This window comes from Streptomyces sp. NPDC030840, assembly GCF_055572015.1.
Genome location: NZ_JBVIEE010000022.1, coordinates 56468 through 171810 on the forward strand (window position 1 = coordinate 56468; position 115343 = coordinate 171810).

Genomic DNA, 115343 nt, shown 5'->3' on the forward strand with positions numbered 1-115343 from the left:
GGTCGTCGACGATGTCATCACGCGGAGATTGGCCCACGCGCTCCTTCAGCACATCAGCGATGAGCTCGAAGACTCTAGCGGCACTTTGGTCTCGCTCCGCCGCGTCCGACGCGAGCAAACTTGCGCCTTGGGCCGCCAGCGCCTCGCCGAGCAGCTCGGCCGGGAAGCCAAGGAACTCAGCGAACAAGATCTCGCTCGGCAGTTTCCATGCAAAATCCGCGAGGTCGCCCTTGCCTTCCTCGATGAACTCGTCGATGAGCCTGTTCGCCACCGCTCGAACTTTTGGCTCGAGCGCGACCATCCGCTCAGGAGTGAAGGACGGACTCAAGACCTTTCGAAGCTCCTTCTGAACCGGCGGATCAGTACTGATGGGCGTCGCACTGTCGTCGACTGGGAGATCCGCCCGGCCCTCGATCTCGGAAATATTATCGAACGCGTTTCGCGGATCGTTCGATACGCGCCGCCAATCCTTCAGAAGCTGGAGGCACTCCGCATAGCCAATCACCTGAAGTGTTTCTTTGAAGCGCCCGCTGAAGTCGAGCTGGTCAGTGGGAACAATAGCGCCGATCGTCCGCATTGCCTCGTAGACCTTGTACACCAGTTCGGGATCGTCAAAGGCGGCGTCGCGAATATCAAAATGCTTAACGTGTTCGTCTATCGACTTCGTCACGTCCATCCACCCTTCCTGTACGCGCTGCCGACGGCAAGAGTCCGCGGCCGCGCTCAAGGTGTACCACCGTGGTGCGGACGCAACGAGTGGAATGAACTCCGGAGTTCTTACCCCTGGTTCAGGGTGATCTGCCCGGCTATAGAGGCCTCCCCTGGTTTCGTCCATGGAGATGGTGTACGGGTTCGACCTGATCCGGGGGTTTGCCCCGGCTTCTGGCTGCCCGTATTCAGCGCACGCCGAGTCGAGAAGCTCGCCGAATCCCTCGGCGTCACGCAGCTGTCGAAGTCGCAGGTCTCGGCGATGGCCCGCCACCTCGACGAACAAGTCGCAGCCTTCCGCAACCGACCGCTGGACCAACCTCGATTCGTCAGCGGCCTGATCGGTCTCGCTGATCCGAAGTCTTGCCCCGGTTTGTCCGACCGGTCGGTGTAGGGGCCATCGCATGACGCTGCGGAGGCGTCGGGTTCCACGGGCCCGAGACGGGGGTTTCCTCTCCTTCCTGGTCTTCGGTGGTGGCCGGCCGTCAGGTGAGGGCTGGAAGCTGAGTGGCCCGCTGCCAGGCGGTGGTGAACGCTGCTGCCCAGGGCCAGGTCCGGTCGAAGTGCAGGGTGCGGCGTCGGACGTGGGCGGTGAGCCGGGCGGGCAGGTGGTAGAGCTTCATACGGATCGTCTCCGGCTCCGCGGCGGCGAGTTCGGGTTCGTCGTGCAGGAGGAGGAGCCGGGTCCATGCGTCGAGGTCGGCGGCGATCGTGGCGGCCAGCACCCACGCGGCATTCATCTGCCAGAACTTCGAGGGCAGCAGTCCGAGGCCGATCCGCTTGATGGCTTTGGCGCGGCCCTCGACCTCGGCGTGATCACGGTAGAGGGCGTCCACGAACCACACCTGCCCGGAACCCGGTACCCCGGAAAGTCCCTGGTGGAGGGGGACGTTCGCGGCGATGATCTGATAGCGCCAGCCGGTGCGTTTCTCGAAGGCGGTCAGCTTCTTCACATCCCGCCACGAGGGCTTGACCCGGCGCACGATCAGACGCATCCCTGCCGGTCCGCTCACGCAGGCCGGTCAGCTCGGCAACCTGGTAGGACAGCCACTCGCCGTCGGGACCTTTGACCTCGTGGACCTCGCCGTCCTGCCGCAGCGCGGCCGTCCACACGTTCTCCGGCAGCAGGGCGATAGCCTGCTCGTCCGTGGCGTTGATGGCCCAGCCGGTCACCCGGCGCACCCGGCGCCGGCTGGTGGTCAGGGTCTGGAGGTGGTCCAGGACGTCGTGGCTGAAGGCCGCGCCGTCGATCCGGATCAGCAGCTTCGACCACAGCGGCAGCGGGAGCTGTGCGAGTGCGGCGGCTAGGACCGTCTTGTGGTCGGCGACGTCGTTGGGCGGCGCGTTTCCGGGCCGCAGCAGCATGGCGACGCACTCGCGGCTGTTGGCCACCCACGCCCCCAGCGGCATGTGGCCGAAGCTTCCCTTGAAGGTGCCCGCCGCGCCTTCCTTCCGGCTGGTGCAGGTGACGATGGTCGCGTCCAGGTCCAGGACGTACCAGCCGGTCAGCTTTCGGCCGCACACCGAGATCCAGGGGAAGCCGCCGGGGCGCAGGGCGAACAGCGTCCACACCACGCGGCGGATCGCGGCGCGGGCGCGTTCCACCCTGGCCGCGACCGGGGCGTCCATCGCGGCCAGGGCGCGGCGCAGGGTGCTGTCCGAGACCGGCCCGCCCCGAACACCGGCCGCCAGTGGTACTGGAGTTGCTCGGCCTCCAGGATGTTCGTCGCGCCGAGCACGATCGCACAGGCCAGCTGGCCCAGCGCCATGCCCCGATCCCGCCAGCCCGGCCCGGTGCCCCTTCGGCAACGCCGCGCTCAGCGCGGCGGCCAGGCCGGCGCGGTCGGCGACCTTCCGCAGCAGCACCACGCCCGCGTGGCCGACCAGGTTCTTGCCGTCGGCCCGCACGGCAAGCAGCAGCATCGCGAGATGCCCGGCAGTCTCCCTGCGGACATCCAGGACAGCGGTGCAGGTGATACTGGACGGCACGTGAAGCCTCTGGCTGTACGGAACGTGATCTTGGCAGGCCCGTTCCTACCAGGGGCTTCACACGTGTCTGACGCCGGGGCACCATCCCGCGCACGCACAGGCGATCAGCACCGCAACCATCACGTTGCTGAGACGACCTCATTGAGCGCCATCCCGAACTCCTCACCGGATTCCTGGCCGGGACCGGCCTCGAACTCGCCACACCCGTATCAAAGCCCGTACTCAAAGATCAGTACACGGCTGGGTTTGACGTGGTAGCCGGCGGATCGCTGACCGCAGGCACCTCGGGGGTGGAGACGCCGTAGGTGTAGGGCTTCAAGGTTGTCATCAGCAACAGGGCGATGACTGTGACGCCCAGGGCGATCGAGATCGGGAGCGTGTAGCTTCCTGTCGCGTCGAATCCGATACCGATCAGCACGGAGCCGAGGCCCGCTGCCACTATGTTCAGTCCCGCACTGACGCCGTAGATCTCGGCGGAGGTCCGCAGACCGAAGTAACGGGTGATCAGGTACGGCAGGAGCATGGCGACGGTCGCCATCCCGGTACCCACCAGGATGACGCCGAGGAGCTGAAGGACGAACGTGGTACCGGAGACCAGGAGCAGAGTCAGCCCGAGGACGGGTAGGAGGTAAAACGCGGTCGCGGTTCGGGGAGAGGCAGCACGGTCGGCGACGTACCCGCTCAGGAGCACACCGACCACGACGGACAGGGCCAGAATCGACGCCAGGGTCGTCGCGGTCCCCTCAGAGGTGCCGCGTCCCGTCATCCAGTTCACCAGCACCGTCTGCGCGCCGACCAGGGCTCCAGTCGCCAGAGCGTCGGCCCCTGCGATGGTCCAGAAGATCCGGGAGCGGAAGGCCTGCTTGGCGGGGACTCCCGACTCGGCCGTGTTGGCCGCCTTCTCCACCTCAACCAGTGCCACTTCCGCCGCGTCGACAGGCTTGGTCCGCACGAGGAAGAACGCGGCACTGCCACCGCATACAAGAGCGGCCAGCGCGAACACTTCGTAGGCGGTGCGCCAGCCGTAGTCAGCGATGAGCAAACGAGATATTTGCGCGACAATGGACTGCGCCAACTGCGGCGCGGCAGCGATCACCATGCCGAGGAAAAGCGCGCGGCTTGTGCTGTACCAGGACGCCACGACCCGCATAGCCACCACCGGGCCGGCGAGGGCCCCGCTTATACCTATGGCCACCGCGGACAGCCAATAGACGGCTCCGGTAGATTTCATCGTCGACAGCCCGAAGAGGCCCAGTGCGAAGAACGCGACCCCGACACACAGAGGAGTCTTCACGCCGATCCGGTCGATGATGCGCCCGGCTACGGGGCTCATGACCGCCATCACGATCTGCGAAAACGTAAAAATCAGCGTAAAGCCCGCTGTTGCCCACCCCAGGGATTCGGATACAGGCTTGAGGAAGACCGAGAAGGACCCCGCGAATATCCCTCCCATACTGAAGGCCATGCAAAGGAATATACCAACCGTCGCGGCTATACGAGCGTTTCGTGACATGCCGCCTCCTGTCTTTGCGTCCCTATGTTCCGGTAGTTCGGTTTCCTTTGGCGTGCCGTCCCGGACCCAGCGGGCCGCGCACACCGGCAGCTCCGGTGCCTGACTCATTCCTCCACGAAGCAGTCGCGCCTTGTCGGTTTCGTTCACGCGATGATGGCGTTCACTTCCGAATCATTCCTGGCATGTCGGTCAGGAAATGTCATGCACCCATATTTCGGGGTATCCAGAGGATTACAGGCAAGTTACCCGCTTGGGTGCCTGGAGGGTATGCCCCGGATCCCCGGCGAAACCAGACGGCGGATCTCGGTTCTCAGGAGGTGTACGGGCAACCCGACCTCAAGATCGTCTGTCTGTTTTCTGTGAGAACTCGCTGTCTGTGTGTGCGTAGGGTTCCGCCGCGACCATGAACGTTGACGGGATGCCACCGGGTTCGTTGCAGGAGTTCGTGCCGTTCGGGGTGTTGGTCTCGGAGCTGTCCAGGGAGGCTGTTGACGAGGTCGTCGCCGCGCACGGCAGGCAGCCCAGGCGGCGGGATTCCAGACTGCCTGCGCATGTGATGGTGTACTTCGCGCTCTGGGGTTGTGGTCCGGTGAGGACTGCGAGCAGGTGATGGCCCAGCTCACGGACCGGTGGGGGCCTGGGCGGCTGGGATGCCGGCCGGCAGGCCCCAGCCTCGGGCGGGACCACGGAAGCCCGTCAGCGGCTGGGGTCCGGGGGTGCCGGCCGTTCTGTACGAGCGGCTGGCGGAGCCAATGACGGAGAGATCCTCACCCCGGGGGCTGGGTCGGGACGTGGCGGCTGGTGGCCGTGGACAGCACCGTGGTCGACTTGCACGACACCCCCGCCAACGACGCCTCCTCCGGTCGGCCTAGTGGCACCGCCGTGCCGGGGGCCGTTCCCTCAGGCCAGGGTCATGGCAGCGCCTGCATCGCTGGAGGTGGAATGACGTCCGCCGCTGGCTGAAGGCACCCACTGGGAGCTCAGGGACATTGCGTGCAGTCGATCTGTCCGGTTGATCACGTGATTCCGAGGGCTGTCAACATCGATTCGTCAGCGGCCTGATTGGTCTCGCTGATCCGGTGTCTTGCCCCGGTTTGTCCGACCGGTCGGTGTAGGGGCCGTCGCACGACGCTGCGGAGGCGTCGGGTTCCACGGGCCCGAGACGGGGGTTTCCTCTCCTTCCTGGTCTTCGTCGCGGTGGTGGCCGGCCGTCAGGTGAGGGCTGGAAGCTGAGTGGCCCGCTGCCAGGCGGTGGTGAGCGCTGCTGCCCAGGGCCAGGTCCGGTCGAGGTGCAGGGCGCGGCGTCGGGCGTGGGCGGTGAGCCGGGCGGGCAGGTGGTAGACCACGGCGTGAGTCCCGCCGAGAGTTGCGGCGTCCAGGTCGGACCTGCGGACCGTCTCGACCAGCAGCACCGACCCGGCCTGCGAGACCACCCCACGGCCCCCGCCCTCGACACGGACACGCGGGTACGACCCGCTACTCTTCTTCACCTGTAGAGTGCTTCTTTCCTTGCAGCTGACAGGACCCTCGACAAGTCCCATCGTTGCAGGTCAGCAGCACTCTCCATGTATTTGATCAAGACCCGGACAAACTCACTCGCGAAAGCGCGAGGCTAACTCCTATTCCGACGCACTGACGAGTGTGGACAGCCGCCGCGCCCCGCTTGCGACCGACTCTGTGCGGCATGAGACCGGCCTGCGCACCACCGGCAACGCGGCGCCACCCGAGCTCCTGCTGCCGCAGAACACGCCCGCGGACGAGCGTGAGCGGATGCGAATCCTCATGAAGGGAATGAGCGTACGCGGCACCGCCGAGCAGATCGATTCGGGCCTCTTCGCCGATCTGTGGAAGGTGTGGCCACACCGGCTGATCGTGGTCGACGAGGAAAAGGGTCTCGTGGCAGCGTTCCCGCTGTTCATTCAGAACGGCGACATACGCCCCTCGCCGCTCATAGGCTACCCGGGCGTCGAGCGCCTATCGAGCCCGTTGCCGTTCAGCACGCAGTAGCTGGAGATCTTCAAGATCCATTCGGGGCAGCTCCACGAGATCGAGGCGCCGGTCTTCATCCCGCTCAGCTTCGGCGCCGGCAACGGCTGGGATGCGGGCTCAGGCCCCTGGCGTCAGACCAGCAGGTCGCCGGACACCCTGCTCACGACGACGGCTGGGCGGCACCTGTCGAACACATCCAGTTTCACGGACTGCAGGCGTGCGGCTTCCTGGGCGTCGCCGTCCCGGATCGCCAGAACGACATCAAGGGTGGATCGTGCGTACAGCTCGAGCAGCCAGGAGGAGCGGAGAGCTCCTCGCGTGTGGTCGTACGCCTTGACACCGTCCACGAGGATGGACAGCACTGCGTTCTGCGCGAGGCGCTGCTGTACCCGCTCGATCGGTGCGGCGTTCGAGATCGGCTCTGTCGTGCCGAGGTGCTGCGGGGCGTCGATCAGCTCGGCGTCGCCGGCGCCGACCTTCCGTGCGGCGATCTCGACCATCTCGATCAGCGGTCGACCGCCGGCGCGGTCGGCGTCCTTGCGTGGCTGGAGTTCGACGCGAGGTGCACGGACAGCTGACGGCTGAGCGGGGCAGAGCTCGGGCGCCGGGTCGTCAGCGACCAGGCTCCGCAGGTAGCGGTAGGCCGTGGACCGCGGCGTGCCTGGTCGCCCGGCCACTTCGGCCTCGGAGACCACCGGCCGGTCGTCGGTGAGTATGCCGAGGATGTCCAGGGCCGGTCCGCGGTCGAGTTCCGCCCCCGGTAGCCCGATGATCGAACTACGCCCGCGACGCAGGATGTTCTATCTATTTTTCAGGATTCAGGTAGTCGTAGATCTCTAGCGCGAGCCCGATCCGGAGCGGGTCCTTGGCCAGGTCGGTACCGAGGATGGCCTCGGCCTGCCGGACACGGTAGCCGACGGTGTTCGGGGCGACGTGCAGGACTTGGGCGGCGGCCGTGCGGCTGCGCTCGAATGCCAGGTAGAGCCGCAACGTCTCGCGTAGCTCCGCCGAGCGGTCGTCGTCCGTGGCCAGCGCACCGAGCTGGCGGTGGACGAACCAGCGGGCGTGTTCGGGGTTCGCCGTGAGCAGGGCGATCACCTCGAGTTCGTCGTGGTCGGCGAGCCACGACGACCGTCGGGTGGAGGCTGCAGCGACGCGGCGGACCTCGAGGGCGCCGAGGTGGCTGCGGCGGAACCCGTCAATGCCGGCGTCGAGCGGGCCGAGGGCGGCTCGGATACCGTGCGGGGCGTCGACGGCGCCGCGCAACCGCTCGGCGAGCCGCTGCTCCGGCGGCGCGGCCCAGCTCATCCACAGCCACAGCGAGGTCCCGCCGGGGCGCACCACCAGCGGTCGGCCGGCATCCGCGGCGTCGGCGAGGCGGTCCGCGAGCCGGTGGAGGGTGTGGGCGGAGTCGGTCCCCGCGTCGTCCTCGGTCCAGAGCACGGCGGCCCGGTGGTGACGGGACAGGTCGAGGCCGAGCACCAGCTCCGGATCGCGCACCGAGATGGGGACACCCGCAATGATGTCCTCGATGACCTGACGCCTCGTTGCGGCAAGGCTGCCCAGCCACGCCTCCCGCTCCGCGGTGTACTCGGCGCTGAACCGCGCCGTGAATGCCTCCACGTAGGCGAAGGACAGCTCGGTCACCCGGCGCACCGTGCCAGCGAGCTCGTGCGGAGGCAGGGTTTCGTCGAGGAACTCGAGCAGTCGCTCGTAGTGGTGCACGTGCGAGATCCACATCGCGTGGAGCACCCGGTCCAGGGCGACGCCGCGGTGCACGCTGTCGCGGTTGCCGTCGAGCGCCAGCTGCGGAGTCGCGACCGCCTCGCCAGGGGTGTCGGCGTGCAGGGCGATGAGGATGGTGAGGATACAGGCCTCCGCGGGCCGTCGGACGGTGTCGATGGAGGTGGAACCGGCCATCTCCGGCACGAGCTCGACGACTCGCAGCTCCGCCTCCCTGGCCACCTGTGCGGCCCACCCGACCGGGCCCGGTCCGAGCACCTCCCGGGCGGCGGTCACCGTCGGCGCCGGGCAGCACGGCGTCACCGGCGGTTCCGTGGGCCCGGTCCGAAGATCGAGCACCCATCGTGCGGCCACCGGCTCCTCCTCGAGCGGTTCCCGTTGTGGTTGCCACCACAAACACCGGGCGGTTCATTGTCGTCCGGGACCAGTGTGTGCAGGGGCCTAGCCGCTTGACTCTATCTAACGAGACCGGGCCGGGCCGCGACCGGACGCCCGCCCCGCTACGCCGCCCCTCGACGAGGTCCCCGACGCTGCGGAAGGCATGCAGGATGCAGCAGATCAGATTTCCGCAGAACGAGTTCCAGAGCTTCGAGCCGCCCATGCGCGCGGAGGTCGACATCCGAGGGCTGGAAGTAGTTCAGGGCGAGGTTCCGGAGCATCTCGACGGCGGCTTCTACCGGCTGCTCGGCGATCGCCAGTGGCCATCCTTCATCGAAAACGACAGCGGCCTGCTGAACGAGGATGGCATGGCCTCATGCCTGCGCATCTCGAACGGCCGCGTGGACTTCCGGACACGGTATTGCCGCTGGCTGGCCGCCGGCGCGCGCGCCGAACTAGCGATTTATCCGGGCGCGGATCACGCATTCATCGAGACACCCCACCCCTCGGCGGGCGCAGCGAATGCGCGGATCGATCGATTCCTCGTCCAGTGCCTGGAGTCCCGATGAGCGCGCCGGCCTCGCCGAAGGAAGGACGAAACGTACGTACTGCCGCGGTGGCGGCCATCGGTTGCGGAATCTGCATCGGATTCGGCATCATCCCGCTGTTCATAGGAACCTTTCCGGTCTTCCTGAAGGCGGTGTCCGACGAATTCAGCTGGAGTTTGTCGCTCTATCCTCAGGCGTCCCTGCTGGTCGGCTTGGCAGGCGCCGTCGTCGGCCCGTTCGTCGGTCGGCTCATCGATCGTTACGGCGTGCGCCGCACCTTGCCCTTCGGGCTCGTGCTCTGGTGTGCGGGCTTCTTCTCGCTGTCACTCATCGGTGGCCAACCCGCGGCGATGTATCTGGTTGCGCTCCTGATGGCGCTCGGCGCCACGATCGCGGGGCCCATTTCCTATGCCAAGGTCATCAGTGGCTGGTTCGACAAGAACCGGGGCCTCGCTCTCGGGCTGGTGCTGAGCGGGGTGCCCGCCATCGCGACCGCCGTGGCCGTGCAGGTCTCTGAGGGCCTGATCGAGGCCGACGGCTGGCGCGCCGCGTACCGCATACTCGCCGTCGTCGCCGCCGTGGTGACGATCCCGGTTGCCATCCTGCTGATTCGCGAGGCGCCTGCCCGGCGTGGGGCCAGTCCCGCGCTGTCGAGAGATGAGGGACTGACCGGCTCCCAGGCACTGCGATCCCGGGCGTTCCTCATGGTCATCGGCTCGAACTGCCTGGTGATCGCAGGGCTGGTGGCCGTCACGAACCACATCGTCGCGTGGACGACCGGACAGGGCGTCAGTCCGGACACCGCCACTTTCGCTCTGTCCCTGTACTCGCTCGTCGGCCCCGTAGGACCGTTGGTCGGCGGGTTCGTCATGGATCGGGTGCCAAGTCCGAAGATCGTCGCCGCCTTCCTGCTCCTGTCGCCGATCGGCATGGCGCTGCTCTTCCTGGGAGGCACCCCCGGCCTGCTGACGGGCATGGCGCTGCTCGGGCTCACGTACAGCAGCATCACCGGCCTCGTACCCCTCCTGGTGACCCGCTATTGCGGTATGAAGGCGAGCTCCGAAATACTTGGCGGCGCTCTCGCGGCCCTCACGATCAGCATGGGAATCGGGCCGGTCCTTCTTGGACTCGGCCATGATCTCGCCGGTGGCTACGCACTGCCCATGGCGATCGTCGCAGGGGTGATTACCGTCGGGTTCATCGGCTCCCTATTCCTTCCGGCCTACCGCTACGTCGACAGCCCCCGCCAGCAGGACAATTCCCCTGTTCTCGAGGGGAGTAGCTGACATGCCCGAGGTGCTACGCAGGCATCATTCTGGCCTCCCGGCTGCTGCGATGTCTTCCGCCGTCGATGATGCAAGTCTGCTGGCTGAAGTGATCGACGAGCCGGGCGGGGCCGACGAAAAGGGAGCCTGCCGGATCGCCCGCCTTGTCGAGGAGGATCTCATCGCGCGCGGTTGGCCGCAGGACGCGTCCTTGGGATCCGAGGTCGAACTCGCGGAGAGATACGGTGTCGGTCGAGCCGTGGTCCGCGAGGCGGTGCGCATTCTCGAGGTGCGCGGCACGGCCCGCATGGTGCGCGGCCCCAGCGGGCCGAACAGCGGGCTTCGGGTCCGCAAAGTCGACCACTCTCGCACGGCCAATTTCCTTATGGGTTTCGTGCTCTTCTTCGGAACGACGGAACCTCAGCTGGTCGAGGCCGAAGAAGCAATCCAACGCGTCCGCAACGGACTGTGCGACGACGTCCGCAACGACGCTGATCTCATCGTCGGGCAAGTTTCCGTCGCACTCGACCTATTCGATGACGTGCTCGGTGCGATCCGCCAGAGGATGTCCGGAAATGGAGCGATCCCGGGCAATCCAACCGTACTGTTCGCACCGGAGGTCCTGAACCGCTCACGAGCGGGTCAGATCACCGAACGCATTCTGCGGGAATGCACCGCGGAACAATGGGTGCAGGGCCATCGCCTCGGCTCGGAAGAGGATCTCTGTTTCCGCTATGGCGTCGATCGGGGCGCGTTCCGCCAGGCGGTCCGCATCCTGGAGAGCGCAGGTGCCGCGGAAACCTCCTGTGGCCGTGGTCGTGGTCTCGTGAGCAGGACACCTCGTGCCGGTGCCGTCGCGCGGCTGGTCTCCTGTCTCCTCGCCAGTAGCGGGATCCATCCCGACATCGTCATGCGTATCTTCCAGCTGCTGAGCGTCGAAATGGTTGCGCTGGCCGCTGAGCGGGCAACCCCGACGACCTGTCAGCAGATCGCCACCGCGCTCAGCAGTTTGCGCCGGGCGCTGGATCGGGGGGCGAATACGGGACTCGCCTCAATTTTCGCCGTCGAGGAAGCGGCACTGGAAGCGGTGGAGAACCCGTTGCTGGAGATCCTTACCCAAAGCTTGCGAGGCTATCCTCCGGCCAGAATCCCCGAGAGAATTTCCGTTCTCAGTATCATGAACCAGTTGTACCTTCCGCTGACCCGGCCCGTCCTGGCAGCGTTCCGGAAAAATGACCCGCAAGCGGCACGAAACGCCCAGCGGGCGCGGGTTGAGACATTCTCGAACGTGATTCGCTCACTTCTCTGAGCGGAAAGTCACGAAAGACATGGAAATGCCCGCCAGCTGTCCCGCTAAGACTGCGAGTATGTGCGCCGTCGGCAGACCGCCGAGGCGATGCGCGCGGTAGAGGCCCTGACCACACGCAGCCCATGGAAGGTGAGGAAACGATGACCTCCGCAATGCCGGCCCAGGAACTTCGGTCCGTCCCCAGGATCGCGCCGCCCGAGCCCGATCTCGATCCCGAAGAGTTGATCCGTCGAGCCGAGTCGATGTGCGACATGTTGCGCTCGCGGCAGGACGCGGCAGAGGCGGAGGGGAACATCTCCGTCGAAACGAACCAGGCGTTGGTGGACGCCGGCTTCTACCGGGTCGTCCAGCCGAAGGCCTTCGGTGGCTACGGCTTCGATCTGCCGACCTACGTGCGGTTGATCGCGGCGATCTCGCGCGGCTGCCCCGAGACTGCCTGGGTGCTCTCGCTGACCCTTGGCCATGTCTACCAGTTGTCGACCTATCCGCTGGCTGCTCAACTCGACGCCTATGGCCACGTCGGCGATTTCCGGGCACCTGAGGTCGCAGCGCGGCAAGGCGTGGGTGTCGCGGTGCCAGGCGGATACCGGGTGAGCGGCGCATGGGACTACGCGTCGGGCAGCGAGCACGGTACCCATATCCTACTGGTATTCGTGGTGGACGAGCCGCAGCCGAACGTCGACTCGGTACGCATGGGCCTGTTCGATCGCCGGGACTATGAGATCGTCCGTAATTGGAACACGATCGGGATGCAGGGCACGGGGTCGGATCGCGTCACGCTTGACGACATCTTCGTTCCGGAGCACCGGACGAAGCCCTACCCCGACGCTATGGAGATGCGGCACACTCTTCTGCCGCCGGAGTTCTACGAGGAAAGCCCGCTCTTTCACGGACCTTTCCGGCCGTTCACCATCGCGGAGTCGGCATCGGTAGTCATCGGCGCGGCCGAGGGCGCACTGGACCTCTATGAGGAGGGGTTCCGCGTCCGCAGGCCAGCTGGGCCGATCAAGGTCTCCCGTTACGAGCTTTCGGAGTACCAGCTGAATTTCGGGAAGTGCCGGGCCTTGGTGGACACCGCGCGGGCCGCGCTGCTTCAGGCGTCTGCCGATTTCATGAAGGTTGCAAACGAAATCCAGGCGACGAATGAGCCCTGCTCGGATGAGGTCGAGCGGCGCATCACGCTGGTCCTCCTGCAAGGTATCGAACTCGCGCATCAGGCGGCAGACATCATCTTCCGGACCGCCGGCAGTTCCGCAGCACGAAAGGACAGCACGCTCGGTCGCTACTGGCGCAACATCTGCGTGATGCGGGGCCATGTTGCGCATCAGCTGGACAGCGCCGCCATCAACTTCGGGCGCACGCACTTCGGGGTGCCCCCGGTAGGCATCGCATGACGAGCGCAGGACTGCTGACCCGGGGGTGGCCGGCGGCTTCGCCGTGGTCGACTTTCACCCATCCCGGGCCATCCTCGACCTGACGCCGGGTCGATGTACCTGCTCGGCTTGTTCAAGGTCGTCGGTGGTGAGCTGCGGATGATCGATGAGATACGCGAGATGATGCCGTTGGGATCGACGTCGGGCTGGTAGCCGGCGGCCATGTGCCCGGCTTTCGCGGCTCCGGCGATCAGCCCGGCACGCGCCGGGTCGTTCCCGATCTGGGTCGTGACAACGTCCGTGAGCATGGCCTCGAGCCGGACGAACCGGGTGAACTGGCGTGCGAGGTGGGCTGGGGTCCACTCGTGGAGCAGCATCACCCTGGCAGCGTCATCGCCAGGTTTGGTTCCGCCGTCGCGTCAGCGGCACGTGGGCGCGTCGAGGGCGTGCTGAATTTCCGCGGGCGAGTGCAGTGGTGATCTCCTCGGCAGCGTCGCGGACCGACTCGGCCAGCTGCGGAAGCCGCTCGTCGGCCACTCGGGCAAAGACGGCGGCGACGCTGCTGGCGGCGACGACGTCAGCGGCCTTGTTGTGCAGGCGAGCAGCGACGCCGAGGACATCGCGGTCGAGCTCGCCGCGGCTGACGGCGTATCCCCGCTCTCGGGTGTCCCTTTTAGCTGCCTCATAATGGCGCTCGGCGGTCAGGGTTCCTTCGGTGAACGGCTCGAAGCGCGCGGCGTCGAGCTTCGCGTCCGCCTCGGGCTCGGACAGCCAGGCGAGCAACACGTAGGCGGAGGTACCGGCGTTGATCGGCAGGATCTGGCCCCGCTGGTAGGAGATCCGGACCAGCCCGACGCGGGCATCCTCTCGCTCGAGGCAGAAGACGGCGGCGCCCGCCAGGCGGGTGACCAGGACGGTTTCGCCGACGTCGGCGGCGAGGCGCGCTTCATCGCCGGCCGGGCGAGCTCGGACAGCCATGGCGCGGCGGGCGAGGCGGGCCAGCTCAAGGATCCGGCGGCGTTAGCCGGTACTCCACCTGCTTCGGCCTCCTCGACGAACTGGGACCGGGTCAGGCTCTGCGGGTACCGGTACGCGGTCGTCCGCTGCACCGTCCTGTTCTCCTCGACGGCGGTCTTCAGCTACATGATGACCACCTACATGCTGCGCTACGGGACGGCCCAGCTGCACTACGAGCTCAGCACGCTGCTGCTGTCGTTCCTGGCGATCACACCGCTGTCCCTGGTGGCGCTTTGCGGGTCGGCGGCGCTGGGGGGACCGGTGGAGCCGCCGACGCACGGTGATCGCCGCGGGAGTGCGCCCAGATCGTCACTGCCCTGCTGTTCTTTCCGCTGTTCGAGGCGGGGTCGGTCGCGCTGATCGTGCTGGCGCTCGCTATGTCCAGCATCGCGAACTTCGTCCTGTGCGGTCCGGCCTCTACGGTCCTGGCCGAGCAGTTCCCGACGGCCGTCCGGTACACGGGCGTTGCCCTGACCTACAACCTCGCCTACGTCACCGTTGGCCTGGCCCCACTCGCCGCCACGTCGCTGTACGCCGCCATAGGGACGACGCTGTGGACAGGGGCGGGCATGGCACTTCTCGCCGTGCTGGCTGTCACAGCCATGATCTTCACGCCACCGGAGGCGGTGCTGGACCAACGCAAGAACCGACCATCGCCATCATCGGAGCGCCCGGCGGGCTTGGGACAACCCGCCGGCCGTGGGTGGGTCGATCGATAGGCCCTCCAGCGCAGCGGTCAACTTGCGCCACGCACCGCAGTACCCGACATCAGGAAACGGACAGGCGGCCAGCAGCAGGTAGACCACCACACGAGAAGGCAAAGCGCGCAGCCGGGACTGGGTGGTCTTCGTCCCAGCCAGTGCCTCGTCGACCATCTCGAACGGCAGGTGCTGGGTGAACTCACCGAGGTGGCCAGGGGCATGCCGGCCCCCAGCCACGACGCAGGTGCGGGTGATGACAGACTGTTTACCCAACGGAGTTCTTGCGCACGGTTGATCTTGTTCGGCACCGTTCTAGCCGGAACTCCGTTCCCTGTTTCAAGGGGTTGCCCCACCGCCTCACGCCTTGACTTCACGGCCTTGCCACTAGTTCCCACAGACCGGGAAGGCTCTTGGGGCGCTCGGCCATAGCCGAATTGAATGCGGCGACCGCCCCGGATACCGCGTCGGGCGCGAACGGATCGCGGCCGAGCAACGGGTCAGCTCCGAGCATTCCTGCCCTGCTCAAGATGTAGCATCGGGCGGCTCGCCACAACGAGTGGGATGGACTCCGGTGTTCCGACTTCTAGTTCATGGCGCTCCGGCCATCCCTACGTCGGCCGACCGCCACACCGGACTTGCTGACGACTTCGCTTTCTCCGGAACGATTCAGCTCTGCTCGTCGGTTCAGTCATATCACCACGCTCCACCTAATCGTCGCCTACCCGAGGAAGGTTCCACCGGTCGCGTCGATGACTTGTCCGGTGATCCAACTGGATTCACCACTCGCGACGAAGGCCACGATGTCTGCGATCTCCTCGGGCGTGCCGATACGTCCCAGCGCGGATTGCGCTGCTGCCTGCTTCAGGAAACCGGGGTCGCCCGCCGACATTCTCAGAAACTCCTCGGTGCCCGTTGGTCCGGGGGCCACCGTGTTAACGGTGATCTGGCGCTGGCCGAGATGCAGCGCCAGGGTCTTACTGAAGACCTCGAGCACACCTTTCGCCATGGCGTAGGCGATCACCCCGGGATTGACGACACGCGCGGTGCCGGACGAGATGTTGATGATGCGCCCGCCGTCGCGCAACCGCGCCAGCGCAGCCTGGGTGATGAAGAATGGCGCCTTCACATCCACAGTGAAGGCATCGTCGAGCTGTGCTTCGGTAATGGTTTCGATGGTTCCGAAAACCATCTGCCCGGCGTTGTTGACCAAGATGTCCAGGTCTTTGCCGGACTGCCGCCCCATCAACTCACCGTCGATAGCCTCGAACATGGGAACGACGGACTGAGCCGGCTTGCCGAGATCGGCCTGAACGATGCAGCCACTCCCGCCTTCCGCTTCTATCATGGCGAGTGTTTCTCGGGCCCCTTCTTCACTTTTCCCGTAGTGGATGACGACGAAGGCGCCGTCGGCGGCGAGGCGACAGGCGATGGCGCGGCCGATACCGCGGCTGGCACCGGTGACGAGCGCAACTTTTCCGGCGAGGCGCGACATGTCAGTTCGCCCCGAGAAGATGCGTCTCGCCCATCAGTTGACGCTTCCCGTACCAAAATCCGTGGCCCGTGCTGCGCACGCGCATCGGCAGGGCGACGGTCGCGATCGGCGGGCCGTCGATATTCTGCGCGTCGAGGATCAGGAACTCGCTGCGCATTTCCTCGTGTCGTCCGACGACAACGAGGACATAGCCTTCGCCTTCGGCAGCCCCATCGTGCGCCGGAACGAACTGGGGCTCGCTGATCGAGCAGTTGTCGCCAGCATAGCGAATCCGGGTCGGCTTCTTTCCGGTGACATCCATGGTCGCGATCCACTGCCACCCGCCGCCGACCCGATCCTGACCGGGCACATCGAGAAGGTTCAGCGCACAGAAGCTGTAGGGCTGGGTCTCGAAACGGGTATCGATGCGCGGGAGTTCGCAGGGATACTGCAGCAGCTGACGCTCCGTGAAAGTGTCGCCCTCGCTACCCATGTCGATGACCCAGCGCTTCATGTAGGGTTTCGTGTCTTCCGGGTCGAACGGCGAACCGTCGGCGTTGGGGAAGAACGGGAAGAAGCTGCGGACACTCAGCGTGTTGTCGGCGTAGATGTAGCGACCGTCGTCATAGGCGCCCACGGTGTGCCCGTGACACTGGTTGGGGCCGACGAACCAGCGAATCTGATCTGCGGTGCCCTTGCGCGGCAGTACACCAAGGTGCACCTGCTCGCCGGTGTCGTACTTGAACGCCGGCTCGCGCTTCTCCAGCCATTCGTATTCGTGACGCAGCGGCGTAATAGGGAACACCACGTAGTTTTCGGTCACCATGATGTCGTGCACCATGCAGGTGTATGGTGCTTCGAACCAGGTCTCATGGATGATCTTCCCAGTCCGGTCCGCCTCGTAGTATGCGATATCTTTCGTGGCCGGGCCTTTCGCGCAGTAGCCGTAGAACACCAGTTCGCCGGTGCGCGGGTCGATCTTCGGATGGGCGGTGAAGGCTTCGGACGTGAAGTCTCCGCCGAAGGTGTACTCCCCGATCGTCTCCAGGGTGAAGGGATCCATCTCGACCGGCGGGCTGTCCTCCTTGAGGGCGAAGAACTTGCCGGCGTGCGAGAGCATGGTCACGTTGGCTGTTCCGCGGCGGACGCCTTGCACTGACGGGTCGTCGGTGAGCGGGTTGCGGTACGCGCCGAAAAGTGCCCGGCCGGCCTGCTCCTCGGCAACGAATCGCGGAGTTTTGACATACCGTGTCCGGAAGTCCACGCGGCCGTTCGAGATGCGCAGGCATGAAGCCATGCCATCTTCGTTCAGCAGGAAGATGTCGTCTTCGATGAAGGAAGGCCACTGGCGATCGCCGAGCAGTCGGTAGAAGCCGCCGTCGAGATGCTCCGGAACCTCGCCCTGAACTACTTCCAGTCCTCGAATGTCGACCTCCGCGCGCATGGGCGCCTCGAAGCTCTGGAAATCGTTCTGCGGAAACCTGATCTGCTGCATCCAGCATTCCTTCCACCGCGTCGGGGACCCCATCGAGGGGCGGCGAAGCGGGACCTCCGGTCGTCCGGTCGCGGCCCCGCCCCGTCTCGTTGGATAGAGTCAAGCGGCTAGGCCCCTGCACGCACTCGGTCCCGGACGACAAGGAACCGCCCGGTGTTTGTGGTGGCAACCACAACGGGAACCGCTCGAGGAGGAGCCGGTGGCCGCACGATGGGTGCTCGATCGTCGGACCGGGCCCGCGGAACCGCCGGTGACGCCCTGCTGCCCGGCGCCGACGGTGACCGCCGCCCGGGAGATGCTCGGACCGGGCCCGGTCGGGTGGGCCGCACAGGTGGCCAGGGAGGCGGAGCTGCGACTCTGAATGCTCGCCGGCCGGCCCATCCTCCAACACCAGGCGCACTGGCTGGCAGCTGAAGGCATCGAGGAAGTCGTCATCTCCTGCGGCTATCTCGCTGAGGTCCTCAAGGTGTATGTCGCCGCCAACCGGCTGTCGTTGCGCGTCTGCATCGCCGTGGAGGACGAACCCCTCGGACGCGGCGGCGGCCTCAAGCACGCGGCGCGTCGGCTGCCATATCCGGAAGAGCGCTGGGTGGGCCTGAACGGAGACATCCTGACCCGTTTCTCACTGGGCGATCTGGCGGGCAGCCATGTGGGGCGCTGCGCATCGGCCACGGTGGCGGTCACACCACTTGAGTCGCCCTACGGTGTCGTGGAGTTGAGCGGCGACCGGGCCACCCGGTTCGCCGAGGCGCCGGTGCTGCCGCACTGGATCAACGCCGGTGTCTATCTCTTCGAGCCCGAGATCACCGACCTGCTGCCGGATCTCGGCGACCACGAGGACACCACCTTTCCCGCCCTGGCGAAGCAGGACCGGCTGACGGCCTACCGCATCAACGGCTACTGGCGCGGCGTGGACAACGCCAAGGACCTCAGGACCGCGTCCGCGGAGATCACCGCGTTCGGCTGGCTCTCCACGAGCGAAGCGGCATGGACGGCGGACAGTCCACACCCAGCCGACTGACTCCCCAGCCCGACATCGGTCACACTACGCGGCGAAGAACCACTCTCCCAGTGCCCAGTCGGTCCGCGATGTGGAGTTGAAGATGCAGATCAGCCGCGTCCACACGGACAACTTCGGCGTATAGGGGGTGCGGAAGGTCTCGCGACAGCGGCATCTCGAAAGGCATACCGGTGGCCCGCTGCACCGTCGCCCAGCTGATGCACGACCTCGGTGCTTCGCTGGCTCCGGCCACGCCCAGTTCCTGGACGTGCTGCACCGCTCCCACGCCGGCGTGGAGACCGAGTGCGCACCAACAAGGCCATGGGACTGGACACATTGCCCTCCGCATCGTGGGAGGTAAATCGCGGCTGGATGCTCGCCGCGAGCCTCGCCGCCGGTCTCGACGCGTGGCTGCGGCTGCTGGCCTTGCACGACATCGACGACCTAGACCACGCCGAGCCGGACACCATGCGCTTCCGCCTCTATCACCTGCCCGCCCGACTCGCCGAACACGCCCGCCGCCGCTTCCTGCGGATCGAGCGGACCTGGCCCCGGGCGACGGCGCTCACCCGCTGCTGGCGCAGGCTGACAGCCTTGCCCGCCGTCACCTGACGACCAGTCCACCAGCCCGACAAGGCAAGGAAAGGAGCAGGCCTGCACGACCTCCGGGTGCCGTGGAACCCCCGCGCAGCCGCAGCCGACACGCGAAGGCCCCGCCCGCGATCACGCGAAACAAACAGGGTGAACCGGCGGCACGGTTGTGCACTCAGGACCGCTGAAGAATCGAGGCTAAAGGCATATCAAAACTTTACTCCGGGTGATTTGTGTGTTCGTACTTCTCCGAAAGACTTGGGTCGGGATCATGAACTTTCCGGTCCCGCCCAACTCCCCACGTTCTGAGAGAACTTCATGAAGAAAAGCGCAGCTGTGCTGTGCGGCACGGCCGTCGTCCTGGCCGGCACGCTCACGGCCGCTCCCGCCGAGGCCGGTACGCCGTCTTCCGCGAACGCCGTCCAGACGGCGAAGGTCACCTGGAAGAAGTGCGGCACCGACGCCTACCCGACACTCGAGTGCGGGTCCGTGAAGGTGCCGCTCGACTACGCCAAGCCGCAGGGGCGGAAGATAACGCTGGCCCTGTCCCGGGTGCCGCACACGGCGAACAGGTTCCAGGGTGCGCTGCTGGTCAACCCCGGCGGCCCCGGCGCCAGCGGACTTACGCTCGCCGGATTCGTCGCGTCCGGGCTGCCCAAGGCGGTCGCGGCCCAGTACGACGTCATCGGCTTCGACCCGCGGGGCGTCGGCAAGAGCCAGCCGGCCCTGGACTGCGAGCCGGGCTACTTCAACCCGGTGCGCCCCGCCAGCGTTCCCAGCACGCCCGCGATCGAGAAGGCCAACCTGGAGCGCGCGAAGTCCTTCGCCGCCGCCTGCGGCAGGAAGTACGCGGATGTGCTGCCGTATATCAACACGGTCAGCGCCGTGAAGGACATGGACTCGATCCGCAGCCTCGGCGCCAAGAAGATCAACTATTTCGGCTACTCGTACGGCACCTACCTGGGCCAGATCTACGCCAAGTTCTTCCCGAACCGGGTGCGCCGCCTGGTCCTGGACTCGATCGTCAACCCCGACAAGGTCTGGTACGACGTCAACATCGAGCAGGACTACGGCTTCGACGCCCGGCACAAGGCGCTCATGGCGTGGATCGCCAAGTATGACTCGACGTACAAGCTGGGCACCGACCCGGCCGCGGTCGAGGCCAAGTGGTACGCGATGCAGGCCGAGCTCGCCAAGAAGCCCGCGGGCGGCAAGGTGGGCGCCGCTGAGCTGGAGAACCTCTTCATAAACGGCGGTTACTACAACGGCTACTGGCCCTACCTCGCCCCGGTGTTCGCCACGTACGTCAACGACCACAACCCCGCCCCGCTGGTCACGGCGTTCGACAAGTGGGGGGCGACCGATGCCTCCGGTGACAACGGCTACAGCACCTACACCGCCGTGCAGTGCCGGGACGTCTCCTGGCCGCGTGCCTGGAAGCAGTGGGACAAGGACAACTGGGCGGTGCACGAGAAGGCGCCGTTCGATACGTGGACCAACGCCTGGTACAACGCGCCGTGCGCCTTCTGGCCCACGAAGTCGCTGAAGCCGGTGAACGTCGCCAACGACAAGCTGCCGCCGGTGCTCCTGTTCCAGGCGACGAACGACGCGGCCACCCCGTACCAGGGCGGCGTCACCGTCCACCGCCTGCTCAAGCACTCCAGCCTGGTGGTCGAACAGGGCGGCGGCAACCACACCATCACGTTGGGCGGCAACGCCTGCCTGGACAAGTACCTGGTGAAGTACCTGACCGACGGCACGGTCCCGCGCGGCGGCGGCGTGGCCGACGCGATCTGCCAGAAAAACCCCGACCCCAAGCCGCTGAGCACGGCGACGTCCGCCATGCGCCCGGAGCAGCCGGCCACCGCGCCGGGCGGCAGCACCCTGCGCGGGATGTTCCGCTTCCGCGGCTGAGCGTGAGCGGAGCGGAACGCGAAGGGCGCCCGGTGCTCGCCGGGCGCCCTTCATGTCGTAGCGGAAGCCGCTAAAGAGCATTTTGTCCCGGTGAGGTTGTTTGGTTCGAGGCTCAGGTGTCGCGCCAGTTTGGGGTGGATTCGCGGGTGAGCCTGCGGTTTATGAGGTCGATCATGGCGACGTGGATTATCCCTGGGTATTCAGGGGAATTGGGTGATCTGGCGCCCCGATAGCAGAGCCGTTTACCTGCAAGGATTGTGAGTGAGCCTCTTTCATCCTGAATACGTGCAGGTCATCAGGGTGTGGACGGCTTGGACGATGGTGCCGATGCGGCGGGTGGACATCTGGCGCGTCGGAGGAGTCGCCAGGTCTTCAACTGTGCGAAAACGCGTTCTCCGGGAGCCCGCAGTCGGGCGTGATCACGGTTGAACTGCTGGTAGTGCTCGGGGTGTTCGCGGTGGTGGTGGTAGAAGGGGGTGCGAACGGTGGCGCCGGCGCCCTGATAGGGCCGGTCCGCGAGCACGAGGATCTCCCGGGTCAGGCACGCCTGGACGATGCCGTGGGCTCGCGCGGCGGTCAGATCGTGGGTGCGCCCTGGTGTCGCGCGGGAGAACCAGAGCGGCGTGCCGTCCGGCCGTGCGATGACCTGGACCTTCATGCCGTGCTGCTTGTTTTTTTGGGAGTAGTACGGCTCGTCGGCATTGACGCGGTCGGTGGGGGTGAGGGTGCCGTCGACGATGACGAAGTCGCCCTCGCCGAGTCCGGTTTGGGCTTCGTGCAGGCCGGGCGCCCAGGAGGCGAGTATCTCGATCGTCTCGTCCACGTAGCGCCAGGCGGTTGCCTCGGACACGCCGAATCCGGCGCCGACCTGTCGGTACGTCTCGTTCTTGCGTAGATGCGCCAGGGTGAGCAGGGCCTGCCTGAGGCAGCTCAACTTCCGCCAGGGAGACAGAAGTTCACGCCTTCGGGCGTAGATGAGCCAGGAGACATGCTCGACGAGCTCGTATGGGACATCGAGCATGGAAGGATACGGAACCAACGAAGCCCCCCGGCCGTCGGTGTGATGAGTGAGATCACCACGCCAACGACGAGGGGCCCTGCCCTGTCACGCCCCTGCCCACCAGCCCACTTACACCTGCGAGACAGGATGCAAGAGGTTCAGTAAGTCGGTGCGGAAGGCGAGAGGGCAGATGAGCAAGAAAGCTAGACAGGATGCCGACGGTCAGTGCGACTCGATGCACGACGTCAGGAATTGATCGATACGCGCGTTGGCCTCACTCGCCGAGGGATGCGCGGTCTCGGTGAAAGCGTGGTCCGCTCCTGGGTAGAGCGCGAGTTCGGCACGGCCGCCGGCAGCGAGCCAGCGGCAGTACATGAACATCGAATCGTCGAGCATGGCATCGAGTGTGCCCACGGTGAACAGCGCGGGCGGCATCTCGCTGAGGTCGCCGTACAGCGGTGACAGGTCCGCGTCGCGACGTCGGGAGATGTCGGGAGCATAGGCATCGACGATTTTCGCGATACTCGCGGCCTTGAGCGTTCCTGTGCGTGCGCGCGTCTGGCTCGGTGTCATCGTCGAGTCGTAGACCCCGAAACTGAGTGCTGCCCCGCGGAAACGTTCCGCTAGGCCGCGGTTGCGCAGGCGCTGAAGGGTCGCCACGGCCAGCAACGCGCCCGCGGACTCGCCTGCGATAAGGAGGGTCTCGGCTCCGAATCGCTCCCCTGCGTGCTTCAGCAGCCATTGAGCGGCTTCTTCACAGTCGTCCCATGCGGCCGGGTACGGATTCTCGGGTGCCAGCCGGTATTCGACACTGACGCATGTCGCTCCGACCGCATCCGCCATCCTCTCCAAGAGGGCATCCTGGTGCGCCGCACCGCCGAGTATGAAGCCGCCGCCGTGGATGTGCAGCAGCACGGCCCGGGGGCGAGCGCTCGGGACCACGTGCAGAGACAGGTGGTCGGCGATCTGGATGTCGAACGCACGAGGTGACGGCGGTGGCAGCGGCATGAAGCCGCCGCTGCGTGCTCGATCGATGCCGACGTCCCAGATGTCTGGAGGATCGCCGAATTGCCGGGCCATGGCCGCGTTGAAGGCGGCTACATCCTCGGGAACGGCGCCAGGGCTGAAGGCGTCTGCTCGAAACTGCGGCACGTGTCCTCTTTCCATGGTGTCTTGCTCCCGGCTTCGCACGGTCGACGCGGGCGAGCGTCGTGGCACCTCGTTGTCAGGGAACCGCCGCGCGTCGGGGAGGATGGCTCAAGCGACTTGGCGCGCGGTGGGGGTGACTTGCGCGTAGGTGCCCTTGTGGAATATGAGCGGCGAGGCGGAGCGGCCGACCGTCATGGCGTCCACTTCGCCGAGGACCAAGAAGTGGTCGCCGGCCTCGGCGACGCTGTGGATCGAACACTCGATGTGGGCCACCGCGCCGTCCACCAGGGGCAGGCCGTGCTCGGAGAAGCGGTGCACGACATCCGCGAACTTGTCCGGTCCTCGCGCGGCGAATTTGCGGCACACGTCCTCCTGGTTGTCGGCCAGGAGGTTGACGCAGAACCGACCGGTCTGGGCGATGCGCGGCCAACTAGTGGACTTCTTGTCCGGAAAGAAGCCGACCAGCGGTGGATCCAGGGACACCGAGGTGAAGGTGCCGACGGTCATCCCGACTGCCTTGCCTTCGCTGGTGGTGGTCGTGATCACGCAGACGGCCGTCGGGTAGTGACTCATGGCGGCTCGGAAGTCTGCCGGGTTCATCGTCATCGCTTCGTCCTCTCCATCGGAGTCGGCTTGTGTGAGCCGAAGCGCGGGCTCGTCGCTTCCCGCCGATGTTCCTTTTGGGGTCACCTGACCGTGATGCACCTCACTCCGGCCTGCCGAAACATACATAGATTTTCACCATGAGGCAATACATGTCGCTTCGTGGTAACGTCCAAGACATGGACGATGAGGTACGACGCAGGGTCGGCGCAGGGGAAGGCACGAGGGACAAGCGACCGCGGAGTGCGGACATGCGCACCTACTCCGCGGCGGCGCCGGGCCATACGGCGCTCGTCACCGGCGGCGCCAGCGGCATCGGCCTCGGCATTGCCGAAGCCCTCCTCGACCGGGGGATGAATGTGGTCGTGGCCGACGTGCGGGACGACCACCTCGCTCATGCCCAGGACCATCTGCGCCGCCACGGAAGCCGGCTGATGCCGCGTCGGCTGGATGTCACCGACAGGCGGGCCTGGCTCGATGCCGTCGAGGCGACTGGCGACCGTTTCGGTGCTGTCGACGTCCTCTGCCTGAACGCTGGCATCGGTGTTCTGGGGACGATCCTGCGCAGCAGGCCGGCCGACTGGGAGTGGCTGATGGGAGTCAACCTGGAAGGGGTCACCCATGGATTGGAGACGGTGCTGCCCGTCATGCGCGCACGAGGCGCGGGCGGTCATGTCGTGGCGACCTCCTCCGCCGGCGGGCTCATGGTGGCGAGCGACGGCGGTGTCTACTCCTCGGCGAAGTTCGGCGTGATCGCGGTGATGGACTGCCTGCGCACGGAGTTGTCGGCGGAGGGCATCGGGGTGACGACGCTGTGCCCGTCCGGGGTGAACACGAACATTCACGACCATGAAACGATGCGTCCCGCGGCGTATCGTGACAGCGGCCTGCGGGGCGACGACATCGAGCGCGCGAGGGTGCAGCAGGCGGCTCGCGAGATGCTGTCGAAAGGCGCCGACCCTCACGACGTCGGCAAGCGAGTGCTCGATGCGATCGACGAAGACGCGCCGATGGTGTTCACCGACGGCGGCATCGCACCGGTCGTCACGATGCGACGCGATGCGCTCACGCGGGCGGCCCGGCTCGCCGCTCCTGTGCGGAAGACTCGCCGACCAGAGCGGGTCGTTCTGGCTGAACCCGTGGGCGAGACGCGTGCGGGGCGCGCTCTGACGGCTCTGGGCTGCCAGGTGGACGTGCTCGACATGAAGGTGGTCGACACAGTGATGACGGAGCCGGAGCAGCTGGCAGACCCGTCGGATGCCGCGCCGCTGGTCCTTGCCATCGCTCCGCAGAGCCCCGGGGGCTCACGTTCGGTCGACTGGACGGCGCAAGTGCATCAGGCCCTGCGACGTTGTTTCACCATCATCCGAGGGCTCGTTCCCGGTCGTGTCGCGTCCTCCGGCGGCGCGGGCGTCGCGGTCGTTCTGCCGACGACCGCACTTTTTGCCGACAGTGCCAGATGCGCGGACTCGGTGCTTGGCCGCAGCCTGGTCGGCCTCACCGAGGGGCTCCGGGCGGAACTTCTCGCGACGGGGGTGACGGTGACACTCGTCCTCGCTCACGAGGGCGAGGAAGAAGCGGTTCTTGCTCAGCGAATCCATGAGGCACTGCGTGACGGGCCGCTCTACGCCCTCCCCTCGTCGGCGACCGATGAGCGCATAACGAGTGTGTTTGATCCGTGGCTGGAGGCTCTCGCCCGTACCCCGTCGGACCTCGCGCTGCCCCCGCTCGGCCCGATGGGGGAGGTCTACCGCCTGGAGGCGGAAGACACGAAGGCGCCGGACCAGTCCTAATGCTCGGCGCCTCGCTACACACAGGGCGAAGAACAGCTTCCATTTTCGCATAGTGACAAGTTACGATCAAACTGGCACGGTCGATCTGGGCGTGTGATCGCGCAGGTCGATCAGGAGGAGCGAACAATGCATGTAGGTATCGCGACCGGTTTTCAGCACCAGAGCGGGAACGAGGTCGATGACAGGCAGTTCCTGAAGGAAGACCTCGACATGGCGATCGAGGCAGAGGGCCTTGGATTTGAGTCCATCTGGGTGACGGAGCATCACTTCTCCAACTACTCCATCTCTCCCTCACCGTTGCAGTCGCTCGCGTATCTCGCGGGCAGGACCAATCACGTGAAGCTCGGAACGCAGGTCGTGGTACTGCCGTGGAACGACCCGGTGCGCGTCGCCGAGCAGGCGCTGTGGCTCGACAACGTCACGGAGGGTCGGCTGCTGCTCGGCTTCGGCCGTGGTCTTGGGAAGATGGAGTACGACGGCCTGCGGGTCGACATCAACCAGACCCGTCAACTCTATCGAGAGCACGCCGAGCTGATCATCACCGCGCTCGAGACGGGTGTCATCGAAGGCGGCGAGCTCACGAAGCAGCCTCGCCGCGAGCTGCGTCCGCGGCCGTTCAGAAGTTTCGAGGGACGCATCTTCGGATCGGCCGGCTCGCCGGAATCGGTTCGGACCGTTGCCGAGCTGGGCATCGGCGTCCTGATCATCAATCCGGAGCCACGCGCCAATCTAGGTGTCGACGTCGACACCTACCACCAGGTGTGGGGGGAGACGCACGGTGCGCGACGTTCGGCCCCCTCGCCGATGCTGTCGGGCACCATCTTCGTCGACGAGAGCAGCGACCGCGCCAAGGAGATGTCCATCAAGTACCACCGGGTGAACTTCCGCGCCGCGGTGAAGAACTACGGCATGGCCGAGGAGAGCTTCGGGACGACCAAGGGCAACGAGTTCTACGCGAAGATGCGGATCTCGCCCGAGAAGATCGAGGAGATGGCCGAGAACACGGCAAAGGTGATGCCGGCCGGGAACCCGACCGAGGTGATCGAAGCGCTCGAGCGGATCAATGCGGACCTGAACCTGCAGGGATTCTTCCCGCACTTCCACTTCGGCGGCATGCCGCGCGAGGAGGCCAGGCGGAACATGCGTCTGTTCGCTGACAAATGCCTGCCCGAGGTCAAGAGCTGGCCCTGCGAGGGCACTCTCGACGGCCGGTCTCGCGAGCTTCAAACCTCCTGATCGCTCGTGTGATGGTCGGCGGCCTGGGACGCAGTCGCACCGTGACTCGTCGTGTCGCCAGGTAGCGCTCGCGACAGCCGAGCGTCGCCCCGAACAGTCGTTGCCGGGCCACGTGTGCCCACACCGCAGCACTCGCTGGTGATCCGCGGCCCCTCGCCGCAGCCATTCAACAAGGAGAAGCACATCATGACCGCTCCGATGCGCGCGCAGCAGCGCACGGCACCATCCATTTCGATCGCGCCTCCGGAGCCCGATCTGTCCCCAGAGGCACTGATCCTTCGTGCCGAGGAGATGCTCGGTCATCTTCGCGACCGCCAGGCGGAGACGGAGGCGGCGGGAAACGTCCTGGCGGAGACCAACCGGGACATGGTGGAGGCGGGCTTCTACCGTGTGATCCAGCCGCGTCTGTTCGGTGGCTACGGCTTCGACCTGCCGACCTTCGTCCGCCTTGTCACGGCGGTGGCGCGGGGCTGTCCGGAAACCGCCTGGGTGCTCTCCATCGTGTCGGGACATGTGCACCAGCTCGCTACTTTCCCCCTCGATGCCCAGCGGGAGGCGTACGGCGCCCTCGGCGATTTCCGAGCGCCGGAGGTGGCCGCCCCGCAGGGGACCGGTGTGGCGGTGCCGGGAGGCTTTCGGGTGAGTGGTGCGTGGGACTACGCATCTGGGTGCACCCACGCCACGCACATCCTGCTGACATTCCAGGTCAACGACCCTCGGCCGGGTGACTCGCCCTTGCGGATGGGGCTGTTCGAACGCGCCGACTACGAGATCGTGCGGAACTGGGACGTGATCGGTATGCAGGGCACCGGTTCCCACCGCGTCGTGATGAACGAGGTCTTCGTGCCGGCGCACCGGACCAAGCCGTACCCGCAGACAGCGGCGATGCCGCCTGCCGAGGCCTACCGCGACAGTTCGCTCTTCTACGGCCCCGCTCGGCCCTTCGTCATCACCGAGTCCGTCGCAGTGATCGTCGGTGCCGCAGAAGGCGCACTCGATGTCTACGAGGAGACTTTCAGGGCGCGGAAGGCGACCGGCCCGACCGGGGCCTCACGTGCCGATCTGGCCGAGTACCAATTCAACTTCGGACGTTGCCGCGCCCTGGTCGATACGGCGCGAGCCGCGCTGCTGCACACCGCGGCCGACTACATGGAGATCGCGGAACGAACGTTCACGACAGGCGAACCGTGTTCGGAAGACGACAGTCGGCGCCTGGCGATGGTCATGCTGCAAAGCGTCCACCTCGCGCACGAGGCAGTCGACATCATGTTCCGGACAGTGGGCTCTTCGGCGGCGAGGAAGGATGCGTTGCTGGGCCGGTACTGGCGCAATATCGGCGTGCTGCGCGGCCATCTCGCGCATCAGTCCGACAGCGCTGCGATCAACTATGGCCGCGTTCATTTCGGTCACTCCCCTGTAGGTATATCGTGACGAACTCAAATGATCTGACTGGCCTTCTCGCTGACTATCTGTCCGCACTGTCCAGTGGCGCACCTGAGGCGCTCGGATTCCATTCCGACTTCCGCAGCACCGAGAACGGTGCACTCGTGGAGATCGGCCACGGACTCTGGCGTCGGGCGCCGCAATTCGGAGGGATCATCAGCTTCGCCGATCCGCTCACCGGCCAGGCGGTGTGCATGGGCGTGGTCACATTCGAAGGCGGCCAGCCCCTGCCTTTCGCGCAACGTATTCAGGTGCGTGGACAGCTGATCCTCGAAGCCGAAGCGATCGTCAGTTCCGATCCCCAAGGGCATTTCGCCGACGCCGCCCGCCTTCTGAAGCCCGACATCATTTACTCAGCAGTAGTTCCAGCCGACCGCCGCGTCGATCGAGAGGGACTGCGCGCAGCGGCCAATTCCTATTGGGAGGGATTGGAGCAGAGCGACGGGACGATTCCGCGCTTCAACTACCGGTGCGACAAGTTCGACAACGGCGCCAAGACGACGAATACCTTGCGTACGCTTCTGTCGCCCGACGCCAAGGTTCACACTTGTGCGTCCGCGCTCAACGACACCCGTGCGGCGCGCCCGCACGCACGTGAGCGCCGATTTCCGGTGCTCGACACAGAGTTGGGCGTGGCGGCGAGCTTTGTGGTGGTCGACTTTCACCCCATCCCGGACCACCCGCGGCCTGACGCTGGAGCCATGTACATGCTGGGAGTCTTCAAGGTGGTGGATGGTGAGATTCGGATCATCGACGAGATCCGGGAGATCCTTCCATTGAAGGCCTCCTCGGGTTGGTAGCGGCAGGATGGAGAGAGTGGCAGTGGCTGACGAAACGCATCGAAGTGGGACAAGTTCGGACCGGATGCTGTCAGTGATGGACTTGTTCACCCCTGAGCGGCCGGAGTGGACGGTAGAGCAAGCGTGCGTCGCGATGGGCCAGTCCGAGAGCACCGTCTACAGGTATTTTCGGAGCCTGGCGGCGGTTGGACTGATCTTCAGCATCAGGCCGGGTCGCTACCTGCTCGGGCCGGGCATCATCCACTACGAACGGCAACTGCGCCTCTCCGACCCACTGATCCGCGCCGCTGAGCCTGCCGTTGTGAGGATGGCAGCGGAGTACGCTGAACCGGGCCTGATCTTTTTGAGTCGCATCTATCGCGATACCGTCATGACGACGCACGAGCATCGGATCGGCGCCGAGCCGTTCCCGGAGGGCGCGTTCGCCAGGGGGCGTCTGGCCCCGCTGTTCCAGGGAGCTCCCGGGCTGGCCCTCCTCTCCTTCCTTGAGGTGCGGACCGTTCGGTCGATCTACCAGCGGGTCGACTCAGGTGATGCCGACTGGCTTGTCTTCAAGCGGCGCATGCGGGCGGTTCGCGGGCTCGGCTACGCCGTCGGTGTGGATGATCCCGACCCGGGCGTCCTGCACGTTTCGATCCCGCTGAAGCAAGACGGGCACGGCATCGCCGGCAGCCTGACTGTTGCCCTCGCCAGCGGACCCGATAACGCGGCAGCCATCGAAAAGTCGGCTGCGCTGCTCGCGGTCGCAGCAGAAGAGATCGCGCTGCAGGCGCGCAAGGCGGCACCGGAATGATCCGGCTCCGTCCAGGCAGCCGCCGTTCGTTCGTGAGCTTCTACCTTCGGCAGCCTTTGCTGCGCGGGTGAATTGAGAGGACAAGTCATGAAGAACGTCCACACGATCGACTCGGAGGCGGTGCCCCGCCTTGTCGCCGACAGCGGGACCGAAGTGGCGCATGCGCGGACGCCGGGCCATGAGAGCGATGAAGCGCGGAGCTGGCTGAAGTCGCTCGCCGACCGATACTTTGACGCCTTGCTCAGTCACTCGCCCGCAGAACTGCCCCTCGATCCGCAGGTGCGCATGACCGAGAACACCATCGCCATTCCGATGGGTGAAGGGGTCTTGTGGCGGGCCCTGACCAAAGCGCCGGAAGGCTTCCGCGTCGACGTCGTTGACGCGGTCTCCGAGCAGATCGTCGTCGGCGGGTTGCTGGAGGTTCGCGGACGCCCGTATCTCGCCGGCATACGCCTCAGGGTGCGGAAGGGACGGATCATCGAAGTTGAGCATCTCCTCACCGATATGATCCAGCCGGCGGCGTGGGCGAATCTTGAGCGACCCCGTGATGCGCTCCTGCAGGATGTGCCGCTCGAGCAGCGCAATGATCGCGTCGAATTGCAGTTGATCGCCGACTCCTATTTCGACGCACTGACGAGCGAGGACAGCCGCAGCGCTCCTTTCGCGGCCGACTGTGTGCGACATGAGACGGGTCTGCGGACCACCGGCAACTCGACGCCGCCTCAACTGCTGCTTCCGCAGAACACGCCCGCAGACGAGCGGGAGCGGATGCAGATCCTCATGAACGGCATGAGCGTGCGCAGTGCTGCCGAACAGATCGATTCGGGCCTCTTCGCCGATCTGTGGAAGGTGTGGCCGCGGCGGCCGATCGTGATCGACGAGGTCAAGGGACTCGTAGCGGCGTTTCCGCTGTTCATACAGAACGGCGACGTCCGGTCCGCCCCGCTCACGGGTTATCCGGGCGTTGACCGGCTGCCGAACCCGTTGCCGTTCAGCACGCAGTGGCTGGAGATATTCAAGATCCACTCGGGCCGGATTCACGAGATCGAAGCGCCGGTGTTCATCCCGCTCAACTTCGGCGCCGGTAACGGCTGGGACTCAGCCTCCGGTCTATGAACCGTCGCCGACGGCACGAGGCGGTGTGGATGTCCCACCGCTTCTGACGGTGGCATCAACTGGCCGGCGCCTCCGCTGGCGGCAGTGGCTGAATCGACCATGACACGTCCGGGCATGCATGGCCGACTGGATCCTCAGGATCGCTTCCGAGACGGAAGCGCTCCGCCGTTCGGCGGCGCCGCGGGCGACCGGCCGAGCCGGGTGCGACGGCTACCGAGTGAGGGATCGGCGCGGCTGAAGCCGTCCATGGCCAGCTCCCCGAAGCCTATGAGGAACGCGCCCCCTGCAGAGGAGTACCTGCGGGCGTGGCACCAGATGCGATCAATCGAACAAGGGAAGTGAGGAAGACATCATGGCACTGCTCGACACGACGGAATGGACCGAGAGGATCTTCTCCGGAGGCTGGATCAAGGGTTCGGGTGATTCGTACGACTCCTGTGAGCCCGCCACGGGGGACACGTTGGGCCGGGTGGGCGCGGCGACGCCGGACGACCTCGCGCAAGCAGTGGAGCGGGCGACGCAGGCTCAGCGGAGTTGGGCGGCGCTGCCGTACATCGAGAGGGCGCAGGTGCTGCGGCGCGCGGCCCGAGCCTTCGAGGAGAACCACGCGGAGATCGCGGACTGGATCGTGCGGGAGTCGGGAGCACTGCGGCCCTTCGCGGAGTTCCAGGCTTCGAACGGTGGAGCCGAGGAGTGCTACGAGGCAGCCGCCCTGGCTGCGGCGCCGTACGGCGAAGTCCTCCGTTCCATAGATGAGCGATTGTCCTTCTCGCGCCGCTTCCCGGTCGGCGTTGTCGGCGTCATCGCCCCGTTCAACGCTCCCATGGTGCTCGCCATGCGTGCCGTGGCGCCGGCGTTGGCCCTCGGAAACGCGGTTGTGCTGAAGCCGGACCCGCGCACGGCGATCTGCGGTGGCGTGGCGATCGCTCGTGTCTTCGAGGAAGCGGGCCTGCCTGACGGACTCCTGCATGTGCTGCCCGGTGGCGCCGATGTGGGCGCCGCGCTGGTGGATCACCCGCAGGTGCCGGTCATCGCTTTCACGGGGTCCACCCGCGCCGGCAAGGCGATCGCCGCTGCGGCGGCGAAGCGGCTCAAGCGGACGCACCTGGAGCTCGGAGGCAACTCCGCGTTGATCGTTCTCGACGACGTCGACCTGGAGAGGGCCGCGTCCGCCGGCGCGTTCGGCTCCTTCCACCATGCCGGCCAGATCTGTATGGCCTCCAGCCGGCATCTGGTTCACGCCGGGGTCGCCGACGAGTACGTCGAGCTCCTTGCACAGCGTGCGCAGGCCGCGATTGTGGGCGACCCGGCCGGCGGCGACGTCGCTGTGGGACCGATGATCGACCAGCGACAGCTTGAGGCGGCACATGCCGTTGTCACGGACTCTGTCGCGGTGGGCGCGCGGCTCGTGACCGGAGGGACCTACGAGGGGCTGATGTACCGGCCCACCGTGCTGGCAGACGTGCCGCTCAACGCCCGCGCCTACGCGGAGGAGATATTCGGCCCGGTCGCTCCCGTGGTGCGGTTCCACGACCTGGACGAGGCGGCCAAGCTCGCCACCGATACGGAGTACGGGCTGTCCTTGGGCATCCTCACTCGGGACGTCGCCAAGGGCCTGGCGCTCGCGGAGCGCATCCCCACTGGGCTCGTGCACATCAACGACCAGACCGTCAACGACGAGGCGACGGTTCCGTTCGGCGGCCGTGGCGACTCCGGCAACGGATCCCGGCACGGTGGCGCCACCGCGAACTTGGAGGCGTTCACGGAACAGCAGTGGGTCACGGTCCGCGGTGACGTCCCCAGCTATCCGTTCTGACGCAGCCGCCACTGAGTCGGCGCGCCGGCTCGATGAGGTGCAAGGGATCCTGCGCCCGCGGTGTCCGTCAAGGAGGGACGCCGCGGGCTAGGCCGGAAGGCCGCTGCTCCACTCGTGCGGCCATGGTCTTGTGCCTTGATAGATAGTGTGTGCCGCGTAGGGACCCATGCGTGATGTCCCGGCCAGTTGATTTCAACAGGTCGCTGACCTGCGAGATCCCGCCGCGGAGGCTGACTGCGGCGGCTGATTCCCTGCGCGCAGAGGTACGGGTTCCGAAACCATGCCACCGTACGTTGACCCCTGAGCCCGACCCGCGTGCTGTGATGCCCCGGCCAGTTGTGCGATCGCGTGCGCGGGTCCGCAGATGGGTGCAGACCACTGGGGTGGAGCCCGGCGGGAGCACGCCGAGCAACCCGTCCCCCATCCGGTGTCAATCGAGATCAAGAGTTGGCGCTGCTTCCAACGCCATGGCGACAAGAGGATGACATGAGGGATCTGACGAACAAAGTGGCGTTTGTGACCGGTGGTGCTAGTGGGATTGGTTTGGGGATCGTTCAGGCCCTCCTCGCTCATGGCGTCCGCGTCGCCGTAGCGGATTTGCGGCCCGATCACCTCGATGAGGCTCGCAGTGTCCTCGGCGACGGACCGTCCACCGAATTCTTGGAGGTTGACGTCATCGATCGCACGGCGATGGCCGACGCGGCGGATCGGGTCGTCCAGCGCTTCGGCGCCGTACACATCCTCGTCAACAATGCCGGCGTCGGCACCGCACCCACCGTCGAGGCGATGCGCTACGAGGACTGGGACTGGGTGCTCGGGGTGAACCTGGGCGGTGTGGTCAACGGCATCATGAGCTTTCTGCCGCACATGCTGCGCCAGAAGGAGGGCGGGCATATCGTTTCGACATCCTCGATGGCGGGCCTGCTTCCCTCGGTGGACAATTTTATCTACGCCGCGTCCAAATACGCGGTCCGCGGGTTGGGGGACTCGTTGCGCCTCTCGCTCGCGCCCCACGGCATCGGGGTGTCAACGCTCTATCCGGGGCTGACCCGCTCCCGCATGCTGCTGGCCGAGCAGAACCGCCAGGCGCGGTTCGGCACCGGAAAGGCGGCTGACCAGCCTGTCGGCGCCCACGGGCCGACAGGGGATGCCGGGATGGACCCACGGGAGATGGGCGAGATGGTCGTGGACGCCATCCTCAGGAACAAGGGCCATATTCTGAGCCACAGCGAGTTTCGCGGAGAGGTGGCTGAAAATTGCGAAGAACTGCTGGCCGCCTTTCCTGTCAGGCAGGAGATCGGCGCCGATCGCTTCGAATTCCAGGCCATGATCCGCGAGCGCACGAATTCCGCCAGAGCCGCGATCGACCGGATGAACGACCCCGACAGCTCGGACATGGTGGAATGAGGCGCCTCCACTGACGCGGTCGACTGACCTCCCAGCCACGCGGCAACCCGATCTCCCGCATCGCGTAACGGCCCTGACAGCCACTGACCGAAAGGTGCGCGGCCTTCCACGCGACTATCACAGGCTCCACCAGCGCCCACTGCTCGTCGCTCACGTCGGTCTTGTAGGGCTTGCGCTCGCTCACAGGAACCAGCCCAACATGCCCATCGCCGCCGACCGGCCGGGATGCCGCACCGCCCGCGGCGCACCGGAAACGTCAACCAGCCGCTGACGCTCACCGGTGTCTGCACCGGATCGCTCCCGCCAGTCGTCGCCGGACGCTATCAGCGCCCGCTGTCCGGGGAGGGCAGCAGCATGCAGTGCGCCTTCCGAAGACGCGCGGCGGCCGTGGTATTTCGTCCCAGTCGTGCGGTGCTGAGCTTCACCGGTGGAACTCCTTCGGTCTCGACAGGTGCTCGCCCTCCATGAGTACGGCAACGAACCCGTTCGGCAGCAGCAGACGAACGGTGCAGCCCTGGCCGGGTCGGGTGTCGAGCTCCAGCCGACCGCCGTTGGCCTCCGCGGCGCCGCCCGGCACTTCGCCAAGGTGGCGTCGTACATCGACACCCTGCCATCCCACGCCGAGGTGCGGACGGGCGGAACCCAGGTCGGCACGCGGGGCTTCTTCTTCGCCCCGACCGTGATCACCGGTGTGCGACAGTCCGATCGCATCGTCCAGGAGGAGGTTTTCGGTCCCGTCCTGACCGTCCAGTCGTTCCAGCACGAGGCTGAGGCGGTCGCGATGGCGAACGGCGTGCCCTGCGCCTCGCCGCCAGCGTTTGGACGAGGGACCACGGCACCGCCGACCGCCTCAGCCGCGACCTGGACTTCGGGTGCGTGTGGACCAACGCCCACCTTCCGTTCGTCTCCGAGATGCCGCACGGCGGGTTCGGAGCCTCCGGCTACGGCAAGGACCTGTCCGGCTACGGCTTCGACGACTACACCCGCATCAAGCACGTGATGAGCGCGCCCTACTGACGTACGCCGAGCGCGCCGGTGAGGACCCGATCGTCGGACCTCACCGGCGCCTTCTTTGTCTCATCGTCAGGCCGATGACGCCAGCCAAAGCCGCCCGGGACGTACCGGGCGTGCCGAGCGCGACCTGGTCGGCCTTCACTCGCTTCAGGTAGAGGTGAGCGGGGTGCTCCCAGGTCATGCCGATGCCCGCCGTGAAGCTGGACCGCTTCCCTCGGCGGCGTGCACCCCACGTCGCTGTTGTGCGACGCAGCTACGAGCGGCCGCGATCTCGACGTCTTCGGCGGCCACGAGTGCTGCAGGCGCGTAGCGCGCGGCAGAGGGCTGGCAGGCAAGCCTCCCACCAGCCCTCCTGCCGGTTACGCCGGCTCAGCTCCCTGAACTGCCCAGGCCGACGGCCCAGGGAGTCCACCAGTAGGCCGAGGTTGGCACGGCTCCGGTGACCTTCTTGTTGACATAGAGGACGCTCGCCACATCCACGACCGGAATCCATGGCATCTGGTCGAACAGCCGAGCATCGGCCTTTGCCAGCAGTTCGTCACGCACATTGGGGTCGACCGCGCGACTGGCCTGGTCGGCGAGCTTGACGCTCGCGGGATCGTTGAACCCGCCATAGTTGGAGGGGTCCTTCGGGTCCATCCAGTTTCGGTACTGCGCCTGGGGATCTGAGACCGGCAGCGGCCCTTGCGAGCCAAAGGCGTTCGCGTCGATGGCCTTCCAGCCGTCCGGACACGTCATAGAACTGGCCGAGAGTCACGGACTTGTACTGCGTGTTGAGCCCGCAGGCTGTGGCCCAGATGATGCCTGACGCCGACGAAGCACAACGTGCCGCCGCCAGCACGGGTTTGCGCCGTCAGCTGCCGCTCCTGAGCGCCGGGGAGAACGTCGTCCTCACCGCCATGTGCATCGGCACCGAGGAGGTGAACGGGGGCGAGCGGCTGTCCATGGGCCTGCTCGCCGTGACGTACGGTCGAGTGAGCACAGCCCCGCGACACGGCTCTTTACCGCTGAAGGGATATACCAGGCGACCGCGCGGAAACTCTTCTCCAGGGTGGCCCAGGACACCCTTGACAAGCTCCGCTTCCCGCTCGGCGAAGGCCCTCAGGGCATGCTGCTGGCGGCCAAGCTTCCCTGCGGGCCGGCGGTGATGTCCACCTCCCTGCGCACCCTTCATCTCCCGCCGATCGAGGCCGGGCTCGCCATGCCCCCGCTACCGATGGCCGCACTGCAAATGATCGTGCCCGCACCGCACAACTACTGCGTGTACGTCACGATCTCCACCCCTTCCGTCTTCCTCCTCGAATCCTGCAGCGCCCGCCTCGCGCACATTGGCCCCACCCTCACATTCGACGAACTCCCCACTGCCGACACCCCAGGCCCGTAACTCGTCAAACGGAGAAGGGCGTTGTGCGAGTGGCCGTCGGTAGCATCCTGGACATGCCCGGCCAGTGCGATGGACTCCTGGGGGTCGGTTCCGCGGGCGAGTTGCTGACGGCGGCGGGTCAGGATGAACAGGCTGTAGTCGATGCCCACGGCCAGCCCCAGCATCAGCGCGAGCGTGATGGTGGTGGAGGAGATGCTGAACGCCGGGGTGAGGGCGAGCAGCCCGGTGAGTCCCACGGCCACGCCGAGCAGGGCGGGCGGCAGTGACATACCCGCGGCAAGCAGGGAGCCGAAGGTGACGACGAGGACGAGCACGGCGACGGCGACACCGATGATCTCGGACGGGCCTATGTGCACGCCGTTGCTGCCGTAGGCACTGCCGCCCACCAAGGTCCTGAGCCCGCTCTTCTCGGCCGTCTCGGCCGCCCGTTCGATCACGTCCAGGGACGAAGGGTGTGCCTCGGCCCGCTGCACGGAGTACTGCACCTGCACGATCGCTGTGCTCCGGTCGGCAGAGACAGCCCGGGACTGGCTCGGGCCCATGACGGCTTTGACCTGAGGTGCTTTCGCGGCCGCCGCCTCGGTTCCGGCGATGGCCGCGGTGCAGGGGGCCTCGGTGATGTGGTGGCCCTCGGGTGCGGTGAAGACGATCCGGGCGTCCGCTCCGGAGGCTTCGGGCAGCGTCTTGCCGAGCGTGTCCAGCGCGCGCTGCGACTCGGTGCCCGGCACGGTGAAGCGGTCGTCGAGCTTGCCGCCGAAGACGCCGGCGCACGTGATGAGCGCGGCCAGGACCACGAGCCAGATACCGAGCACCAGCTTGCGATGGCGGTAGGCGCTGCGGCCAGCCGATGAAGCAGGACTGCCATGGCGAACTCCCAAGGCCGGTAAGGGATTTTCCGGACGTCGCCTTGCGGCGCGGGACGAACGGTGGAGCGGGTGGGCCGCGCCGTCGCGCGGCTACGGGCATGAGGCATGCCGGTGCCGTGGGCGGCATCCGAGTTGCGTCGAGCGCCGACTTCGTCACTTACTCAAGTCGGACGACCTAATCACTTAACTTGACCCTCCGACATTGTCAGTCGACCATGTCATCTGTATGGTGATGGCCACCGGAGCACGCCGCCCCCGGGAAGAGCCAGGTCATGGGCCTGCCGCTCTCCCCGCGGAGCACGTCCGCAGCGCCGGGAGCACCCCAGGACAAGGAGTGATCATGAGCACCACGCAGAACACGGACACGGACATCGCCGTGGCACACCAGGCCCGCAGGGCGGATGTGGTGGTGATCGGTGCGGGGCTGGCCGGTCTGACCGCGGCACGGGAGCTCGTCGCAGCGGGCAAGTCGGTCGCCGTACTGGAGGCCCGTGACCGGGTCGGCGGCCGGCTGCTCAACCACGACCTCGGCGACGGGCAAGTGACCGAGATCGGCGGGCAGTACGTGGGTCCGACCCAGGACCACATCCTGGCGCTGGCCAAGGAGGTCGGCGTGGACACCTACCAGGCCGCCGCCCCCGGCGAGACCGTCTACGTCAACGACGGCAAGGCCAAGCGGTTCACCGGGCACACCCCTCCGGACCTGCTCGCGCTGCCGGACATGGGTATCGCCCTGGCCCGCATCGGCCAGGCCGCGGCCAAGGTGGACCCGGCCGCCCCCTGGAAGGCCCCGAACGCCCGCGAACTGGACGCCATGACCTACGAGACCTGGCTGCGCAAGGCCGAGATCACCGGCGACGCCGTCGACATGATCAGCCTCTTCCTGAACTCCGCCTACGGCGGCGAGGCCCGCGACGCCTCCGCCCTGTTCAGCCTCTGGTACGTCTCCACGTTCGGCAACGAGACCCACCCCGGCACCATGGAGCGCGGCACCGGCACCACCGGCGGCGCCCAGGACAGCCGCTTCGTCGGCGGCTCCCAGCTCGTCGCCCAGCGCCTCGCCGAAGAACTCGACGGCCGCGTCCACCTGTCGGCGCCGGTGCGACGCGTCAGCCAGGACTCCACCGGTGTCACCGTGGTCTCCGACGCCGGTGACTGGCAGGCCGACCGAGTGATCGTCGCCGTACCGCCGCTGGTGGCCTCGCGGATCGTGTGGGACCCGCTGCTGCCGGCCCAGCAGGACCAGCTCTTCCAGCGGCTGCCGTTCGGCACCCTCATGAAGTGTGTCGCCGTCTACGACAAGCCGTTCTGGCGCCAGGACGGGCTCTCCGGCATGGGCCTGCTGCGCGGCGGATCCCCCATCCGCGAGATGTTCGACAACACCCCGCCAGACGGCGGACCCGGCGTCCTCATGGGCTTCCTCGGCGGCCGGGAATGGCGCACGTGGGCCCACCGCCCGGCCGCCGAGCGCCGAGGCGCCGTCCTGCGCTGCTTCGCCCAGGTCGTCGGGGACCGCGCCTTCGACACCGCCGACTACGTCGAGCAGGACTGGACCGCCGAGCAGTGGACCCAGGGCGGCCCCACCTCCGTCGCCGCCCCCGGCGTACTCACCGACTTCGGCCAGTGGATGGGCCGCCCCCACGGCCGCGTGCACTGGGCGGGCGCCGAATTCTCCCCTTACTGGAACGGCTACATGGACGGCGCGGTCCGCTCCGGCCGCCACACCGCCACCGAACTCCTCCACCAGAACTGAACGCAAGAAGTACCGCCAAGCAAGGGAACCCTGCCATGAACCGTTTCGTCGTCGCCGAGACCGCCATCATCGACGCCCCCCTCGGGCGGGTCTGGGACGTCATCTCCCGCACCGACCGGTACGCCGAGTGGGTCGCCGGAGCCATCGAGGTCACCGACCACCACGGCGTCGCCACCATCGGCAAGACCTACTCCGAGCGCAACCGCACCCTCGGCCCGCTCAAGACAGACTCGGTCTGGACCGTCAGGGAGATTGAGCCCTTCAAGCGCCGCGTCGACACCGGCACCGGATTCGCCCCACTCCAGGACGTCACCAACATCTTCGAGTTCCGACCGGTCCAGAGCGCCGACGGCCGGGAGGCGACGGAGATGCTCTACCAGGTCGAGTACACCATCGGCCTCGGCCCGCTGGGCCTGGTCCTGGACTCCATACAGCAGCCCGCGATGCGCGCCGGCATGCGCACCTCCATGGCCAACCTCAACACCCTGCTCCGTTCCGAGGCGTCGAGGACCGCTCTCTGACAGGCGGCGAATGCTCCTGAGCCGGCGGCCGGCAGGACGGGCGGGCCGTCCGACCGGCCGTGGGCCCAGGTGCGGCCATCATCATGTACCGCTGATTTGTCGAGCGACCTGTTCGACAGACTGAGTCGGATAGGATCACGTCATGGCTCACGTATCCGCGGCGGAGCGCCGCCCACAACTGATCAAGGCGGCCATCGGCCTCATGGCCAGGGAGGGCGTCGCCGCCGGCAGCACCCGCGCCATCGCCGCCGAGCTCGGCGTGGCACAGGCGACCGTGCACTACACCTTCGGCACGAAGGAGGAGCTGTACCGGGCCGTCATGGAACAGCTCACGCACGACCTCGTCGACCAGGTGACACAGGCCGCGCCCACGGACGCGAGCTTCGAGGAAACCGTCGTCACGCTCGCCGAAGCACTCTGGCGTACTGTGCTCGAACAGCCCGCCTCGTATCAGCTGCTCACCGAGCTGAGCATGTTCGCCCTGCGTACGCCACACCTGAAGGAAGCTCTTCAGAACCACTACAGTGAGGTCCTGGCGGTGACGACGAAGCAGGTCGAGCAGGCCGCCGAACGCACCGGTCACCGGCTCGGCCAGCCCGCCGAGACGATCGCGAGGTTCTTCCTGGCCGGCTTCGACGGACTGACGATGCAGCACCTCTCCCTGCCGGACGAGGAAGCCGAGAGTGCCTGCCTGCGGTCCTTGGTCTCAGCTGTCCTGGCCATGGCCTGAGGTCACCCGGTCTTCCGGACCAGGACACCCACGCCATCGCAGTCCGTTGACGCCCGGAACCGAGGACTGGATCGAAGCAACGCCGCTACCTGTCGTCGCCTTTCGCTGCGATGGCACGGTCCAGAACGTCGTGTTCGGCCCAGCTTCCGTGGAAGCCGAACGGCACCCGGCTGGGAAGCTTGACCCGGGCCAGCGGAGTGCGGCGCAGGTCGGCCGCGTCATGGACGAGGAGTTCACTCAGGTCGGTGGCGCGGTTCCACCACAGCGAGAGGAGGTAGCCGTCGTCCTCGCCGCGGGCGTTCTCACGGGCCACGAAGACCGGTTCGCTCGGGCTGGTCAGGCCGTCGGGTCCTTCGACGACGGTGGTGCGGTCGAGAAGGTAGTCGTGACGGGCGAGGCCGTCGGACATGGTGTCGTCGGCCAGGCTGCGCGTGGTGACGAAGTAGCCGTAGCGGTGCGGCCGACCCGTGCAGGCGTCGTTGATCTTGGGGAACTCGCCGAAGATGCCGCTGATCATCTCCTCGGTGGCCCGTCCGGTCGCCAGGTCGACGCGCCAGCGGTAGGGCAGGGCCGGCGGGAACCACTCGTGGGAGCCCACGGGCGTGGAGAGACGGTCGACCGGGTTGCCGAGTCGGCTGATCCGGTGCCCGTCGACGATCAGTTCACCGTCCTGCTCGTAGGCGTTGTAGAAGTGGGTGTTGGCCCAGTGCCCGCCGAGCTCGTGCCGGGTGATCTCGTGGGTGTGGCGGTTCATCAGGACGATCTGGACGCCATGTTCAAGGGAATTCTCGTCCCAGACGACGCCGGGCCTGCTCTGGGCCACCAGGTCGAGGCGGAACTGGGCGGGCGTGACAAAGAAGACCGCGTACGTGTCGCTCACCGCGAAGTCGTGCATGAGGACCGGCACGCCGATGTCGAAGGAGTGCGAGTCCTTGATCTCGGCCGTCTTCACGTCGGCGCGGTACCAGGTGATGGTGGGTCCGACCGCAGCGAAGAACAGCATGTCGCCGGTGTCCGGGTCGGTCTTGTAGTGGCCGGTGCACAGGACATCGACGCCGCCGTGGAAGTCGTACGTGCCGAGGGTGCGCAGCGTCTCGGGGTCCAGCGCGTGCGGCAGTCCGCCGTCGAAGTAGACGAGCAGATGGTCGTCGAAGAGGCCGGCGTTGATGTTGGCCACATTCTTGGCGCGCGGGGCGCCGTCGGGCAGCCTGCCCTGGGTGCCGCCGTTGACGAAGCCGCTGTAGATCGCCTCCCCGGCCTCCACCTCGACCCTCATCGAGTCGGTCTGGACCCAGCGGGTGCGGTAGGCGGCTTTGCCCTCGCGCAGGTAGACACCGCACACCATGCCGTCGCCCTCCCACCAGTGGTAGCGGTCGGTGTTGCGGGGCTGGAAGCGGGGATTGGAGGAGACGCGGAACAGCGCGCCCGCGAGGTCGGACGGTATCTCGCCGTCCACCTCCAGGTCGTACGCCTCGTTCTCCTCCGTCCAGGGTGCGAAGGGGCCGTTGAGGAACCTGTTGCCGGTGTGCCAGTCGGCTCCGGCGCCGACGGGGACGGGGCTCTCTCCGTTCCCACGGGGGACAACGGTCATGGGGTTCGCGGGCATGGGGCTCTCCGAACGGGTTTGTGTGCCGGGACGGGTCAGAACGGGTAGCGCGGGAGTTCGCTGCGTACGGTGACCCACTGCTGTTCAGTGAAGGCCTCGAGGTTGGCGACGGCGCCGCCGTGACGGGCGCCGGTGCCGGAGTCGCCGACGCCGCCGAAGGGGATGTTCGGTTCGTCGTTGACCGTCTGGTCGTTGATGTGGACCAGTCCGGTGGGCACGCGCTCCGCCAGGGCGAGGCCCTTCGCAACGTCCCGGGTGAGGATGCCGAGGGACAGTCCGTACTCGGTGCCGGCAGCGAGCCCGGCCGCCTCGTCCAGGTCCCGGAAGGGGACGACGGGCGCGACGGGGCCGAAGATCTCCTCGGCGTAGGCGGGCGCGGTGAGCGGTACGCCGGAGAGCACGGTGGGCCGGTAGAACAGGCCCTCGTAGGTGCCACCCGCGGCGAGCCGGGCGCCGGCCTCGACCGTGTCCGTGACGATGCGGTGGACGTTGTCGCGCTGACCGCTGTCGATGAGCGGTCCGACGGCGACGTCCTCGGTGGCCGGGTCGCCCACCCTGAGTGCGTCGGCGTGCTGGGCGAGCAGAGCGGTGTAGTCGTCGGCGACCGACGCGTGGACAAGGTGACGGCTGCTGGCCATGCAGATCTGGCCGGCGTGGACGAAGGACCCCCAGGCGCCCACCGAGGCAGCCTGCTCCAGGTCGACGTCGTCCATCACGACGAGCGCGGAGTTCCCGCCCAGTTCCAGGTGGACCCGCTTGAGGTGCCGGGCCGCGGCGATACCGATGGCGCGCCCGGCCCGAGTGGAACCCGTGAACGCGATGACAGGAACCTGCGGATGCTCCACGACGGCTGCCCCGACGTCCGCCCCGCCGGGCAGGACATGCAGCAGACCGGCAGGCAGGCCCGCCTCTTCGAAGACACGGGCGAAGACGACACCGCCGCTGATCGCGGTGCGGGGGTCCGGCTTGAGGACGACCGCGTTGCCGAGGGCGAGTGCCGGGGCCACCGCTCGCATGGCCAGGATGATCGGCACGTTGAAGGGGGCGATGACGCCGACGACCCCGACCGGGCCGCGGCGGGAGAAGGACAGCCGCTCCTGTCCGGAACGCAGGAGCTCGCCGTAGGGTGCCCCGGCGAGGGCGGCGGCCTCGTGGCACTCCTCCGCACCGCCGCTGCTGACCTGCAGGGCGGCGAACGGCCGAATCGCACCAGACTCCCGTACCAGCCAGGTCTCGATCTCCTGCTGGTGCTCCTCGAAGAGACGCGCGGCGCGGCGCAAGACAGCGGCACGGTCGGAATACGGCCGCGCGGCCCACTCCCGCTGGGCCCGCACCGCCCGCTCCACCGCCCTGTCCACGTCCGCGGGCGTGGCGGAGCCGACGCGGCCCAGCGTCTTGCCGGTGGCGGGCTCGACGGCGTCGTACTCCTCGCCGGTGCCGCTGATCCACTCACCCGAGCCAGAGAAGATGCGGCCTTCCCAGGTGCTGCTGTCCAGAAGAGTCATGGTGTCCCGTTCCATGTCAGGGGTTGTTACGGCTGTGCCCTCGGGGCTGATGGTCAGGCGCTGGGGAGCGGCTTGACGGAGTTCGGGGCGCCGGCCGGTGCGGTGGCCGCCTCCTGGGCGGACGTTCCGACGGCCATGGCATCATCGGCTCCGCTGTGCCGCAGGGCGAGAGCGGCGATTACCGCGCCTGCCAGGGCGGCGCCGGCGCAGACGTACATGCTGAGGTCAAGGCCCGATTCGAGGGCCTCGCGGGCGAGCGGGGCCACGGTGCCCGACAGGCTGCCGAGGTCGGCGTTGGCGACTGCGAGTGCGCCTCCTTCGGTGTTGACGGCCTCGGCTACGCCCAGAGCCTGTGGCGGAAGGCCGGAGGAGGCGAGCTTGTCGGCCAGGCCGCTGCTCGCCGTGCCGAGGGCGACGGCGCCGACGACCGCGGGGCCGAGGGCCTGCCCGGTCTCTCGGACGAGGCTGGTGACCGCGCTGGCCATGCCGGCGTACCGGATGTCGACCGTGCCGACCGCGACGGCCGTCAGCGACGAGAACATCGTGATGAAGCCGACTCCCATCAGCAGGATCGGTCCGGTCATGGACGCGAGGCCCGTCGCGTCGCCCGGCAGCAGTGCCATCCAGAACTCTCCGGCGGCGAGCGACAGCAGCCCGCCGACCAGCAGGGTGCGGGGGTGCACGCGCTGCAGCAGTTTCGGCAGGAACGGGGTGAGCAGCAGCGGGACCGCCTGAACGAGCGCGAAGGGCAGAGCGGCCTGGAACGGGGAGACGTGGTGGACTGCCTCCAACTTGATGCTGAGCGCATAGGCCGTGCCGATGAAGCCGAACAGGGCGAGCAGTCCGATGGCGGCGGCCGCGGCGAAGGCGGGGGTGCGGAACAGGTCCAGGCGCAGCATCGGCGCCCGTGATCTGCGCTCCACGACGAGGAACGCCGTGAAGGAGGCGGCGGCGAGGACGAAGGCGAGCACGATGTGGGGCTCGGAGTAGCCGTCGCTCGCGCCCTCGATGACGGCGTAGAGCAGCGCCAGCAGGGACACGGCGATGGTGAGCTGGCCGGGCCGGTCGAGGCCGCGGTCGGCGGTGGCCTGGCGGGAGTCGACGACCCAGCGACCGCTGACGGCGGAGGTGACCAGGCCGAGCACCGCGAGCGGAACGAAGGCCCAGCCCCAGTGGGCGTGCTCGGCGATGAAGCCGCTGATCAGCGGGGCGATCATCGCACCGAAGGCGAGGCTGAGTGCCCAGTACGACAGGGCCCTGGCGCGGGCGACGGGCTCCCGGGTGCCCGCGACGATCACCGCCAGCGAGGAGGGGAAGATCGCTGCGGCTCCCAGGCCGGCCATCGCCTGGCCGGCGATCAGCTGGGTCATCGAGCCCGCGGTGGCGACGACCAGGCAGCCGGCCGTGATCAGCAGCCCGCCGAGGACCAGCAGGCGCTTTCGTCCGAACAGGTCGCCGAGGACGCCGAAGTTCAGCTCCAGGATGGCCGTCGGGAGGATGAACGCGGCCGGGATCCAGGCCAGGGCGGCGGCCGACGCCCCGAGGTCCTGCTGTATCTCACCGATGAGCGGCGAGGCCAGGGGAATGCCGATCTGAGCCACGCAGATGGCGAAGCAGGCCGCCACCAGCGTGGCGCGGCCCAGCGGAGCGGGCGTGTTCGGAGAGGGAGCGGGGCTCTCGGCAGCGGGATCGGTCATGAGGGATGCCTCCGGCGGTGCTCCGTGGACGCCGTTGACTGAGCGACGCACCGGACACCATGTCTCGAAAACCCGGACGTGGGTTTCATTTAGCAGGACCGTGCACTGTGGACTTGCCTTCAGTCAAGGGGCATGAAGGCGGAATTTCGCGATTGACGACCGGAGATCCGACCGTTAGCGTCCTATACATCAGTTACTCAGTCCTGACATTGGAGACAGTATGAGCATCACTGGGCTCGGGCACACGGGCTTCTGGGTCGACGACCTCGAAAAGATGCGCGACTTCTACAGCCGGGTCCTGGGGCTGACGGTGACCGATGAGGACGAGGAGCGGCGCATCGTGTTCTTCTCGTCCCGCCCGGACGAGGAGCACCACGAGTTCGTGCTCCAGGAGGGCCGGACCGCCCCGGCCGGAAGCAAGCTCACGCACCAGGTGTCTTGGCGGGTGGACTCACTGGAGTCGATCATCGACTTCCACCACCGGTTCCGCGCCGAGGGCATCGAGGTCCAGCAGGAGGTCACCCACGGCAACGCGATCGGGATCTACTTCTTCGATCCCGAGGGCAACCGCAACGAGGTCTACCTGCGCATCGAGCGGGACGTGCGCCAGCCGTTCCGCAAGACGTTGAACCTCGACCAGTCCCCCGAGGAGATCTTCGCCGAGGCCGAGCGGCTGCTGACCGAGGGCGGCCCCGCCTACCAGCCCGTCCAGTAATCCACGGCCCGTGACGGAGTGCTCTCATGACTGAACCACCACCGGCTCCCCAGCCGAGATCTCTGTCCCACCACCGGCCCGCCGTACTGGTCGTCGGCGCCGGCCCGACCGGTCTTACGGCCGCCCATCTGCTCGGCTCCCGGGGGGTACGGGTGTTGCTGGTCGAGCGCAACGCCACCACCAGCGACGCGGCCAAGGCGATCAGCCTCGACGACGAGTCCCTGCGCACCCTCCAGTCCGCCGGTCTAGACGAGGCGGTGTACCCGATCATCGTGCCGGGCACCGGGACCAGGTACTTCGGCGCCGACGGACGCCCCCTCGTGCACGCCCGCGGCACCGGCGACAAGCGGTACGGCCACCCCTTCAAGAATCCCTTCGCCCAGCCCGACCTCGAACGGGTCCTGTGCGAGCAGCTGCGCCTCCTCCCGGACGTCGATGTCCGCTTCGACACCCGGCTGACGAACCTCAGTCCTCACTCCGACGGGGTGCGTGCCACTCTCCGGACCGGCGGCGAGGACGGCCTGGTCGAGGAGGTGGACGTCTCCTACGTCCTCGGCTGCGATGGCGGCCGCAGCACCGTACGCGACCTGCTGTCCATCCCCATGCAGGGGCGCAGCTTCCCCGAGGTGTGGCTGGTCGTCGACACGCTGGAGGACGGCCACGACCAGCGCTACGGCATGCACCACGGCGACCCCGACCGACCCGTCGTCATCGTCCCGGGCCAGGACGGGCGTTGCCGCTACGAGTTCCGCCTCAAGCCGGGCGAGTGCGAGGCCGGTACCTCTCCCCCGTTCGCCCTCGTGCGCGAACTCCTGCGGCCCCACCGGGAGATCACGCCCGACCAGATCGAGCGCGCGGTCGCCTACAGCTTCCACGCGTTGCTGGCCGACCGGCTGCGCGAGGGCCGCTGCTTCGTGCTCGGCGACGCCGCGCACATGATGCCGCCGTTCGCCGGCCAGGGCCTCAATTCAGGGGTGCGGGACGCGGCCAACCTGTGCTGGAAGATCTCCGAGGTGTTGGCGGGCCGGGCCGGTGACGCGCTGCTCGACACCTACGACAGCGAGCGGCGCCCGCACGCCCGGGCCGTGATCGACCTCTCCGTGCGGCTCGGCCGGATCGTCATGACCACCAGCCGACCGGGTGCGCTGCTGCGCGACGTGCTGGTGCGTACTGCCATGCACATCCCGCCGGCTCGCCGCTACCTCACCGAGATGCGCTACCGCCCCGACACCCGGCTACGGGCGGGGGCCGTCCTCCCGACGGACGGCGCGGGCAGTGGACTGGTCGGCACGATGCTGCCGCAGCCACGGGTGCTGCACGGACCACACCACCGCCCCGCACGGTTCGACGACATCCTCGGACAGGGCTGGAGCCTGCTGGGGATCGGCGTGAGCGACACCGACTGGGCAACCGTCGCCCGGGCCGGCCTCCCCGAGGCCACCGCCGTGGATGTCTTCCTGGACGACCGCACACCGCGTGACCGGGCCGGCCGAACGGGGATCGCCGACGCCGACGGCCGGCTCGACGCCCTCCTCGCCGGGCTGACCGGATCCTTCGTCCTCGTACGTCCTGACCGGTTCGTGGCCGCCGTATTCGCCCCCGATCGGGCCCAGTACGTCGGCGTGACGCTGCGGCGCTTCGCACGCCCCCGCCCCACCACGGGCACCACCACCGCCACCTCCGATCTCGCCCCCGAGATCCCGTACGACTCCCCAGGAGTACCCCGATGAGACTGAGCACCGTCCGTATCGCCGACGACCGCGTGACCTCCGCCGCCCGGCAGGAAGGCGACGAACTCGTCCTGCTCCCCTACGCCGACGTGGGCGCGCTGCTTGCAGCCGGCGACGACTGGCACGAGCGTGCGGCCTCCGCCGACGGCGAGCGCCTGCCCCTGGCCGAGTCGTCACTCGCCCCACTGGTCCCCCACCCGAACAAGATCGTCTGCCTGGGTCTCAACTACGCCACGCACATCAAGGAGATGGGCCGCCCCACCCCCGCCCATCCCACCCTCTTCGCGAAGTACGACGGCTCCCTGATCGGCGCCCACGACGACATCCACACGCCGCCGGTCAGCGACGATCTCGACTGGGAAGCCGAGTTGGCAGTCGTCGTCGGACGCCCCGGCCGCCACGTGTCGCGCGACAAGGCCCTGGAGTACGTCGCCGGCTACACGGTCGCCAACGACGTCACCGTGCGGGACTGGCAGCACCGTACCCGTGAGTTCCTCTCCGGCAAGACCTTCGAGGCCACCACCCCGGTCGGGCCCGCGCTGGTCACCGCCGACGAACTCCCGCCCGGTGCCTCGGGGTTGGACATCTCCTGCAGCGTCGACGGGCACACCATGCAGAAGTCCAACACCGCGGACCTGCTCTTCGACGTGGCCGAGACCGTCGCGTACATCAGCACCATCATCACGCTGCTGCCCGGCGACCTGATCCTCACCGGCACCCCGGGCGGCGTGGGCGCCGGTCGCGATCCGAAGGTGTTCCTTCGCCCCGGACAGGAACTGATCACCACGGTGGAAGGCATCGGGGAACTCCGCAACACCGTCATCAAGGAACAGCTGTGAACCATGACCACAGGACAACCGGCGACCATGCGGCACCGCAGGGTCTCCATCGGCCCACGCCCACCCACTAGAGTTCTCGTATGTCAGGAAACATGTCTCCCAGCTACCGCGAGCGCAACTCCACGGCCGACCGGGCACTGGACATCCTGACCATGTTCGACGACGTCCATCTCGTCGTCTCCGGAGCCGCCGTGGCCGAGCGGCTCGGCGTGGCGCGCTCCACCGCGTACCGCTACCTCCAGAGTCTGGTGGCCGGGCGTTTCCTCGAAGAAGCCCCGGGCGGCGGCTTCCGGCTCGGCCTACGAGTGTTGGAGATCGCCCGACTGGCCCGCCGCAGCTACGGCCTCTCCGAGATCGCGGTGCCGTCGATGGAATCGCTCGCCGAGGAGGTGCACGAAACCGTGCTGCTGACCCGGCGCACCGGTGATCTGGTGGTCTGCGTGGACCGCGCGGAAAGCCCACGCGCGGTGCGGATCTCGTACGAGCGCGGCAGCGCCCTGCCGATCAACGCCGGCGCCTCCGCCCTCGTCCTGCTGGCCTGGAGCCCGGACGACGAAGCCCGCGGGCTGCTGCAGAGCGCCGAACTGCGACGCTTCACCTCGGCCACTCTCACCGACGTCGACGCCCTGATGGAACGACTCGGCCGGATTCGCCGCATCGGCTACTCCGTCACCCGCGGCGAACTGGATCCCGACGTGGTCGGCATCGCCGCCCCGATCCGGGACGAGAACAAGCAGGTGGTCGCGGCGGTCAGCGTGGCCGCCCTCGCCTCCCGGGTCTACCCGGAGGCCGAGACGGAGATCGCTCAGAAGGTTCTGGCCACCGCGCAGGAGATCAGCGAGCGGATGGCCGTCGTCGCGGGCTGACCCCTGGTCCTGCTCCGTCCGGGCGGGGTGGCGCGGCAAGCCGTGTCAGGGCTCGACCGGGCGCCAGGCACACAATTGTTCAGTATCACGGCACCGGCCCTTTGCGGGCAAGGTGGACGCCCCCGAGGCCCGGCGATTCGTCGGCGAGGCGATGGAAGGCGGTGTCGTCCTGCGCGCCGACGAAGACATGACCGTCGCGCACAAAGAGCTCGGCTCGACAGCCGTGGGGCAGAACAGCCCCAACTCCTTACTCGAAGGACATAGTCGGGCTCGACACAGATGACTTCGCTCGACCAAGTGATCAGCGGCTCACAGGAAACGTCGACCAGCCATTGACCCTCACCGGTGTCAGCAAGCAACACGGATCACAAGGCAGATGCACAGCCGAGCGGAGTTCGCGCGACAACGCTCGCCGGGACCGTAGCGCCGATCAGAAACACCCAGGTCAGCGGCGTGCGAGACGCCTGGTACCTGCCAGCCGTCACCGGAAGTGGGATGCGGTGATTCCACCGTCTGGTTTGGGCAGCGACCGCGTCTTACTGTCAGAAAACCGCAGCTCGTGGCGAAATTCTGCGCGACGGCAGTCAAAGGAGACGGCTTCATGGCAAAGACTTTTCCACCCGAAATCACCATGGGAATGGACGAGCCGTGCCGGTTCGATATCGAGGTGTTCGATCTGGAGGTCCTCGAGGGCACAGTACCCGCGGACATCGACGGTCTGTTCGTCCAGGCGGTTCCCGACCAGGTGTATGTTCCCGAGGTCCCGGTGCTGTGGCCGATGACCACCGCTGCGGGCGGGGACGGTGCGGTACGCGCGTTCCGTATCAAGGACGGCTGCGTCGACTTCCGGACGCGCTATGTACGCACCGAGCGTTTTCTGCTCGAGCGCGAGGCCCGCCGATCCCTTTACGGGAATTACCGGGATCCGTTCTCCGACGACCCGAGCGTCGCCGGCACGAGCCGTACGACGGCGAACACCGCCATCTACTTCCACGCCGGCCGGATGCTGGCGTCGAAGGAAGACGGACTGCCGTACGAGATCGATCCCGTAACCCTCGAGACCCGGGGCGTATGGGATGCGTACGGCGATATCACGAGTCTGACCTTCACGGCCCACCCGAAATTCGACTCGGACACCGGCGAGATGTTCGGTTTCGGTTACGCCGCGAAAGGCGAGACCACGCGCGACATCGCCTACTACGTGATCGACGCCTCGGGCAAGGTGATCCACGAGGCCTGGTTCGAGGCACCGTACTCGGCCATGATCCACGATTGCGCGCTGACCAAGAACTTCATGCTCTTCCCGGTCATGCCCATCACCAGCGACCTCGACCGTCTGAAGGCCGGCGGCCCGCACTTCGTGTACGACGGCGACCTTCCGCAGGTCTTCGGAGTCATCCCGCGCTTCGGTGATGCTTCCGAGGTGCGCTGGTTCCAGGCCCCGCCGGCCTTTCCCGGCCACACGATCAACGCCTACGAGGAGGACGGCGTCATCGTCTTCGACCTGTACGAGGCGGACGGCAACGGCTTCGCACCGGTCGTGCCCGACAAGAACGGCAGGCCGACACCGCCTGGCAGCGTCACCACACGGCATGTGCGCTGGCACATCGACTACCACACCGGCGAGGAGCGGCTCACCGAGCGGGAGGTGCTGGCAGTCGTCAACGGCGAAGGGCCGCACATCGACCCGCGCCGCGAGTCGAAGCCGTACCGCCACGTCTTCGTGCCGACGCTCGACCGCGACAAGCTCGAGACCGACGTCAACGGCCGCCCATATCCGGTGATGTTCAACCAGCTCAGCCACTTCGACCTGGTAGCCGGGACCCGTGACGACTGGTATCCCGGGCCCGCCGCGACGTTCCAGGACCCTGTGTACTTCACCAAGTCCCCTGAGTCCGCGGAGGACGACGGCTATCTGATCGCCACGCTCAACTGGCCGACAGAAAAGCGCAGCGAACTCGTCATCCTCGACACGCTCGACCTCGCAAGCGGGCCGGTCGCCCGGCTGCGGCTTCCTGTACGCATGCGCCTCGGAATCCATTCGACATGGATCGACGGCACCCTCGTCCCCTCCTGGAGGTAACCCACCATGTCCGGCGACCAGCCCAAGGACATCGTGCTCAAGATGATGTCACTCCTCGTCGATCCCTCAACCTCGGAACAGGCGCGCGAATACCTCACCGAGTCCTACGTCCAGCACAATCCCAACATCGCCTCGGGAGCCGACGCGATCATCGAGTGGACGAAAACCGATCAGGCTCGCGTAGCACGGGAATCCATGCGCCCTGCGCCCGAACCTCCGGTATTCGTCACCGAAGGAGACAAGGTCGTCATGATGCTGGCCCGGGACCTGCCCGACCCGGACGACCCGGGCAAGACCTATCGCTCCTACTGGTTCGACATGTGGCGGATCGAGGACGGCAAGCTCGCCGAGCACTGGGACGGCGCTCCCAAGGAAGCAGCAGGATAGACGTCGAATTCGGGCAACGGAGCCCGGTCGCGAGAGGGTTTTCGAATGTCATCTTATCCTCGCATCTCCGCTACAGTGGCCGCCTTCTTCTGCATGTCCTTCGGCATGTCGGCCATTTACGTCGGATCTCTGTCGGTCTTTCTCGGTCCGGTTTCGGCATCGATGGGTTGGGGCGTTTCCGTCTTCACCTTGGTGTTCACGGTGTCCGCCTACATCGGTGCTTTCAGTACTCCCTTCAGCGGGCGCCTGATCGACAGGGTCGGGGTGCGGATCCCGGTCACCATCGGTATCGCGACCTTCGCTCTGGGGCTGTTCGGCCTGTCCCAGATACATTCAACCGGCTTCGTGTTCTGGGCATCCGCCGTCTGCATCGGCATCGGTGCCGCACTGGCCGGGCCGGTAGCCCACGTGCGCGTCGTCTCCTCGTGGTGGGATACCAACCGGGCGCTCGCCCTCGGCCTGGTGGTCGCGGTGGCCCCCTCACTGTCGCAGTCCCTGGTCGCGCCGGTGGCGCGATGGCTGATCGACGCATTCGGCTGGCGCACCGCCTACGAGGTGCTGGCCGCCGCTGTCCTGGTCGTCGGATGCACATCGGCCCTGTTCTTCCTGAAGGTGCGGAGCACGGATGCCGCCACAAATTCCCCGGCTGCTGTCACGCCGTCCCCGGCGGTCTTCGAAGGCGTGCCCGCGAAGCGGGCATACCGGTCCCGAACCTTCTGGACCCTGACGGCGGCGGAGTGCCTCGCGACGAGTTCGTTGATCGGCACGCAGGCGCACATGGTGCACTGGTTCACCGGCCGCGGCGTCACCGGCGGCACGGCGACCTTCCTGGTGTCCCTCATGGCGGTGTCCGGGATGGTCGGCGTGCTCTTCTCCGGCTCTCTCACCGACCGCATCAGGTCGCACCGCGTCGCCGCCGTGCTCTACACCCTGCCGGCGATCAGCCTGGCGCTGCTTCTCGCCGCCGGGAGCACCTTGTGGATGCTGGGCGTCGGAGTCGTCCTGATGGGATGCGCGCTGACCGCCGTGACACTCCTGTTGCCCTACCTGGTCACCCGGTACTTCGGGCTTCGGGCATCCGCCGAGATATTCGGCATCAGCCTCGCGTGCAGCATGATCAGCATCGGAACCGGGCCCACGCTGATCGGTATAGGCTTCGACACCTCCGGCAGCTACACCCTCCCGATCTCACTCGCCGTGGCCGCCACCACCGTTTCCGCGCTGCTCATGTTCACCCTGAAGCCGTACACCTACGCGGTGGTCAAGCCCGCTCCTCGCGATGCGAGCAGGACGCACACGGTCCCGGGCGTGACGGACACACGCCTCTCCGGACAGGAGGCAACCCCCTAGCGTCGGCGAACCGCCGGCAACCGAGTGCGATCACGCCCGTTGCTCCGCCGTACCCCCGGATCTAAGGGACAGCGATGAACACAACCAGACGCTCTCGCGGGCCCTCCGATGGCCCCGGCGGAGCACGGCGCCCCCGTACGACCGGAGCGACCGGAGCGACCGGAGCGACCGGAGCGACCGGAGCGACCGGAGCGACCGGAAACATGCTGTCGGAGCTCTACTCCAGCGTGGTCGGCGACCAGGAGCGACTGACCAAGCTGCCTCTGGTCGTCTCCCGGGACATGGAGGAGCGTTTCATCCGCGATGGCTGGCCGGTCGGCAAGGTCTACGGCAGCGAGGCCGACATGGCCGCGTACTACGGCGTCGGCCGGGACGTCATGCGGGAGGCCGTACGCGTGCTGGAGGCACGTGACGAGGTGCGGGTACGGCGCGGCCCGCATGGCGGCATCGCAGTCGCCAGGCCGGGCGGCACACATCTGCTGGTCATGATCGGCGGTTACGCCTACCTCACCGGCCTGGGACTGCCAGACATCGTCGAGGCGTGGAGTGCCGTGCACATCAGCGCCGTACGTCTCATAGGTGACCGGTCACGGCAGGCCGGCGGCAGGCCGCTGTGGGAGAGCCAGGCGGCGGACGACGGCGAGATACCGGACACCGCCGGGCTGCTCGGGCGGTTCGCCGCCGAGGTGATCGGCGCAAGCGACAGCGGTCCGCTGAAGTACTTCAACGACGTCCTGGCCCCACTGCTGCCGCGGATGAGTACCGCCCTGGGGGCCGACGCGCTGGCCGACATACGACAGCGGATCATCCATGACCTCGATCGCGGGCGTACGGAGGACGCCGTGCGTCAGGCGCGTACGCTCTTCTGCGGCGCGGCGCGGGACACCCTCGCGCAGGTCGCACGGACGGGCGGCTGGCAGGGAACGCCGGTGCCGGAGCCGCTCGAGCAGATGCGCATACCCGCGTTCGCGGCCGTGCGGCGGATGATGTCGGAGATCACGCCAGCCGAATGGGTGCGAGGCCGGCCACTGGGCAACGAGTGCGAACTGGCCGAACGATTCGGCGTCGATCGCAGCGTCATCCGCCAGGCGATCCGCATGATGGAGGACGCGGAGACGGCGGTCACGTTGCCCGGACGCGGACACGGCCTGGTGACCCGGTGCCCGGGACCGGCCCCCCTGAGCCGTCAGGTCTGCGTCTACCTCGCATCGCACTCCGAACCGCCTGAGGGCGCCGCCCTGGCACTCGGCAGTCTCATGATCGAGATGGCCGAGATCGCCGCCCGGAAGACAGGTCCCCGCGATGCCGAGCTTTTCGACGCGCTCTTCGATGAACTGCGGCAACTGACAAGTGCCGCACCAATAGCCAGTCTCCAGCTGATCGAAAGGCTGCAGAACCGCCTGGCGCGCAACGTGCTGCTGTCGCTCTTCGTGAATGGCATCAAGGCCTATGTGTCCTGGAGCATGAGCGAGGAGTTGCATGCGCCGTCCTGGGTCATCGAGTTTTTCGCCCAGTCCACACATGACGTCCTGCGGGCCATCGGCCGTCGTGACGCACCGGAAGCAGCCCGGCTTCAGGCCGTGAAACAGGAAATGCTCGCGAAGTACCGCCAAGCTGTGCTCGAAGGGCAGGAGCCGGAATTCCGGTGAAACCGGTGAATCGCACCCGGTCCCTTCGCAGTCGATAACCCTGGCAGACCCGAATACGCCGTCTGGTTACCGAGAGGGCCGAGGCCTAGGGTCAATCTGCGTGGGCCGACAGAAAACATCCACGCGAAGAGCAGGAGGCAGGCGGGAATGCGAACCCTGACAGGTGGTGTCGGAATGGCGCACGGCTGGGAACCCGAGCGGGACCTTTTCAGGCACGGGGAGAGCTTCCTGCAGAGCTTGGTGGGGCACGATCCGGGCCTCGCGAGCCTCGCGCACTCTTTCCGGGCGACGGAGAACGCCGATGAGGTCGCACCAGGACAGGGGCTCTGGGCGACCGCCGAGGATTTCCTCGGCCTGCAGACCTTCGCCGATCCGGTCCAGGGCCAGCTCATGACCATGGGGGTCGTCGTCACGGCGGGACAACGCCGGCCGTTCGGCCTGCGACTGAAGGTCGTCGGGGACGAGGTGACCGAGGCAGAGGCTGTCATCAGTACCGATCCGAGCGGGCACTTCGCCGATGTGGACCAGTTGCTGGCACCCGATGTGCTCTACGACGCACCGGTTCCGGCCGACCGAGCCTGCGACCGCGACGGGCTGGTCCTCGCGGCGGACAGCTACTGGACCGCACTGCAGGAAAGCGACGGCAGCCTGGCTCGCTTCGGATACCGATGTGACCGTTACGACAACGGCAAGAAGGTGACGAACACCCTCACCACTCTGCTGTCTCCGGACGCCACCGTGCACACCGTCGCGAGTTGCCTGAACAACACCCGAGGCGCCAGGCCGAAGGCCCGTGGGCGTCGCTGTCCCGTTGTCGACGTGGCCCGCGGAATCGCGGCGAGTGTGGTCGTCGTCGACTTCCATCCCGTTCCCGGCAGCCCGCGGCCCGACAGCGGCTCTTTTTACATGATGGCCTTTTTCAAAGTGGTCGACAACGAAATACGCAGTATCGACGAGATACGAGAAATCCTGCCGCTCGGCACGCCGTCGGCCTGGTGAGCGAAAGGATATGCATATGAAAGAAACGCCAGATATGACTGAACCAGGGTTCATCCACGAGTCGCCGTTCACGACAGCGGAGGGGCGCCGCATCCGTGACGCCGTGCGGGCAGCGGTACCGCTGATCCGGGAGAACGCCCCGGAAGGTGAGAAGATCGGCTGTCTCCCGCCGCCCACGCTCGATGCGCTGCACGAGGCCGGAGCGTTCCGGGCCTCGGTGCCGATGGAATTCGGCGGCTATGCCTTGGGGGCGCGCGATCTGGCCGAAATCGTGAGCGCGGCGGCGAGCGGCGACGGATCGGCGGGCTGGACCACCATGATCGCGAGCGGGTTCACCCGGGTCATGCTCACCTTCCCGCAGGAGACGGTCACCGAGGTCTACGCACGCGCTCCGCAGTGGCCGGGGCCGGTCGTGGCGAGCGCCTCGCTGTTCTCGGAGAGGATCCAGAAGGCCCGCCCGGTTCCGGGCGGCTACCTGATCGAGGCCGGGAACAAGTGGGGCTTCGGCAGCGGCTCCAAGCACGCCGCCTATCTGGTCGTCGGCATCGAGGTGGAAACCGCCCCTGGCACCACGACGCGCGCGATGGCACTGCTGGAGAAGGGCCAGTACGAGATCGTCGACGACTGGCACGTCATGGGACTGTCCGGTTCGTCCAGCAACAGCGTCACGACACCTACGGAAGTCTTCGTCCCCGAACGGCGCGTCGCGGATCTCGCCGGTATGCCGGGGCGTCTGGACGGCCTGCACCAACGCTACGCGGGGCTGGGCTTTGCCCTCGACGCCCGAGGCCTGATGCTCATCGTGGCCATGGAGACCATGGCTGTGGTCCTGGGAATGGCCAAGGGCGCCTTCGACTGCTTCGTCGACCAGAGCCGGCGCAAGAAGCCTTTCAATCTCCCCTACGACACGCTGGCCGCCACTCCGTCGGTGCAGGTCGTCGCGGGCAAGACGCGCGCCATGATCAACGCGGCGGAAAGCCTGCTGTTCGGCCGCGCGGATCACATCGACCGCAAGGCGCGCGCCGGACAGCCGTTCACGGCGGCCGAGGAGTCCGAGATCACCATGGACTTCGTGCACGCCGGCAGTGTCTGTGGTGCCGCCATCGACGCGATACAGATCGCGCTCGGCTCGTCCACGGTCAGTCTGCGCAACCCGATTCAGCGCTTCGCACGCGATGCGCGGGTGGCGTTGACGCACGGCTCCACCCGGCTCGACCCGGCGGCGGAGATCAGCGGACGGCATCTCCTGGGGCAGACACCGTTCACCGACGGCATGGCGGCCGTGCCCGGTGTGGCCAAGGCCGCAGAGGCCCCGCGGATCGTCGAACCCGTCGCTTGAGCTGGACCAGGAGACATCATGAACCTCGAACTGAACGGCAAGCGGGTCCTCGTCACCGGCAGCAGCTCGGGCATCGGCACCAGTATCGCGCTGGCACTGGCTGACGAGGGCGCCCACGTCGTCGTGCACGGCCGGAACCGGGAGCGCACGTCCAAGATCGCGGCGATGATCCGGGAGAACGGTGGCCAGGCCGACGAGGTGCTCGGCGACCTCACGGACGCCGACCAGGTCGACGCCGTCTGCCGACGGCTGCTCGACTCCGGCGGCGTGGACATCCTGGTCAACAACGCGGGCGGACGCCACGGAGGCTGGGAGCGCGACGGCTGGTTCGGGACCTCGCCCGGCAACTGGCTCGAGACGTACAAGCTGAACGTGATCTCGACCGCAGCCCTGGTCAACAGCCTGGTACCCGCCATGAGGGAGCGCGGCTGGGGACGCGTCATCCAGATCGCCAGCGCCATCGCCCTGCACCAACCGCCCAATTTCCCCGACTACCAGGCGGCCAAGGCAGCGGAGATCAACATGACACGCAGCCTGTCCCGCGGCCTGGCCGGAACCGGCATCACGGCCAACTCCATCAGTGCCGGCATCATCCACACGCCCGGCTCCGCCGCGGAACTCGCCGCCATCGCTGCCGAGATGCGGCTGGAGGGCGGGTGGCAGGCGCACGAGCGCCACATCGCCGTCGAGGTGTTCCGCCAGACCGCCGGCCGCATCGGTCGGCCGGAGGACATCGCCGCCGCCGTCTCCTACCTGGCCAGCCCCCGCGCCGACTTCGTGACTGGCGTCAACCTGGTCATCGACGGCGGCATCAACTGAACCGCTCAGGCGGCGAGGAGAGAAGTGTCGATGCAAGCATCCCCGGAGACGCCCGAAGAGCTGCGCCACGCGTTCGGTCACCTGCCGTCCGGAGTGGTGGCGGTCTGCGCCCTCGTGGGTGGTCGGCCCGTCGGGATGGCGGCGAGCTCGTTCGTGCCGGTCTCCTTGAAACCGCCGTTGGTGTCGTTCTGTGCGGCACGCACTTCCCGCACGTGGGAGGCGCTGCGCCAGGTGCCGAGCCTCGGTGTCAGCGTGCTCGCCGAGGACCACGGGACCCTGTGCCGGGCGCTCGCCTCCTCGGCAGAAGATCGTTTCGCGGATGTCCGATGGGAGGCCGGGGAATCCGGCGCGGTCTTCCTGCCGGGCACGGTGCTGTGGCTGGAATGCGCGCTGGACTCGGAAGTCGAGGCGGGCGACCACGTGATCGCCGTGCTGCGGCTGCACGGGACCGCATTGTTTCCGCAGGTCAGGCCGCTGGTGTTCCACCAAGGGCACTTCGAGCGACTCGGCCCGTCCCAGCCCCCCGCCCGGACACATGCTTCGGCGTGACCGACGGGCGGCGATGTCAATCGCGCAGCGGCTGACCCCCCATCACCCTACGAGGAGCAGAACATCATGACGTTTATGGAAGCAGGCGACTGGTCGGAGAGGATTTTCTCCGGTGAGTGGATCAAGGGTTCGGGCGAGGTCTACGACGCGCTCGAGCCGGCGACCGGTGAGACCCTGGGGCGTGTCGGTGCGGCCACGCCCGACGATCTGGGCCGGGCCGTGGGGCAGGCGGTGCGGGCGCAGCAGCAGTGGGCGGCGCTGCCGTACGTCGAACGGGCACAGGTCCTGCGGCGTGCTGCGCACCTGTTCGAGGAGCACCACTTCGAGATCGCCGACTGGATCGTGCGGGAGTCGGGGGCGCTGAGGGCGTTCGCAGAGTTCCAGACCTCCAACGGGGCAGCGGAGGAGTGCCACGAAGCCGCGGCGCTGTCCGCGGCGCCGTTTGGGGAGGTGCTCCGCTCCGTGGAGGACCGGCTGTCGTTCTCCCGTCGGCGCCCGGTCGGCGTTGTCGGTGTGATCTCCCCGTTCAACGCACCGATGGTGCTGGCGATGCGAGCGGTGGCGCCGGCGCTGGCTCTGGGAAACGCCGTCGTCCTCAAGCCCGACCCCCGGACCGCGATCTGCGGCGGTGTGGTGATCGCGAGGGTTTTCGAGGAGGCGGGGCTCCCCAGCGGCCTGCTGCACGTACTGCCGGGGGGCGCTGACGTCGGCGCGGCACTGGTGGATCACCCCCAGGTGCCCGTGATCGCCTTCACCGGATCCACGAGGGCCGGAAAAGCGATCGCGGCAGCGGCAACGCGGCATCTGAAGCGCGTCCACCTCGAACTGGGGGGCAACTCGGCGCTGATCGTCCTGGACGACGTGGATGTGGAGAAGGCGGCGTCCGCGGGGGCGTTCGGCTCCTTCCACCATGCGGGGCAGATCTGCATGGCCTCAAGCAGGCATCTAGTGCACGCGTCGATCGCCGAGGAGTACGTCGGATCGCTGGTCCGGCGGGCGAATGCCGTGACAGTGGGAGACCCGGCGAGGAGCGAGGTGGCAGTTGGCCCCATGATCGACGAGCAGCAGTTGCAGGCCGCGCACGCCGTCGTCACCGACACCGTGGCGGCAGGAGCCCGGCTCGTGGCAGGCGGCACCTACGAGGGCCTTCTGTACCGGCCGACCGTGCTGACCGACGTCCCCTTGACCGCACGCGCCTACCAGGAAGAGATATTCGGCCCGGTCGCACCCGTGGTGCCCTTCCACAATCTGGACGAGGCGGTGAGGCTGGCCACCGGAACCGAGTACGGACTCTCGCTGGGCGTGCTGACCCGGGACATCGCCAAGGGGCTGGCACTGGCCGAACGCATTCCCACTGGGCTGGTGCACATCAACGACCAGACGGTCAACGACGAGGCGACCGTGCCGTTCGGCGGTCGCGGCGACTCCGGCAACGGTTCCCGTCACGGCGGCGCCACCGCGAACCTCGAGGCCTTCACCGAGCAGCAGTGGGTGACCGTCCGGGGCGACATCCCCGCCTACCCATTCTGATTCCAGGCTGCCCCCCGCGCAGAGCTCAGGCCACAGGTTGCCGGGATCGCGGGGCGCGTCGCCGAGTTCGAGGGGGACCAGGTGGTTCCTCGTAGTCGGCGATGTTGGTGTCGAAGTATCCGTAGTCGATGATGCCCTGGGCCTTGAGCGGGTTGGTGTAGGACGTCGGAGGACGGACCGTGGCGGTCCATCCGGATACGCAGATGGCGCTGTTGATGGTCGACTGGGTGACGTCCGGGTTGTAGGCGCCGGGCGTGCAGGAGGCGTCCGGCAACGGCAGGCGGGCGGTCGGGCAGGTCGATGCCTGGGCAGTGCCGGCCGAAGCGGCGATCAGGCCGCGGCGGCCGCGATGGCCAGGGCGCCGGTGGTGGCGGTGAGGCGACGCATGGAAAAACCTGTCGCCACGGGGTCACGGCTGCGACAGGACCGTGACGCGCTCGGATGGGCGGCTGCGGGCTCCTGACATCGCTGTGAGCGCGACCGCGGCAGCGAGCGCGAGTGCTATGAGCACGGCGCTGGAGACCATGAAGGCGAGATCCACTCCGATGTATCCGATGACGCTGGAGGCCAGGAACGGCGACACCGCCAGCGCGCCGGCGATACCGGCCTCCCACAGGCCCAGGGCCTTGGCGAGGTGGGCCTCGGGGATGCGCTGTTGGACGAAGGCGATCAGCGGGATGTCGGTCAGGGCGGACGCGAGTCCGGCGACGGCGAGGAGCACGGCGATAGCCGCAGGCGCGTGGACCAGGCCCAGCGGAAGACGGAAGGCTCCGAGCAAAGCCCAGGCCAGGACCGCGGTCACGGCGAGTCTGGGCAGCGGCAGGCGTACGAGCACCAAGGCGCCGGCGATCTCGGCGAGGCCGGCGATGCCCAGCGTGAGCCCGTACTCACCGCCTTGGCCGACCAGAACCACCAGACCGACGGCCAGGAACCCACTGGCCACGGCGAGCGCGAGGACGAAGGTCGCGATGACGACCAGCACATCGGGCGCCGTCCGCAGGGCCGCGAGGCCGGCGGCGAGGTCCGCGCCCAGCCGGACGCGCGGGCCGGCCGGGGCGGGACGGCGGACGCGCAGTGCCGACAGGGCCGCCGCGGAGACCAGGAAGGTGAGCCCGTCCGCTGCCATGACCAGCGGGAAGGAGCCGAAGGCGAGCAGCGGGGTGAGCAGCAGCGGTCCGACGAAGAAGGCGGCTCTGAAGGCGACCTGGAGCACGCCGTTGGCCTGCTGCAGGGTGTTCGGCCGGCACGATCTGGGGCACGATCGCGTTCCGTGCCGGTGCGAAGGGCGCGCCGATGAGGGCCAGCAGGGCCGTTCCCAGGACCAGTACGGTCAGGTTCAGCGCACCTGCCAGCAGCATCCCCGCCCCGGCGGCCACCATGGCCGCGCGGGCGAGGTCGGTGCCGATCATCAGGCGTCTGCGGTCGTAGCGGTCGGCGTACGAGGCGGCCACGAAGGTGGCCAGGAACGCCGGGGCGTACGCGGCCACGGTGACGAGCGCGACCGCCGACGGGTTGTGGGTGAGGGCCCATGCCTGCCAGGCGACGGCGGCGGTGTACAGGCCGTCGCCGAGTTCGGAGACGCCCTGGCCGACGAAGAGCAGCAGGAGGTTGCGGTCGCTGAGCAGTGCCATGCCGAAAGGGTCCTCGGCGGCCACCGCACCGCTCAACTTATTCGTCGGAACACAGATCTGGAGTCGTGGCTGCGACAGGAGTGCCTCAAGGGTCTCGCCATGGGCTACGGCTCTCCGATCCCCGCCGAGGTGATGGCGTGCTTCGAGACCAAGACGAAACGACACCCCACCCAATTCCACGGCCTTTCGGAACACCGCTGACTGCCGTCGGCCGCAACCGATCTCATTCTGCTCGGCGACCTCACCAGCCGCTCGCCACCGGAAGTTACAGCAAGCTCGCCTCCGACTACCGGACCGTGGCCCTGCGCGCGGACCACCAGGGGGCGGCCGAGCACGGGCACCTGATCACCCCGGCCATCGCCTGCCACGTGGCCCGCGGAGATCAGGGAGGCGGACCGGGAGATCGGGCCGCTGGTCACCCAGGCCACCCCGAGGCTGGTCGCGCTGCCCGGCATCGGCCCGGAGACCGCCGGGCAGCTGCTGACCAGCGCGGGTGACAACCCCGACCGGCTCCGCTCGGAAGCCAACTTCGCGTACTGTGCGGGGCCGCACCCGTCCCTGCCTCCTCCGGACGCACCAACCGCCACCGCCTCAACCGCGGCGGTGACCGCGCAGCCGACAACGCCCTGCACACCATCGCGCTGGTCCGCATGACGTACGACCAGCGCACGCAGGACTACGTCGCCCGGCGCACTGCCGAAGGCATGGTCAAGAAGGACATCGTTCCGTTGCCTGAAAACGGTTCGTCGCCCGCGAGATCTACCGCCATCCACCCCACATGGTCCGAAGCCCTGAACCTCTCCCACAAGCGGCTGACGATCTATAGGAGTCGACCGTTCACCTGCGGTGACGCCCCGCAGGCGTGAAAATCGGTACAGGGGGCTGTCCGCCGACGCCGCTTGATGTTTGGGCTGTGAGCCCGCATAGGAGTCTGGTGAGGGAGCCGTCCGAGGGGGCCGCACACTGTCGCCTTGAGCACGCCGATCAGCTTCTCCGTTACCCCTTTGGCTTCCCGGGCAGCCTCTGCCTGCACCAGCGCACCAGCGCACCAGGGGTTATGTCATGGAGGAGTTGGGAGGAGACCACGACGACGGGACGGTCGCCAGGGTCGCGGCGATCGACATCGGCAAGGCGTCCGGGATGGTCTGCCTGCGCGTCCCGCACGAACACCATCGAAGGCCGACGTGTTCAGAAGGTCTGGACGGTCACCTCGACCACGAACACGATCCTCGAACTCGGCGACCGGCTGCTGTGCCAGGGCGTCGAGCGGGTGGTCATGGAAGCGACGGGCTCGTACTGGCGCCCGTTCTTCTACCTGCTGGAGGCCCGCGGCCTGGACTGCTGGCTCGTCAGCGCCCGTGACGTGAAGAACATCCCCAAACGCCCGAAGGCCGACAAGCTGGATGCGGTTTGGCTGGCCAAACTCGCCGAACGCGGCATCGTCCGCGCCTCGTTCGTCCCACCGAAGCCGCTGAGGCGCCTGCGGGACTTCACCCGCACCCGCACCGTGTTCGTCCAGGAACGTACCCGGCACAAGCACCCGCGTCGACAAGGCCCTGCAGGACGCGCAGCTCAAACTGTCCGGCGTTGTCTCGGACCTGTTCGTCATGTCCGGGCGGGCCATGCTCGACGCGATGGTCGCCGGCGAACGCAACCCGCGCACCCTGGCCGACCTCGCCGAGGGCAAGCTGGTCAAGAAGAAGCCGGCCCTCATCGAGGCCCTGACCGGGCAGTTCGAAGACCACCACGCCCGGCTGCTGAGGTGCTGCAATCCACCGTCGACCACCTCACCGCACAGATCGACGAACTCGACCGGCTGATCGCCCGGACGTTGGAGGAGATCACCACCCCGCCAGACAGCCCGGGCACCGGGGACGAGGCCGCCGCGGTCAGCGCACGGATTCTGGCCGAGAAGCTGGACGCCGTTCCCGGCATCGGGCCGACCACCGCGCAGATCAGCCTCGCTGAGATCGGCGCCGACACGAGCCGCTTCCCCACCCCTGAACATCTGGTGTCCTGGGCCAAGTTGTGCCCCCGCACGATCCAGCCCGGAGCGAAGAACACCTCGGGGCCGGCTGGGCAGGGAAACCCCTGGCTCAAGGGCGCTCTCGGTGAAGCCGCCAACGCCGCCGCCCGCATCGACACCTTCCTCGGCGCCCGCTACCGGCGCATCGTCAAACGCCGCGGCCACGCCAAAGCTCTGGTCGCCGTCGCCCGCTCGATACTCGTCATCGCCTGGCACCTGATCAACGACCTGGACGCCTCCTACCAAGAGCTCGGCGCCGACTGGCACCGCCGCCACCTCGACCCCGCCCGCAAAACCCGCGACCTCGTCCGCCAACTCCAGGCCCTCGGCCACCAAGTCGCCCTCACACCAGTATCAGCCTGACCGTCCCGTCTCACCGTCATCCGGTCCGCAAGCGGCCCGGATGCTGCCGCCTGCCCTCCCGCACATCGATTTTCCGATCAGCTTCCTGTGCCACCGCCGGGGCGGCTCTAATGACCGGACGACCCGGGCGGGCAGGAGGGCCTCCCCCGTCAGGCGCGGAAGCGATGTAGTGCCCGAGCCCAATCAGAACGCGTCGTATTCGTGCTGCCGTCCATATGCCTCACCTCGCAGGCAGGGCAACCTCGTGAAGCACACGAGGAGGAAGTGCAGTGATCTCTGATACGACGCTCATACGCGCTCCCAGGCCCCGGGTGGCCGCGCTGGCTGAGTACGCCATCGACGACGAGCGTGGGTTCGTGCCCGGCGAAGACCCCATCGACGCTCTGCCGCCGTTCTACGAGCCCTGGGAGCGGCTCGGACGGAACATAGCGGCCCTGATCATGACCGGGCGCATGCGCCCGGCGGTCGAGGCGATGCCCGTCCTCACACCGGACCGGCTACGGTCCGCCGTGGAGCAGGAGCGGGCCATGCTGCTGCTGTGCTGCCTTGCGAACGCGTACGTGTGGGGCGCCGAGGCGCCCGTGGACACGCTTCCGGCACCGGTGGCGCAGCCTCTCCACGCACTTGCCCAAGACCTGGACCGGGCTCCGATCATCGCCCACGCCTCGATCGTCCTCCACAACTGGCGGCGCATCGACGCCGGCGAACCGCTGAGCACGTCCAACATCGACACACAAGTGACGTTTCTCGGTGGTGTCGACGAGAAGTGGTTCTATCTGGCGACGGTGGGTGTCGAACTCACTGGTGCCCCAGGGCTGCCCCTGCTCGTTCAGGCCCAGCACTCGGTGGCGGCCGATGACCACGGCCGTCTCACCAAGGCGCTGCTCGGCATCAGGAGCGTCGTCGACCAGGTGACCGCCGCGTTCCTCGAAGTCGAGCGCTGGTGCGACCACCACGTCTTCTACCACCGGATCCGGCCGTTCATCACGGGCTGGTCCGCGCCGGGGCTGCGTTTCGAGGGCGTGGACCGGGAGCCGCTGGTGCTGGCCGGCGGGAGCGCCGCACAGAGCTCCCTCATCCAGGCCTTCGACGCCGGACTCGACATTCCGCACCAGCACGAGATGACGGCCGGGTTCCTGACCGGCATGCGCGCGTACATGCCCGCACCGCACCGTCGTTTCCTTCAGGACCTGGAGGCCGGTCCGTCAGTGCGCGACTTCGTCGAGCGGCACCGCGGCACCCACCCGCAGCTGGGCGACGCATACAACGCCGCGGTGGACGCCCTGGTCCGCCTCAGGGCCCAGCACATCGGTATCACCGGGCGCTACATCAAGCGGTTCCAGCGCGGCGAGGGGGCCGCCAAGGGGACCGGCGGCAGTGACTTCGTCCACTTCCTGAAGAAATCGCGTGAGGAGACCACGGAACGGCTGCTGCCATGACAACACGGGTATGCCGGGACTTCGTCAGGAAGCAGCTGAACTCGCAGTACTCCCTCAGCGGCAGCGAAAGTCAGGGAGTGCAGCCCTCTGTTCGACCGGCGTGCGCTCCCCTGTGTCCACATCGCCTTGGGGGGACCCGAGACCTATGAGTCCAGACAGAGGTCCTCCGTGTGCGCGGCGTATCTGCGTCGGCAGGGCTGCCACGTCACCGCGACCCGCTCATGACTGCCCCGGGCGTCACCAGCTCACCGCGGCCCCGCCGGCGGTGTGCCGAAGGCCGGGCCGCTCGACGTGAACCCTCTGCGGGGCGCACGCCCTCGGCGTGCCCGCCCTACTGACATCTCCGCGTCGGCGAGCGCCCAGTAACCGCGGCATGGGCCCTCCGCCGGTCGGCCCGTGCCGGTCAGCCGGCTCAATTTCTCAAGGAGTGCACTTTGCTCACGCGACTGATCGCCTCGGAAGATGAGGCCTACCAACTCGACGAAGCACTGCCGGGACACCGTGAGCTGTTCCACGTGCCGCCCGCCGACGGCGGCCAATATGCCGAGGCGGCGTATCTGGCGGGCAACTCCCTCGGCCTTCAGCCGAAGGCCACCCGCGCGGAACTCACGGAGGACCTGGCGGACTGGAGCCGCTTCGGCGTCGAGGGACACCACGACGCCCTCCGCCCGTGGTTCGGCTATCACCAACTGCTGACCGAGCCGGCCGCGCGTCTGGTCGGGGCGCTGCCCGACGAGACCGTCGTCATGAACTCCCTGACCGTCAATCTGCACCTGCTGATGGTCTCTTTCTACCGCCCTCAGGGCCGGCGCACGCACATCGTGATCGAGGACAGCGCCTTCCCCTCGGACAGCTACGCGGTGCGCAGCCACGTGCGGTTCCGTGGCCTAGACCCGGACGAGGCGGTGATCAGACTGCGTCCGCGTTCGGGGGAGGACTGCCTGCGAACGGAGGACGTCGTCGACTTCCTCGACCGCCAGGGACACACCGTGGCCCTCGTGCTGCTCGGCGGGGTCAACTACCTCACCGGCGAGCTGATGGACATCCCCGCCATCACCGCCGCCGGGCACGCCACAGGTGCGACGGTCGGCTGGGACCTGGCCCATGCCGCCGGCAACGTTCCGCTCCATCTGCACGACTGGAACGTCGACTTCGCCGCCTGGTGCTCCTACAAGTATCTCAACTCCGGTCCCGGGGCCCTGTCGGGGGTGTTCATCCACGAGCGGCATGTCGCCGACCGCACCCTGCACCGCTTCGAGGGGTGGTGGAGCACGGACGCCACCACCCGGTTTTTGATGGAGCCGGTCTCCAGTCCGCCGGCCACGGCCGACGCCTGGGCCATCTCCAACCCGCCGGTCCTCGCCATGGGCCCCGTGCGCACCTCCCTGGAGATCTTCGACACCGTCGGCATGGCGGCGCTGCGCAAGCGCAGCGAGAAGCTGACCGGGTATCTGGAGGGGCTGCTCGACGAGGTCACCGCGGCCCGTCCGCTGACGGTGATCACCCCCAGGGATCCACAGCGCCGAGGCGCCCAGCTGTCGCTGCGTGTCGCCGATACGACGGCAGCCGATCTCGCCAGGACACTGCGCCACGAGCACGGAGTCATCGCCGACGCCCGCGAGCCGGACATCATCCGGCTGGCTCCGGTGCCCCTGTACTCCACCTTTCACGACTGCTGGCGGGTCGCCGACGCGCTGGCCCACTCCGTATCGGAGAAGAGATGACCCAGACCGGCAACGTGACGCCCATCCCGCAGGGACCGCCCCCCGCTGCACGCGGTCGGGGACAGTCCACGGGCGAGCTCACCCGTTCGCTCACCCACCGGCAGACCACCATGATCGGCCTCGGCTGTGCCCTGGGCACCGGACTCTTCCTGGGATCCGGCTCGGCCATCGGCATAGCCGGCCCCGCCGTGATCCTGTCCTACGTCGCGGGGGCGGTACTCGTCGCGATCATCGCCCGGGTGCTGGGCGCGATGACCATCGTCCATCCCGTGCGCGGCACCTTCGGGACCATCGCCCACCTCTACCTCGGCCCGTGGGCGGGCTTCCTCGTCCGGTGGCTGTTCTGGGCCGGGACCACGGTGGCCATCGGCGGTGAGGTGGTGGCGGCGGCGATCTACATCCGCTACTGGTGGCCGCAGGCCCCGATGCTCCTGCTCATCGCGGCCGTGGCCGCCTTGGTGCTGGGGATCAACATCGTCAGCGTCAAGTCCTTCGGCTTCGCGGAGTTCTGGCTGTCCAGTGTGAAGGTGACCGCGGTCGTGGTGTTCATCGCCGCGGGTCTGCTGCTGGTGTTCGTCGGCCTGCCGCACACGCCGGCCGCCGGACTGGGAAACCTCACCTCCGACGGCGGCTTCTTCCCTCACGGACTGCAGGCCGTCTGGGCGGCCATGTCCGTGGTGATGTTCGCCTTCGTGGGCTTTGAGACGACCTCCATCTCGGCGGCGGAGACGACCGACCCCACGCGGTCCATCCGCACCGCGATGCGCGCGCTGGTCTGGCGCCTCGGACTGTTCTACATCCTGTCCATCGGCATCATCCTCACCCTCGTGCCGTGGCAGGACACCGCAGGTGGCGACGCGAGCATCACCGGCAGCCCGTTCGTCCGCGTCTTCAGCCAGATCGGCATCCCGGCCGCCGCCTCACTGACCAACGCCATCGTGCTGATCGCGGCGATCTCCTCGGCCAACGCCCAGCTCTACGCGGCCAGCCGCTTCCTGCACTCGCTCGGCCACGACAGATGCGCCCCCGCTGTGCTGGCCCGTGTGGACACCCGTGGGGTCCCGGTGCGGGCCCTGGCGGTCTCCGCAGCCGGCATCGTCGCGGCAGCCCTGCTCGCCGCTTTCGGGGTCGACAGCGTCTTCAACGTGCTGGTCTCCGTCGCCATCTTCTCTGTCCTTCTGGTGTGGCTGCTGATCCTCGCCTCCTATCTCGCCTTCCGTCGCTCCGACGTACCCGTGACGGGGCAGGGTCTGCACGTGTGGGGCGGCTCGTGGACGGCCTGGGCCGGTATCGCGGGTGTGCTGGCGGTGGCCGCGACCGCCGCGGTGGTGCCCGTGATGGCGCAGGCCGCCTGGGTCGGCACCGGCTTCACCCTCACTCTGCTGCTGGTGTACGCCCTCAAGGTGCGCCACGTGGTGAACCGCCGCTCGACGACCGCGCCGAGCGAGGAGGCCGTCGATGCGTGACCAGCGGTTCCTCCCACCCGAGCCCCGGACGGACGAGGCAGGCGCCGTAGGCAGCACCCCCCCACTCACCACCGACCGGCCGCCGCAGGCCGATACGGCTCACTCACTCATCCGGCTCCGGCCGGACAACCGCGGCGCCCGCCCCGCTGGAGGCACCCCATGTCCACTGAAACCGTGCCCGTCATCCGCAACTTCGTCGGCGGCACCTTCGCCGAACCCGACCCTGAACGCTGCTTCATCAAAATCAACCCGGCCACCGGCGCGCCCCTGGCCCACGTGCACGAGGCGGACCGGGCCCTGGTGGACAGCGCGGTCCGCTCGGCCCGCAGTGCACTGGAGGACGGCTGGACCAACACCCCCGTCCGGGAGAGGACGGCGCTGCTGCGCCGGGCCGCTGACCTGATCGAGGAGCGCTTCGAGGAGTTCGTGGCCGCGGAGGTCGGTGACACGGGCAAGCCCGTGACGCAGGCCCGGGAACTCGACGTCGCCCGCGCGGTCGCCAACTTCCGCGCGTTCGCCGACATCGTGGCCGCCGCCGGCCAGGACTCGTTCCTCACCGACTTGCCGGACGGGCGCCGCGCCCTGAACTACGCGGTGCGCAAGCCACTGGGCGTGGTGGCCGTGATCGTGCCGTGGAATCTGCCTCTGCTACTGCTTACCTGGAAGGTCGCCCCCGCGCTCGCCTGCGGCAACGCGGTGATCGTCAAGCCCAGTGAGGAAACCCCGTCTACCGCGACCCTGCTGGCCGAGGTGCTGGCCGACGCCGGTCTGCCCGCCGGGGCCTACAACGTCGTGCACGGCTTCGGCGCCGGCTCCGCGGGCGAGTTCCTGGTGACCCACCCGGGCGTGGACGGCATCACGTTCACCGGATCGTCCGCCACCGGCACCGAGGTCATGCGGGCGGCGGCGTCCGGGGTGCGCCCGGTGTCCTTCGAACTCGGCGGCAAGAACGCCGCGATCGTCTTCGACGACGTCGATGTCGAGGAGGCACTCGACGGCTTGTCCCGGTCGGTCTTCACCAACACCGGTCAGGTGTGCCTGTGCACCGAGCGGGTCTACGTCCACCGGGCCGTGTTCGCGGACATCGTCGACGGCCTGGCCGAGCGGGCCGCCCGGCTGCGGCTCGGCGACCCGCTCAGCGCCCGCACCACCACCGGCCCGCTGATCTCCCAGGAGCACCGGCGCAAGGTGCTGCGCTACTTCAACCTGGCCGAAGCCGCCGGCGCCAAGGTGGTCGCCGGGGGCGGGACACCGGACCTCGGGCCGGCCCTCGACGGCGGCGCGTGGATCGAACCCACCCTGTGGACCGGGCTCACCAACGCCGACCGTCCCGTACGCGAGGAAATCTTCGGTCCTGTCGCCGCCCTCATCCCCTTCGACACCGAAGAGGAGGCCATCGCCCAGGCCAACGACACCGACTACGGCCTCGCCGCCGCGGTGTGGACCAACGACCTGCGCCGCGGCCACCGGGTCGCCCAGCGCATGAACGTGGGCATGGCCTGGGTCAACACCTGGTTCCTGCGCGACCTGCGCTCGCCCTTCGGCGGTGCCGGGCTGTCCGGGATCGGCCGTGAGGGCGGCGCCTCCTCGCTCCACTTCTACACCGAGCCGACGAACGTGTGCGTGCAGCTATGACGACCGACATCGACACCCACCCCGAAGCCTCGGGCCCGCGTGCCGGAGACAGCCCCGGCGACGCGATCGAGGCCGCCGTGTCCCGCCTCACCGGCGCCGCGGCCACCCGAACGCCCTGCGCACCCGTGCGCGACCTGCTCGGCGACACCGGCATCGACGCCGCGTACGAGGTGCAGCGCCGCCTGGCCGCCGCGCGGACGGCCGCGGGAGCACGCCACGTCGGCGCCAAGATCGGCCTGACCGCGCCCGCCGTACAGGAACAGTTCGGCGTCTTCGAACCCGACTTCGGGATGCTCTTCGACGACATGGTCCTCGCCCACGGCGAGCCCGTCGCCCTGGACCGCTTCATACAGCCGCGCGCCGAAGGAGAGATCGCCTTCGTCCTCGACAGCGACCTGGACCTGCCGGGCGCCACCGTCGCGGACGTCCTGCGGGCCACCGCCTTCGTCCTCCCGGCCATCGAGATCGTGGACTCCCGCATCAGCCAGTGGGACCTGACCATCACCGACACCGTCGCCGACAACGCCTCCAGCGGCGCCGTCGTGCTCGGCACCGTCCCGCACAGCCTGAACGGCCTCGACCTGGCGCAGGTCGGGATGACGCTGTACCGGGACGAGGAGCCCGTCTCCTTCGGCGCGGGCCACGCCTGCCTCGGTTCCCCGGTCGTCGCCGTCACCTGGCTGGCCCGCGAGCTGGCCCGACGGGGGCAGCCCCTGCTCGCCGGTGACGTGGTGATGTCCGGTGCCCTGGGGCCGATGGTGGAGATCACCGGGGGTGGTCTGTACCGCCTGGAACTGGACGGACTCGGCACGGTCGAGTCACGGATCGAGTCGCGGAACGGAGAGAACGTATGAGCACCGAAGTCGCGACCACGGCCGGCGGCGTCAAGGTCGCCATCCTGGGCTCGGGAAACATCGGAACCGACCTGATGATCAAGGTGCTCCGGCAGTCGGAGATCCTTCGGACGGTGGCCATGGCGGGTATCGACCCGGCCTCCGAAGGCCTGGCCCGCGCCAGGCGCCTGCGGGTGGCCACCACCCACGAGGGGATCGACGGTCTCGCCGCGATGGACGAGTTCGCCGATGTCCGCATCGTCTTCGACGCGACCTCGGCCGGCGCCCACACCCACCATGCCGAAGTCTGCCGCGAACACGGCAAGCTGATCATCGACCTCACTCCCGCCGCGTCGGGGCCCCTCACGGTCCCCTCGGTGAACCTGGAGAAGCACCTCGCCGCCGACGACGTCAACATGGTCACCTGCGGCGGGCAGGCCACCGTACCCATCGCCGCGGCCGTCTCCCGGGTGGTCCCGGTGGCCTACGCCGAGATCGTGGCCTCCCTTTCCTCCCGGTCCGCCGGCCCCGGCACCCGTGCCAACATCGACGAGTTCACCGAGACCACCAGCCGGGCCCTGCGCGAGGTCGCGGGCGCCGACACGGCCAAGGCCGTCATCGTGCTCAACCCGGCCGACCCGCCGGTGGTGATGCGCAACACCGTCTTCTGCGTCATCGAGGACGCCACGGCCGGCACCCTCGAGGCCATCGAGGAGTCGGTGCGGCAGACCGTCCGGGACGTCCAGGAGTACGTACCAGGCTACGAACTCGTGCAGGACGTCCAGTTCGACACCCTGCACGAGGTGTGGATCCCGCACCTGCGCCGTCATGTCACGGGCACTCAGGTCACCTGCTTCCTACAGGTGCGCGGCGCGGGCCACTACCTGCCGGAATACGCCGGCAATCTCGACATCATGACCTCCGCCGCCCTGCGGACGGCCGAGCGCATGGCCGAACTCCGAGGATGGGTGCGCTGATGCACATCTACGTACAGGACGTGACCCTGCGGGACGGCATGCACGCCGTCGGACACCGCTACACCACCGCCCAGGTCCGTGACATCGTCGCCGCCCTCGACCGCGCCGGGATCGACGCCCTCGAGGTAGCCCACGGCGACGGTCTCGGCGGCTCCAGCGCCACCTACGGGTTCGGGGCCCACACCGACGACGAATGGATCCGGGCCGCGGCCGAGGTGATCGAGAACGCCACCCTCACCACCCTGCTGCTGCCGGGCATCGGCACCATCGCCGATCTGCGCCGTGCCCGGGACCTCGGCGTGGGCAGCGTGCGCGTGGCCACCCACTGCACCGAGGCCGACATCAGCGCGCAGCACATCGCCTGGGCACGCGAGAACGGCATGGACGTTTGCGGCTTCCTGATGATGAGCCACATGGCCACTCCGGCCCGACTCGCCGAGCAGGCGAAGCTGATGGAGTCCTACGGCGCCCACTGCGTCTACGTCACCGACTCCGCCGGGCGGCTGACCATGCCGGATGTGGCCGAACGCGTCGACGCCCTGCGCCAGGTCCTGGCCGACGACACGCAGATCGGCATCCACGCCCACGAGAACCTGTCGCTGTCGGTCGCCAACAGCGTCACGGCCGTCGGGCACGGGGCGCTGCGCGTGGATGTCGCGCTGGCCGGGCAGGGCGCGGGGGCCGGGAACTGTCCCGCGGAGCCGTTCGTCGCCGTGGCGGATCTGATGGGTTGGCACCACGGCTGCGACCTGCTCGCCCTCCAGGACGCCGCCGAGGACCTCGTCCGGCCCCTGCGGGAGCGGCCCGTCCAGGTCGACCGCGACACCCTGACGCTCGGCCGGGCGGGCGTGTACTCCAGCTTCCTGCTGCATGCGTCCCGCGTCGCGGCGCGGCACGGGATCGACTCCCGCCACCTGCTGCAGGAGGCCGGCCGCCGCGGCCTCGTCGGCGGCCAGGAGGACCTGCTCACCGACATCGCCCTGGACCTCGCCTGTGCGTCAGCTCCGGCAGGAGGTGCGGCATGACCACCCCCGACCCTCTGCAACTCGCCCATCGTCTGGACACTGCCCGGAGCGACCGGAGCCCCGTCCCCAGCCTCGCCGGCACCCACACCCTCGGCATCGACGATGCCTACGCCGTACAGGAAGCCCTGGTCGGCCTGCGTCAGGCCAGGGGGGAGCGGCTGACCGGCGTGAAACTGGGCTTCACCAGCAAAGCCAAGATGGCGCAGATGGGTGTCTCCGAGGTCATCGTGGGACGTCTGACCGACGCCATGCGGATCGGCGACGGCGCGGAGCTGGACCTGTCGGACTTCATCCATCCCCGAATCGAACCCGAGGTGGCGTTCCGACTGAGCGAGCACGTCGATCTCGACGACCCCACAACCGACATCGCATCCCGCGTGGACGCGGTCGCACCGGCCATCGAGATCATCGACTCCAGGTACCAGGACTTCCGCTTCACCGTCACCGACGTCGTCGCCGACAACACCTCCGCCGCCGGATACGTCGTCGGCACCTGGCGTCCGCTCAGCGACGTCGCCAACAAGGCGGTGCGGCTGCGCACCCCGCAGGCGGAGGCCGTCGGATCCACCGCGGCGATCCTCGGGGCACCCCTGGCCGCCCTGCACGCCTTGCTCGACATCTGCCGCAGGCGCCGCGTCCGCCTCACACCCGGGCAGATCGTCCTGGCAGGCGCCGCGACCGCAGCCCTGCCGCTCACCGCCGGCGTCACCGCGTGCCACATCGCGGGGCTCGGCACCGTCACGCTGAAAGGCCGCTGATGAACACCGCACATGTCGTCGAAGGACAAGCCGTCCCACGGGGCCGCTTTCCCCACGTGAAGGTCGTCGGTGACCTCGTCTTCGTCTCGGGCACCAGTTCGCGCAGGCCGGACAACACCTTCGAGGGCGCCGAGGCGGACGCCCTGGGCACGACCACCCTGGACATCCGTGCCCAGACCCGGGCCGTCATCGAGAACTTGCGCACCATCCTCAAGTCCGTGGGCGCCGACCTGGAGGACGTCGCCCAGGTCACGACGTACCTCGTCTCCATGAACGACTTCGGCGGATACAACGAGGTCTACGCCGAGTACTTCGACGCCCACGGCCCCACCCGCACCACGGTCGCCGTCCACCAGTTGCCGCACCCGCACCTGCTCATCGAGATACAGGCCATCGCCAGCCTCCCGGGTCGCTGACCCGCCATCCAGCGAAGGAAACACCGACATGACCGCCATCCCCGAGGTCATCCACTTCCAGAAGTGGATCACCGACCACGCCCACCTGCTCAAGCCGCCGGTAAACAACCGCACCATGGCCCTCGGCGCGGACTTCATCGTGCAGATCCTCGGCAGCCCCAACCAGCGCACCGACTACCACGTCGACCCGTACGAGGAGTGGTTCTACCAGCTGCGCGGCAACATGCACGTCAACATCATGACCGAGGACGGCCCGCGCGCCGTGCACATCCGGGAGGGCGAGACCTGGCTGCTGCCAGGGGGCCTGCCGCACTCCCCGCAGCGCCCGGAGGCCGACAGCATCGGCCTCGTCATCGAACGCGTCCGCGAGCCGGGAACCCTCGAGAAGTTCCAGTGGTACTGCCCCGAGTGCCACGCCCTCATCCACGAGGTGGAGCTCCAGGTGACCGACATCGTGGCCGACCTGCCTCCGGTCTTCGCCGCCTTCTACGACGACCGGCAGGCCCGGACCTGCGACGCCTGCGGGGCCGAGCACCCCGGGAAGGGCTGACCCCGGTGCGCGACCACGACCGCGCCGAGCACCGGCAAGAGCGCGAGCACGCGTACGAGGCCGAGGCCGAGTGCGAGACCATCGACGTCCACACCCACTACGTCCCCCACGGCTGGCCCGACCTGCGCGCGGACGCCGGCCCCCTGGCCCCCTGGCTGCGCATCGAGTCGGAGACCGATGCCATGATCATGCTGGGGTCGCAGGAGTTCCGCCGGATCGGCGCGCAGTGCTGGGACGCGGCGGCCCGCCTGAAGGACATGGACGCCGACGGCGTCAGCACGCAAGTGGTCTCACCGACACCGGCCTTCTTCCACTACGGCCGCAGCGGCGCGGAGGCGGCACGTATCGCACGGATCTTCAACGACCTGGCCCTGGACATCGTCGCCCCGGCACCCGACCGCCTCATCCCCTTCTGCCAGGTGCCCCTGCAGGACACCGACGCGGCCTGCCGCGAACTGGAACGCTGCCTGGCCAACGGCCACCGCGGCGTCGAGATCGGCAACCACGTCGGCGACCGCGACCTGGACAGCGAGGGCATCGTCACCTTCCTGCAGCACTGCGCTCTCCTGGAGGTCCCGGTCTTCGTCCATCCCTGGGACATGGACGACTCACCGCGCCTGCGCCGCTGGATGGCGCGGTGGCTGACCGCCATGCCCGCCGAGACCCACCTGTCGCTCGTGGCGATGGTCCTCGGCGGGGTCTTCGACCGGATCGACGACCGCCTGAAGATCTGCTTCGCGCACGGTGGTGGATCCTTCGCCTTCTGGCTCGGCCGCATGGACAACGCCTGGCGGGGCCGCCCCGACGTGGTGGGCACCTCCCAGCACCCGCCCTCGCACTACACCGGCCGGTTCCACGTCGACTCCGTCGTGTTCGACCCCAGCGCCCTGCGCCTGCTGGTGGACACCTACGGCCCGCAGCAGGTCATGGTGGGCAGCGACTACCCGTACCCGCTGGGCGAGCGGCCCGCCGGCCGGGTCGTGAGCGACAGTGCCTTTCTCTCCCTCCAAGAGAAGGCGATGATCCGTCGGGGCAACGCCGAGCACTTCCTCGGGCTCGTCGGTTGACCGGTGCCGCTCCCGGTGCGGCATCTGACCTGCACTCATGCCGCCTACCATGGCTGTCGAGGTGAGGAGGTGAGTGAGATGTTCCAGCAGGATCCCGATGCGGCGGCCGGTCAGCGGGAAGACCTGTTCTCGATCATCGACGCGGCCGGGGAACTCCTCAACGTGCCCATCGTCCTGGAGGACACCGAGTTCCGCGTGCTGGCCTGGTCGAAGGGCCAGCAGGCCGCGGACGAGGAGAGGGTCTCCGGGATCCTCGAGCGGCAGGCCCAGCCCTGGCTCATCGAGGTGCTCCGCTCGCGGGGTGACATCGCCCGCCTGACCAGCTCTCCGGAGCCCGTCTTCCTGGAGCCGGCCTCAGACCGGGCCAAACCCCGTATGGCCTGCCGGGTACAGCACGACGGGCCGCATCTGGGATACCTGTGGGCCAGCGCGGAGACCCCGTTCGACCCGCAGCAGACGGCACACCTCCGTGCCGCCGCACAGGCGATCGCCGTCCGTATGAGCCGTACCGGCGGGCAGGGCACCACCGAGCAGGACGACCTGAAGGCCGTCCTGCTCGGCACGGCGACCGCCGACCAGGCCGCCGTCCGCCTTGGCCTGCCCGCCGCAACAGCCACGCTCCTGGCCGCCGCGCCGTCCCGACCGGCGCACGATGCGGCCTTCAGCGAGACACCGTCGGACGTACTCCGCCTCTACCTGACGACCGCCCATCCCCGTTCCCTCATCGCACCACACGACCACGCCACCTATGCGGTGCTGCTGTGGCCCGCATCCACGGACGACGCCGAGGCCAAGACCCGCTCGACGAAGATCGCCCGGGACCTGTGGGACCGCGTGACACTGCGCGAACGCATCGTGCTGGCGGTGAGTGCCGCCATCGGGGAACCCGGCCGGATCCCGTCCGCCAGATCCCACGTCGATCGCATCACCGGCCTGCAACAGCAATACCCGACGGCGCCCCGCGTGGCCTCCTTCGAAGACGTCCAACTGCTGCATGCGCTCTCCCGTCTGCGCGGAGCCCTCCGCCAGGACGACGAGCTCCTGAGCAGCGCCGTCCCCTTGCTGGAACGACACGACCGGCAGCAACACACCCAGCTCCTGGCCACACTGCGCTGCTACCTGGACCACTTCGGCGACACGAACGCCGCGGCCACGCAGATGCACGTCCACCCGAACACCTTCCGCTATCGCCTGCAGCGCATCCGAGAGGTGAGCGGCTTCGACCCGCACGACGCGGAGACACGCTTCCTGACTGAGCTGCACTTGCGCCTGCGCGACCTGGACTGACATGGTCGGCCGTGACGACCGGGTGCCCCGCATCCGGTGCGGCGAAGCCGCCGCCGTCGTATTCGCCTGCATCGGAGGCGGTGTGGGTACCGGCGATGCGGGCCCGGCAGGGCCTGCACTGAGAGTGGCGCGGGAGAATCCGCAGCGGCCACCAGCGTCACGGAAGCCAGGTCGGCAGAGCACCGAGCACGGCCCTACCGCATGCTGCGCCGGCTCAAACAGCTTGTGGCCGGAGCCCGCAATATGGGCTCCGGCCACAAGCTGTCCAGCAGGACGACCGGAAGTCAGGCAGACGCTTGACGACCCAGGGTCCCTTGCATGATCGAGGTCTGTCCGGATTCATCCGGTGAGGCCGAGGGCGGCCAGGGGCCTTCGCCAGTCGCGGGCGGTGTGACGTAGGGCAGCGGCGATGTTGGTGTGGCCGTCCTGGCGGTGGACGCCGATGGCGAGGTTGCGCAGGCCGGCCATGATGCGCGGGAGATGGCCGGCATGGATCTTGGAGTCGTCCTCGCGGAACGTGCGGTCGCGGACGTGGTGCAGAAGATTTTCGATCTTCCAATGGCCTCTGATCCAGTCGGCGAGCTGGGCGCCGGTAGCCGCGCCGGGCGGCAGGCTGGTGATCAGGTAGACGCGCTCGATGGTGAGCTTGCCGGTGGTGAAGTCCTTCCTCCAGCGCACGACTTGCAGGGCCTGGCGTGCCTCGAGGTGGGCGAAGGCGGCGGTCTTCAGCCGCCGGATGTCCAGGCGGTGGTGTGCCCGGGTGCGGTCGTAGTGGTCGAGCGTGATCTCGCGCCAGGGCAGGCGGCGGACGCGGTCGAAGAGACTGGGATGGTTGGCCTTGACCTGGGCGATGTAGTGGGCGCCGCGCTCGCGGAGGTAGGTGCCGTGAGCGTGCTGGGTGTGCAGCGCGTCGGCGGTGATGACCGTGCCGGTCAGGTCGACGCTGTCCAGCAGGGGCCGGAAGGCAGGGATCTCGCTGCTCTTGTCGGCGATTTGGCGCTGGGCCAGGACGTGACCGGTGTGGTCCATCGCGGCGAGCAGGGTGACGTGCCCGGTGACGTGGGTGCGCGAGCCGCGCAGGGCCTTGCCGTCAACGGCGATCGCCCGCAGTCCGGGGCCGGCCGGGGTGGCGCGGGCGGTGAGGAAGGTGCCGATCGCCCGGTCCAGGGCGTCGCCGTCGAGCTGGACGAGCAGACGGCGCAGGGTGTGGGGGTGCGGGACGGACACGGTGCCGGAGAGCGGGTCGGTGGGAAAGCCGAGAACCCGGCATGCCCACGCGGGGACGTCGCTGATCCATTCCGTGATCGCGGTGAGCGAGCGGGCACCGGCCAGGACACTCGCCGCGGCCGCGGCGACCAGAGCGGACAACCGGTAGCGGCGGCCACGGACGCCTCGCGGGTCGGGCACCAGATCCAGGAAGCCGGACAGTGCGACCGCGTCCGCCAGCGGGACCGGCGCGGCAGTCCAGCCCAATTGGGCCAGCGCGGTGGGCATGGGAGAAGATGCAGGAGCAGGCACGGACTCGCCAGGTGTTCATGGGACTTCGACACTCACATGATCACTGAGATTGTGCCTGCGCTGCGTCCGCCCCCGCCCGAACCGGGATGTCCCCTGCAAGGACGAGCCAGCACGGCACTCCGGACGAAACGCGATCATGCAACGGCCCCTGCTTGACGACCAGCTTCGATCAACCTCACCTGGTCTCCTGAGGAACAGTCCGGAGAGCGACCACAGGAATGACACGGTCAGTCATTTTCTGATAGTCGGCGAAGAACGGATAGCTCTCGACTTGCCGCTCGTAGAGCCGCTGACGCTCCTGCTCATCCACGACGCTCGCGACAACGGGCAGTTTCGCTGTACCGACTTCGATCTCGGCCTGTGGGGTCGCCAACAGGTTACCGAACCAGATCGGGTCGACCGGCTTCCCGGAATTGGAGGCGAAAATGATGTACCTGCCGCTGTCCAGCATGTACATGAGCGCATTGACCCGCTCCCGTCCCGAGCCGGTGTCTTTGGAATGGAGGAGCAGAAGCGGACACCCCTCGAACTCCCCGCCGACCTTGCCTCCACGAGTTCTGAATTCATCAATCACCCTGGCGACCTTGGCGTCCCACTCTGCGCCTGCATCCGTCATGGTGCCTCCTCAAGAATTGGCGTTTGATGGTCGCGCAGCCATGAAGGTCATGCATGCACTGCGACGTACATCTCTTCTAGGAGAGGATTTCCTCACCCAGATAAGCTACTCGTACCCGGTCGTCGGTCAGCAGATCCGCTCCGGTGCCTTCCAAGGCGATCTCACCTGTCTCCAGGACATAGCCCCGGTCGGCCAGACGTAGCGCCTGTACCGCGTTCTGCTCCACAAGCAGAACAGAGACGCCGTCCTTGTTGATCTGCCGGATGATGTCGAATATCTGAGAAACAACCATGGGGGCGAGGCCCATAGAGGGCTCGTCGAGCAGAAGCAACCGAGGCCGGCCCATCATTGCCCGGCCGATGGCAAGCATCTGCTGCTCTCCTCCCGACAGCGTTCCGGCAGCCTGCGCCAGTCGCTCCCGCAGGCGGGGAAAGAGTTCCAGTACGTGGTCGAGATCGTCCGGGTCGACCTTTCGGAACCTGAATGCCCCCATCTCGAGGTTCTCCGCGACCGTCATCCGCGAGAAGACGTGGCGTCCCTCGGGAACATGGCATATCCCAAGGTTGATGAGATGGTGCGCAGGTATTCCGTCGATGCGCTGACCCTTGAAAGAAATGGAGCCGCTCGAAGGCCGCAGCATCCCGGAAACAGTCTTCTGCGTCGTCGTCTTCCCGGCGCCATTGGCGCCGAGGAGCGCCACGATCTCGCCGCTGCCGACATGGAACGACACCCCCTTGAGTGCGCGTATGCCGCCATAACGCACCTCCAGGTCCTGGACACGAAGCAACGCCTGATCAGTCACGGTCATCACTGTCACCTTGTCCGATACTGGACTGCTGCATTCCAACGGAAAGGCCGATCGCCTCCCGCGATGACTCTTCGTCGTCCTCGCCTTCGGCCGTACCGAGATAGGCGGCTATGACAGCCGGATGCCTTTGCACCTCCTGCGGACTGCCCTCGGCGATCTTTTGTCCGAAGTCAAGGACCACGATGCGGTGCGCCACGGACATGACCAGCTTCATGTCATGTTCGATAAGCAACACGCTGACTCCGTACTCACAGTTGATGCGCGTAATGAGATCGGCAAGCTCACGCTTCTCGGCGGGATTGGTTCCCGCAGCCGGCTCGTCCAGGAGCAGCACCCCCGGATCGGTGCCGAGTGCCCGAGCGATCTCCAAACGCCTCTGATCCGCGTAAGAAAGCGAAGAAGCGGTTGAATTGGCGTGCTTCTCAAGTCCGACTTCGGCAAGAAGACTGTAGGAACGTTCGGTGCTCTGCCTTTCCTCTCGACGCTGCCACGGCATGCGGAGCATGGCCGCGATCGGGCCCGAGCGGAACCTAGCTTCAACGCCGATCTTGACGTTTTCGAGAGCCGTCAGATCAGGGAAGAGGCGAATGTTCTGGAACGTCCGGGCAACACCCAGATGGTTCAGGACGTGCATTTCCTTCCCCAGCACGCTCACCGGCCGGGAACCGGCCCGTCCGGAAAGCAGGATTGATCCTTCCTGCGGGGTGTAGATGCCGGTAAGCGAGTTGAACAGGGACGTCTTGCCGGCCCCATTGGGTCCGATCACCGCGAGGACCTCGCCGCGGAACATCTGAAAGGAGACGTTCTTGAGGGACACCACGCCTCCGAAGCGGAGCGTGAGCCGGCCGACGTCGAAGACGACCTCCCTGTCCGTCGTTGCGCCGACAGCTTCACGACTGTCCGGCCCGGCGGCTTCCACCGTGGCCCGACTCTCCGCCGCTGCCTCTCGCGGCCCGGGAATCTCAGGGCCGCCATCGAGGTCGGGAAGGTCCGCCTTCCGCCGACGCGCCGGAATCAGACCGGCCGGCCTGAAGATCATCATGGCGAGCAGGACCGCGCCTATCCACATCTGGCGATCGTCCGCGGGCACCTGGTCCTTGAGGAACTCAGGCAGCCAGGTGAGCGCAGCGGCGCCCGCGATGGCTCCCGGCAGCGAGCCCATGCCGCCGAACACCACATAAGCGACGACCAGCACGGAGTTGTTCAGCACGAAGTTGTCCGGGTTGAAGTAGCCGACCTGGCTGGCGAAGAAGACACCGGCCACACCGGATGTCGAGGCACCGATCGCGAAGGCGAGCAACTTGACCCGAGTGGCGTTGATGCCGTGCGTTCTGGCCGCTACTTCGTCTTCGCGTATGGCCTCCCACGCCCGACCGATGCGGGAGTTCTCAAGCCGGTAGAACAGTCCCACGACCACAAGAATCAGCACGAGGAGCAGGTACCAGTACTGGAGATTGTTGCTGCCCCACGTGAGGTGCAGAGGACCGAGATGGATCTCCGGATGCGGGACCGGCTTGGCCGGGCCCCTCGTGCTGTTGGTGAAATTGCCAGGGTTATTTATCGCGACGATGCGGATGATCTCACCGAAGCCAAGGGTGACGATCGCTAGATAGTCACCGCGCAGCCGGAGCGTGGGGGTTCCCAGCGCGATGCCGGCGACCAGACAGATGACGATGGCGAAGGGGATGGCCAGCAGTGGGCTCATGTGCAGCCAGCTCGGCGGCTGCACGGGCAGTGACCCGACCAGATAGGCCGTTGTGTAAGAACCGATCGCATAGAAGGCGATGAAGCCCAGGTCGAGCAGACCGGCCCAGCCGATCACCACATTGAGTCCGGCGGCGAGCAGAACGTACACACCGATCTGGCTCACCAGTACCGTCTGCCAGAAATCTGTCAGTGTCGGTGGGTAGAAGAGGGCGAGCGCAAGCCCCATGAGCAGCAGGCTCTTCGCCGATGCCCCAGTAGTGGCAGCCCGGGATCGGCCGGGAGCGAGCCGCAGGGACGCGAACCCGATGCGTCTCGACCGGACCGTGCTCGAACCGGGTGAAGGGGCGGTCGCCGCGATGTATCCGCCCGCCGCGACGACGCTGAATGCGAGGCAGGCGAGCCATCCCCCCGATCCGAGGTTCTGCCACGGCCCGGTGGCGCCGTCGACCCCACGTTGAGCACCGATGTCGCTGATGTCGTACAGGGTCACGAGGGTGAGGAGCAGCCCCCCGAGGCCGGCGAGCATGCCGCAGGCGCTGAGTACCCACCGACGGAAGTAGCTCCCGGTGCCGACCAGGATCACCGATGTTCCGAACACGAGCCAGCCCACACCGCCCAGGTACAGGAGCGCGACGGAGGCAAGGCCGCTGCCCTCGAACAGGGCGTGCGTGTCTGACAGGGTCGCGTCGAGCCTGTCGGGCGAGAACCACGTCGCCTGTGCCAGGGCGAGCACACCCACGATCGTCCCGAGGAGCGCCGGCGGCAGACCCGGCCGCCATTCCATGATCCGTGCGAGGGTGATGCGAGCGGTCGCGTGCCTCTGGCGGGTGACGCAGGCGGCGCAGCATCCCAGAGCCATGACCAGGTAACCGAGCAGTGCGCCGGACGCCCCCAGCGAATGGTCGACGCCGCCGTCGAAGGAGACGACCTGCTGGTGCGCGACGCAGCTCAGTACACCCGCTCCGGCGCTTGCCAGGGCGGCTGCCCAGCCGAGACGCCGGTCAGCCCGGACCACGGCGACCCCGCCCAGGACGAGCACCGCGGCGAACTGGGTCCAGGCCAGCCAGCCGAAGAAGGCGGACGCCGGCTGCGGCATGCTCTGAGTCCGGGCGACGGCCTGCGGGACAGACGAGAATTTCGCGTCGCCGATCGGGTCGTACCAGTGCAACAGCGTGTAGGAGGCAGCCACGACCGCCGCGCCAGCGCCGAGCGACCGTGCGCCCGGGCGTCGCAGCCAGGGGCTGATCCGGGACCGGTAGGTGATCGCGGCGAACCCCAGGAGACCGATTGCCAGGAAGACGAAGATCCGGGGATGAAGGACCGCCTGTCGGAACCCGTAGCCGTAGTCGGTTCGCGAACCCTCCTGTGGCCCCCACATCAGCGCGAGGATGAAGCCACCTGCCAAACAGCTGAGCAGCCGTCTGACCCATGGAGAAATGATTGTTCCGGTGTTCATGCGGCACGCCCCAGTCGTTCACCGAGAATTCCAGTCGGGCGGAATACGAGGACGAGTACCAGCACGAGGAAGGCGACTACGTCGGTCCACTGGATGCCAATGAAAGGCAAGGGTGGGACGACCGCCTCGACGACGCCCAGCAAAAGACCTCCCATCATCGCACCGCGCACATTCCCGATTCCTCCCAGTACGGCAGCCGCGAATGCCTTGATGCCGGGCTGGAATCCCATCATGTTCGAGAAGCCGAAGGCTGTTCCGAAGAGGAAACCGGCTGCACCGGCAAGGGCGCCGCCGATGACGAACGTCCGCGAGATGGTCTTGTCGATGTCCACGCCCACGAGGGAGGCGGCGGGCTGGTCCTCAGCCACCGCTCTGATCCGGCGTCCCAGCTTGGTTCGAGAAACCAGACGGTCCAGTACGACCATGATCACTAGCGCGGAGAAGATGATGATGATCTGTAGAACCTGGACCCGTGCCCCCGCGATTTCGAACAGCACACGGTCCGTCTTGAAGTATTCCGGGAAGGCGTTGTTGCTGTTCCTGTTGAACAGCTTGCCGGCCAGCTGTGACAGGAAGAACGAGGCACCGATCGCGCTGATGAGGAAAGCCAGGTTCGGCGCTCTCCTTTTCCGCAGCGTCCGGTAGGCGACTCGTTCAAGCCCCCACGCCACCGTCGCGCCCGTCAGCGCGCCGGTGAGCAATCCCAGAAGAACGATCCAAGGAACTTGCCAGCTCGCGGTCCCGGCTCCGCTTCCCACCATGGCGTGCAGGACAAGGTAGCTACCGAAAGCACCGGACATGAATACTTCGCTGTGGGCGAAGTTGATAAGCCTTAGGACACCGTAGACGAGGGTGTATCCAAGTGCTATCAGGGCGTACATTGACCCGCGGGTGAGACCGAGCAGTACGTACCCGGGAATCTGTTGGAGGTAGTTCACCCCGCATGCCTTTCTATCGGGCAGCTGTGCGGCGGGCGCAGGACTGATAAGAACGGCGGCCATGAAGAGGTGCCATGATGATCAATACCGGTGCGGCCGCACGCTTTGGCCTTCTGTTCACAGCAGCCGTCAGTCCATCTTCTTGATATTGCCGAGCTGGACGATCTTTCCGCGCTTCTGCTGGTACAGATTGACGGTTGACACGCTGGCGTCGGCATCACCGTTGGTGTCGAACCGGACAACGGTGGTGATGCCCGTGTAGTCGATGCGATTGACGGCGTCGGCGACCGACTGCCTGGTGGGGTTCCCATGTGCGGCGGCTGCCTTGATGGCGGCGAGCAGTGCGTTGGTAGCGTCGTAGGATTCGGGCGAGAACGTCGAGGGCGGCTCGTGGAAGGCCGCCTCGTATGCTGCGGCGAATTTCTTGGCGCTGGGGGCCGTGGCCGCGTCCAGGCAGCCGCACGTGAAGTACCAGCCGTTGCCGGCGGCTCCGGCTTGCGAGGTGAAGACCGAGGACTTCCCTCCGTTCCCAGCGAGGGTGAGACCGTCGTAACCCACCGACTTCAGCGCCTTGGCGAACAGCGCTGCCTGTGCGTCATAGCCTCCGTAGAACAGAGCACCCGCACCGGAGTTCTTCACCGCGTTGGCGACTACGCTGTAGTCCGTCGTCTTCGAGTCGACGCCTTGCCGGAGCACCTTCACGCCCCTCGCCTTCAGCTCCTTCTCCACTGCGGCGGCCACACCCTTGCCGTAGTCGCTAAGGTCGTCGACGACGAATACTTCCTTGATCTTCTTACGTGCCAGCCAGGCCGCGGCCTGGGTGCCTTCCACGTCGTCGGACGGGACCATCCGGTGGAACGCCTTGAAGCCGAGCGTCTGCAGGGTTGCGTTGGTCGCCGACGGAGTGATGAAGGCAAGATTGGCCGAGGAGTAGTCGCTGCCCACCGCCTTGGTCGTCCCGGAGAAGGCCGGTCCTACGACAGCGAGCACCGAGTTGTCCTGGATCAAAGTGGCGGCCGCCGCCGGCGCCTTCGACGGATCTCCCTGGTCGTCAGATCTCACGAGGGTGACCTTGAATCCGTATGTGTTCTTGGCGTTCGCCTCGTCCACTGCCAGCTGGATTCCATTTACCTCGTTGATGCCCAACTGCTGGTAGTCACCCGACAGCGGCCCCTGAAATCCGATCTTGACCGAAGTTGTCTGGCTGTCGGCCGACTTGGAGTCTGCACCCCCGAGTCCGCCTGCTCCGGACGTGGAGTGATTGGAGCAGGCGGCCGTCAGAGCCAGTGCCGCGATCCCGCCTATGCTTATGAGCTTGGTTTTGGCATTCGGGCGCATTGACTGACCTTTCTTTGGTTCCGGAAAAATTTCTGTGCAGCATCCGGCGCCGCATCGCACTGCTCGCCGGATCATCGTCGGGCGGGGCGACAGCACGCCGGGAATCGTGGAATGTGCGGCAGAGAGGTGCCGGAGCGAACCTGATCACGTCCGGTGCGCGAGGGCGTCACAGACGGCCGTGGCCGTCACGGTGGTGTGGCCTTCTGCCGGCACGAACGCACCGGAAAACCGCTCGCCAGCATGTTGGGGACCGCCTGCGCGATTCTGAGGCGACGTGTGGCCTCGACGGTTCTGATCCGTACGTGTGACGGCCTTGTGCCGAGACGCTCGCTGTTTGAGTAGCTGACCGCTCCAAGATGGGAAACCGGTCTTCGATCACCATCACCGTGCGCTCGGGTGGGGGCTGGTAGAGGCTGGTCTGGTCAGCATGTAGGCCTGTCGGCCGGGCGGGTTGTCGACGGGATGCGCCGTGGCGCCCGACCGTTGTCCAGCGGGAACGCGGCGCTGGCCACAGGGCTTGGCAGCGGATCCGCTGTGTGTGCGACCGCCGCGTCTTCCACCACTGGAGAGCGAATGTCTGCTGCCATCTGACCTTGCCTTCCCATGAGGCGACCGGATGACTGGTTCCAGCCGGCTCGCCTGGAAACGAATGTGTACTGTACCGTTCAGTGATGTCAATACCCGCGACATGCAGATGTCCCCCAGACTTGGAGTGACCGGCAGGACAGGCGGCGACTTCGCAAGGCTGATCGACGCCAGAGGGGAAGGGGGCGCGTCGGTGCAGGAGGCTCGGCGCAGCCGACTCGAGAAGAGACGAGAGGAGGGGTAGTGTTGCTGCGCCCTTCAACAGGCGGCGGCCGACCGGCCGGCGAGTCGACCGGTGCGCGATCACCTGTTATACGAACGATCGTTACAGAAAAAGCATGATCCTGGTTGTGCCGGTTGCGTCCAGGGAAGTGGTGTACGGGTTCGACCTGATCCGGGGGTTTGCTCCGGCATCGGGATGAAGCCCGCATAGACGAACGGCCATCGGCTGATCGCCGCGGCGAGTCCCGATCTGCTGCGCGCGATGGTCAAGACGTTCGCCGACGTGCTCATGTCCGCGGAGGCCGACGCCCTCTGCAACGCCGAATACGGGCAGGTCAGCGACGAACGCGTCAACCACCGCAACGGCTACCGCCCACGCGAGTGGGACACCCGCGCCGGCACTGTCGAACTCGCCGTCCCCAAACTCCGCAGCGGGAGCTACTTCCCTCACTGGCTCCTCGAACGCCGCCAGCGGGCCGAGCAGGCCCTCATCTCGGTGGTCGCCACCGCCTACCTCCTCGGTGTCTCCACCCGTAGAGTCGAGAAACTCGCCGAGCCCCTCGGCGTCACCCAGCTCTCGAAGTCCCAGGTCAGCGCGATGGCCAAGCACCTGGACGAGCAGGTCACCGCCTTCCGCAACCGGCCGCTCGACGCCGGCCCCTACACCTTGGTCTGGGTCGACGCCCTGACGCAGAAGGTCCGAGAAGGCGGCCGGATCATCAACGTCCACGCCCTGGTCGCCGTGGGCGTCAACGCCGACGGGCACCGGGAGATCCTGGGGCTGGACGTCGCGACCGCCGAGGACGGCGCGGGCTGGCTGGCCTTCCTGCGCTCGCTCGTCGCCCGGGCCTGTCCGGTGTCCAGCTCGTCGTTTCCGACGCCCACGCCGGCCTCGTCGACGCGATCGGCGCCACGCTGCCCGGCGCGTCCTGGCAGCGCTTCGATGCCTTGCCATCACCCGGAGCGGAGTGCAGTCGACCAGGCGCCGGCCTGCTGGCTCGAGTCACACCCAGGGAAGGCACAGGCGCCGCCCTGGGTTCCGGCGTTCGCGCCCGCACAGCATCTTCTACGCCCTCGTCCTCCGCCGCAGGTAAAAGCTCCCGCGCGAGTTGCTCATGCTGTGCTGGGCCAGTGCTCCTGAATTTCCGCGGTCGCATCGAAAAGCCGCTGCGCGACTTCCAGCAGCCTGCATTCTCCGTTCGGCGGCGCGGTGAGCTGCACGCCGATCGGGACATTTTGGGCATCGAAACCGGCCCGCACTACGCAGGCGGGAAACCCGGTAAGACTCTGCAGCGCTGTCGAGGTCATCACCTGTTCCCTGAACTCTGTCAGGCCTTCTGGGTTTTGTGTGGTGTCCGCGTCTTCGATGGTTGCCGGAGAGACCGCGGACACCGGAGAGAGAAGCACATCGACGCGCGAAAAGATGCGCTCCAGGGATGAGCGCAGCGACAGCCGATCCTGTTGCGCCTGGATGTAGTCATCGAGGTCTACGTGGCCCGCAAGCCTTAGCCGCAGGCGCACATCGGCGCTGTACTCGTCCTCACGGTGCGGCCACAGGCCGGCCTTTCGGTGTACCCAGGCCCCCTCGGCGGCGACAGTCGTGCCGAGTGTCTTGTACATGTTGGGCAGACTTTCCGCCGACACCCTCACGACACGTAGTCCGGATCGCGCAAGCGTCTCCGCAGCAGCCTCCCGCGCCGTCCACACCTGACTGGTCAAAGGCACTTGATCCAAGTCGTCGCATATTCCCACCACCACTTCCGCATCGCGGTCCGCCCGCGTATCGGAGCACAGGTAGTCGGATCCGGTAAGCACGGAAAGCAGCATGCGGAGATCAGCGATACTGCGGGCCATCGGCCCTACATGGTCAAGTGAAGGAGCGAGTGGAAAGACACCCGAAGTGCTCACGGCACCGTGAGTCGGCTTCAATCCGACAATACCGCAGAAGGCCGCCGGAATTCTGATTGATCCCGCCGTGTCCGTGCCCAGCGCCAACGGCGCGAACCCTGCGGCAACGGCAGCGGCGGAGCCGCCGCTCGAACCCCCGGGGACAAGACTGCGCATCCATGGATTACGAGTGGGGCCGAAATGTTCATTGGCCGTCGTTATACCCCACGCGAATTCGTGCGTCGCGGTCTTCCCGATGACGATGCCTCCGGCGAGGCGGGCACGAGATACGACGGGCGCGTCCATTTTTGGAATGTGATCGTCAAAAATCTTGGAACCGTATGCCGTACGCAATGCCCCGGTATCAATAAGATCCTTGATCGCGATCGGCACACCTTCCAGCGGCCGCGGGTTCCCATCTCGGTAGCGCTTCTCCGAATGTCTGGCTTCCTGCAGCGACCTTCCGAAGCAGGTCGCAGTCATCGCATTCAGGTCGCCGTCAAGGCGTTCGATCCGCTCCCGGAGAGCCAGGACGGCCTCCACGGGTGACAGATCGCCACTCGCATAGGCCGCCTGCAGCGATGTTGCGGTCATGTAGCCGATCTGGCTATCCATCAACAGCTGCCGTCTCGCCCGGCGCGCGGGAAGCAGGCTCTCCGATGTACGGGCTGCCCTCCTCCGCTTCGCTCAGCTCCCTGTCACCGTATCGGTAGAACTGCAGAAACATGTCGACTCCACTCACGATCAGCCTGTCCGTGAGCTCGGGATCGGGAGGGCTTCCGTATGCGCCGTACACCTGGCTGGGAGACACGACAAGTCCGGACAGTTGGAGGACAGCAAGGTCCACGTCCGGAATGCTGAGCAAGCGCATTTCGTTCAACTGGTCAAGGGCGGCGGCGATCACACGATGGAACCGCTGAGGACCTCTTTCTTGCCAGGTTTCGCCCAGTTCCGGAAACCGTCGCATTTCCCCGGCGACAAGGTTCCGCAGAGCGATCGTCTCCGGCGCACAGACCCCGGCAGCCCATGCACGGCACGCCTGAATCAGATCCGCTTTCACGTCCGCGGAGGTGACCAGTCTGGACTCAACCAGACGCTCCGCTTCCTCCAGTGCGCGGTCCAGCTCTCGCGTGATCACAGCAATGAAGAGACTTTCCTTGCTGTCGAAGTGATTGTAGACAGTGACCTTGGAGACTCCCGCGACGGCGGCGACGCGGTCCATGCTCGCGTCAAAGCCCTCGGTGAGAAAGGTTTCCCGAGCGGCTTGAATGATGGCTTGCCTCTTGCGGTCTGCCCGAGGACCCGAAGGTACCCTTTTGGCAATACTGCTGTCCTGCGTAGTCATCGCCCTCTTCGTATTCGCAATCGGAATGTACGGTGCACGGGTGCGAGTGGCCAAGCGAGCGCCACCACAAGGGAAGTGTACTCGATGGTACAGCTCGCTCGCAGGAAGCCGCCTGCGCCGAATGCCGACCGCCACGGCCGCGTCAGCCTTCGTGGACGCTGATCCGACCCGCCGGATGGGGGCGACCAGTACCGGGCGGGGCACGGCGTGGATGATGCCGCCATGACGATTGTGTTCCGTGTCCCGGCTTCCGGCGCCGAGCTCGTGGGGTTCACCTACTCGCCGTCGTTGGAAGCGGTACTCAGTCTGCACGTGCTGGTGGAGCCCAAGCACCATCCCGTCCAGCACGGGTGGGTGCGGGCGATGCGTTCCCTGTCACCCGCACTCAAACGGGAGATCGACGTGTTCGCCTTCGCTCTACGTTCGTACTTCCCGGAGTTCTTCTTCCCCTCGCCGACGGGCGAATTGCTCGGCTTCCAGGACGAGCTGGAGCGCCTGCGGACGATCGACCCCGCCCTGGTGCGCCTGGAGTTCGCCGTCGCGCTGATCAAGCCGGCGAACGGGGACAGGCAGGACAGGGACCCGGACATCCTCAACGACCCGTCGGTGCGCAGCAGTCTGCACGAACGGGCGGTGGCCGAGGGTGGCAAGGAGCTGGCCGAGCTGCTGCTTGATGACCCGGGCGCCTTGCTCGAACGCTTCCTGCTGCTGTTGGACGCCTACTGGGAGGAGGCCTTCGCTCAGGAATGGGAGCGGATCGAACCGGATCTCGCCGCAAGCGTCACCGAAGCCGGCCGGCTCATCGAGGAGAAGGGGCTGTACGGGATGCTTCGCGGACTGTCACCGGAAGTCAGGTGCGATCCGCACGCCGGGCGGTTCTGGCTCGACCGGCTGCACGAACACGAGATCAGCATCGGCCCCGAGGACCAGCTGGTGCTGGCCCCGAGCATGTACGCCTGGCCGCACGTACGAGTCAACTGTGACGGCCCATGGCCGCTCGGCCTGGTCTTTCCCGCTTCCGCAATCATGCGCGAGACCCGACCGCGGATCCCTCCCGCTCAGCTGGTACGTGTCCTGCGCGCTCTGGCCGACGACACGCGTCTGCGGGCCTTGCGGCTGATCGCCGAACGGCCGCGCAGCACTCAGGAACTCGCCCCGCTGGTAGGCATCACCGAGGCGGCCCTGTCCAAGCACCTGCGCACGCTCACCGAAGCCGGTCTGCTCGACCGCCGACGCGAGGGCTACTACGTCATGTACCACCTGGTGCCTCAGAGGCTCGCGATACTGGCACCCGCTCTGGACGCCTTCCTCGGCCAGCCATCGGAGATCGATTAAGTCTTTGTCGAATAAGTTGATGCCTGCGGCCGCCGTCTCCACAGTGGCGTCATGGAACTGCTGAAGAACCGAAACTTCCTCCTTCTCTTCTTGGGCCAAGGCATCTCGCGACTGGGTGACGGTCTCTACACCGCGGCCGTCGCCTGGCTGGCATGGTCACTCACCCGAGATCCCACCGCAGTCGCGTTCGTCACCATGGCCGCATTCGGGCCGGCGTTCCTCGCGACCGTGGTCGGCGCCTCCTACGCCGACCGTTACGACCGCCGCCGTCTCATGATCGCCACGGATCTGGCCCGAGGCGTAGTGGTGGCCTTGGCTTCGGGGCTGCTCGCCCTGGGGATGCTGAACCTCACGGTGCTCGTGGTGGTCACCGCGGTACTGGCCTTGATAGGGGCTCCTTTCGGCCCGGCACGCAACGCGACGGTGCCCGAGGTCGTGCCCCCGCAGGACCTGCTTCAAGCCAATGGGCTGTTGCAGGTGGCGTTCCGCGCCGCGTTCTCCGGAGGCGCGCTGCTGCTCGTGCCGCTCCTGGCCACCTCCTCCCTGACACTGGTGCTGTCACTCGACGTGCTCACCTTCCTGGTCTCCGCCGCCACTGTCGCGGCTCTCCGCATCCGTCGCCCAGCCCCTGCCGACCACCGGACGGGGCTGCGTGCCGACCTGGCTGCGGGTCTGGCGGCGCTGCGGTCCGAACCCGTTGTGCTGATCGTCATCGCCACTTTCGTCGTCGCTATCGCCGCGGCGCTCGGCTTCCTCACCGTCGGTCTCTCCGTCCTTGTCGGTGAACGTTTCGGCGCAGACGGAGGCCAGTACGGCCTGCTGCTGGGCATCACGGGTGTCGGCGAGGTCGTCGGCGCATTCGTAGTGGCCCGGCTGCCGCTGCGCAACCTCGCCCTCACCGCCGTGCTCTCCTGGGCCTTGCTGGGTGTCTTCCGCTTCCCCCTCGGCCTTGCTCAGTCGCCGATCGTGGCGGCCGCGCTGCTCACTCTGACGGGTCTGGCCTCAGCGCTGACGGACATACCCCTCATCGCCCTCGTACAGCAGCGCATTCCCGGTCGTCACCTGGCCAAGGCCCTGGGACTTTGGGAGGCCGGCATCGCGGGCGCCGCGGCCGTTGCACCCTGGGTGGCCTCGGCGACCGTGGAAGCCATCGGAGTCGGGACCGCCTTCATGGTCTCAGGGGCTGTCCTCATCGGTCTGGGTGCCCTCGCGGCGATCACGATTCTGTCTGTCACGGCCAAGGCGGAGGGCGCCCGTCCGGCGCCGTCGGCAGTCGTCGCATCCTCCGGCCGCGGGCCGACGACGCCGTGCGGTCGTTTCTGACCCAGGGCCGACGGCCCAGGGGGAGGAAGAGCGCGAGTGATGAGCGGAAAGCTTGCGCTCTCCGCCCGATGGCGCCGCTTTCCGGCCGACCGCGAGTGGGCAGCGCAATCCCTCTGCACCCGTCCGTCACAGTCATTGCCGGTCCACGGCATCGACAGTCACGGGCTGCCTACGGTATCGCCAGACCCGCGTTGTCCGCTGGATGCTTCTCCCACGTCTCAAGCGGCGGGTTCGGCGGCTCGGACGCCGGCGGTCTGCTCAGCTCGAACCAGACGGACTTGCCGCGCCCACTGGGTGAGTTGCCCCAGGACGCGGCCAAAGCGTCGACGATGAGCAGGCCACGGCCGTGTTCTGCCTCGGTTTCGGCCTCCCCGGACGCGAGCACGGGTGCCGGCAGCGGAGGCCGCGGGTCGGAGTCGCGAACGTCCACGCGCAACCGGTCGGGGTACTCCCGCAGCTGGACCTGGACCTCACTGTCGGCGTGCACCAGCGCGTTGGTGACCAGTTCGGTGACAGCGAGTTCAAGATCGGACGAGACCACTTCCCAGTCCCATGTGCGTACTTGCTCGCGAAGGAGCCTCCGGACGTCCGCGACGGCGCGCAGATCGTGCCGCTCGACGAATATTCTCGCCATCCGCTGACGTCGGTCCGCGTGCGGGCCCAGGAACTGCGCGATCAGCACGGCGGCGTCGTCATCTCGTCGGCCGTCGGCGCCGGTGATGGTGAGCAGACGGTCGGCCAGTACATCCATGTGCGGGTTGCCGGGGGCGTTCAGGCACTGATGCAGCGCCGCGATGCCGTCGGTCAGCTGCACGGAGTGGGAGTGGACCAACCCGTTCGTGTAAAAGACGAGGGTGGCTCCCTCTGGTAGCGGGATCCGCGTGGAGCCGTAGCCGGTGTCCGGCTGGACTCCCAGTGGTATGCCGGAGGGCAGCTCGGGTGTGGTGAAGTCATGGCCGGGGCGGTGGATCAGCGGTGCCAAATGCCCGGCGGTGGATATCTCGACGGTCTCGGTCTCCGGTTCCAGCCAGGCGCAGCAGCAGGTGGCGAGGAGTTCGGTGCCCAGGTCCGCGAAGAGCCGGTTAGTACGGGTCAGTACGTCGGCCGGGCGGTGTCCTTCCGCGGCGTACGCCCGGATGGCGCTGCGGATCTGGCCCATGGTCGCGGCCACCCGTGGGGTGTGTCCCTCGACATCGCCGATGACGAGCCCGAGGGTTCCGTCCGGCAGGTTCAGTACGTCGTACCAGTCGCCGCCGACTGCGGACCCGGACGTCGGCGTGACGTAACGGGTGGTGATGTCCACTTCGGCATGCTGTGGGAGCGCGGGAGGCAGAAGGCCGTGCTGCAGTTCCTGGGCCAGCCGGTGCTCGGCCTCGTACTGCAGCGCCCGCCCGATCGACGGCGCCAGAAGCTGCGCCATCCTGGCCAGTGCTGCCCGCTCCCCAGGTGGGAAGCCGCGCTGATAGTCGAAGCCGAGGGCCAGGGTGCCCGAGCCACGGTCACCGATGGCCAGGGGGAGCAGGCAGTAGGCCGAAACCGGCCCGTCCGTCAACACCGACTTGAAGAAAAGCGGGTGGTCCACGCATGCAGGCCCACCAGCCTCCGCCCTCTCCAGCGTGCCTGCCGAGGCCCTGGTGAGCCGCTCGGCGAGCTCGGCTCCGCATCCGCTGTGACCGAGCAGCCGTGGGCGCCCTTCATCCGTGATCGAGATAGCAAGGCACTGGGCTCCGCACGGCTCCATGATCCGCTCGACTGCCGCATCGAACACGCCCTGCAGACGTGACGCCTCGGTGAGCTGGGCGGCAAGCCGGGTGATCTGGTACACGAGCGACATGCTCACCGACTCCACCGGCCTGTCCGGGCCCTGGGGCAGGATGAATTTGGGTGCCGATCCGAAACGCTTTCGTGGCGCGGTGGCGCCGCGCCGCTCCAGTTCGCTGGCGAGTTCCTCGGTCAGTCGTCGGCAGCGGTCCTGCATCCGCACCGACATCCGGTCCCAGTCGACCGGCTCGGCCCACAGCAGGACGACGACTCCGAGTGATTGTCCCCCGGATCCGAGCAATGGTGTGGCGACGACCGCGTACGCGAAGGGTATGTCCGGGTGGAAGCCGCTGGGAGACTCGCCTCGCACACGTACGCATTGGCGCCCGGTGTGATAGGCGACCGCTCCGGCGTAGTCATGGTCGTCCCCCTTCACCTGAAGGTAGTCCGCCACCATGAAGATCGACAGCGGATCGCCGACCACGACGGCGCAGCCCAGCGTCTGAGCATCCCCGACCGGGACCATCGCAACACCGGTGGTTGCCCGCAGTTCCCGCACGGCCTGCTGCAGGGCCTCGGCAAATATCTGCTCTTCCCCTACGGGCGACATCACCGGGCCCGAGACTTCCGAACGTCGGCTCCCGTGTTCCATGGTCCGCTCCAGAAACGTCGTCGCCCCAGTTCGAGGCTAATACCTCACTGTGGCGCGGATCCGATGGAATCGCTCAGCCAAACGGTGTGGCAGATGTCCCGGCGGTGGCGGCAGCGGGCGGTACAGACAGGGTGCGGCAAGAGAACGCTCGGCGAGGCGTTCGCCGTGCGGCGTCTGCCCGCCTGGCCGCTGGCCGACAATCTCGCCGCCGCACTCGGCGAAGACCAGGACGAGATGCGTGACCGGCGGGCGGTGGTGAAGGGCGGGCCGACTACGGTTCTGCCGGGCGGGGGGCCGGACTGGGCTCACGTCCGTACGCACCGACACGACGAAGCCGGAGCGACCGGCTCTGGTTGGCCGGGGACTGCCAGTAGTTCGGTACAGGCCTCGCCGGCACGGCCCGGATCAGTCGTGCACCGGGTGAACCGATGCCGTTCTCCGGCCGGCGCCCCGCTACCCCGTCACGAGTTCGAAGACGGCCGCCAGTCCCTGGCCTCCGCCGATGCACATCGTCTCCAGTGCGTAGCGGGCCTGCCGGCGGTGCATCTCCCAGGCGAGCGTGGCGAGGATACGCGCCCCGGTGGCGCCCACGGGGTGACCGAGCGAGATGCCGGAGCCGTTGACGTTGATGCGCTCTTCATGGTCGGTCGCGGTGAGGCCGAGCGCGCGAGTACAGGCCAGGACCTGGGCCGCGAAGGCCTCGTTGAGCTCGACGAGGTCCAGGTCGGCCAGATTGAGGCCGGCCTTCTCCAGCGCCGTGTGGATGGCGGGGACAGGACCGAGGCCCATCGTCGCCGCGGGCACACCGGCGCGGGCGAACGAGACGAGGCGCAGCATCGGACGCACTCCGAGCCGGTGGGCGGTTTCGGCGGTCGTGACCAGGCAGGCGGCAGCCGCATCATTCTGACCGCTGGCGTTCCCGGCGGTAACCGTCGCCTCCGGGTCGGTCCTGGCCATGACGGGTCGCAACGCGGCGAGTTGCTCCTCAGTGGTGTCGGGCCGGGGGTGCTCGTCGGTGTCGACGACCGACTCCCCCTTCCTGGCGCGGACCATGACGTGAACGATCTCGTCCTTGAACAGACCCGCCTCGAGTGCCTTCGCCGCCCGCTGCTGGGAGCGCAGAGCGAGGGCGTCCTGGTCGGCCCTGCTGATGCCGAACTCGCGCCTCAGGTTCTCCGCGGTCTCGATCATGCCGCCGGGAACCGGATACCTCTGGCCACCGGCGGTGGCGCGCCCCCGCGCGAGGGCGTCATGTAGCTGCAGGCCGGGCCCCGTGATGCCCCAGCGGCCCTCGTGCGTGTAGAACGGGGCCGCGCTCATCACCTCGACCCCACCCGCGACGACCACGTCACTGAATCCGCTGCGGACCTGCGGCATCCGGCCGCTGGGCGCAGGTGTCACCCGCGTCATCACAGAGCTGGGCATCCTGAGCCGCCAAGGCGTCGGGGAGGAGTTGCGCCTCACAGCGGTTCACCCCGGCGTCACCGTGGATCAGGGACACGACGCGACGGGCTGGGACCTGGAAGTGGCCGACGACCTCGCCGTCATCGAGCCGCCGACCACCACAGAGCTGAACCTGCTGCGCGACACCGTCGACCCTGACCGGATCTACCTGCGCTGAGCCCCTGCCTCTTCTCCTTTCGGGGCTGCACCCGCATCCTCTCCGCTCGGGTCTGCCGGCTATTGCGACCTCAGCCGGGGCTGGAGCCGTAGGGCGTACAGCACCAGCAGTGCCACGGCGAAGGCCGTTCCGCACACCACGGCCTGTCGCATCGCAGGCACGTTCACAGCTGTGGCGATGACGGCGAGAACACCCGCGATCCCGACCCAGGCGGTCGCCGCACCGCCCCATACGCGAATCGAGGGTTCCCCATCGGCAGGGTGCGCACGCCGGAAGACCAGGAAGGACGCGAGGATCAGCAGCCATACCAGGAAGACACAGAGGATCGCGATCGAGACCAGGATGTCGAACACACCGCTGACGCCGAAGGCTGCGAGCACCGCCGCGACGACGATGCCCGCAGCCGAGCCCAGCAACGCGGGGACGGGCACGTTTCGCTTGTTGACCCGGGCGAGGAGGGCCGGAGCGAGCTTGTCGTGTCCGAGGGAGTGAAGGAAGCGACTGCTGGCGTAGAGGGTGGCGTTGGCAGAGGACACCGCCGCGATCAGCACGATGATGTTCGTCACCGATGAAGCGGCGGGAATGCCGATGTCGGCGAAGACCCGGACGAAGGGGCTCGCGTCGATGCCGCCGCCCGCGGCGGCGGCCTTGTGCCACGGCAACAGCGTGACGACGAGGGCGATGGACATGACGTAGAAGAAGCCGAGCCGCCAGACCAGTGTTCGTGTCGCCGTGCGAATACAGCGAATGGGGTCGGCTGCTTCCGCCGCCGAGATCGCCGTCGTCTCGAAACCGACGAACGCGAACATCACGATGGCCATCGACACCCACACGGCCGAACCCCCGTAGGGGAAGAAGCCGTGGCCGGCGGTGAGGTTGCCTAGCCCCGTCGGGGGTGTGTCCGGAAGCCCGACGAACACCATCAGGAGCCCTGCCGCGATGAAGACGAGGACAGCGGTCACCTTCACGCTGGAAAGCCAGAACTCCAGGAAACCGAATGACTTCACGCTGATCAGGTTGATACCCAGGACGAGAGCCGCCAGGCCCGCGATGACGACCACCATCGGTGCCTGTGGCCACCAGTAGCGGACGTAGACGGCCGAAGCCACGAGCTCGCCCCCTATGGCTACGGTGGCCGCTGCCCAGAAGAACCACCGGATGAGGAATCCGGCCCAGGGCCCGAGATACTTGTGGGCGATCACGCCGAAGGTCCCGCGGACGGGATGGACGATGGTCATCGCGCACAGAACACGCATGATGATGCCGGTGAGCAGCGCCCCGGCAAGATAGGAGAGAATTACGGCGGGACCGGCTGCTCCGATTGCCGATTGTGAGCCGAGAAAGAGGCCAGTACCCAGTGCTGAGCCGAGGCCGATCATCGTGGCCTGGCGGGGCGTGAGCGTCCGAGCGAGTCCACCCTCGAGCTGCCGCCCTTGGTCGTGCGTGGTCTGACTGTCGGATTGCGGCATCATTCCTCCGGAACAACGAGGATCAGGGCCGCGATGTCCGCGCGGCCCAGTTCCCGTTGTCTTCTCCGCGCCGGGCCGGGAGTGCGCCTTTGTCTCGTCGTCCGTCATCGTTCACCTTTGGGAGAACGCGCGACAGGGAGCTCGGCTCAGTGGTGGCAAGCTTAGCCGGAGTCCGCGCCAGTCGGCTGCTCGTCTGACTGTCACCTATGCATCACATACTGTGGCCGGTGATCTTGGATATCCCTTCTGAGGCGGAGAACGGACGTCGCATCGCACCACTCGGTCTCAGCGCTTCAGGATGTCCGTCGGTTTTGCTTTTCGCCGGGGTACCACATCTCTCGAAGCAGAGTATTGAGGCGACGTGGTCCATCGTCTCCCAGTTGCGCCACAGCCTGTGGATACCGGCTGAGCACAAGGTGAGCGATCCTCGGCAACTCGCTCTCCGCGATGCCCAGGTCGTCTACGCAGGTTGGTAGCCCCAGTGATGAGACAAGGGCGCCCCAAAGCGCCGAAGCGGAGAGCGGCGTGTGCTCGCTGGGTTGCGAGAAGTCCAACGAGGAATTCGTATCGAGTGCCCGGGCTATGGATGCAAGCGCTGTCGGAGTGGTATTCGCCATGGCCCTCATAACGGCGCCGAGGGTGACACCTGATGTCAGGGCGTGAGGGATTCCGTAGGTCCCGCCGAGGATATGGCCGATACGATGGCTGAGTCCGAGTGTGACGGCTCCAGGGGCGACGTAACACTCCCAGGCGGCGATCTGGCAGCGTTGCCTCAGGTCGACAGCTTCAGGATCGAGTGACGCACCAAGACCGGTGACCATACGGCGCACGCCCAGTTCCGCGAGCGCGCTGACGACGGGGTGTCGTTCACCGCACAGGAGGCCTTCAACGGCATGGTCAAGTGCCTTCAGCCCGGACCCGGCCCAAAGCGTCTCAGGAGTCGCCACAGTCAGCCGGCCGTCATAGACCACTGCCGCGGGAGTGACGTCCTCTCGCGCAAAGCTCCGTTTGAAGGTTCCGCCCTGCTGGTCCTGTTCTGTGACGCCGTAGAAGTGGGCCAGTTCAGCGCCGGACAGCGTGGTCGGGACTGCGACGTGGACGGGCGGACGCCGGCCGGCGTCGATCATACGGCCGACAACGGCCTTGGCCGCGTCGATGACCGACCCGCCCCCGAAGCTGATCACCGCGTCGGCGTTGAGACCGGAGATCTGTGCCTCGGCAGCGATGATGCTGTCGAGCGGCGCATGAGCGCTGACGTCCCCGAAGGTCACAACGCGCAGCTCACCGCAGGCTTCCTCGAGTGCGGCGAGCAAGGAGCCCTGCTTGACCAGTGACCGGGTGGTGAGCACTAGGGCCCTGGACGCGCCACAGCGGCGCAGGATCCGCTCAAGCGAATCAATCGAACCAGGACCCCAGACTATGTTCCGGGTGGGCAGCAGCGAGATCTCTCCGGGGGGGAAGTCCGACAGCGGGGTCGCCATCATGAAGACGTCCTTGAGCGATCGGCCGAAGACGGAACGGCAGCATCACCCTGGATCTTGGACAGGCGAGGGAACAGGGCGACCGCATTATTGCGGTTGATATCCGCAAGAGCCTCGTCGTTGAAGAATGCGTCGAGGCCGGAGACGGTCTCTGCGGTTGTCGACTCGGGCATGAAGGGGAAGTCCGAGCCGAACAGAATTCTTTCAGTCCCGATGAACGAACTCAACCCGGAAAGCGTATGGGGATTGGCGGACATGGCGGTGTCGTAGTACAGGCGACGGAGGGAGCCGATCAAGTCCTTGGGCTCCCGGGATGCGACCGAAGCCGCGATCGTCGAAGCGTAAGTGAGCCGCTGCGCGAGATAGGGAACTGCGCCGCCTGCGTGTGAGAGGATGAGCTTCAGCTCCGGGTACCGGTCGAGCGTTCCGCTGTAGAGGAGATTCGCCGCGACCCTCGTGGTCTCGAACGGGAACTCGTAGAGCGAGGGCGGCAGGTCGAATCCGGGCTGGTCGGCGGCAGGCGGTATGGTCGGGTGGACAAAGGCAACGGCACCGCGGTTGACCAGTTCGGCGAATATCGGATCGAATTCAGGATCGCCGAGGTAAGTGCTCTGATAGTGAGTGAACAGCCCGACACCGTCGAGACCGAGGCTGCCCAGTGCGTAGTCGATCTCTGCGAGAGCCGCATCGACATCGGGCAGCGGGATGAGGGCGAAACCACCGTATCGCGTAGGATACTTCTCGATGAGTTCTGCCATGAATTCGTTTGTCTGGCGGGCGATCCGGGCAGCACTCTGGCCACCCGTGAACCCGACGCCTGGGGCGGTGATCGAAAGGATCGCGGTCTGGATGCCGTACCTGTCCATCACTTCCAGATCGGCGTCGGCTGTCCAGCGCGGGTAGTCGACTCCGGCAATCGGACTGTCGACTCCGGCTTCCTTCAGGGATTGCAGGTAAACCGGCGGGATCACGTGGTGATGCACATCAATGCGATTCCGTGCCATGCGCATGGCCTTTCACTGAGTTGCATGAAAGGCAGCACCCAAGAAGGCGGCTGCCTCGGCGGGCTGGGAAGCTGAACGACAGTGACGGGCAGGTCCGTGCCGGTTGTTCCGCGAGCGGGATGGGTTTTTTCGCCGTCGTGGAAGGCAGGGATCTGCCACGTCCGCGACCGATCCGTCCTCAACTTCCAGGAGCCCCTTCGGCGCCACTGCTTCTTCCGGGCTGCCAGGGGGCAGTGTTGATCCCGCAGCGTCGCAGTACTGCCCACTGGATGCTGCGGGAAGGAGGAATGAAAAGGGCGCGCTCAGTCGAGCGGCTCGAGAGTGTGGAGCCTCTCCAGCAGCTCTGGCTGCTTCTCCTCGAGCCAGGCCGGCAGCTGAAGGCAGCTGCCGAGCTCGTCGAGTTCCTCGTCCTTCAGGAATCCTGCCGGGTGGCTGCGCGTCGCCTCGAACATTGCCCCGGCCGGCGTACGGAAGTAGACCGAGTAGAAGTAGTTGCGGTCCCGCGGCTCGGTGACGTCGATGAAGCCCATCGACTCGAGCCGGTCCTTGAACGTCATCTGGGCGTCCGTCGACCTGACGTCGAACGCGACGTGATCAATGGTGTTCCTCATGTAGCCCCAGGATCCCTGCGGCTCCTCGGGCTGGTGATCAACTTCGAGCAGCTGCCCGGCCCGGCCTTCGGCCATGGAGTAGGAACTGACACTTCCGTCCGTGTCGATCGAGTCCAGGCCCATGCCTTCGCCCAGGAACATGGCGAGTTCGTCGACCTCGCGCGTGCAGACGGTCACGCTGTGCACGCCGCGCACCGCAGCGGCCTGCGGCACGTCCGTGCGTGTCCACGGAAGGCGATCGTCGGTCTTGACTCCCACCAGCTGGTAGCTGATGCCGTCCGGGTGATTGAACGAGATGCGGCGTTCACCGAGAAGCTCAAACTCGGTCGCCGCTACTCCGTGGGCTGCCAGCCGGTCGGACCAGAAGTTCAGGCTGTTTGCCGGTACAGACAGTGCGATGGAACTGACCTGCCCGGATCCCCGCTTCCCTTCGGGACGATCAGGGCCGAAGACGAACGATGTCAGCAGGGTCCCCGGCTCGCCGTGCTCGTTGCCGTAGTACAGGTGGTAGAAGGGGCGGTTGCCATCCAGCAGCACCGTCTTCTTGACCATGCGCAGACCCAGCAGTCCGACATGGAAGTCCACGTCAGCCCGTCCACCGGTGACGGTGGTGGTGATGTGGTGATAACCGTGAAATGGCATGACATTCCTTTCGTCGGTCTCGAGTGGTGCGGTACTGGGCCGCTCAGCCCCCGGCATGTCCACGTTGGGGGCGTCGTCGAGCTGCCCTGCGGCCACCGCATTGGCTCGGGCTGCCTCTCCGCTCGAAGGTCCTCCGTCGGCCTCGCCAGCGGTTGACAGCAACTAGACCGTACAGTACACATGGGCCATGTCAAGCGATCCCGCTGGAGCCCCTCCAGTCGGGCGTCCTACTGGAAGGCAAAGTGAAATGGCACCAGACGCTCGGCCCTGGTCGACGGAAGAGGCGGCGCTCGCCCTGGACAGCTCGGACAGCCTGCGCACGCGCCGCGACCTGTTCCACATCCCCGCTGGTCACCCGTCGGGCGAGGTGGCCTATCTGGCCGGAAACTCTCTCGGTCTTCAGCCGAGAGCCGTGCAGGCAGACCTGCAAGTGGAGCTCGACGACTGGGCGCGCCTGGGCGTTGAAGGACACGTTGCGAGTACGCACCCCTGGGTCTCCTACCACGCCCTGCTGCGCGAGCCGGCCGCTCGCCTTGTAGGGGCTCAGCCGGAAGAGACCGTCGTGATGAACACGCTCACGGTCAATCTCCACCTGCTGATGATCAGCTTCTACCGGCCCACCCCTGAGCGCCGGGCCATCCTGATCGAGGACGCCGCCTTCCCGTCCGACAGCTACGCGGCGCGCAGCCAGGTGGCGCTGCATGGCTACGACCCCGACAAGGACGTCATCAGGCTGGCGCCCCGTCCGGGAGAGGACGCGCTGCGCAGTGAGGATGTCATCGACTTCCTCGCGACCGAGGGTGACAAGGTGGCCCTGGTGATGCTCGGCGCGGTCAACTATTACAGCGGCGAGTACCTCGACATCGAGGCGATCACGCGTGCCGGCCACGAAGCCGGAGCAGTGGTCGGATGGGACCTGGCGCACGCGGTCGGCAACGTGCCTCTGAAGATGCACGAGTGGAACGTCGACTGGGCCGCGTGGTGCTCGTACAAGTACCTGAACTCAGGGCCGGGAGCGGTCGCCGGAGCATTCGTGCACAGCCGGCACCTGGCAGACCGGTCCATCCCCAAGCTCTCCGGCTGGTGGAGCACCAACCCCGACACGCGCTTCCGCATGGAGCCCGTCATCGACGCGGTTCACACCGCTGACGCCTGGCAGCTCTCCAACCCCCCGATTCTCGCCATGGCACCCGTATTGACCTCATTGCGCATCTTCGATGAAGTAGGCATGGATGCGCTGCGTGAAAAGAGCATCCGCCTGACCGGCTACCTCCAGGATCTGCTGGACGAGGCAAGCGATGGCCGCCCGTTGGAGATCATCACTCCGCGGGACCCCGAGCGGCGAGGTGCGCAGCTGTCGGTTCGGCTGATCGGGCTTGACGCGGAGGAGGTCAGGAACACGATGAGCGAGGAATGGGGAGTCGTCACCGACGCCCGCCAGCCGGATGTCATCAGGTTCGCGCCGACGCCGCTTTACTGCACCTTCCACGACTGCTGGCGTGCCGCCAGGGCGCTGGCCGCCGCGGTGGACGTGGAATTGGCCAAGGGCTGACCGATCAAGTAGCCGCGACCGCCGGCCTCGCGAAGTCCCCGTTCGGGGAGCGGGCCGGCCGACGCCGAGCAGTGCACGAAATCCAACACACCTGATGGTGGTGATCCGTTGTCCGAGCAATGGTCTGTACTCGAGAGGGAGTACTCCCCGAGTTCTCGGGTGGAGAGTTTGTCGAGTCTCATCGACGACTATCGTCAGCAGAGCCTGGAGGCCCGGTCCGCACTCCCGCCCATAAGCCACTTCTACGGCGATCTTCCGTGTGAGACGGTGGACGTTTTCCGTGCCCGGCCTGGATCACCCGCCCACATCTTCATCCACGGTGGCTACTGGCAGGACCTCAGCAAAGAGGACTCCTCTTTCCCGGCGCTTGGTTTTGCAGACGCAGACGTCACGTATATTGCGGTCGACTACGGGCTTGCCCCGCAGTTCAGCCTCGACGAGATCGTCGCGCAGGTTCGACGGGCCATCGCCTGGGTGTACAGAAACCACTCGACCCTGAGTATCGATCCCGAACGGATCGTTGTTTCCGGGTCGTCGGCAGGTGCTCATCTGGCTGCGATGGCCGCATTGACGGACTGGTCATCGATGGGTCTGCCGGCGAACATCATCCGTGGCCTGGTGCTGTTGTCGGGCATCTACGATCTCGAGCCACTCATCGACACCTACATCAACAAGGCCGTCGGCATGGATTGGGAGACTGCTCACCGAAACAGTCCGCTTCGGCAGCTGGGCGGCGCCCCCCAGGGTCTTCCTGCGATCGTTGCCTGGGGAGAAAACGAAACAGACGCGTTCAAGGCGCAGAGCCGTCGGCTCGCCGAGGCGTGGAGTGCGGTCGGAAATCCGGTTTCCTGCCTGGAGGCACCGGACCGCAATCACTTCGACATCGTCCATGACCTGAGCCGCTGGGACAGCCCGCTCGGCAGTCTCGTCCAGAAGAAGAGTGAGGAATGGTATGGAAATACAGCCCAGAAAGCTTGACATTGCCACCGCGGCCGAGCGAGCCGCCGTTGCCGAGGCAACCGGGGGCAAGCCCATGCTCGAGTTCAGTGGCGGCAGCACGCCGTACATCGACTACCAGTCGATCGACACGCTGCTCTCCCTGCAGCACCCCCGCAGCGACGTCCATCACGAGATGACGTTCTATGTCTCGGGCCAGGTCATGGAGCTCCTTTTCAAGCTCGCCGTCGGTGAGGTCCGAGCGGCCCAGGCCCATCTGGAGCGCGACGAGTTCGGCGCCGCTTTCAAGCTGCTGCATCGTGTGAAGCGGATCGAGGGACTTCTGACCGGCCTCTGGCCGGTGATCGACACGCTGACACCCAACGACTTCAACGCGTTCCGTGACTACCTGGGGACATCGTCAGGATTTCAGTCCTACATGTACCGAGCGCTCGAGTTCATACTGGGAAACAAGAACGCCCACATGCTGAAGCCGCACAAGGGCGTTCCCCACATCTACCCCGACCTCCTGGCGGTGTACGAGGCGCCCAGCATTTGGGACACGGCGAACCGGCTGCTGGCCCGTCATGGGTACGAAATCGACGAAGCCTATCTTGAGCGCGACGTGACCGAGGACTACCAGCCCAACGCTTCCGTTGAGGCGGCCTGGCTGGAGATCTACAAGAAGGGCGACGTCGACGACAAGCTGTACCAGCTCGGCGAGCACCTCATGTCGGTCGCGGCGGCGTTCACGACCTGGAGGATGCAGCACCTGGTGACGGTCGAACGGATCCTCGGCTTCAAGCCCGGAACCGGCGGCACCTCGGGCGTGGCCTGGCTGCGCTCGATCGTCAACCACCGGTTCTTCCCCGAGCTGTGGAATCTGCGAAGCTCCATGTGACATCCGCGAGACCTCGGCAGGTTGGACGGGTACACGACACAGAGCCGTGAGGTTTTCTCCTCCTGATCAGGCCCGAGACGGGCCGACGAGGCTCCTCGGACGTGTGCGCGCTGGGCGGCACCGGCGCATCGATGAGGAGCCTCGGCTGACCGGCTTCCATGCGGATACATCGTGGGCCGTCCGCAGACTTCAACCGCAGGCCCGCATCCTCGGCCTGCGCGCAGGCGAACCTCCAGCCTCCCTGCGGCCGGGTCCGCGCCCCATGAATCTGTGACCGATTCATAGTGCACGTTTTCGTTGCGGCCATATACGCCGCTCTTCCGCGCGGCATGACGACGCCGGATTTCTATCCCAAGGAAACTTTTTACCTGTTGAGGAGTTCAAGATCATGACAGATAAGGCGCTCACCGTCCTCGCTATTTCAGGAAGCCTCCGGACCGACTCGTACAACACGTACCTGCTTCGCGCGGCTCAGCAGCTCGCACCGGAGGGCATCCGTATCGAGGTGTACGAGGACCTCGCCGACATCCCCCCGTACAACCAGGACGAGGACGGCGAAGCGCCCCCCGCCGCAGTCGCGGAGCTTCGCCGGCGGATCACCGAGGCGGACGGGCTCCTCATCGCCACGCCCGAGTACAACTACGGAATTCCTGGCGTGCTCAAGAACGCCCTGGACTGGGTGAGCACCGGGAAGTCGCCTCTCGCTGCCAAGCCGGTCGCGGTCATGGGGGCGGCGCCCACCAACTTCGGCTCCGTGAGAGCTCAGCTCAGCCTTCGCCAGATGTTCCTCTGGACCGATTCCCGTGTCGTCGTCAAGCCGGAGGTCATCGTCTTCCACGCGCAGAACCGTTTCAACGACCAGGGCGAACTGGTGGACTCCGACACGGCCTCGCTCGTGCAGGAGCTTCTCGTCTCGCTTGGCCTAGTGATCGCAAACGGCCAGGCGGCGTAGTTCCAGGAGGAACACGGAGCGCGGGCCAGGGGCGTTGGCCCTTCCCTGGCCGCTGCGGGGCGCGGCGCCGTCCGAGGCCGTGGTCTTGGCGGTTGGGGTCCGCCCGTCCCCGGCTCCGTGTCGCCATCCGAACTGCGAGACGCGGCAGCCCTCGCCCTGTCCGAGGCGGGGTGAGGGCTGCCGCCCTTCCCTGCACACCGCGTAGGCCCCTCTCCGGTAGGACCTGCCGGACATGAGGGCTGCTGTTGATCACGGCCCCCCTTGATTGCAGATGCTTTTTGACCGTGACCTCGGCGCAGAAGAGTCGGAATCGCGCCGAGACCTTGAGAACATCACCGGACTGTGCGGTGAGTGAAGGGCGCGACGTGATGGCCAGCATGGACGATCCGGGCGACGAAAACCTGTCTGTCACGGCTCCCATGACCTGGGCGACGGGGGCCGGCCGTCGGGCATGCCCTGCGATACGCCCTGAGGCAGACGTCCCCACGACGTACGGCCTTGACGCTTCTGAACATCAACCAGGCGAACGGGTTCGACTGTCCAGGCTGTGCATGGCCGGAGCCCGGTGCCGGGGAGCGCCACCGGAACGAGTACTGCGAGAACGGTGCCAAGCACATCAGCGACGAGGCCACCTCGCGGAGGGTGACCGCCGGCTTCTTCCGGCGGTACTCGATCTTCGACCTGGCCCGGATGTCGGACTACTGGCTCAATCAGCAGGGCCGTTTGACCGAGCCCATGGTCAGGCGCCCCGGCTCGGACCACTACGAACCGATCGGATGGGACGAGGCCCTGGGGCTCATCGCAGGCGAACTGCGTGCCCTGAGCAGTCCGGACGAGGCCCTGTTCTACACCTCGGGACGGCTGGCCAACGAGCCGGCCTTCCTGCTGCAGCTCTTCGCCCGTGCCTTCGGCACGAACAATCTGCCGGACTGCTCCAACATGTGTCACGAGTCCACTGGCGCCGCTTTGAACGAGACCCTCGGGACCGGCAAGGGCAGCGTCAGTCTGGACGACATCCACACCGCCGATCTGGTTTTCGTCGTCGGGCAGAATCCCGGCACCAACCACCCGCGTATGCTCTCGGCCCTTGAGGAGACCAAGCGCCGGGGCGGCCAGGTCATTGCGGTGAACCCGCTGCCCGAGGCCGGGTTGATGCGGTTCAGGCACCCGCAGAAGGTGCGCGGCGTCCTCGGGCGGGGCACGGCGATCGCGGACGGGCGGCCCCCGACAGCAACGCCACCGAGCGGGCCATGCGCAGCTGCCGCCTGACCGCACATATATCGACCAAACTCAACCGCTCGCACACCGTCTGCGGCCGGATCGCGCTGATCCTGCCCACGTTGGGTCGCAGCGACCGCGACGTCCAGGTAAGCGGTGAGCAGTTCATGACGGTCGAGGACTCGATGAGCGAGGTGCACGCCACCCGCGGCCGGCTCCTTCCGGCCTCCGAACACCTGCTCAGCGAGGTGTCCATCATCAGCCGACTGGCGCGCCTGACCCTGGGACGGCAGCCGGACATTCCCTGGAAGGAGTTCGAGGCCGACTACAACTCGATACGCGGCCGTATAGCTCGCGTGGTGCCCGGCTTCGAGGACTTCAACGACCGCGTGCGGCAACCGGGGGGGCTTCCGCCTGCCCAACCCGGTGAACCGGCGGGAGTTCCGTACGCCCAGCGGCAAGGCCGTCTTCACACGCAACGCCTTCATGGCGCTTCGGGCGCCGAAGGGGCATCTGATCCTGCAGACCCTGCGCTCGCACGATCAGTGGAACACAGTCCCCTACGCCCTGGACGACCGCTATCGAGGCATCACAGGCGGGCGCCGAGTCGTTCTCGTCCACCCCTCGGATCTCGCAGAGCTGGGACTGGTCGACCGCAGTACGGTCGATCTGGTCAGTGTCTGGCATGACGGGGTCGAGCGCCGGGCGGCTGGTTTCCGGGTGATCGCCTACCCAACCACCCCGGGGTCCGCCGCCGCGTACTACCCGGAGACCAATGTGCTGGTGCCGCTCGACAGTGTCGCCGACATCAGCAACACACCCACGTCCAAGAGCATCGTTGTCCGGCTGGAGCCGGCTGTGCCTCAGGCGTCCGCATGGGCCGAGTGACTGTTCGGCGGCCTGTGGTCCGGGTCCTGGACGGCAAGGCCTCCAGCCGCCCGGACACGCTGGCGGTGGAAGAGCCGTTGGAGATCCGGGTGGGTGGCCGGTCGTTGACGGTGACCATGCGCACTCCTGGCAGCGACTTCGACCTGGCGGCTGGGTTCCTGGTGGGCGAAGGGGTCGTCCGGGACCCCGCCGACATCGCCGGCATTCGCTACTGCGCCGGTGCGACAGCAGACGGTTCCAACACGTACAACATGGTCGACGTCCTGCTGCGCGGCGGCGTGTCTCTGCCTGATGTGTCACTGGAGCGGAACTTCTCCACCACGTCCTCGTGTGGGCTGTGCGGGAAGGCAAGCCTCGAGGCGGTTCGCACCACGGCGTCGTGGAGCGTGGCCGAGGACGAGATTCGGCTCGGGCCCGACCTCCTGTCCGCTCTCCCGGACCGGCTGCGCGCTGCTCAACAGGTGTTCGACAGCATCGGCGGCCTGCACGCAGCAGGCCTGTTCACCGCCGACGGGGATCTGCTGTGTCTGCGTGAGGACATCGGGCGGCACAATGCCGTCGACAAGGTCGTCGGGTGCCTCACGCGCTCGGGCAGGCTGCCGCTGCGCGAGACCGTGCTCATGGTCAGCGGACGGGCTTCATTCGAGCTCGTGCAGAAGGCCTTGATGGCAGGCATACCAGTGCTCGCCGCTGTTTCCGCCCCGTCCTCCTTGGCCGTAGACCTGGCTGCCGAGAGCGGCATGACCCTGGTCGGTTTCCTCCGTGGATCATCGATGAATGTTTACACGGGTGACCACCGACTGTTGCCCGTACGCGCGCCCGGCGGGCGGTAGACCGGTGCAAAAACGCATACAGCCCGGCGGCTCGGTCACTTCCCCCCCCGTTATGTTTTCCGCGGTCCTGCAAGGGGACCGCTGGCCTCCGGGCCCGGCATGGCTGGTCCCCCCTGTCGAACGGATGACCTGGGGGGTGGTGCCACCAGGCCCGAGAGGCGCCGTTGGAGACGCTGATGAGAGGTCCGACTACCGCCTGGCCTGGCGCAATGCCTGGCCGCTTGCGGACGGCAGGTCTGCATAACGTGGATGCGCGCATACGACGCCAACGCCCTGGCCAGCACCGCGCGAACCCCGTTCGGGAGGATGGGTTGGGCGACATCGACGACGTGGGCGTCTTCCTCGGCCTGGACGTCGGCAAGAGCGCCCATCACGGGCACGGCCTCACCCCGGCCGGCAAGAAGGTCTTCGACAAGCAGCTGCCCAACAGCGAGCCGAAACTGCGGGCCGCCTTCGACAAGCTGGCCGCGAAGTTCGGCACCGTCCTGGTGATCGTGGACCAGCCCGCTTCCATCGGAGCCCTGCCCTTGACCGTCGCCCGGGACGCCAGCTGCAAGGTCGCCTACCTGCCCGGCCTGTCCATGCGACGGATCGCCGATCTCTACCCGGGCGAGGCGAAGACCGACGCCCGCGACGCGGCCGTGATCGCCGACGCCGCGAGGACGGTGCCGCACACCCTGCGCTCGTTGGAACTGACCGACGAGATCACTGCAGAACTGACCGTGCTGGTGGGCTTCGATCAGGACCTGGCGGCCGAGGCAACCCGCACCTCCAACCGGATACGCGGCCTGCTCACCCAGTTCCATCCCAGCCTGGAGCACGTCCTTGGCCCGCGTCTGGACCACCCCGCGGTGACCTGGCTGCTGGAACGCTACGGCTCCCCGGCCAGCTTGCGAAAGGCCCGTCGCCGCAGGCTCGTTGAGGTGATCCGGCCCAAGGCTCCGCGCATGGCCCAGCGGTTGATCGACGAGGTCTTCGACGCGCTCGACGAGCAGACCGTCGTGGTCCCGGGCACCGGGACCCTCGACGTGGTGATCCCGTCGCTGGCCCGTTCGCTCGCGGCCGTCCACGAACAGCGACGAGCACTGGGAGCGCAGATCGGACAGCTGCTGGAGGCTCACCCTCTTTCCGCGGTCCTGACCTCGATTCCGGGGGTCGCGGTCAGGACCGCCGCCACTTTGCTGGTCACCGTCGGCGACGGAACCAACTTCCCCACCGCCGCTCACCTCGCCTCCTACGCCGGCCTGGCACCGACGACCAAGTCGTCGGGAACCTCGATCCATGGCGAACATGCGCCCAGAGGCGGCAACCGGCAGCTCAAGCGGGCGATGTTCCTGTCGGCGTTCGCCGCACTGCACGATCCCGCCTCCCGCACCTACTACGACCGATGCCGGGCCCGAGGGAAGACCCACACCCAGGCACTTCTCCGCCTGGCCCGTCAGCGGATCAACGTGCTGTTCGCGATGCTCCGCGACGGCACCTTCTACGAACCCCGAACCCCACGCCTCGCTTGACGAAAGACATAGAGGCACCCCCCCGGGGCCATACCGATAGTGGGCAGGTCATGGCTGTGCTCACTGCGCGTTCACGTGCGGTGGCCCGGCATCCGACGCGATACTTCAATCGTGAGCAGGGTTTCCCTGCCTTCGAGTTCCAAAATCATCCGAACTCCGCAGGGCCGGGCCCGCTGGAGCAGCCGCTCCAGCGGACGAACCCCGCGCCGACTCACCGCTTGCCAGATCCGGACGGCTCCGCCTCCCTGCGATGCGTACGCGCCTGGTCTCCATCTGCCGACGAGCTTGGTCATGACGTCCACGAATGCCTTTCCCGACTCATATCGCATGAACAACAAGTGGGTTACTGCCGCGACGTTGCGGGACAGCATCGATGCGCGTGCCGTCCAGCGTTCGGGCTTGCACTCCCGAGCTCGCACTGCCATTGCGCTCAGCTCCTTGGTTGCTCGACACAGATGTCCGCACACCCGAATCCGCGGTCGGCCTGCCGACGCGAGGTGTGGCCAGGTCGCCCACGAACGTGAATGTACTGTACGGATCGGTTTAGTTCTAGGTGAGATAGCCTCTCCCCAGTACGGCGCCCCCTGCTGTCCCGAACACGCCGGTCACAGAACGGGGACCCACCAGTCACGGCCTTGGTCAGCCGGTGGTATGGCGAGGATCTTCAGCACGAGTACCGGCGTCGACCGACAGGCCCACCGCCTGCCGGAGACGGCCCAACGGCGGACGACGACCACCCAGCGACCGCCCCGCGCCGCGCAGTCGCCGGCAAGCAGAAGCTGATCGGAATCGGCGGTGCCGGATCCCCGGAAACGCCAACCGTCCGTCTCTTCCGAACGTTCAGCGACGAGCTGGCGAAGTGCGTAGCCGACTTGGAGGGCAGTGCTCGCCGTGCCGCCGCGCGGTCACGGCGACGACATGCGCGGCCCCTGACCTCAGCAGTACGTCGGTGAAGCCGCCGGTGGAGGCGCCGGCGTCCAGCGCCGCTCGGGTCGGCTGGAAGGCGCCGTGACCACAGCCGGCCTGATCCGCACGACAGAGCCCAGGGGTGTCCGCAAAGTCCCACCTGCCCCGCGCTCCCCACCGATCGCTTCAAGCGTCAACTCGCGGACGTTCATACGGTCCTTGACGGTGACGCGTTCATCGTTCTGGAGGGACCAGGCGAGCCGTCGGCGAGGCCGGACACGGCGCCGAGGCCGTCCGCATGCCCGCCGAACTCCGCCCCGACGTCGTCCTCATGGACATCCGCATGCCCGGCATGGACGGCATCGAGGCCACCCGCCGCATCATCGCCGCCGGTGGCCGCACCCGCGTCCTCATCGTCACCACCTTCGACCTCGACAAGTACGCCTACGAAGGCCTACGCGCCGGCGCCGGCAGCTTCCTCCTCAAAGACGCCCGCCCCGAGGAACTCGTCGCCGGCATCCACGCGGTCGCCACCGGCGACGCCGTCGTCTCCTCCCGCCTCACCCGCCGCCTCCTGGACGCCTACACCCACCGGGTCCTGGCCCCCGCAGACACCCCACCCGCCAAGGACCCCCGCCTCACAACTCTCACCGACCGCGAACGCGAAGTCCTCGTCGCCATCGGCAAGGGCTGGACCAACACCGAGATCGCCGAGCGCCTCGTCCTGACCGAGTCCACCGTCAAGAAGCAGGTGGGCCGCGTCCTCGCCAAGATCGGCGCCCGCGACCGCATCCACGCAGTCATCACGGCGTACGACACCGGGCTGGTCAGAGCCAAGTCGTAGCCCGCTGAGGGTCCTTCTCCGGCACGACACCGTGCACCCACGGTCTACGACTATCGGCTTCTTGACGTCTACGCATCGACCGAACAACTTTTTGGAGCGACCCACCAGACCGGCAACAGCCGGCGAAGAACAAGCGCGAGGGCGTCGATGTCTCTGTGCCCCGACAGCTCACCGGCCATGTCGACCAGCTCCACTATGACACCGCCCTCGAAGCCAGCTGGCCAATCGCCAACGGCGCGATCGAACGACCATGCCGGCACTTGATCGGGGCCGAGGCTGCCAGTGAGAGCCGCGCGCAAACGCCCATGCGCCCCTCTGTCCAACCCACCTCTGCAAGCACACCGGCAGCTGTGCCGTGCCGTCGTCCACTTCTCCCCGCGCGGATTGATTCTGCCTGCGGCTCGCCTGACCTGCGGTAACCCAGCCAGGTACGCCAGGACGGGCCCATTCGACCCGGATTCGACCCGGCACGCCCCTGCGACAGCACTGACCGGTCTTGAACTGCGAGGATGCGAGTTTCTGCCGGTGTACCGCTCAAGAACCGGCAAAAAATTGGCGCGTTCATCAACAAGAGTTCCATGCACGGACAATCGCGGCAGCACCGCGATTGGACGTGTTCGCCGATTCCATCAGCGGCCGCCTCAGGAGTGATCCACCCAGCGGCGGTGCTCCCTAGCCGCCGCCAGTGATAAAGCGAGGCGCACGGCAAGGCCCTGACCAGTACCTTTGTAAAGGCGCTTCCGCCTGACAGAAGCCGCCTTGCGCGGCAACGACACCCGTCAGGACCCTGATCCCAACCACGGCACGCGGGGCGAAGACGCCCCGCCGACAGGGACGGGACCGCCCATGCCTCACATGACCGCCTTCGCCAGGAACCAGTGGTACAGCTAGCGCACCTTTCTGACCTGCGCTTGTGTGGGGGCGATGAGGCTATGACCTGCTAGGACGGGTTGCGGAGGCGATCGGAGGCAGTCAGAGGAAACCGCTCTGATTCGACCCCGGTTCGACCCGGGTCGCTCAGAGGCAGTCAGAGGCAACAGCCTCTGCAACAGGCCTCTAGGGGACCTGAGTTGGCCGGTGTGGATCACCAGTGGGCCTCTCTGGCGGGGCTCCGTTTCGACCTCGGTCGAGCTGCGATGGGGACGCCTGCCTCCGCTCGGGGCCAGGCTTACGAGGGCCTCCAGGACGGCCATCCTGGGGACCTTGCTGGCGCCGATGGAGGTCGGTTCTGGACACCACCCGTGGTTTTAGCGGGCCTGGGTGGCGTCCACGTTCTTGCGAGACGACCCCACCGTGCCAAACAGCACCCATGACGCCCTCTCTCAACGAAACTCCACCCAATTCCGCGGCCTTTTGGAATACGCCCGACTGCCGTCGGCCGCGACCGATCTCATTCTGCTCGGCGACCTCACCGGCCGCTACGCCACCGGCAGTTACAGCCGACTCGCCTCCGACGGCCAGAGCCTGGTCCTGCGCGCGGATCGCCAGGGGGCGGCTGAGCACGGGCACCGGATCACCGCGGCCATCGCCTGCCACGTGGCTCGCGCCGGCGGCACCGTCGACCAGCTGACCCGGCTGCTGCTGCACCCCGAGCACGAAGGCGGACGGCACGCCCGCAACATCGCGTTGCGGTCCGGGCAGTCGCGCGCCCTGGACTACATCCGGCGGGTCTGGGCCAACGCCACGGAAGTGGTCAGCACCACCAGGGCGCTGGGCTCCCGGCACGACGCGTACGAGGTGCTCGCCGCGCTGCGCGACCGCATCGAGACCACGCCCTGGCGCGGGGAGCGGGGACGGACCGCGCTGCGGGTGCTGCGGGCACACTTGAACTTCGCCGAGATCGCGGGCGGCCCGCTGCATCACGCCAGTGAACGGCAGACCGCGGAGGAAGCCGGGATCTCCCGGACCACACTACGCGCGGTCTACGAATCGGTTCTCAAGCCGCAGGGCTGGCTGCGCCGGCTGCGGGTCGGCCACGGCCGGGAGGGCTCCACCTGGTACCTCGACTACGGCAGCGCCCCCGGTCACGGTGCCCCTGCTCCGTTGTCTCGTTTCTGGACCACTCGGTTCCCCCCCGACCTGGCACTTGAGGAGTGGCCCACCCCTGAGACGGCCAGCACGGCCGACATCGACTCCACCGTCCTCGGCCGTCTGATGGGCCACGACGCCTTCGCCCACCACGGCCTCGGCAGCGCCGCCCTCATGCTCATCAGCGCCCTGCACCAACGCCCCCACCAGACAGTCGCCGAGCTCGTCGGTACCTCCTCGGTCTCCCGCGCCACCGCCTATAGGACTATGCGCCGCCTGGCCGGCCACGGCCTCGTCCAGCACACTGGGGAGACCTGGGCCCTGGCGCCACGTGCCCTGGAGGGCTTCGGTGACGGCCTCCCGGGCGCGGATACCGGCCTCGCCGCAGCGGCGGCACAGGGCTGGGACAAGGTCGCCGAGCACCACGGTACTGCGGGTGTCGCGGCCCGGCGCAAGGCCCTGCACGCGGTCGAGCGCGCGGCGTACCGAGAGGCACTGGACCGGCTCGCAGAGCACCGCACCAAGGCTGTGGTGATCGTCCGCGACGGCCGCCGAGTGCTGGTCCCCGCGCCACGCCCCGACGAGATCCCGCCGACGTGGCACGCCCCGGACGGGCGCGTCCTCGACCCGGCCACCGGCCGTGCTGCTCCTGATTGGCGGGTCGCCACCGACGGCCGCCTGATCCTCATCACCTCTGCCGACCAGCGCAGTTACGACGAGTTGGCCGCCGCCCATGCCGAAGCCCTCAGCGAATGGAACTCCGCCGGATGAACCGACAACACCCTCCGACCAGCCCTGCCCAAAGCCAGCCGGTGGCCCCTGAGGATCTACGCAAGCGGTACGAGGCCGGTGCGACCGTCGACGAACTCGTTGCCGCCAGCGGCCTGTCGTACGGCACGGTGCTCAACCGGCTGCACGAAGCCGGAACCGTCATGCGCACCTCCTGGCAGACCCGCAGGATGCGCCAGAACACGCAAGCCCGCCAGCGCCTCGCGGCTCGCCTTCGCACGCTGTACGAGGAGCACGGGGCCACCCTGGCCGAACTCGCCGCAACGGCGGGCGAGACAAGGCGTGGTGCCCGGCGTCTGCTGATCGAGGCCGGCGGCAGCGTGCGCACCACGCAGCAGACGCTGCGGATGCGCGCTACAGCGCGGGCTGCAGAGC

At 67.3% G+C, this 115343-nt stretch carries 89 protein-coding genes and 13 pseudogenes (2 of these 102 running past the window's edge); 64 read left to right on the plus strand and 38 right to left on the minus strand.

The window, feature by feature from the left end:
• Window positions 1-676, minus strand: partial view of a cytochrome P450 gene (locus ACZ49J_RS34835; RefSeq protein WP_467454536.1) — the 5' portion only. The gene continues 584 nt to the left of window position 1, outside the view; the window shows 676 of its 1260 coding nt (coding positions 1-676); the start codon lies at window positions 674-676; the stop codon falls past the left edge of the window.
• Between the two features lie 222 nt (window positions 677-898).
• Here ACZ49J_RS34835 and ACZ49J_RS34840 point away from each other — a divergent pair.
• A pseudogene (locus ACZ49J_RS34840) lies at window positions 899-1024 on the plus strand (transposase); the annotation flags it as partial.
• A 169-nt stretch (window positions 1025-1193) separates the two neighbouring features.
• Here the strand turns inward: ACZ49J_RS34840 and ACZ49J_RS34845 are convergent.
• From ACZ49J_RS34845 to ACZ49J_RS34855, 3 genes are all read right to left on the minus strand, one after another.
• Window positions 1194-1544, minus strand: a complete 351-nt coding sequence (locus tag ACZ49J_RS34845; protein WP_467454537.1) for a transposase — start codon at window positions 1542-1544, stop codon at window positions 1194-1196.
• A complete protein-coding gene (locus ACZ49J_RS34850) occupies window positions 1525-2697 on the minus strand; it encodes a transposase (protein ID WP_467454538.1) in 1173 nt (390 codons plus the stop codon). The genes ACZ49J_RS34845 and ACZ49J_RS34850 overlap by 20 nt, the downstream gene beginning before the upstream one ends.
• Before the next feature lie 229 nt (window positions 2698-2926).
• Window positions 2927-4162 carry an MFS transporter gene (locus tag ACZ49J_RS34855; RefSeq protein WP_467454539.1) on the minus strand — a complete coding sequence of 412 codons (1236 nt, stop codon included), beginning with the start codon at window positions 4160-4162 and terminating at the stop codon, window positions 2927-2929.
• A gap of 466 nt (window positions 4163-4628) precedes the next feature.
• Between ACZ49J_RS34855 and ACZ49J_RS34860 the strand changes: the two genes are divergently transcribed.
• Window positions 4629-4820, plus strand: coding sequence for a transposase domain-containing protein (locus ACZ49J_RS34860; RefSeq protein ID WP_467454649.1), 192 nt, complete (start codon window positions 4629-4631; stop codon window positions 4818-4820).
• A 732-nt stretch (window positions 4821-5552) separates the two neighbouring features.
• Here the strand turns inward: ACZ49J_RS34860 and ACZ49J_RS34865 are convergent.
• A pseudogene (locus tag ACZ49J_RS34865) lies at window positions 5553-5700 on the minus strand (IS1380 family transposase); the annotation flags it as partial.
• A 121-nt stretch (window positions 5701-5821) separates the two neighbouring features.
• Here ACZ49J_RS34865 and ACZ49J_RS34870 point away from each other — a divergent pair.
• Window positions 5822-6217, plus strand: a pseudogene (locus ACZ49J_RS34870) (DUF8021 domain-containing protein); the annotation flags it as partial.
• A gap of 113 nt (window positions 6218-6330) precedes the next feature.
• Here ACZ49J_RS34870 and ACZ49J_RS34875 read toward each other — a convergent pair.
• Together ACZ49J_RS34875 and ACZ49J_RS34880 are read right to left on the minus strand one after the other, a co-directional pair.
• A complete protein-coding gene (locus ACZ49J_RS34875) occupies window positions 6331-6894 on the minus strand; it encodes a hypothetical protein (RefSeq protein WP_467454540.1) in 564 nt (187 codons plus the stop codon).
• A gap of 109 nt (window positions 6895-7003) precedes the next feature.
• Complete coding sequence (locus tag ACZ49J_RS34880; RefSeq protein WP_467454541.1) at window positions 7004-8296, minus strand: PucR family transcriptional regulator; 1293 nt, start codon at window positions 8294-8296, stop codon at window positions 7004-7006.
• Window positions 8297-8490: 194 nt separating this feature from the next.
• Here ACZ49J_RS34880 and ACZ49J_RS34885 point away from each other — a divergent pair, with 194 nt between their 5' ends.
• The 4 genes from ACZ49J_RS34885 to ACZ49J_RS34900 all read left to right on the plus strand — a co-directional run bounded on the left by ACZ49J_RS34885 (window position 8491) and on the right by ACZ49J_RS34900 (window position 12836).
• Window positions 8491-8889, plus strand: a complete 399-nt coding sequence (locus ACZ49J_RS34885) for a carotenoid oxygenase family protein (RefSeq protein ID WP_467454543.1) — start codon at window positions 8491-8493, stop codon at window positions 8887-8889.
• Window positions 8886-10154 carry an MFS transporter gene (locus ACZ49J_RS34890; RefSeq protein WP_467454545.1) on the plus strand — a complete coding sequence of 423 codons (1269 nt, stop codon included), beginning with the start codon at window positions 8886-8888 and terminating at the stop codon, window positions 10152-10154. The genes ACZ49J_RS34885 and ACZ49J_RS34890 overlap by 4 nt, the downstream gene beginning before the upstream one ends.
• A gap of 49 nt (window positions 10155-10203) precedes the next feature.
• Window positions 10204-11442 carry a FadR/GntR family transcriptional regulator gene (locus ACZ49J_RS34895; protein ID WP_467454547.1) on the plus strand — a complete coding sequence of 413 codons (1239 nt, stop codon included), beginning with the start codon at window positions 10204-10206 and terminating at the stop codon, window positions 11440-11442.
• A 140-nt stretch (window positions 11443-11582) separates the two neighbouring features.
• A complete protein-coding gene (locus tag ACZ49J_RS34900) occupies window positions 11583-12836 on the plus strand; it encodes an acyl-CoA dehydrogenase family protein (protein WP_467454548.1) in 1254 nt (417 codons plus the stop codon).
• A gap of 369 nt (window positions 12837-13205) precedes the next feature.
• Here ACZ49J_RS34900 and ACZ49J_RS34905 read toward each other — a convergent pair whose 3' ends face one another.
• Window positions 13206-13793 (minus strand): IclR family transcriptional regulator domain-containing protein, encoded by a 588-nt coding sequence (locus ACZ49J_RS34905; protein ID WP_467454549.1) that lies wholly within the window; start codon window positions 13791-13793, stop codon window positions 13206-13208.
• Window positions 13794-14209: 416 nt separating this feature from the next.
• Here ACZ49J_RS34905 and ACZ49J_RS34910 point away from each other — a divergent pair, with 416 nt between their 5' ends.
• On the plus strand, window positions 14210-14551 hold the full coding sequence (locus ACZ49J_RS34910; RefSeq protein ID WP_467454663.1) for a hypothetical protein: 342 nt from the start codon (window positions 14210-14212) through the stop codon (window positions 14549-14551).
• On the opposite strand, the gene ACZ49J_RS34915 is transcribed toward ACZ49J_RS34910, so the two are convergent.
• From ACZ49J_RS34915 to ACZ49J_RS34925, 3 genes are all read right to left on the minus strand, one after another.
• On the minus strand, window positions 14492-14707 hold the full coding sequence (locus tag ACZ49J_RS34915) for a transposase domain-containing protein (protein ID WP_467454651.1): 216 nt from the start codon (window positions 14705-14707) through the stop codon (window positions 14492-14494). The two genes, ACZ49J_RS34910 and ACZ49J_RS34915, sit on opposite strands and share 60 nt — an antisense overlap.
• A gap of 544 nt (window positions 14708-15251) precedes the next feature.
• Window positions 15252-16025, minus strand: coding sequence for an SDR family oxidoreductase (locus ACZ49J_RS34920; protein WP_467454551.1), 774 nt, complete (start codon window positions 16023-16025; stop codon window positions 15252-15254).
• 1 nt (window position 16026) lies between these two features.
• A complete protein-coding gene (locus ACZ49J_RS34925) occupies window positions 16027-17499 on the minus strand; it encodes a carotenoid oxygenase family protein (protein WP_467454552.1) in 1473 nt (490 codons plus the stop codon).
• A 361-nt stretch (window positions 17500-17860) separates the two neighbouring features.
• Between ACZ49J_RS34925 and ACZ49J_RS34930 the strand changes: the two genes are divergently transcribed.
• The 3 genes from ACZ49J_RS34930 to ACZ49J_RS34940 all read left to right on the plus strand — a co-directional run bounded on the left by ACZ49J_RS34930 (window position 17861) and on the right by ACZ49J_RS34940 (window position 21004).
• Window positions 17861-18520, plus strand: coding sequence for a nucleotidyltransferase family protein (locus ACZ49J_RS34930; protein ID WP_467454553.1), 660 nt, complete (start codon window positions 17861-17863; stop codon window positions 18518-18520).
• 282 nt (window positions 18521-18802) lie between these two features.
• Window positions 18803-19111, plus strand: coding sequence for a transposase (locus ACZ49J_RS34935; RefSeq protein ID WP_467454554.1), 309 nt, complete (start codon window positions 18803-18805; stop codon window positions 19109-19111).
• A gap of 297 nt (window positions 19112-19408) precedes the next feature.
• A complete protein-coding gene (locus ACZ49J_RS34940; protein WP_467454555.1) occupies window positions 19409-21004 on the plus strand; it encodes an alpha/beta hydrolase in 1596 nt (531 codons plus the stop codon).
• A 272-nt stretch (window positions 21005-21276) separates the two neighbouring features.
• Here ACZ49J_RS34940 and ACZ49J_RS34945 read toward each other — a convergent pair.
• From ACZ49J_RS34945 to ACZ49J_RS34955, 3 genes and pseudogenes are all read right to left on the minus strand, one after another.
• Window positions 21277-22084, minus strand: a pseudogene (locus tag ACZ49J_RS34945) (transposase family protein).
• 142 nt (window positions 22085-22226) lie between these two features.
• Window positions 22227-23156 carry an alpha/beta hydrolase gene (locus ACZ49J_RS34950; RefSeq protein ID WP_467454557.1) on the minus strand — a complete coding sequence of 310 codons (930 nt, stop codon included), beginning with the start codon at window positions 23154-23156 and terminating at the stop codon, window positions 22227-22229.
• Window positions 23157-23261: 105 nt separating this feature from the next.
• The gene (locus tag ACZ49J_RS34955) at window positions 23262-23885 is read right to left on the minus strand and encodes a flavin reductase family protein (RefSeq protein WP_468351449.1); all 624 of its coding nucleotides are present in this window, start codon (window positions 23883-23885) and stop codon (window positions 23262-23264) included.
• A 122-nt stretch (window positions 23886-24007) separates the two neighbouring features.
• Here ACZ49J_RS34955 and ACZ49J_RS34960 point away from each other — a divergent pair, with 122 nt between their 5' ends.
• The 8 genes from ACZ49J_RS34960 (at window position 24008) to ACZ49J_RS34995 (ending at window position 34160) form a co-directional block, all read left to right on the plus strand.
• Complete coding sequence (locus ACZ49J_RS34960) at window positions 24008-25549, plus strand: SDR family oxidoreductase (protein WP_467454560.1); 1542 nt, start codon at window positions 24008-24010, stop codon at window positions 25547-25549.
• A 93-nt stretch (window positions 25550-25642) separates the two neighbouring features.
• A complete protein-coding gene (locus ACZ49J_RS34965; protein ID WP_467454562.1) occupies window positions 25643-26785 on the plus strand; it encodes an LLM class flavin-dependent oxidoreductase in 1143 nt (380 codons plus the stop codon).
• Window positions 26786-26971: 186 nt separating this feature from the next.
• A complete protein-coding gene (locus tag ACZ49J_RS34970; protein ID WP_467454564.1) occupies window positions 26972-28216 on the plus strand; it encodes an acyl-CoA dehydrogenase family protein in 1245 nt (414 codons plus the stop codon).
• On the plus strand, window positions 28213-29028 hold the full coding sequence (locus ACZ49J_RS34975; RefSeq protein ID WP_467454565.1) for a DUF8021 domain-containing protein: 816 nt from the start codon (window positions 28213-28215) through the stop codon (window positions 29026-29028). The genes ACZ49J_RS34970 and ACZ49J_RS34975 overlap by 4 nt, the downstream gene beginning before the upstream one ends.
• A gap of 64 nt (window positions 29029-29092) precedes the next feature.
• On the plus strand, window positions 29093-29821 hold the full coding sequence (locus ACZ49J_RS34980; protein WP_467454652.1) for a helix-turn-helix domain-containing protein: 729 nt from the start codon (window positions 29093-29095) through the stop codon (window positions 29819-29821).
• An 87-nt stretch (window positions 29822-29908) separates the two neighbouring features.
• Complete coding sequence (locus tag ACZ49J_RS34985; RefSeq protein WP_467454566.1) at window positions 29909-30937, plus strand: DUF8021 domain-containing protein; 1029 nt, start codon at window positions 29909-29911, stop codon at window positions 30935-30937.
• A gap of 352 nt (window positions 30938-31289) precedes the next feature.
• Complete coding sequence (locus tag ACZ49J_RS34990; RefSeq protein ID WP_467454567.1) at window positions 31290-32753, plus strand: aldehyde dehydrogenase family protein; 1464 nt, start codon at window positions 31290-31292, stop codon at window positions 32751-32753.
• A gap of 486 nt (window positions 32754-33239) precedes the next feature.
• A complete protein-coding gene (locus ACZ49J_RS34995) occupies window positions 33240-34160 on the plus strand; it encodes an SDR family oxidoreductase (RefSeq protein ID WP_467454568.1) in 921 nt (306 codons plus the stop codon).
• Between the two features lie 49 nt (window positions 34161-34209).
• On the opposite strand, the pseudogene ACZ49J_RS35000 reads toward ACZ49J_RS34995, so the two are convergent.
• Window positions 34210-34344: pseudogene (locus tag ACZ49J_RS35000) on the minus strand (transposase); the annotation flags it as partial.
• 396 nt (window positions 34345-34740) lie between these two features.
• Here ACZ49J_RS35000 and ACZ49J_RS35005 point away from each other — a divergent pair.
• A pseudogene (locus tag ACZ49J_RS35005) lies at window positions 34741-35177 on the plus strand (aldehyde dehydrogenase family protein); the annotation flags it as partial.
• Between the two features lie 366 nt (window positions 35178-35543).
• Here the strand turns inward: ACZ49J_RS35005 and ACZ49J_RS35010 are convergent.
• Both ACZ49J_RS35010 and ACZ49J_RS35015 read right to left on the minus strand, forming a co-directional pair.
• On the minus strand, window positions 35544-35912 hold the full coding sequence (locus tag ACZ49J_RS35010; protein ID WP_467454570.1) for a hypothetical protein: 369 nt from the start codon (window positions 35910-35912) through the stop codon (window positions 35544-35546).
• Window positions 35913-36428: 516 nt separating this feature from the next.
• Complete coding sequence (locus tag ACZ49J_RS35015) at window positions 36429-37370, minus strand: MMPL family transporter (protein WP_467454571.1); 942 nt, start codon at window positions 37368-37370, stop codon at window positions 36429-36431.
• Between the two features lie 286 nt (window positions 37371-37656).
• Between ACZ49J_RS35015 and ACZ49J_RS35020 the strand changes: the two genes are divergently transcribed.
• The 3 genes from ACZ49J_RS35020 to ACZ49J_RS35030 all read left to right on the plus strand — a co-directional run bounded on the left by ACZ49J_RS35020 (window position 37657) and on the right by ACZ49J_RS35030 (window position 40428).
• Window positions 37657-39177 (plus strand): flavin monoamine oxidase family protein, encoded by a 1521-nt coding sequence (locus ACZ49J_RS35020; RefSeq protein ID WP_467454572.1) that lies wholly within the window; start codon window positions 37657-37659, stop codon window positions 39175-39177.
• A gap of 35 nt (window positions 39178-39212) precedes the next feature.
• On the plus strand, window positions 39213-39698 hold the full coding sequence (locus tag ACZ49J_RS35025; protein WP_467454573.1) for an SRPBCC family protein: 486 nt from the start codon (window positions 39213-39215) through the stop codon (window positions 39696-39698).
• Window positions 39699-39840: 142 nt separating this feature from the next.
• Window positions 39841-40428 carry a TetR/AcrR family transcriptional regulator gene (locus tag ACZ49J_RS35030; protein WP_467454574.1) on the plus strand — a complete coding sequence of 196 codons (588 nt, stop codon included), beginning with the start codon at window positions 39841-39843 and terminating at the stop codon, window positions 40426-40428.
• 85 nt (window positions 40429-40513) lie between these two features.
• On the opposite strand, the gene ACZ49J_RS35035 is transcribed toward ACZ49J_RS35030, so the two are convergent.
• From ACZ49J_RS35035 to ACZ49J_RS35045, 3 genes are read right to left on the minus strand one after another with little or no spacing between them, the layout of a single operon-like run.
• Complete coding sequence (locus ACZ49J_RS35035) at window positions 40514-42034, minus strand: carotenoid oxygenase family protein (RefSeq protein WP_467454575.1); 1521 nt, start codon at window positions 42032-42034, stop codon at window positions 40514-40516.
• Between the two features lie 35 nt (window positions 42035-42069).
• The gene (locus ACZ49J_RS35040) at window positions 42070-43539 is read right to left on the minus strand and encodes a benzaldehyde dehydrogenase (protein ID WP_467454577.1); all 1470 of its coding nucleotides are present in this window, start codon (window positions 43537-43539) and stop codon (window positions 42070-42072) included.
• A 53-nt stretch (window positions 43540-43592) separates the two neighbouring features.
• A complete protein-coding gene (locus tag ACZ49J_RS35045; protein WP_467454578.1) occupies window positions 43593-45236 on the minus strand; it encodes an MFS transporter in 1644 nt (547 codons plus the stop codon).
• Between the two features lie 220 nt (window positions 45237-45456).
• Between ACZ49J_RS35045 and ACZ49J_RS35050 the strand changes: the two genes are divergently transcribed.
• The 13 genes from ACZ49J_RS35050 to ACZ49J_RS35110 all read left to right on the plus strand — a co-directional run bounded on the left by ACZ49J_RS35050 (window position 45457) and on the right by ACZ49J_RS35110 (window position 60091).
• Complete coding sequence (locus ACZ49J_RS35050) at window positions 45457-45951, plus strand: VOC family protein (protein WP_467454580.1); 495 nt, start codon at window positions 45457-45459, stop codon at window positions 45949-45951.
• A gap of 26 nt (window positions 45952-45977) precedes the next feature.
• Window positions 45978-47681 (plus strand): bifunctional 3-(3-hydroxy-phenyl)propionate/3-hydroxycinnamic acid hydroxylase, encoded by a 1704-nt coding sequence (locus tag ACZ49J_RS35055; RefSeq protein ID WP_467454582.1) that lies wholly within the window; start codon window positions 45978-45980, stop codon window positions 47679-47681.
• The gene (locus ACZ49J_RS35060; protein WP_467454584.1) at window positions 47678-48520 is read left to right on the plus strand and encodes a fumarylacetoacetate hydrolase family protein; all 843 of its coding nucleotides are present in this window, start codon (window positions 47678-47680) and stop codon (window positions 48518-48520) included. The genes ACZ49J_RS35055 and ACZ49J_RS35060 overlap by 4 nt, the downstream gene beginning before the upstream one ends.
• Window positions 48521-48600: 80 nt before the next feature.
• Complete coding sequence (locus ACZ49J_RS35065) at window positions 48601-49386, plus strand: IclR family transcriptional regulator (RefSeq protein WP_467454586.1); 786 nt, start codon at window positions 48601-48603, stop codon at window positions 49384-49386.
• A 601-nt stretch (window positions 49387-49987) separates the two neighbouring features.
• The gene (locus ACZ49J_RS35070) at window positions 49988-51469 is read left to right on the plus strand and encodes a carotenoid oxygenase family protein (RefSeq protein ID WP_467454587.1); all 1482 of its coding nucleotides are present in this window, start codon (window positions 49988-49990) and stop codon (window positions 51467-51469) included.
• A gap of 6 nt (window positions 51470-51475) precedes the next feature.
• Entirely contained in the window at window positions 51476-51856 is a 381-nt protein-coding gene (locus tag ACZ49J_RS35075; RefSeq protein ID WP_467454588.1) for a nuclear transport factor 2 family protein, read from the plus strand.
• Between the two features lie 93 nt (window positions 51857-51949).
• A complete protein-coding gene (locus ACZ49J_RS35080) occupies window positions 51950-53206 on the plus strand; it encodes an MFS transporter (protein ID WP_467454653.1) in 1257 nt (418 codons plus the stop codon).
• Between the two features lie 203 nt (window positions 53207-53409).
• Window positions 53410-54855 carry a FadR/GntR family transcriptional regulator gene (locus tag ACZ49J_RS35085; RefSeq protein ID WP_467454589.1) on the plus strand — a complete coding sequence of 482 codons (1446 nt, stop codon included), beginning with the start codon at window positions 53410-53412 and terminating at the stop codon, window positions 54853-54855.
• Window positions 54856-55002: 147 nt separating this feature from the next.
• Window positions 55003-55854 (plus strand): DUF8021 domain-containing protein, encoded by an 852-nt coding sequence (locus ACZ49J_RS35090; RefSeq protein ID WP_467454591.1) that lies wholly within the window; start codon window positions 55003-55005, stop codon window positions 55852-55854.
• Between the two features lie 34 nt (window positions 55855-55888).
• Window positions 55889-57193, plus strand: coding sequence for an acyl-CoA dehydrogenase family protein (locus ACZ49J_RS35095; protein ID WP_467454593.1), 1305 nt, complete (start codon window positions 55889-55891; stop codon window positions 57191-57193).
• Between the two features lie 18 nt (window positions 57194-57211).
• A complete protein-coding gene (locus tag ACZ49J_RS35100) occupies window positions 57212-58012 on the plus strand; it encodes an SDR family NAD(P)-dependent oxidoreductase (RefSeq protein WP_467454594.1) in 801 nt (266 codons plus the stop codon).
• 30 nt (window positions 58013-58042) lie between these two features.
• Entirely contained in the window at window positions 58043-58561 is a 519-nt protein-coding gene (locus ACZ49J_RS35105) for a flavin reductase family protein (RefSeq protein ID WP_467454596.1), read from the plus strand.
• Between the two features lie 66 nt (window positions 58562-58627).
• The gene (locus tag ACZ49J_RS35110) at window positions 58628-60091 is read left to right on the plus strand and encodes a benzaldehyde dehydrogenase (protein ID WP_467454598.1); all 1464 of its coding nucleotides are present in this window, start codon (window positions 58628-58630) and stop codon (window positions 60089-60091) included.
• Window positions 60092-60116: 25 nt separating this feature from the next.
• Here the strand turns inward: ACZ49J_RS35110 and ACZ49J_RS35115 are convergent, their stop codons facing one another.
• From ACZ49J_RS35115 to ACZ49J_RS35125, 3 genes and pseudogenes are all read right to left on the minus strand, one after another.
• The gene (locus tag ACZ49J_RS35115) at window positions 60117-60365 is read right to left on the minus strand and encodes a hypothetical protein (RefSeq protein WP_467454599.1); all 249 of its coding nucleotides are present in this window, start codon (window positions 60363-60365) and stop codon (window positions 60117-60119) included.
• Between the two features lie 135 nt (window positions 60366-60500).
• Complete coding sequence (locus tag ACZ49J_RS35120; RefSeq protein WP_467454665.1) at window positions 60501-61304, minus strand: MFS transporter; 804 nt, start codon at window positions 61302-61304, stop codon at window positions 60501-60503.
• Window positions 61305-61383: 79 nt separating this feature from the next.
• Window positions 61384-61722: pseudogene (locus ACZ49J_RS35125) on the minus strand (MFS transporter); the annotation flags it as partial.
• Between the two features lie 378 nt (window positions 61723-62100).
• On the opposite strand from ACZ49J_RS35125, the pseudogene ACZ49J_RS35130 reads away from it, so the two are divergent.
• The 14 genes and pseudogenes from ACZ49J_RS35130 to ACZ49J_RS35195 form a co-directional block, all read left to right on the plus strand.
• Window positions 62101-62548: pseudogene (locus ACZ49J_RS35130) on the plus strand (transposase); the annotation flags it as partial.
• Window positions 62549-62779: 231 nt separating this feature from the next.
• Entirely contained in the window at window positions 62780-64111 is a 1332-nt protein-coding gene (locus ACZ49J_RS35135) for an IS110 family RNA-guided transposase (protein WP_467454655.1), read from the plus strand.
• Between the two features lie 269 nt (window positions 64112-64380).
• On the plus strand, window positions 64381-65550 hold the full coding sequence (locus ACZ49J_RS35140; RefSeq protein WP_467454601.1) for an indoleamine 2,3-dioxygenase: 1170 nt from the start codon (window positions 64381-64383) through the stop codon (window positions 65548-65550).
• A gap of 434 nt (window positions 65551-65984) precedes the next feature.
• Window positions 65985-67274 carry a kynureninase gene (gene kynU / locus ACZ49J_RS35145; RefSeq protein WP_467454603.1) on the plus strand — a complete coding sequence of 430 codons (1290 nt, stop codon included), beginning with the start codon at window positions 65985-65987 and terminating at the stop codon, window positions 67272-67274.
• On the plus strand, window positions 67271-68740 hold the full coding sequence (locus ACZ49J_RS35150) for an amino acid permease (RefSeq protein ID WP_467454604.1): 1470 nt from the start codon (window positions 67271-67273) through the stop codon (window positions 68738-68740). Before kynU (ACZ49J_RS35145) ends, ACZ49J_RS35150 begins: the two co-directional genes overlap by 4 nt.
• Window positions 68741-68899: 159 nt before the next feature.
• Window positions 68900-70375: a 2-hydroxymuconic semialdehyde dehydrogenase gene (locus tag ACZ49J_RS35155; protein WP_467454605.1), complete on the plus strand. Its 1476-nt coding sequence runs from the start codon at window positions 68900-68902 to the stop codon at window positions 70373-70375.
• Window positions 70372-71229 (plus strand): 2-keto-4-pentenoate hydratase, encoded by an 858-nt coding sequence (locus ACZ49J_RS35160; RefSeq protein WP_467454606.1) that lies wholly within the window; start codon window positions 70372-70374, stop codon window positions 71227-71229. Before ACZ49J_RS35155 ends, ACZ49J_RS35160 begins: the two co-directional genes overlap by 4 nt.
• Window positions 71226-72185 carry an acetaldehyde dehydrogenase (acetylating) gene (locus tag ACZ49J_RS35165; protein ID WP_467454607.1) on the plus strand — a complete coding sequence of 320 codons (960 nt, stop codon included), beginning with the start codon at window positions 71226-71228 and terminating at the stop codon, window positions 72183-72185. The genes ACZ49J_RS35160 and ACZ49J_RS35165 overlap by 4 nt, the downstream gene beginning before the upstream one ends.
• Complete coding sequence (gene dmpG / locus ACZ49J_RS35170) at window positions 72185-73210, plus strand: 4-hydroxy-2-oxovalerate aldolase (protein ID WP_467454608.1); 1026 nt, start codon at window positions 72185-72187, stop codon at window positions 73208-73210. The genes ACZ49J_RS35165 and dmpG overlap by 1 nt, the downstream gene beginning before the upstream one ends.
• Window positions 73207-73968, plus strand: coding sequence for a 2-keto-4-pentenoate hydratase (locus tag ACZ49J_RS35175; protein WP_467454610.1), 762 nt, complete (start codon window positions 73207-73209; stop codon window positions 73966-73968). The genes dmpG and ACZ49J_RS35175 overlap by 4 nt, the downstream gene beginning before the upstream one ends.
• Window positions 73968-74384: a RidA family protein gene (locus ACZ49J_RS35180; protein ID WP_467454611.1), complete on the plus strand. Its 417-nt coding sequence runs from the start codon at window positions 73968-73970 to the stop codon at window positions 74382-74384. The genes ACZ49J_RS35175 and ACZ49J_RS35180 overlap by 1 nt, the downstream gene beginning before the upstream one ends.
• 28 nt (window positions 74385-74412) lie before the next feature.
• Complete coding sequence (locus tag ACZ49J_RS35185; protein ID WP_467454612.1) at window positions 74413-74934, plus strand: 3-hydroxyanthranilate 3,4-dioxygenase; 522 nt, start codon at window positions 74413-74415, stop codon at window positions 74932-74934.
• Between the two features lie 80 nt (window positions 74935-75014).
• Window positions 75015-76001 (plus strand): amidohydrolase family protein, encoded by a 987-nt coding sequence (locus ACZ49J_RS35190; RefSeq protein WP_467454656.1) that lies wholly within the window; start codon window positions 75015-75017, stop codon window positions 75999-76001.
• Window positions 76002-76079: 78 nt separating this feature from the next.
• The gene (locus ACZ49J_RS35195; RefSeq protein ID WP_467454658.1) at window positions 76080-77288 is read left to right on the plus strand and encodes a PucR family transcriptional regulator; all 1209 of its coding nucleotides are present in this window, start codon (window positions 76080-76082) and stop codon (window positions 77286-77288) included.
• Window positions 77289-77627: 339 nt separating this feature from the next.
• Here ACZ49J_RS35195 and ACZ49J_RS35200 read toward each other — a convergent pair whose 3' ends face one another.
• From ACZ49J_RS35200 to ACZ49J_RS35225, 6 genes are all read right to left on the minus strand, one after another.
• Entirely contained in the window at window positions 77628-78782 is a 1155-nt protein-coding gene (locus ACZ49J_RS35200) for an ISAs1 family transposase (RefSeq protein ID WP_467454614.1), read from the minus strand.
• A 199-nt stretch (window positions 78783-78981) separates the two neighbouring features.
• Complete coding sequence (locus tag ACZ49J_RS35205) at window positions 78982-79422, minus strand: nitroreductase/quinone reductase family protein (protein WP_467454615.1); 441 nt, start codon at window positions 79420-79422, stop codon at window positions 78982-78984.
• A 76-nt stretch (window positions 79423-79498) separates the two neighbouring features.
• Entirely contained in the window at window positions 79499-80230 is a 732-nt protein-coding gene (locus ACZ49J_RS35210) for an ABC transporter ATP-binding protein (RefSeq protein ID WP_467454616.1), read from the minus strand.
• Window positions 80217-83393, minus strand: a complete 3177-nt coding sequence (locus ACZ49J_RS35215) for a branched-chain amino acid ABC transporter ATP-binding protein/permease (protein ID WP_467454617.1) — start codon at window positions 83391-83393, stop codon at window positions 80217-80219. The genes ACZ49J_RS35210 and ACZ49J_RS35215 overlap by 14 nt, the downstream gene beginning before the upstream one ends.
• The gene (locus tag ACZ49J_RS35220; protein WP_467454618.1) at window positions 83390-84331 is read right to left on the minus strand and encodes a branched-chain amino acid ABC transporter permease; all 942 of its coding nucleotides are present in this window, start codon (window positions 84329-84331) and stop codon (window positions 83390-83392) included. The genes ACZ49J_RS35215 and ACZ49J_RS35220 overlap by 4 nt, the downstream gene beginning before the upstream one ends.
• 129 nt (window positions 84332-84460) lie before the next feature.
• Window positions 84461-85765, minus strand: coding sequence for a branched-chain amino acid ABC transporter substrate-binding protein (locus tag ACZ49J_RS35225; protein ID WP_467454619.1), 1305 nt, complete (start codon window positions 85763-85765; stop codon window positions 84461-84463).
• A gap of 937 nt (window positions 85766-86702) precedes the next feature.
• Here ACZ49J_RS35225 and ACZ49J_RS35230 point away from each other — a divergent pair.
• Window positions 86703-87415 (plus strand): annotated as a pseudogene (locus tag ACZ49J_RS35230) (IS256 family transposase); the annotation flags it as partial.
• A 174-nt stretch (window positions 87416-87589) separates the two neighbouring features.
• Here the strand turns inward: ACZ49J_RS35230 and ACZ49J_RS35235 are convergent.
• Together ACZ49J_RS35235 and ACZ49J_RS35240 are read right to left on the minus strand one after the other, a co-directional pair.
• Window positions 87590-88978 carry an amidase gene (locus ACZ49J_RS35235; protein ID WP_467454620.1) on the minus strand — a complete coding sequence of 463 codons (1389 nt, stop codon included), beginning with the start codon at window positions 88976-88978 and terminating at the stop codon, window positions 87590-87592.
• The gene (locus ACZ49J_RS35240; protein WP_467454621.1) at window positions 88971-89708 is read right to left on the minus strand and encodes a TetR/AcrR family transcriptional regulator; all 738 of its coding nucleotides are present in this window, start codon (window positions 89706-89708) and stop codon (window positions 88971-88973) included. The genes ACZ49J_RS35235 and ACZ49J_RS35240 overlap by 8 nt, the downstream gene beginning before the upstream one ends.
• Window positions 89709-89930: 222 nt before the next feature.
• Between ACZ49J_RS35240 and ACZ49J_RS35245 the strand changes: the two genes are divergently transcribed.
• Together ACZ49J_RS35245 and ACZ49J_RS35250 are read left to right on the plus strand one after the other, a co-directional pair.
• Entirely contained in the window at window positions 89931-91043 is a 1113-nt protein-coding gene (locus tag ACZ49J_RS35245) for an ArsR/SmtB family transcription factor (RefSeq protein WP_467454622.1), read from the plus strand.
• 51 nt (window positions 91044-91094) lie between these two features.
• Window positions 91095-92366, plus strand: a complete 1272-nt coding sequence (locus tag ACZ49J_RS35250) for an MFS transporter (RefSeq protein ID WP_467454624.1) — start codon at window positions 91095-91097, stop codon at window positions 92364-92366.
• Window positions 92367-92535: 169 nt separating this feature from the next.
• Here the strand turns inward: ACZ49J_RS35250 and ACZ49J_RS35255 are convergent, their stop codons facing one another.
• Entirely contained in the window at window positions 92536-94737 is a 2202-nt protein-coding gene (locus ACZ49J_RS35255) for an ATP-binding SpoIIE family protein phosphatase (RefSeq protein WP_467454659.1), read from the minus strand.
• 495 nt (window positions 94738-95232) lie between these two features.
• Window positions 95233-96156, minus strand: coding sequence for an acetyl-CoA C-acyltransferase (locus ACZ49J_RS35260; RefSeq protein WP_467454660.1), 924 nt, complete (start codon window positions 96154-96156; stop codon window positions 95233-95235).
• On the opposite strand from ACZ49J_RS35260, the pseudogene ACZ49J_RS35265 reads away from it, so the two are divergent.
• Window positions 96152-96400 (plus strand): annotated as a pseudogene (locus tag ACZ49J_RS35265) (3-oxoadipate--succinyl-CoA transferase subunit B); the annotation flags it as partial. The gene ACZ49J_RS35260 and the pseudogene ACZ49J_RS35265 overlap by 5 nt on opposite strands.
• 59 nt (window positions 96401-96459) lie before the next feature.
• On the opposite strand, the gene ACZ49J_RS35270 reads toward ACZ49J_RS35265, so the two are convergent.
• The 4 genes from ACZ49J_RS35270 to ACZ49J_RS35285 form a co-directional block, all read right to left on the minus strand.
• Window positions 96460-97977, minus strand: a complete 1518-nt coding sequence (locus tag ACZ49J_RS35270; protein WP_467454626.1) for an amino acid permease — start codon at window positions 97975-97977, stop codon at window positions 96460-96462.
• A gap of 185 nt (window positions 97978-98162) precedes the next feature.
• Window positions 98163-99353 carry an iron-containing alcohol dehydrogenase gene (locus tag ACZ49J_RS35275; protein ID WP_467454628.1) on the minus strand — a complete coding sequence of 397 codons (1191 nt, stop codon included), beginning with the start codon at window positions 99351-99353 and terminating at the stop codon, window positions 98163-98165.
• A complete protein-coding gene (locus tag ACZ49J_RS35280) occupies window positions 99350-100360 on the minus strand; it encodes an amidohydrolase family protein (protein WP_467454629.1) in 1011 nt (336 codons plus the stop codon). The genes ACZ49J_RS35275 and ACZ49J_RS35280 overlap by 4 nt, the downstream gene beginning before the upstream one ends.
• Before the next feature lie 296 nt (window positions 100361-100656).
• Window positions 100657-101607, minus strand: a complete 951-nt coding sequence (locus ACZ49J_RS35285; RefSeq protein WP_468351468.1) for a VOC family protein — start codon at window positions 101605-101607, stop codon at window positions 100657-100659.
• A 247-nt stretch (window positions 101608-101854) separates the two neighbouring features.
• Here ACZ49J_RS35285 and kynU (ACZ49J_RS35290) point away from each other — a divergent pair, with 247 nt between their 5' ends.
• The 7 genes and pseudogenes from kynU (ACZ49J_RS35290) (at window position 101855) to ACZ49J_RS35320 (ending at window position 110401) form a co-directional block, all read left to right on the plus strand.
• Window positions 101855-103159: a kynureninase gene (gene kynU / locus ACZ49J_RS35290; protein ID WP_467454631.1), complete on the plus strand. Its 1305-nt coding sequence runs from the start codon at window positions 101855-101857 to the stop codon at window positions 103157-103159.
• 159 nt (window positions 103160-103318) lie between these two features.
• Entirely contained in the window at window positions 103319-104137 is an 819-nt protein-coding gene (locus ACZ49J_RS35295; RefSeq protein WP_467454632.1) for an alpha/beta hydrolase, read from the plus strand.
• Window positions 104112-104996: a tryptophan 2,3-dioxygenase gene (locus ACZ49J_RS35300; RefSeq protein ID WP_467454633.1), complete on the plus strand. Its 885-nt coding sequence runs from the start codon at window positions 104112-104114 to the stop codon at window positions 104994-104996. The genes ACZ49J_RS35295 and ACZ49J_RS35300 overlap by 26 nt, the downstream gene beginning before the upstream one ends.
• A gap of 388 nt (window positions 104997-105384) precedes the next feature.
• Complete coding sequence (locus ACZ49J_RS35305; protein ID WP_467454634.1) at window positions 105385-105948, plus strand: NADPH-dependent FMN reductase; 564 nt, start codon at window positions 105385-105387, stop codon at window positions 105946-105948.
• 368 nt (window positions 105949-106316) lie between these two features.
• Window positions 106317-108054: pseudogene (locus ACZ49J_RS35310) on the plus strand (molybdopterin-dependent oxidoreductase).
• Complete coding sequence (fdhD, locus tag ACZ49J_RS35315) at window positions 108042-108887, plus strand: formate dehydrogenase accessory sulfurtransferase FdhD (protein ID WP_467454635.1); 846 nt, start codon at window positions 108042-108044, stop codon at window positions 108885-108887. Before ACZ49J_RS35310 ends, fdhD begins: the two are co-directional and overlap by 13 nt.
• A 311-nt stretch (window positions 108888-109198) precedes the next feature.
• Window positions 109199-110401 carry an IS110 family RNA-guided transposase gene (locus tag ACZ49J_RS35320; RefSeq protein WP_467454637.1) on the plus strand — a complete coding sequence of 401 codons (1203 nt, stop codon included), beginning with the start codon at window positions 109199-109201 and terminating at the stop codon, window positions 110399-110401.
• A 906-nt stretch (window positions 110402-111307) separates the two neighbouring features.
• Here ACZ49J_RS35320 and ACZ49J_RS35325 read toward each other — a convergent pair.
• Window positions 111308-111391: pseudogene (locus tag ACZ49J_RS35325) on the minus strand (SAM-dependent methyltransferase); the annotation flags it as partial.
• A 178-nt stretch (window positions 111392-111569) separates the two neighbouring features.
• Between ACZ49J_RS35325 and ACZ49J_RS35330 the strand changes: the two are divergent.
• The 3 genes and pseudogenes from ACZ49J_RS35330 to ACZ49J_RS35340 all read left to right on the plus strand — a co-directional run.
• Window positions 111570-112151, plus strand: a pseudogene (locus ACZ49J_RS35330) (response regulator); the annotation flags it as partial.
• Between the two features lie 1353 nt (window positions 112152-113504).
• Window positions 113505-114950 (plus strand): helix-turn-helix domain-containing protein, encoded by a 1446-nt coding sequence (locus tag ACZ49J_RS35335; RefSeq protein WP_467454638.1) that lies wholly within the window; start codon window positions 113505-113507, stop codon window positions 114948-114950.
• Window positions 114932-115343: the 5' portion of a helix-turn-helix domain-containing protein gene (locus ACZ49J_RS35340; RefSeq protein ID WP_467454640.1), read on the plus strand. It continues 179 nt past the right edge of the window; the window shows 412 of its 591 coding nt (coding positions 1-412); it begins with the start codon at window positions 114932-114934; its stop codon lies beyond the right edge, outside the window. The genes ACZ49J_RS35335 and ACZ49J_RS35340 overlap by 19 nt, the downstream gene beginning before the upstream one ends.

Bases quoted from the DNA above. Each gene is read 5' to 3' on its own strand.
- ACZ49J_RS34855 (WP_467454539.1), bottom strand. From the start codon at position 4,162: ATGGCCTTCAGTATGGGAGGGATATTCGCGGGGTCCTTCTCGGTCTTC.
- ACZ49J_RS34860 (WP_467454649.1), top strand. From the start codon at position 4,629: ATGCCACCGGGTTCGTTGCAGGAGTTCGTGCCGTTCGGGGTGTTGGTC.
- ACZ49J_RS34885 (WP_467454543.1), top strand. From the start codon at position 8,491: ATGCAGCAGATCAGATTTCCGCAGAACGAGTTCCAGAGCTTCGAGCCG.
- ACZ49J_RS34890 (WP_467454545.1), top strand. From the start codon at position 8,886: ATGAGCGCGCCGGCCTCGCCGAAGGAAGGACGAAACGTACGTACTGCC.
- ACZ49J_RS34895 (WP_467454547.1), top strand. From the start codon at position 10,204: ATGTCTTCCGCCGTCGATGATGCAAGTCTGCTGGCTGAAGTGATCGAC.
- ACZ49J_RS34900 (WP_467454548.1), top strand. From the start codon at position 11,583: ATGACCTCCGCAATGCCGGCCCAGGAACTTCGGTCCGTCCCCAGGATC.
- ACZ49J_RS34905 (WP_467454549.1), bottom strand. From the start codon at position 13,793: ATGGCTGTCCGAGCTCGCCCGGCCGGCGATGAAGCGCGCCTCGCCGCC.
- ACZ49J_RS34910 (WP_467454663.1), top strand. From the start codon at position 14,210: ATGTCCAGCATCGCGAACTTCGTCCTGTGCGGTCCGGCCTCTACGGTC.
- ACZ49J_RS34915 (WP_467454651.1), bottom strand. From the start codon at position 14,707: ATGGTCGACGAGGCACTGGCTGGGACGAAGACCACCCAGTCCCGGCTG.
- ACZ49J_RS34920 (WP_467454551.1), bottom strand. From the start codon at position 16,025: ATGTCGCGCCTCGCCGGAAAAGTTGCGCTCGTCACCGGTGCCAGCCGC.
- ACZ49J_RS34925 (WP_467454552.1), bottom strand. From the start codon at position 17,499: ATGCAGCAGATCAGGTTTCCGCAGAACGATTTCCAGAGCTTCGAGGCG.
- ACZ49J_RS34930 (WP_467454553.1), top strand. From the start codon at position 17,861: ATGCTCGCCGGCCGGCCCATCCTCCAACACCAGGCGCACTGGCTGGCA.
- ACZ49J_RS34940 (WP_467454555.1), top strand. From the start codon at position 19,409: ATGAAGAAAAGCGCAGCTGTGCTGTGCGGCACGGCCGTCGTCCTGGCC.
- ACZ49J_RS34955 (WP_468351449.1), bottom strand. From the start codon at position 23,885: ATGTATGTTTCGGCAGGCCGGAGTGAGGTGCATCACGGTCAGGTGACC.
- ACZ49J_RS34960 (WP_467454560.1), top strand. From the start codon at position 24,008: ATGCGCACCTACTCCGCGGCGGCGCCGGGCCATACGGCGCTCGTCACC.
- ACZ49J_RS34970 (WP_467454564.1), top strand. From the start codon at position 26,972: ATGACCGCTCCGATGCGCGCGCAGCAGCGCACGGCACCATCCATTTCG.
- ACZ49J_RS34980 (WP_467454652.1), top strand. From the start codon at position 29,093: ATGCTGTCAGTGATGGACTTGTTCACCCCTGAGCGGCCGGAGTGGACG.
- ACZ49J_RS34985 (WP_467454566.1), top strand. From the start codon at position 29,909: ATGAAGAACGTCCACACGATCGACTCGGAGGCGGTGCCCCGCCTTGTC.
- ACZ49J_RS34990 (WP_467454567.1), top strand. From the start codon at position 31,290: ATGGCACTGCTCGACACGACGGAATGGACCGAGAGGATCTTCTCCGGA.
- ACZ49J_RS34995 (WP_467454568.1), top strand. From the start codon at position 33,240: ATGAGGGATCTGACGAACAAAGTGGCGTTTGTGACCGGTGGTGCTAGT.
- ACZ49J_RS35010 (WP_467454570.1), bottom strand. From the start codon at position 35,912: ATGACGTGTCCGGACGGCTGGAAGGCCATCGACGCGAACGCCTTTGGC.
- ACZ49J_RS35020 (WP_467454572.1), top strand. From the start codon at position 37,657: ATGGCCACCGGAGCACGCCGCCCCCGGGAAGAGCCAGGTCATGGGCCT.
- ACZ49J_RS35025 (WP_467454573.1), top strand. From the start codon at position 39,213: ATGAACCGTTTCGTCGTCGCCGAGACCGCCATCATCGACGCCCCCCTC.
- ACZ49J_RS35030 (WP_467454574.1), top strand. From the start codon at position 39,841: ATGGCTCACGTATCCGCGGCGGAGCGCCGCCCACAACTGATCAAGGCG.
- ACZ49J_RS35035 (WP_467454575.1), bottom strand. From the start codon at position 42,034: ATGCCCGCGAACCCCATGACCGTTGTCCCCCGTGGGAACGGAGAGAGC.
- ACZ49J_RS35040 (WP_467454577.1), bottom strand. From the start codon at position 43,539: ATGACTCTTCTGGACAGCAGCACCTGGGAAGGCCGCATCTTCTCTGGC.
- ACZ49J_RS35045 (WP_467454578.1), bottom strand. From the start codon at position 45,236: ATGACCGATCCCGCTGCCGAGAGCCCCGCTCCCTCTCCGAACACGCCC.
- ACZ49J_RS35050 (WP_467454580.1), top strand. From the start codon at position 45,457: ATGAGCATCACTGGGCTCGGGCACACGGGCTTCTGGGTCGACGACCTC.
- ACZ49J_RS35055 (WP_467454582.1), top strand. From the start codon at position 45,978: ATGACTGAACCACCACCGGCTCCCCAGCCGAGATCTCTGTCCCACCAC.
- ACZ49J_RS35060 (WP_467454584.1), top strand. From the start codon at position 47,678: ATGAGACTGAGCACCGTCCGTATCGCCGACGACCGCGTGACCTCCGCC.
- ACZ49J_RS35065 (WP_467454586.1), top strand. From the start codon at position 48,601: ATGTCAGGAAACATGTCTCCCAGCTACCGCGAGCGCAACTCCACGGCC.
- ACZ49J_RS35070 (WP_467454587.1), top strand. From the start codon at position 49,988: ATGGCAAAGACTTTTCCACCCGAAATCACCATGGGAATGGACGAGCCG.
- ACZ49J_RS35075 (WP_467454588.1), top strand. From the start codon at position 51,476: ATGTCCGGCGACCAGCCCAAGGACATCGTGCTCAAGATGATGTCACTC.
- ACZ49J_RS35080 (WP_467454653.1), top strand. From the start codon at position 51,950: ATGTCCTTCGGCATGTCGGCCATTTACGTCGGATCTCTGTCGGTCTTT.
- ACZ49J_RS35085 (WP_467454589.1), top strand. From the start codon at position 53,410: ATGCTGTCGGAGCTCTACTCCAGCGTGGTCGGCGACCAGGAGCGACTG.
- ACZ49J_RS35090 (WP_467454591.1), top strand. From the start codon at position 55,003: ATGCGAACCCTGACAGGTGGTGTCGGAATGGCGCACGGCTGGGAACCC.
- ACZ49J_RS35095 (WP_467454593.1), top strand. From the start codon at position 55,889: ATGACTGAACCAGGGTTCATCCACGAGTCGCCGTTCACGACAGCGGAG.
- ACZ49J_RS35100 (WP_467454594.1), top strand. From the start codon at position 57,212: ATGAACCTCGAACTGAACGGCAAGCGGGTCCTCGTCACCGGCAGCAGC.
- ACZ49J_RS35105 (WP_467454596.1), top strand. From the start codon at position 58,043: ATGCAAGCATCCCCGGAGACGCCCGAAGAGCTGCGCCACGCGTTCGGT.
- ACZ49J_RS35110 (WP_467454598.1), top strand. From the start codon at position 58,628: ATGACGTTTATGGAAGCAGGCGACTGGTCGGAGAGGATTTTCTCCGGT.
- ACZ49J_RS35135 (WP_467454655.1), top strand. From the start codon at position 62,780: ATGTCATGGAGGAGTTGGGAGGAGACCACGACGACGGGACGGTCGCCA.
- ACZ49J_RS35150 (WP_467454604.1), top strand. From the start codon at position 67,271: ATGACCCAGACCGGCAACGTGACGCCCATCCCGCAGGGACCGCCCCCC.
- ACZ49J_RS35155 (WP_467454605.1), top strand. From the start codon at position 68,900: ATGTCCACTGAAACCGTGCCCGTCATCCGCAACTTCGTCGGCGGCACC.
- ACZ49J_RS35160 (WP_467454606.1), top strand. From the start codon at position 70,372: ATGACGACCGACATCGACACCCACCCCGAAGCCTCGGGCCCGCGTGCC.
- ACZ49J_RS35165 (WP_467454607.1), top strand. From the start codon at position 71,226: ATGAGCACCGAAGTCGCGACCACGGCCGGCGGCGTCAAGGTCGCCATC.
- dmpG (WP_467454608.1), top strand. From the start codon at position 72,185: ATGCACATCTACGTACAGGACGTGACCCTGCGGGACGGCATGCACGCC.
- ACZ49J_RS35175 (WP_467454610.1), top strand. From the start codon at position 73,207: ATGACCACCCCCGACCCTCTGCAACTCGCCCATCGTCTGGACACTGCC.
- ACZ49J_RS35180 (WP_467454611.1), top strand. From the start codon at position 73,968: ATGAACACCGCACATGTCGTCGAAGGACAAGCCGTCCCACGGGGCCGC.
- ACZ49J_RS35185 (WP_467454612.1), top strand. From the start codon at position 74,413: ATGACCGCCATCCCCGAGGTCATCCACTTCCAGAAGTGGATCACCGAC.
- ACZ49J_RS35195 (WP_467454658.1), top strand. From the start codon at position 76,080: ATGTTCCAGCAGGATCCCGATGCGGCGGCCGGTCAGCGGGAAGACCTG.
- ACZ49J_RS35200 (WP_467454614.1), bottom strand. From the start codon at position 78,782: ATGCCCACCGCGCTGGCCCAATTGGGCTGGACTGCCGCGCCGGTCCCG.
- ACZ49J_RS35205 (WP_467454615.1), bottom strand. From the start codon at position 79,422: ATGACGGATGCAGGCGCAGAGTGGGACGCCAAGGTCGCCAGGGTGATT.
- ACZ49J_RS35210 (WP_467454616.1), bottom strand. From the start codon at position 80,230: ATGACCGTGACTGATCAGGCGTTGCTTCGTGTCCAGGACCTGGAGGTG.
- ACZ49J_RS35215 (WP_467454617.1), bottom strand. From the start codon at position 83,393: ATGAACACCGGAACAATCATTTCTCCATGGGTCAGACGGCTGCTCAGC.
- ACZ49J_RS35235 (WP_467454620.1), bottom strand. From the start codon at position 88,978: ATGGATAGCCAGATCGGCTACATGACCGCAACATCGCTGCAGGCGGCC.
- ACZ49J_RS35240 (WP_467454621.1), bottom strand. From the start codon at position 89,708: ATGACTACGCAGGACAGCAGTATTGCCAAAAGGGTACCTTCGGGTCCT.
- ACZ49J_RS35245 (WP_467454622.1), top strand. From the start codon at position 89,931: ATGACGATTGTGTTCCGTGTCCCGGCTTCCGGCGCCGAGCTCGTGGGG.
- ACZ49J_RS35250 (WP_467454624.1), top strand. From the start codon at position 91,095: ATGGAACTGCTGAAGAACCGAAACTTCCTCCTTCTCTTCTTGGGCCAA.
- ACZ49J_RS35255 (WP_467454659.1), bottom strand. From the start codon at position 94,737: ATGTCGCCCGTAGGGGAAGAGCAGATATTTGCCGAGGCCCTGCAGCAG.
- ACZ49J_RS35260 (WP_467454660.1), bottom strand. From the start codon at position 96,156: ATGCCGCAGGTCCGCAGCGGATTCAGTGACGTGGTCGTCGCGGGTGGG.
- ACZ49J_RS35270 (WP_467454626.1), bottom strand. From the start codon at position 97,977: ATGACGGACGACGAGACAAAGGCGCACTCCCGGCCCGGCGCGGAGAAG.
- ACZ49J_RS35275 (WP_467454628.1), bottom strand. From the start codon at position 99,353: ATGATGGCGACCCCGCTGTCGGACTTCCCCCCCGGAGAGATCTCGCTG.
- ACZ49J_RS35280 (WP_467454629.1), bottom strand. From the start codon at position 100,360: ATGCGCATGGCACGGAATCGCATTGATGTGCATCACCACGTGATCCCG.
- ACZ49J_RS35285 (WP_468351468.1), bottom strand. From the start codon at position 101,607: ATGCCATTTCACGGTTATCACCACATCACCACCACCGTCACCGGTGGA.
- kynU (WP_467454631.1), top strand. From the start codon at position 101,855: ATGGCACCAGACGCTCGGCCCTGGTCGACGGAAGAGGCGGCGCTCGCC.
- ACZ49J_RS35300 (WP_467454633.1), top strand. From the start codon at position 104,112: ATGGAAATACAGCCCAGAAAGCTTGACATTGCCACCGCGGCCGAGCGA.
- ACZ49J_RS35305 (WP_467454634.1), top strand. From the start codon at position 105,385: ATGACAGATAAGGCGCTCACCGTCCTCGCTATTTCAGGAAGCCTCCGG.
- fdhD (WP_467454635.1), top strand. From the start codon at position 108,042: ATGGGCCGAGTGACTGTTCGGCGGCCTGTGGTCCGGGTCCTGGACGGC.